General features: G+C 70.5%; 105 protein-coding genes and 1 pseudogene (1 of these 106 only partly in view). 39 read left to right on the plus strand and 67 right to left on the minus strand.

Features of this window, described 5'->3' with window-relative positions:
* Positions 1-1,709: 1,709 nt before the first annotated feature.
* On the plus strand, positions 1,710-2,504 hold the full coding sequence (locus tag JKJ07_RS44625) for a hypothetical protein (RefSeq protein WP_307834766.1): 795 nt from the start codon (positions 1,710-1,712) through the stop codon (positions 2,502-2,504).
* A 1,369-nt stretch (positions 2,505-3,873) separates the two neighbouring features.
* Here JKJ07_RS44625 and JKJ07_RS44630 read toward each other — a convergent pair.
* Positions 3,874-4,584 (minus strand): HEAT repeat domain-containing protein, encoded by a 711-nt coding sequence (locus JKJ07_RS44630; RefSeq protein ID WP_202998163.1) that lies wholly within the window; start codon positions 4,582-4,584, stop codon positions 3,874-3,876.
* A gap of 255 nt (positions 4,585-4,839) precedes the next feature.
* On the opposite strand from JKJ07_RS44630, the gene JKJ07_RS44635 reads away from it, so the two are divergent.
* Entirely contained in the window at positions 4,840-6,084 is a 1,245-nt protein-coding gene (locus tag JKJ07_RS44635) for an IS256 family transposase (protein ID WP_202998164.1), read from the plus strand.
* A gap of 361 nt (positions 6,085-6,445) precedes the next feature.
* Positions 6,446-7,291 carry an aminoglycoside phosphotransferase family protein gene (locus JKJ07_RS44640; RefSeq protein WP_202998165.1) on the plus strand — a complete coding sequence of 282 codons (846 nt, stop codon included), beginning with the start codon at positions 6,446-6,448 and terminating at the stop codon, positions 7,289-7,291.
* Here JKJ07_RS44640 and JKJ07_RS44645 read toward each other — a convergent pair.
* Together JKJ07_RS44645 and JKJ07_RS44650 are read right to left on the minus strand one after the other, a co-directional pair.
* A complete protein-coding gene (locus JKJ07_RS44645) occupies positions 7,251-8,222 on the minus strand; it encodes a D-alanine--D-alanine ligase family protein (RefSeq protein WP_438871502.1) in 972 nt (323 codons plus the stop codon). The two genes, JKJ07_RS44640 and JKJ07_RS44645, sit on opposite strands and share 41 nt — an antisense overlap.
* On the minus strand, positions 8,219-9,523 hold the full coding sequence (locus JKJ07_RS44650) for an aminotransferase-like domain-containing protein (RefSeq protein WP_202998167.1): 1,305 nt from the start codon (positions 9,521-9,523) through the stop codon (positions 8,219-8,221). The genes JKJ07_RS44645 and JKJ07_RS44650 overlap by 4 nt, the downstream gene beginning before the upstream one ends.
* A 166-nt stretch (positions 9,524-9,689) precedes the next feature.
* Here JKJ07_RS44650 and JKJ07_RS44655 point away from each other — a divergent pair, with 166 nt between their 5' ends.
* Positions 9,690-10,358, plus strand: coding sequence for a GNAT family N-acetyltransferase (locus JKJ07_RS44655; RefSeq protein ID WP_202998168.1), 669 nt, complete (start codon positions 9,690-9,692; stop codon positions 10,356-10,358).
* 12 nt (positions 10,359-10,370) lie between these two features.
* On the opposite strand, the gene JKJ07_RS44660 is transcribed toward JKJ07_RS44655, so the two are convergent.
* The 8 genes from JKJ07_RS44660 to JKJ07_RS44695 all read right to left on the minus strand — a co-directional run bounded on the left by JKJ07_RS44660 (position 10,371) and on the right by JKJ07_RS44695 (position 19,080).
* A complete protein-coding gene (locus JKJ07_RS44660) occupies positions 10,371-11,519 on the minus strand; it encodes an N-acetylmuramoyl-L-alanine amidase (RefSeq protein ID WP_202998169.1) in 1,149 nt (382 codons plus the stop codon).
* A gap of 101 nt (positions 11,520-11,620) precedes the next feature.
* Positions 11,621-11,947: a thioredoxin gene (gene trxA / locus JKJ07_RS44665; protein ID WP_202998170.1), complete on the minus strand. Its 327-nt coding sequence runs from the start codon at positions 11,945-11,947 to the stop codon at positions 11,621-11,623.
* A 25-nt stretch (positions 11,948-11,972) separates the two neighbouring features.
* A complete protein-coding gene (gene trxB, locus JKJ07_RS44670) occupies positions 11,973-12,932 on the minus strand; it encodes a thioredoxin-disulfide reductase (RefSeq protein ID WP_202998171.1) in 960 nt (319 codons plus the stop codon).
* 135 nt (positions 12,933-13,067) lie between these two features.
* Positions 13,068-13,928, minus strand: a complete 861-nt coding sequence (locus JKJ07_RS44675) for an RsmA family anti-sigma factor (RefSeq protein WP_202998172.1) — start codon at positions 13,926-13,928, stop codon at positions 13,068-13,070.
* Positions 13,925-14,614 carry an RNA polymerase sigma factor SigM gene (gene sigM, locus JKJ07_RS44680; RefSeq protein WP_307834767.1) on the minus strand — a complete coding sequence of 230 codons (690 nt, stop codon included), beginning with the start codon at positions 14,612-14,614 and terminating at the stop codon, positions 13,925-13,927. Before sigM ends, JKJ07_RS44675 begins: the two co-directional genes overlap by 4 nt.
* A 45-nt stretch (positions 14,615-14,659) precedes the next feature.
* Positions 14,660-16,186, minus strand: a complete 1,527-nt coding sequence (locus JKJ07_RS44685; RefSeq protein WP_307834768.1) for a protein kinase family protein — start codon at positions 16,184-16,186, stop codon at positions 14,660-14,662.
* A 190-nt stretch (positions 16,187-16,376) separates the two neighbouring features.
* The gene (gene murJ / locus JKJ07_RS44690) at positions 16,377-18,149 is read right to left on the minus strand and encodes a murein biosynthesis integral membrane protein MurJ (protein WP_202998173.1); all 1,773 of its coding nucleotides are present in this window, start codon (positions 18,147-18,149) and stop codon (positions 16,377-16,379) included.
* 49 nt (positions 18,150-18,198) lie between these two features.
* Positions 18,199-19,080 (minus strand): hypothetical protein, encoded by an 882-nt coding sequence (locus JKJ07_RS44695; protein ID WP_202998174.1) that lies wholly within the window; start codon positions 19,078-19,080, stop codon positions 18,199-18,201.
* 100 nt (positions 19,081-19,180) lie between these two features.
* Between JKJ07_RS44695 and JKJ07_RS44700 the strand changes: the two genes are divergently transcribed.
* Positions 19,181-20,614, plus strand: a complete 1,434-nt coding sequence (locus JKJ07_RS44700; protein ID WP_202998175.1) for a CCA tRNA nucleotidyltransferase — start codon at positions 19,181-19,183, stop codon at positions 20,612-20,614.
* Here the strand turns inward: JKJ07_RS44700 and JKJ07_RS44705 are convergent.
* Together JKJ07_RS44705 and JKJ07_RS44710 are read right to left on the minus strand one after the other, a co-directional pair.
* Positions 20,611-21,696, minus strand: a complete 1,086-nt coding sequence (locus JKJ07_RS44705; RefSeq protein WP_202998176.1) for a hypothetical protein — start codon at positions 21,694-21,696, stop codon at positions 20,611-20,613. The two genes, JKJ07_RS44700 and JKJ07_RS44705, sit on opposite strands and share 4 nt — an antisense overlap.
* A complete protein-coding gene (locus JKJ07_RS44710; protein WP_202998177.1) occupies positions 21,693-22,208 on the minus strand; it encodes a SigE family RNA polymerase sigma factor in 516 nt (171 codons plus the stop codon). Before JKJ07_RS44710 ends, JKJ07_RS44705 begins: the two co-directional genes overlap by 4 nt.
* A gap of 90 nt (positions 22,209-22,298) precedes the next feature.
* Here JKJ07_RS44710 and JKJ07_RS44715 point away from each other — a divergent pair, with 90 nt between their 5' ends.
* The gene (locus JKJ07_RS44715) at positions 22,299-22,694 is read left to right on the plus strand and encodes a hypothetical protein (RefSeq protein WP_202998178.1); all 396 of its coding nucleotides are present in this window, start codon (positions 22,299-22,301) and stop codon (positions 22,692-22,694) included.
* Positions 22,695-22,726: 32 nt separating this feature from the next.
* On the plus strand, positions 22,727-23,182 hold the full coding sequence (locus JKJ07_RS44720) for a methylated-DNA--[protein]-cysteine S-methyltransferase (RefSeq protein WP_202998179.1): 456 nt from the start codon (positions 22,727-22,729) through the stop codon (positions 23,180-23,182).
* Between the two features lie 97 nt (positions 23,183-23,279).
* Here JKJ07_RS44720 and JKJ07_RS44725 read toward each other — a convergent pair whose 3' ends face one another.
* Together JKJ07_RS44725 and JKJ07_RS44730 are read right to left on the minus strand one after the other, a co-directional pair.
* The gene (locus JKJ07_RS44725) at positions 23,280-24,359 is read right to left on the minus strand and encodes an inositol-3-phosphate synthase (RefSeq protein WP_202998278.1); all 1,080 of its coding nucleotides are present in this window, start codon (positions 24,357-24,359) and stop codon (positions 23,280-23,282) included.
* A gap of 20 nt (positions 24,360-24,379) precedes the next feature.
* Positions 24,380-25,030 (minus strand): PadR family transcriptional regulator, encoded by a 651-nt coding sequence (locus JKJ07_RS44730; RefSeq protein ID WP_202998180.1) that lies wholly within the window; start codon positions 25,028-25,030, stop codon positions 24,380-24,382.
* A 159-nt stretch (positions 25,031-25,189) separates the two neighbouring features.
* Between JKJ07_RS44730 and JKJ07_RS44735 the strand changes: the two genes are divergently transcribed.
* From JKJ07_RS44735 to JKJ07_RS44745, 3 genes are all read left to right on the plus strand, one after another.
* The gene (locus JKJ07_RS44735; protein ID WP_202998181.1) at positions 25,190-25,660 is read left to right on the plus strand and encodes a DUF5318 domain-containing protein; all 471 of its coding nucleotides are present in this window, start codon (positions 25,190-25,192) and stop codon (positions 25,658-25,660) included.
* A 427-nt stretch (positions 25,661-26,087) separates the two neighbouring features.
* On the plus strand, positions 26,088-28,640 hold the full coding sequence (locus JKJ07_RS44740) for a transglycosylase domain-containing protein (RefSeq protein WP_307834769.1): 2,553 nt from the start codon (positions 26,088-26,090) through the stop codon (positions 28,638-28,640).
* A gap of 82 nt (positions 28,641-28,722) precedes the next feature.
* Positions 28,723-30,246 carry a glycosyltransferase family 87 protein gene (locus JKJ07_RS44745; RefSeq protein ID WP_202998183.1) on the plus strand — a complete coding sequence of 508 codons (1,524 nt, stop codon included), beginning with the start codon at positions 28,723-28,725 and terminating at the stop codon, positions 30,244-30,246.
* Positions 30,247-30,258: 12 nt separating this feature from the next.
* Here JKJ07_RS44745 and JKJ07_RS44750 read toward each other — a convergent pair whose 3' ends face one another.
* From JKJ07_RS44750 to JKJ07_RS44760, 3 genes are all read right to left on the minus strand, one after another.
* Positions 30,259-30,690, minus strand: a complete 432-nt coding sequence (locus tag JKJ07_RS44750) for a hypothetical protein (protein WP_202998184.1) — start codon at positions 30,688-30,690, stop codon at positions 30,259-30,261.
* A gap of 273 nt (positions 30,691-30,963) precedes the next feature.
* Complete coding sequence (locus tag JKJ07_RS44755) at positions 30,964-33,081, minus strand: hypothetical protein (RefSeq protein WP_202998185.1); 2,118 nt, start codon at positions 33,079-33,081, stop codon at positions 30,964-30,966.
* A 22-nt stretch (positions 33,082-33,103) separates the two neighbouring features.
* Positions 33,104-33,880 (minus strand): deoxyribonuclease IV, encoded by a 777-nt coding sequence (locus JKJ07_RS44760; protein WP_202998186.1) that lies wholly within the window; start codon positions 33,878-33,880, stop codon positions 33,104-33,106.
* 129 nt (positions 33,881-34,009) lie between these two features.
* Between JKJ07_RS44760 and JKJ07_RS44765 the strand changes: the two genes are divergently transcribed.
* The 6 genes from JKJ07_RS44765 to JKJ07_RS44790 all read left to right on the plus strand — a co-directional run bounded on the left by JKJ07_RS44765 (position 34,010) and on the right by JKJ07_RS44790 (position 37,581).
* Positions 34,010-35,002 carry a hypothetical protein gene (locus JKJ07_RS44765; RefSeq protein ID WP_202998187.1) on the plus strand — a complete coding sequence of 331 codons (993 nt, stop codon included), beginning with the start codon at positions 34,010-34,012 and terminating at the stop codon, positions 35,000-35,002.
* A gap of 292 nt (positions 35,003-35,294) precedes the next feature.
* Complete coding sequence (gene rpsF, locus JKJ07_RS44770; protein ID WP_202998188.1) at positions 35,295-35,585, plus strand: 30S ribosomal protein S6; 291 nt, start codon at positions 35,295-35,297, stop codon at positions 35,583-35,585.
* A gap of 65 nt (positions 35,586-35,650) precedes the next feature.
* The gene (locus JKJ07_RS44775) at positions 35,651-36,220 is read left to right on the plus strand and encodes a single-stranded DNA-binding protein (protein ID WP_202998189.1); all 570 of its coding nucleotides are present in this window, start codon (positions 35,651-35,653) and stop codon (positions 36,218-36,220) included.
* A 53-nt stretch (positions 36,221-36,273) separates the two neighbouring features.
* Positions 36,274-36,513 (plus strand): 30S ribosomal protein S18, encoded by a 240-nt coding sequence (gene rpsR / locus JKJ07_RS44780; RefSeq protein ID WP_007073789.1) that lies wholly within the window; start codon positions 36,274-36,276, stop codon positions 36,511-36,513.
* A gap of 14 nt (positions 36,514-36,527) precedes the next feature.
* On the plus strand, positions 36,528-36,977 hold the full coding sequence (rplI, locus tag JKJ07_RS44785) for a 50S ribosomal protein L9 (protein ID WP_202998190.1): 450 nt from the start codon (positions 36,528-36,530) through the stop codon (positions 36,975-36,977).
* 160 nt (positions 36,978-37,137) lie between these two features.
* Complete coding sequence (locus JKJ07_RS44790) at positions 37,138-37,581, plus strand: hypothetical protein (protein ID WP_202998191.1); 444 nt, start codon at positions 37,138-37,140, stop codon at positions 37,579-37,581.
* Between the two features lie 15 nt (positions 37,582-37,596).
* On the opposite strand, the gene JKJ07_RS44795 is transcribed toward JKJ07_RS44790, so the two are convergent.
* Positions 37,597-41,145 carry a hypothetical protein gene (locus JKJ07_RS44795; protein ID WP_202998192.1) on the minus strand — a complete coding sequence of 1,183 codons (3,549 nt, stop codon included), beginning with the start codon at positions 41,143-41,145 and terminating at the stop codon, positions 37,597-37,599.
* A gap of 435 nt (positions 41,146-41,580) precedes the next feature.
* On the opposite strand from JKJ07_RS44795, the gene dnaB reads away from it, so the two are divergent.
* Positions 41,581-42,996, plus strand: a complete 1,416-nt coding sequence (gene dnaB / locus JKJ07_RS44800; RefSeq protein ID WP_202998193.1) for a replicative DNA helicase — start codon at positions 41,581-41,583, stop codon at positions 42,994-42,996.
* Here dnaB and JKJ07_RS44805 read toward each other — a convergent pair.
* The 4 genes from JKJ07_RS44805 to JKJ07_RS44820 are packed head-to-tail and all read right to left on the minus strand — an operon-like array spanning position 42,993 to position 47,817.
* Positions 42,993-43,313 carry a beta/alpha barrel domain-containing protein gene (locus tag JKJ07_RS44805; protein WP_202998194.1) on the minus strand — a complete coding sequence of 107 codons (321 nt, stop codon included), beginning with the start codon at positions 43,311-43,313 and terminating at the stop codon, positions 42,993-42,995. The genes dnaB and JKJ07_RS44805 overlap by 4 nt on opposite strands.
* The gene (locus tag JKJ07_RS44810) at positions 43,306-47,085 is read right to left on the minus strand and encodes a toxin glutamine deamidase domain-containing protein (RefSeq protein WP_202998195.1); all 3,780 of its coding nucleotides are present in this window, start codon (positions 47,083-47,085) and stop codon (positions 43,306-43,308) included. The genes JKJ07_RS44805 and JKJ07_RS44810 overlap by 8 nt, the downstream gene beginning before the upstream one ends.
* A complete protein-coding gene (locus tag JKJ07_RS44815; RefSeq protein WP_202998196.1) occupies positions 47,082-47,399 on the minus strand; it encodes a hypothetical protein in 318 nt (105 codons plus the stop codon). The genes JKJ07_RS44810 and JKJ07_RS44815 overlap by 4 nt, the downstream gene beginning before the upstream one ends.
* A complete protein-coding gene (locus JKJ07_RS44820; RefSeq protein ID WP_307834770.1) occupies positions 47,389-47,817 on the minus strand; it encodes a YbaB/EbfC family nucleoid-associated protein in 429 nt (142 codons plus the stop codon). Before JKJ07_RS44820 ends, JKJ07_RS44815 begins: the two co-directional genes overlap by 11 nt.
* 109 nt (positions 47,818-47,926) lie before the next feature.
* On the opposite strand from JKJ07_RS44820, the gene JKJ07_RS44825 reads away from it, so the two are divergent.
* The gene (locus tag JKJ07_RS44825; RefSeq protein ID WP_202998198.1) at positions 47,927-49,123 is read left to right on the plus strand and encodes an SUKH-3 domain-containing protein; all 1,197 of its coding nucleotides are present in this window, start codon (positions 47,927-47,929) and stop codon (positions 49,121-49,123) included.
* A 57-nt stretch (positions 49,124-49,180) separates the two neighbouring features.
* On the opposite strand, the gene JKJ07_RS44830 is transcribed toward JKJ07_RS44825, so the two are convergent.
* The 3 genes from JKJ07_RS44830 to JKJ07_RS44840 form a co-directional block, all read right to left on the minus strand.
* Positions 49,181-49,582, minus strand: coding sequence for a TFIIB-type zinc ribbon-containing protein (locus tag JKJ07_RS44830; protein ID WP_202998199.1), 402 nt, complete (start codon positions 49,580-49,582; stop codon positions 49,181-49,183).
* 1 nt (position 49,583) lies between these two features.
* Positions 49,584-50,915 carry a glycosyltransferase 87 family protein gene (locus JKJ07_RS44835; RefSeq protein WP_202998279.1) on the minus strand — a complete coding sequence of 444 codons (1,332 nt, stop codon included), beginning with the start codon at positions 50,913-50,915 and terminating at the stop codon, positions 49,584-49,586.
* 518 nt (positions 50,916-51,433) lie between these two features.
* Positions 51,434-53,881, minus strand: a complete 2,448-nt coding sequence (locus JKJ07_RS44840; protein ID WP_202998280.1) for a putative bifunctional diguanylate cyclase/phosphodiesterase — start codon at positions 53,879-53,881, stop codon at positions 51,434-51,436.
* A gap of 595 nt (positions 53,882-54,476) precedes the next feature.
* On the opposite strand from JKJ07_RS44840, the gene moaC reads away from it, so the two are divergent.
* From moaC to JKJ07_RS44860, 4 genes are read left to right on the plus strand one after another with little or no spacing between them, the layout of a single operon-like run.
* The gene (gene moaC / locus JKJ07_RS44845; protein WP_202998200.1) at positions 54,477-54,965 is read left to right on the plus strand and encodes a cyclic pyranopterin monophosphate synthase MoaC; all 489 of its coding nucleotides are present in this window, start codon (positions 54,477-54,479) and stop codon (positions 54,963-54,965) included.
* Positions 54,938-55,456, plus strand: coding sequence for a MogA/MoaB family molybdenum cofactor biosynthesis protein (locus tag JKJ07_RS44850; protein ID WP_202998201.1), 519 nt, complete (start codon positions 54,938-54,940; stop codon positions 55,454-55,456). Before moaC ends, JKJ07_RS44850 begins: the two co-directional genes overlap by 28 nt.
* A gap of 9 nt (positions 55,457-55,465) precedes the next feature.
* Positions 55,466-56,683 carry a molybdopterin molybdotransferase MoeA gene (locus tag JKJ07_RS44855; RefSeq protein ID WP_202998202.1) on the plus strand — a complete coding sequence of 406 codons (1,218 nt, stop codon included), beginning with the start codon at positions 55,466-55,468 and terminating at the stop codon, positions 56,681-56,683.
* The gene (locus tag JKJ07_RS44860; RefSeq protein ID WP_202998203.1) at positions 56,680-57,096 is read left to right on the plus strand and encodes a molybdenum cofactor biosynthesis protein MoaE; all 417 of its coding nucleotides are present in this window, start codon (positions 56,680-56,682) and stop codon (positions 57,094-57,096) included. The genes JKJ07_RS44855 and JKJ07_RS44860 overlap by 4 nt, the downstream gene beginning before the upstream one ends.
* Here JKJ07_RS44860 and JKJ07_RS44865 read toward each other — a convergent pair.
* From JKJ07_RS44865 to JKJ07_RS44880, 4 genes are all read right to left on the minus strand, one after another.
* Positions 57,083-58,375, minus strand: coding sequence for a glycosyltransferase 87 family protein (locus JKJ07_RS44865; protein WP_236031124.1), 1,293 nt, complete (start codon positions 58,373-58,375; stop codon positions 57,083-57,085). The two genes, JKJ07_RS44860 and JKJ07_RS44865, sit on opposite strands and share 14 nt — an antisense overlap.
* 88 nt (positions 58,376-58,463) lie before the next feature.
* A complete protein-coding gene (locus tag JKJ07_RS44870) occupies positions 58,464-59,030 on the minus strand; it encodes a DoxX family membrane protein (protein ID WP_202998205.1) in 567 nt (188 codons plus the stop codon).
* Between the two features lie 28 nt (positions 59,031-59,058).
* Positions 59,059-60,264 (minus strand): ATP-binding protein, encoded by a 1,206-nt coding sequence (locus JKJ07_RS44875; RefSeq protein ID WP_202998206.1) that lies wholly within the window; start codon positions 60,262-60,264, stop codon positions 59,059-59,061.
* 120 nt (positions 60,265-60,384) lie between these two features.
* Positions 60,385-61,044, minus strand: a complete 660-nt coding sequence (locus JKJ07_RS44880) for an LppU/SCO3897 family protein (RefSeq protein ID WP_202998207.1) — start codon at positions 61,042-61,044, stop codon at positions 60,385-60,387.
* Between the two features lie 134 nt (positions 61,045-61,178).
* On the opposite strand from JKJ07_RS44880, the gene JKJ07_RS44885 reads away from it, so the two are divergent.
* Positions 61,179-61,739, plus strand: a complete 561-nt coding sequence (locus tag JKJ07_RS44885) for a prepilin peptidase (RefSeq protein WP_307834772.1) — start codon at positions 61,179-61,181, stop codon at positions 61,737-61,739.
* Here JKJ07_RS44885 and JKJ07_RS44890 read toward each other — a convergent pair.
* From JKJ07_RS44890 to JKJ07_RS44910, 5 genes are all read right to left on the minus strand, one after another.
* Positions 61,726-64,857 carry a UvrD-helicase domain-containing protein gene (locus JKJ07_RS44890; protein ID WP_202998208.1) on the minus strand — a complete coding sequence of 1,044 codons (3,132 nt, stop codon included), beginning with the start codon at positions 64,855-64,857 and terminating at the stop codon, positions 61,726-61,728. The two genes, JKJ07_RS44885 and JKJ07_RS44890, sit on opposite strands and share 14 nt — an antisense overlap.
* A gap of 68 nt (positions 64,858-64,925) precedes the next feature.
* Positions 64,926-66,122 (minus strand): metallophosphoesterase, encoded by a 1,197-nt coding sequence (locus tag JKJ07_RS44895; RefSeq protein WP_202998282.1) that lies wholly within the window; start codon positions 66,120-66,122, stop codon positions 64,926-64,928.
* A gap of 345 nt (positions 66,123-66,467) precedes the next feature.
* On the minus strand, positions 66,468-66,716 hold the full coding sequence (locus JKJ07_RS44900) for a MoaD/ThiS family protein (protein WP_202998209.1): 249 nt from the start codon (positions 66,714-66,716) through the stop codon (positions 66,468-66,470).
* 941 nt (positions 66,717-67,657) lie between these two features.
* A complete protein-coding gene (gene moaA, locus JKJ07_RS44905) occupies positions 67,658-68,665 on the minus strand; it encodes a GTP 3',8-cyclase MoaA (protein WP_438871506.1) in 1,008 nt (335 codons plus the stop codon).
* Positions 68,666-68,726: 61 nt separating this feature from the next.
* Positions 68,727-69,614, minus strand: coding sequence for a fructosamine kinase family protein (locus tag JKJ07_RS44910; protein WP_202998211.1), 888 nt, complete (start codon positions 69,612-69,614; stop codon positions 68,727-68,729).
* A 56-nt stretch (positions 69,615-69,670) separates the two neighbouring features.
* Between JKJ07_RS44910 and JKJ07_RS44915 the strand changes: the two genes are divergently transcribed.
* Entirely contained in the window at positions 69,671-70,174 is a 504-nt protein-coding gene (locus JKJ07_RS44915; protein ID WP_202998212.1) for a GNAT family N-acetyltransferase, read from the plus strand.
* A 113-nt stretch (positions 70,175-70,287) separates the two neighbouring features.
* Positions 70,288-71,259 (plus strand): DUF4192 domain-containing protein, encoded by a 972-nt coding sequence (locus tag JKJ07_RS44920; RefSeq protein ID WP_202998213.1) that lies wholly within the window; start codon positions 70,288-70,290, stop codon positions 71,257-71,259.
* 5 nt (positions 71,260-71,264) lie between these two features.
* Here JKJ07_RS44920 and fdhD read toward each other — a convergent pair whose 3' ends face one another.
* Positions 71,265-72,092 (minus strand): formate dehydrogenase accessory sulfurtransferase FdhD, encoded by an 828-nt coding sequence (gene fdhD, locus JKJ07_RS44925; protein WP_202998214.1) that lies wholly within the window; start codon positions 72,090-72,092, stop codon positions 71,265-71,267.
* A 102-nt stretch (positions 72,093-72,194) separates the two neighbouring features.
* Here fdhD and mobA point away from each other — a divergent pair, with 102 nt between their 5' ends.
* From mobA to JKJ07_RS44940, 3 genes are all read left to right on the plus strand, one after another.
* Positions 72,195-72,794, plus strand: a complete 600-nt coding sequence (gene mobA / locus JKJ07_RS44930; RefSeq protein ID WP_307834773.1) for a molybdenum cofactor guanylyltransferase — start codon at positions 72,195-72,197, stop codon at positions 72,792-72,794.
* Positions 72,795-72,866: 72 nt separating this feature from the next.
* Positions 72,867-73,154, plus strand: a complete 288-nt coding sequence (locus JKJ07_RS44935; protein ID WP_438871505.1) for a DUF6457 domain-containing protein — start codon at positions 72,867-72,869, stop codon at positions 73,152-73,154.
* A 59-nt stretch (positions 73,155-73,213) separates the two neighbouring features.
* Entirely contained in the window at positions 73,214-74,302 is a 1,089-nt protein-coding gene (locus tag JKJ07_RS44940; RefSeq protein WP_202998215.1) for a T3SS (YopN, CesT) and YbjN peptide-binding chaperone 1, read from the plus strand.
* Between the two features lie 120 nt (positions 74,303-74,422).
* On the opposite strand, the gene JKJ07_RS44945 is transcribed toward JKJ07_RS44940, so the two are convergent.
* Both JKJ07_RS44945 and JKJ07_RS44950 read right to left on the minus strand, forming a co-directional pair.
* Complete coding sequence (locus JKJ07_RS44945) at positions 74,423-76,231, minus strand: beta-propeller domain-containing protein (protein WP_202998216.1); 1,809 nt, start codon at positions 76,229-76,231, stop codon at positions 74,423-74,425.
* A gap of 40 nt (positions 76,232-76,271) precedes the next feature.
* Entirely contained in the window at positions 76,272-76,730 is a 459-nt protein-coding gene (locus JKJ07_RS44950) for an Lrp/AsnC family transcriptional regulator (protein ID WP_202998217.1), read from the minus strand.
* 67 nt (positions 76,731-76,797) lie between these two features.
* On the opposite strand from JKJ07_RS44950, the gene ddaH reads away from it, so the two are divergent.
* Entirely contained in the window at positions 76,798-77,625 is an 828-nt protein-coding gene (gene ddaH, locus JKJ07_RS44955; protein WP_369077015.1) for a dimethylargininase, read from the plus strand.
* A 107-nt stretch (positions 77,626-77,732) separates the two neighbouring features.
* Positions 77,733-78,299, plus strand: coding sequence for a bacterial proteasome activator family protein (locus tag JKJ07_RS44960; RefSeq protein ID WP_202998218.1), 567 nt, complete (start codon positions 77,733-77,735; stop codon positions 78,297-78,299).
* On the opposite strand, the gene JKJ07_RS44965 is transcribed toward JKJ07_RS44960, so the two are convergent.
* The 4 genes from JKJ07_RS44965 to JKJ07_RS44980 all read right to left on the minus strand — a co-directional run bounded on the left by JKJ07_RS44965 (position 78,296) and on the right by JKJ07_RS44980 (position 82,134).
* A complete protein-coding gene (locus tag JKJ07_RS44965) occupies positions 78,296-79,096 on the minus strand; it encodes an HAD family hydrolase (protein ID WP_202998219.1) in 801 nt (266 codons plus the stop codon). The two genes, JKJ07_RS44960 and JKJ07_RS44965, sit on opposite strands and share 4 nt — an antisense overlap.
* Positions 79,096-79,908 carry an HAD family hydrolase gene (locus JKJ07_RS44970; protein ID WP_202998220.1) on the minus strand — a complete coding sequence of 271 codons (813 nt, stop codon included), beginning with the start codon at positions 79,906-79,908 and terminating at the stop codon, positions 79,096-79,098. The genes JKJ07_RS44965 and JKJ07_RS44970 overlap by 1 nt, the downstream gene beginning before the upstream one ends.
* A gap of 109 nt (positions 79,909-80,017) precedes the next feature.
* Positions 80,018-81,280 (minus strand): serine--tRNA ligase, encoded by a 1,263-nt coding sequence (serS, locus tag JKJ07_RS44975; RefSeq protein ID WP_202998221.1) that lies wholly within the window; start codon positions 81,278-81,280, stop codon positions 80,018-80,020.
* Positions 81,281-81,336: 56 nt separating this feature from the next.
* Positions 81,337-82,134 carry a hypothetical protein gene (locus JKJ07_RS44980; protein WP_202998222.1) on the minus strand — a complete coding sequence of 266 codons (798 nt, stop codon included), beginning with the start codon at positions 82,132-82,134 and terminating at the stop codon, positions 81,337-81,339.
* Positions 82,135-82,199: 65 nt separating this feature from the next.
* Between JKJ07_RS44980 and JKJ07_RS44985 the strand changes: the two genes are divergently transcribed.
* The 3 genes from JKJ07_RS44985 to JKJ07_RS44995 all read left to right on the plus strand — a co-directional run bounded on the left by JKJ07_RS44985 (position 82,200) and on the right by JKJ07_RS44995 (position 83,827).
* Positions 82,200-82,628, plus strand: a complete 429-nt coding sequence (locus tag JKJ07_RS44985; RefSeq protein WP_202998223.1) for an OsmC family protein — start codon at positions 82,200-82,202, stop codon at positions 82,626-82,628.
* Positions 82,629-82,697: 69 nt separating this feature from the next.
* Positions 82,698-83,036 carry a metallopeptidase family protein gene (locus JKJ07_RS44990; protein ID WP_184957077.1) on the plus strand — a complete coding sequence of 113 codons (339 nt, stop codon included), beginning with the start codon at positions 82,698-82,700 and terminating at the stop codon, positions 83,034-83,036.
* Positions 83,037-83,089: 53 nt separating this feature from the next.
* Positions 83,090-83,827, plus strand: a complete 738-nt coding sequence (locus JKJ07_RS44995; RefSeq protein ID WP_202998224.1) for an AIM24 family protein — start codon at positions 83,090-83,092, stop codon at positions 83,825-83,827.
* 4 nt (positions 83,828-83,831) lie between these two features.
* Here the strand turns inward: JKJ07_RS44995 and pheA are convergent, their stop codons facing one another.
* The 5 genes from pheA to JKJ07_RS45020 all read right to left on the minus strand — a co-directional run bounded on the left by pheA (position 83,832) and on the right by JKJ07_RS45020 (position 87,255).
* Positions 83,832-84,779: a prephenate dehydratase gene (pheA, locus tag JKJ07_RS45000; protein ID WP_202998225.1), complete on the minus strand. Its 948-nt coding sequence runs from the start codon at positions 84,777-84,779 to the stop codon at positions 83,832-83,834.
* 25 nt (positions 84,780-84,804) lie between these two features.
* Positions 84,805-85,407 carry a hypothetical protein gene (locus tag JKJ07_RS45005; protein WP_202998226.1) on the minus strand — a complete coding sequence of 201 codons (603 nt, stop codon included), beginning with the start codon at positions 85,405-85,407 and terminating at the stop codon, positions 84,805-84,807.
* A 40-nt stretch (positions 85,408-85,447) separates the two neighbouring features.
* Positions 85,448-85,837 carry an ACT domain-containing protein gene (locus tag JKJ07_RS45010; RefSeq protein ID WP_202998227.1) on the minus strand — a complete coding sequence of 130 codons (390 nt, stop codon included), beginning with the start codon at positions 85,835-85,837 and terminating at the stop codon, positions 85,448-85,450.
* A gap of 113 nt (positions 85,838-85,950) precedes the next feature.
* The gene (locus JKJ07_RS45015) at positions 85,951-86,412 is read right to left on the minus strand and encodes a PAS domain-containing protein (RefSeq protein WP_202998228.1); all 462 of its coding nucleotides are present in this window, start codon (positions 86,410-86,412) and stop codon (positions 85,951-85,953) included.
* Between the two features lie 105 nt (positions 86,413-86,517).
* Entirely contained in the window at positions 86,518-87,255 is a 738-nt protein-coding gene (locus tag JKJ07_RS45020) for a hypothetical protein (RefSeq protein ID WP_202998229.1), read from the minus strand.
* A gap of 311 nt (positions 87,256-87,566) precedes the next feature.
* Between JKJ07_RS45020 and JKJ07_RS45025 the strand changes: the two genes are divergently transcribed.
* Complete coding sequence (locus JKJ07_RS45025) at positions 87,567-88,775, plus strand: arginine deiminase (protein WP_202998230.1); 1,209 nt, start codon at positions 87,567-87,569, stop codon at positions 88,773-88,775.
* On the opposite strand, the gene JKJ07_RS45030 is transcribed toward JKJ07_RS45025, so the two are convergent.
* The 9 genes and pseudogenes from JKJ07_RS45030 to JKJ07_RS45070 form a co-directional block, all read right to left on the minus strand.
* On the minus strand, positions 88,755-89,489 hold the full coding sequence (locus JKJ07_RS45030) for a glycoside hydrolase family 16 protein (RefSeq protein ID WP_202998231.1): 735 nt from the start codon (positions 89,487-89,489) through the stop codon (positions 88,755-88,757). The genes JKJ07_RS45025 and JKJ07_RS45030 overlap by 21 nt on opposite strands.
* A complete protein-coding gene (locus JKJ07_RS45035; RefSeq protein WP_202998232.1) occupies positions 89,486-90,364 on the minus strand; it encodes a DUF5926 family protein in 879 nt (292 codons plus the stop codon). The genes JKJ07_RS45030 and JKJ07_RS45035 overlap by 4 nt, the downstream gene beginning before the upstream one ends.
* Before the next feature lie 50 nt (positions 90,365-90,414).
* A complete protein-coding gene (locus JKJ07_RS45040) occupies positions 90,415-91,608 on the minus strand; it encodes a sensor histidine kinase (protein WP_202998233.1) in 1,194 nt (397 codons plus the stop codon).
* A gap of 46 nt (positions 91,609-91,654) precedes the next feature.
* Positions 91,655-92,446: a glycerophosphodiester phosphodiesterase gene (locus tag JKJ07_RS45045; protein WP_202998234.1), complete on the minus strand. Its 792-nt coding sequence runs from the start codon at positions 92,444-92,446 to the stop codon at positions 91,655-91,657.
* Positions 92,443-92,778 carry a rhodanese-like domain-containing protein gene (locus JKJ07_RS45050; RefSeq protein WP_184954421.1) on the minus strand — a complete coding sequence of 112 codons (336 nt, stop codon included), beginning with the start codon at positions 92,776-92,778 and terminating at the stop codon, positions 92,443-92,445. The genes JKJ07_RS45045 and JKJ07_RS45050 overlap by 4 nt, the downstream gene beginning before the upstream one ends.
* A 19-nt stretch (positions 92,779-92,797) precedes the next feature.
* Positions 92,798-94,024, minus strand: a complete 1,227-nt coding sequence (locus JKJ07_RS45055; protein WP_202998235.1) for an LCP family protein — start codon at positions 94,022-94,024, stop codon at positions 92,798-92,800.
* Positions 94,025-94,155: 131 nt separating this feature from the next.
* The gene (locus JKJ07_RS45060; RefSeq protein WP_202998236.1) at positions 94,156-95,829 is read right to left on the minus strand and encodes a monocarboxylic acid transporter; all 1,674 of its coding nucleotides are present in this window, start codon (positions 95,827-95,829) and stop codon (positions 94,156-94,158) included.
* Complete coding sequence (locus tag JKJ07_RS45065; RefSeq protein ID WP_202998237.1) at positions 95,829-96,200, minus strand: DUF485 domain-containing protein; 372 nt, start codon at positions 96,198-96,200, stop codon at positions 95,829-95,831. The genes JKJ07_RS45060 and JKJ07_RS45065 overlap by 1 nt, the downstream gene beginning before the upstream one ends.
* Before the next feature lie 126 nt (positions 96,201-96,326).
* Positions 96,327-96,827, minus strand: a pseudogene (locus JKJ07_RS45070) (flavin reductase family protein); the annotation flags it as partial.
* A gap of 96 nt (positions 96,828-96,923) precedes the next feature.
* On the opposite strand from JKJ07_RS45070, the gene JKJ07_RS45075 reads away from it, so the two are divergent.
* Complete coding sequence (locus JKJ07_RS45075; protein WP_307834774.1) at positions 96,924-97,157, plus strand: hypothetical protein; 234 nt, start codon at positions 96,924-96,926, stop codon at positions 97,155-97,157.
* 93 nt (positions 97,158-97,250) lie between these two features.
* Entirely contained in the window at positions 97,251-97,478 is a 228-nt protein-coding gene (locus JKJ07_RS45080; protein WP_202998238.1) for a hypothetical protein, read from the plus strand.
* On the opposite strand, the gene JKJ07_RS45085 is transcribed toward JKJ07_RS45080, so the two are convergent.
* The 9 genes from JKJ07_RS45085 to JKJ07_RS45125 all read right to left on the minus strand — a co-directional run bounded on the left by JKJ07_RS45085 (position 97,465) and on the right by JKJ07_RS45125 (position 107,580).
* Positions 97,465-99,003, minus strand: a complete 1,539-nt coding sequence (locus JKJ07_RS45085) for an ABC transporter permease (protein ID WP_236031176.1) — start codon at positions 99,001-99,003, stop codon at positions 97,465-97,467. The two genes, JKJ07_RS45080 and JKJ07_RS45085, sit on opposite strands and share 14 nt — an antisense overlap.
* A gap of 35 nt (positions 99,004-99,038) precedes the next feature.
* Complete coding sequence (locus JKJ07_RS45090) at positions 99,039-99,818, minus strand: ABC transporter ATP-binding protein (RefSeq protein ID WP_202998239.1); 780 nt, start codon at positions 99,816-99,818, stop codon at positions 99,039-99,041.
* Between the two features lie 52 nt (positions 99,819-99,870).
* Positions 99,871-101,496: a sodium/solute symporter gene (locus JKJ07_RS45095; RefSeq protein ID WP_202998240.1), complete on the minus strand. Its 1,626-nt coding sequence runs from the start codon at positions 101,494-101,496 to the stop codon at positions 99,871-99,873.
* Positions 101,493-101,909, minus strand: a complete 417-nt coding sequence (locus JKJ07_RS45100) for a hypothetical protein (RefSeq protein ID WP_202998241.1) — start codon at positions 101,907-101,909, stop codon at positions 101,493-101,495. Before JKJ07_RS45100 ends, JKJ07_RS45095 begins: the two co-directional genes overlap by 4 nt.
* A gap of 30 nt (positions 101,910-101,939) precedes the next feature.
* Entirely contained in the window at positions 101,940-103,463 is a 1,524-nt protein-coding gene (locus JKJ07_RS45105; protein WP_202998242.1) for a DUF4153 domain-containing protein, read from the minus strand.
* A gap of 26 nt (positions 103,464-103,489) precedes the next feature.
* Complete coding sequence (locus JKJ07_RS45110; protein WP_202998289.1) at positions 103,490-104,524, minus strand: HAMP domain-containing sensor histidine kinase; 1,035 nt, start codon at positions 104,522-104,524, stop codon at positions 103,490-103,492.
* Positions 104,525-104,562: 38 nt separating this feature from the next.
* The gene (locus JKJ07_RS45115; RefSeq protein WP_202998243.1) at positions 104,563-105,249 is read right to left on the minus strand and encodes a response regulator transcription factor; all 687 of its coding nucleotides are present in this window, start codon (positions 105,247-105,249) and stop codon (positions 104,563-104,565) included.
* 300 nt (positions 105,250-105,549) lie between these two features.
* A complete protein-coding gene (locus tag JKJ07_RS45120) occupies positions 105,550-106,293 on the minus strand; it encodes a LytR/AlgR family response regulator transcription factor (protein WP_202998244.1) in 744 nt (247 codons plus the stop codon).
* 90 nt (positions 106,294-106,383) lie between these two features.
* Entirely contained in the window at positions 106,384-107,580 is a 1,197-nt protein-coding gene (locus tag JKJ07_RS45125) for a sensor histidine kinase (RefSeq protein WP_202998245.1), read from the minus strand.
* A 126-nt stretch (positions 107,581-107,706) separates the two neighbouring features.
* Between JKJ07_RS45125 and JKJ07_RS45130 the strand changes: the two genes are divergently transcribed.
* On the plus strand, positions 107,707-108,561 hold the full coding sequence (locus JKJ07_RS45130) for a poly(ethylene terephthalate) hydrolase family protein (protein ID WP_202998246.1): 855 nt from the start codon (positions 107,707-107,709) through the stop codon (positions 108,559-108,561).
* Position 108,562: 1 nt separating this feature from the next.
* Here the strand turns inward: JKJ07_RS45130 and JKJ07_RS45135 are convergent, their stop codons facing one another.
* Both JKJ07_RS45135 and JKJ07_RS45140 read right to left on the minus strand, forming a co-directional pair.
* Positions 108,563-110,152 (minus strand): sugar transferase, encoded by a 1,590-nt coding sequence (locus JKJ07_RS45135; RefSeq protein WP_202998247.1) that lies wholly within the window; start codon positions 110,150-110,152, stop codon positions 108,563-108,565.
* A gap of 149 nt (positions 110,153-110,301) precedes the next feature.
* Positions 110,302-111,162, minus strand: a complete 861-nt coding sequence (locus tag JKJ07_RS45140) for an Fpg/Nei family DNA glycosylase (protein ID WP_202998248.1) — start codon at positions 111,160-111,162, stop codon at positions 110,302-110,304.
* Between the two features lie 25 nt (positions 111,163-111,187).
* On the opposite strand from JKJ07_RS45140, the gene JKJ07_RS45145 reads away from it, so the two are divergent.
* The gene (locus JKJ07_RS45145) at positions 111,188-112,363 is read left to right on the plus strand and encodes a glycosyltransferase family 4 protein (protein WP_202998249.1); all 1,176 of its coding nucleotides are present in this window, start codon (positions 111,188-111,190) and stop codon (positions 112,361-112,363) included.
* A 30-nt stretch (positions 112,364-112,393) separates the two neighbouring features.
* A protein-coding gene (locus JKJ07_RS45150) for an arylsulfotransferase family protein (RefSeq protein ID WP_307834775.1) crosses the window boundary here: on the plus strand, positions 112,394-113,538 show its 5' portion. 358 nt of this gene lie beyond the right edge of the window; only the first 1,145 of its 1,503 coding nucleotides appear in the window; it begins with the start codon at positions 112,394-112,396; the stop codon falls past the right edge of the window.

Below are 113,538 nucleotides of genomic sequence, written 5' to 3' on the forward strand. Positions count from 1 at the left end.
CGCTGGGTCGCTGGGTCGCTGGGTCGCTGGGTCGCTGGGTCGCTGGGTCGCTGGGTCGCTGGGTCGCTGGGTCGCTGGGTCGCTGGGTCGCTGGGTCGCTGGGTCGCTGGGTCGCTGGGTCGCTGGGCGACATCTCATCGTGAGGTGGATGCCTTGGACTTCCAGAGCCTGCGAGGCTCCGCCCCTTCTGGCATGTGCGTCGGAGCGGTGGTGGGTCTTGAGTTGCACGACGTATCGGGTGACCTGAGCTCGAGGAGATACCACCTGGAGTTCGGCCGTTCGAGCATGCGAGCCTAGGCCGGTTCAGGATCTTGCGGCGTGGAGTTCCGGTTTAGAACGGGCTCCGCCATGCCTCGGCCAGAGACTGACTAAGCCGCAGTCGTATTGCCGCGACGCCGCGGGACGGTCCAGTGGATGCCGACCCGCCAACACCGCTGGTATTCGCGGTCGCCGGCGTTGTGGCGTCTCGGGGCGCGCGAGAGATCGAATCCAGCGGTCCATGGCGCTATTGGCTTGGTAGCGCCTGAACTCGGCATGGTGTGCTAAGCGCTGGCTTGGATCGCCGCGAAAGGCCAGCGCGGTCTCAGTCCTACGCGCAGGTCGGCATGGCCCCGGCCGTGCACAAAAACCGCGGCAGCAGTGAGCCGGCTAGTCGGTGTGCGGGTGATCGCTATGGCGAACAGCACAGGCAATGTGTCACCCATACGGGCTTTGCTTGTCCTCATTTGAATCGTCGAGTCGTGCCGGCCCGCTCGTTGCCAACAGGTTGGCGTCCGAGTCGAAGTCCGCGCCGGCCGCCATGCCGGCGACCGGCAGCGATGGCGAGCCGTGGTCCTGTCGATGCGGCCAAGGTTCGCCCGGGATTCGAGACAGCCGACCGCGAGCGCGGTTCAGCGCGGCTCAGTTTTCCGCCTAGCTGCGCGGTGGTCGTGTACGTGCTTTGAGGGTAAGAGCTGAAACGTAGAGAGTGATCAAGCCGGCCATCTAGGATGCTCGCTGGGGCCACGCCTGAGTTCCCGGAAACCATGCGCCGCGGCGTCGATAATGCGAGAAGACGAGCCGCAACTCGACCGCGAACTCCTTCGGCCTCAGCCCGCCAAGATCAACCAACAGGGGCCACCATCGTCATCGGACCCTCTGTGTCGCGGGAGAGCTTGGCAGAGGCGCCTTAGCCGGTGAACACAGAGATGACCACGCGGGGATGCAGCAGACGAGCCCGTGGTCCGATATCTGACCGACGTCGAACCGCGTAAAGATCTGTGGCCGGCGATGGATGCGGGCGACCCGCTACGTGAGATCAGCTCGCCTTACGGCGGCGCGTTCAATGTCAGCCACCATCTGCGCTCGCATGATCACGGGGTTGAGGGCGGATCACGCAGGGGGCGGCGGAGTTATCCACAGGCTGTGGGTAAAGCCTGTTGAGAAACCAGCCGGGCCCGTTTCACGTGAAACAGCGTTGATGTGGTGAACGGTGTCCACTGCGGTATCCACAGGCCGTGCAAGCCTGCGACGTCGTGTTTCACGTGAAACGGGGCAGCCTGTGGATAACTTCTGTGGATAACTTTGGCCGTGCGGTGACGCCCACAGACGGTGACGATCGTCTACGTCGTCTGGGTGAATGCATGGTTGTCGGACTTCCTGTCTGGGGCGAGTTGCGTACCGCAAAATTGACCCGGGACAGCGGCTCTGGCCTCGGCTAAGGTCACGTCGTGCCCGAGAACATCGCCCCGCTGCCGGACTTCACCCGCTGGCCCTCGTTCCCTTTCGAGGGCGACATGCGGGTCAAGCCACTCGCCGACCCGGTCGAGGTCGAACCGCCGCGCAGCGGTGAGGACGCCGCCGACTGCGTCGCCTGCAACACCCCCGACGAGTCGTACATCTGGGTGAGCGAGCGCTGGCGCGTCCGTGCGATGGACCGGCCGACGGGCCTGCCGATGGTTCTCATCCTCGAGTGCCGCTCGCACCTCGACATCGGCGACCTCCCGAACCTGCTCGCGGCCGAGCTCGGGGTCATGACCGTCCGCCTCGAGCGCGCGGTCCGCTCCCTCGACGGCGTCGCCCGGGTTCACGTGAATCGGTGGGGCGACGGTTCCGCCCACCTCCACATGTGGTTCCTCGCCCGCCCGTACGGCCGGCTTCAGCTACGCGGCACGTTCCTCACGCTCTGGGACGACATCCTCCCGGTGATCCCCGAGCAGCAGTGGCGCGAAAACCTGGCCCACGTCGCGGCATGGCTGGCCGAGTTCGGCGGGAAGGCGATCGCCGAGCCGCCGCACATCCAGTGGGAGTCCCCCTCCACGATCACCTACACCGACACCGAGCCGGCCGAGCAGCCCGCCGCTCCTCCGCCCGCCGAAGTGCCGCAGCCGAACACGCTCAACGACGTGAACCGCCAGCAGTCACCGGTCGACGGCCCGATCAGCGAGTCGATCCCCACCCAGCGCACCGCCCAAGACCCCGGCGCAACGTCCACCCCGCAGGCCCAGGCGCCGAGTCATTCTTAACCCTTTCCCGTACGCCACCAGCCCGCCCTGATCCGACGAAACCTCGCCGGTCTGGCGCGGACGCAACCGTGGACGGGTCCCGAACTCCACCAGGCCAGCCGTCTCCAACCGGTGAGCCAATCCGGTCGAACCGGGGCCGGAACGTTGGTCCCATCACCGGCCTGGACCCAAATGGCGCTTCGTCGACCGAGCCGATTCCGCCAAGCCCCCATGATCACGTGTTCCAGAAATCCTGAGAGAATGGCTCTGACAGAACCGGCAAACAGCGTGTCGAGACGGTTCTGGATCTTGCCATCGCCGGTGCCGACCCGTTCAATGCGAACTCGATCGACTCGAAGCGGGGCCGGGCCGGGTGGGCGATGACGCCGCGCCGCACCGCCGACCCCGGAGATAGAGCAGCAGTGGATCGGCGACCCTGCCCGTCATCGTCCACTGGAATGCCGATCAAACTTGACGTCCCTTCGGCCCGGCCGCATCCTCGCTGGCCCTGTTCCGCCGCCGCGGCTTCGAGTCGGAAACTTCGGGGGCTACAGCCGCGCCTCAAACCCGAGCGCAGGCGAGTTCGTCGGTCGTGTCAGTGAGGATGGATCGACAGTCGGTTCCAAGCTGCAGCCGCAGCATCGAGTTGGAGTGATGGGCGAGCAGTAGTCGTGCCGCCGACTGCCGGCGTCATGGTCGATCGCGGCTGCTGGTGGACTCGATCGTCCCGGGCGTCTCGGGCGAGGGCTTCCCGGATGCTCTGGGACGGCTCGCTACCGGACGAGTGACACCGATACTCGACGCGGCAGTCGAGAATTGGTCAGCCATCCGCCGCCTGGTGATCAGCGTCTGGACGGTGCCCGGTAGTCGTGGTGCCTGGCCAGATCGAGCGCTTCGTGGCCGTTGGAGCCCCGGCGACCGCCGACTGCCAGCTGCCGGCGTGACGGTTGAGCGGCGTGGCGGCTGAGCGGCGTGGACGGTTGAGCGGCATGACGCGGCGTGACGGCTGAGCGGCGTGGCAGCTGAGCGGCGGTTATGGGATCGAGTGCGACCGTGACGGCCGACGGCATCCGTAGGGCTGTGAGTAGAAACGGGAGCCGACCGGTAGTCGCGGGCATGATCGTGACAGCCGGGCGGTTATCCGTGGCGCCTCGTGCGGGTGTCGCGATCAAGCGGTAGGTAGTAGAGCCGAGCCGACGCAAGCGCGACAGCCGGACGTATTCGCGATGAGCGAGCGCGGGGTATCGCGCTCAAGTGGTGGTTCACGGAGCCGGCTGTGGGCGTAACGCCGAAATTCAAGAGCTGAGAAAACCCGGTGGGACCCACGTGGCAGATCGCCGCCCGCAGCGTCGTGTGGTGCTCGACGGCCTCGGCGGGGCGGCCCGGCCGGTCAGCGTTGGTGGGATTGGGCCATGTCGCGGATTTGGGGGTCTGGGTCGGTCGACAGGGCTTCCAAAGTGGCGGCCAACTGAGTCCGCGGCAGGTCGGTGAACTCCTCGACCAGGGCGTACAGGGCGTAGAACCGCGTGTCCGGATCGTCGTCGCGGCAGAGGGATTGCAACGTGTCGACGGCTTGCGGTGAGGGGCCATCCGGATCGGTCAGGGACGTCAGGGCGGCGGCCACCGAGAAGCGGACCCGCGAGTCGGGATGGGTGGCGTACGGCAAAACGTCGTCCAGGGCGTCGGTGGCCGTGTTGTAGGCCAGCGCCGAGATCAGCTGGCCGATTACCCGGGGGTCGCGTTCGGCCTTCAAGCGGGCGCGCAGCAGCGGGACCGCCGAGTCGGTAAAGGGCCGTTGGCCGGCGTCGTCCTGGGGGCCGAGTTCGCGGAGCACCCGGGCGGCCAGCTCGCGGTCGGTGGGGTTGTTGTCGTCGAGCAGGGCCGCGGCGGTGTCGAATACCTCCCGGGTGGGGCGATCGGCCAAGGCGACCAAGTAGGGGACGGGGGCCTCGGGATCGTCGGCCACAACCTCGGCTCGGGCGGCGGCAAAGAGCTCAGCCGGTGACATCCCGGTGGGGTCTGGGCGAACGGGGCGGAAATCCACCACTGCATTGTTGCTCAGACGCGCCACGGTCCGGACCTGCGGCCGTTCGAGCTTCATCGAGCCGACCCGCCCGTGGATGTCTAGCCGGGCCGGTCCCCGAGGATGGATCACTCAGGAGAGGGCGAAAAAGAGAAAGAAAGAGGGCGCGGCACAGGGCTCGCAGCAAGGAAGGCAGTGAGAGCTAAGGCGGCGAGCGTGAGGCGGGGAGGTCACGTCCACCGAAGTGGTGTATGAGCTGGGCTTTTCCAGTGGACAGAGGCGGCCATCGCAGATCCTTCGGATTGCTTGAAGATCACGAAGGAGAGACCTGCGATGGCCGCAGAACCGAGTCTGAACGTCGCGAACCTGTTGCGCGAGCATCTGGAATCGGCGAGCCCCGATCTACTACGGGCGATGGTGCAAACCTTCGCCGAGACGCTGATGTCGGCCGAGGCCGACGCGGTGTGCGGCGCTGAGTACGGCGAACGCAGCGACGAGCGGGTCAACTCACGTAACGGCTACCGGCATCGCGACTGGGACACCCGGGCCGGAACCGTTGAGCTGGCGATTCCGAAGCTGCGGCAAGGCTCTTACTTCCCGGACTGGTTGTTGCAGCACCGGCGCCGCGCCGAACAAGCCCTCGTCAGCGTGGTGGCGACCAGCTATCTGCTCGGCGTCTCGACCCGCAGGGTCGAAAAGCTGGTCGAGCAACTCGGCGTCAAGCAACTGTCCAAGAGCCAGGTCTCCGAGATGGCCCGCCATCTGGACGCCCAGGTCGAAGCCTTCCGGAACCGGCCGCTGGACGCCGGCCCGTACACGTTCGTCTGGGTCGACGCCCTGGTCATCAAGGTCCGCGAACATGGCCGCACGATCAACGTCCACGCCCTGGTCGCGGTCGGCGTGAACGCCGACGGCGGTCGCGAGGTCCTTGGCCTCGAGGTCACCTCGGACGAGGACGGGGCCGGCTGGCTGGCCTTCCTCAGATCGCTGACGGCCCGGGGCCTGTCCGGTGTCCGGCTGGTCGTCTCCGATGCCCACCGCGGCCTCGTCAATGCGATCGGGGCAGCCTTACCCGGCGCGTCCTGGCAGCGTTGCCGCACCCACTACCTGCGTAACCTCCTCGCGAAAGTGCCCAAGACCGCGCAGCCGTGGGTTGCCACCCTGGTGCGCACCGTGTTCGACCAGCCCGACACCGACGAGGTCCAAGCCCAGTTCGCCCGCGTGCTGGACACCATCGGCGACAAATTCCCCGACGCCGCCGAGCACCTCGACACCGCCCGAGGCGACCTGCTCGCCTTCACCGCGTTCCCGCGCGAGCTCTGGCGCCAGATCTGGTCGAACAACCCACAAGAACGGCTGAACAAAGAAATCCGTCGCCGCACCGACGTCGTCGGGATCTTTCCGAACCGGGCCGCGATCATCCGCCTCGTCGGCGCGGTTCTGGCCGAGCAGACCGACGAATGGGTCGAAGGACGCCGCTACATGGGCCTCGACCTACTCCGCAAAGCCCGCCTCACACCCATCACCACCGACGCTGACCAGCCAGAAACCGACCAGATCGTCGAGATCGCCGCCTAGCATCAATACACACGGATCTGCGGTGGCCAGCTCTTACACCACGTCAGCGGACGTGACCGGCGGGGAAGGCGTGAGGCAGGCAGGGCGCGAAGCCGGGACAGCGTGAGGCGGGCAGGCGCAAGGAGGCGGGCAGGGCACGTGGCGGGGAGGGCGCGTGGCGGGAAGAGCGCGAGGCCGGGGAGGCGTGAGGCGGGTAGGGCGCGAGGCAGGGAGGCAGAGGCGGGAGGCAGAGGCGGGAGGCAGGGAGGCAGAGGCGGGAGGTAGGAGGCGGAGAAGGTAGCGGCGAGGGGACGAAGGGGTAAGAGGGCGGGAGGGCGAAATCAGGTCGCCAGCGGCCCGTGAGAACGGCCACGATCGGGTGATGGACATAGAGGCCGTCATCGAGCGCTTCGACCTAGGCCGGCTGGAAGCTGACCCTCTCAAGGTGCCGGGCGGTCTCTCCAACGACCTGTGGCGAGTGCGAACCACCCAGGGTGACTTCGCTATCAAGCGAATGGTGGTCAACGCCCACCACCCGCAGTTCGTTCCCAACGTCGAAGCCGCGTTCCGAGTGGAGCAGCAAGCTTGGACCAAGGGCGTCCCCATGCCCGAGCCCGTCACGAAGAACGGCCGCGCCCTGGCCGGCGTGGGGGCCGACCTCTACCGCGTCCACCGCTGGGTCGACGGGCTGCCAGGCCAAGCGACCGTACGCGAGGCAGCCGACCTGCTGTCCACGATCCACGCCGCGGGCCGCCCCCGCTATGAGGCGACCCCCGCAACCGTCTGGGACGGCAGGCGGTGGGGTCCCAAGCTGAACAGGCTGGCCCAGCGCGTCGCCCAAGCTCCCCCACAAACCCTGGTGGTCGACAGCCACCGCGATCTCGACCGCAAGAACACGCTGCGGGACGGGGGTGGCCGACTTCTGGCCCTCGACTGGGACGCCGCCGGCCCGATCAGCGCTATCCACGAGGCGGTGGCCCTGGCCCTGGATTGGGACACGTGGCCAACCACCTGCGCCGGCCAGCCGATCCCGGCGGAGCCATGGATCTTCGGCGGTTGGGTGGCCGCACAGGGCGGCTGGCTGGATTACCAAGCCGACCACGACCAGGGCGAGGCGGCCGCCGCCAGGGCCAAACTCGAGCAGCTGGCCGACCGACTCGACGACCTGCTCAACGAAGACGACCTGCTCAGCGAGCTCGCGCGACCGCCCGCTCGACCAGCGTCTTGAGAATGTGCCCCAAATCGTCACCGGCCGCCTGCACCGCCAGCGGCAGCAGCGACGTCTCGGTCATGCCGGGCGACACGTTGATGCCCAGCACCTGCGGCGACCCGTCCTCGGCGACGATCAGGTCGACCCGGGAGAGGTCGCGCAGGCCCAGCGCCTTGTGCGCGGCCAAGGCCGTCTCGGCGACCTGCGCGGCCACCGGCGCCGACAACCGGGCCGGCGCGTGCCACGTGGTCAGGCCGGCCGTGTATCGCGCGGCATAGTCGTACACCCCGTCGCGCGGGACGATCTCGACGGCCGGCAGCGCCTGCGGGCCCGCGCCCAGGTCGACGATCGAGACGGCCACGTCCATGCCGGGCACGAACTTCTCGACCAGCGCCGTCGAGTCGTAGGCGAAACAACCGACCATGGCCGGGGGCAACGCGCTCTCCTCGCGCACGACCGCGGCGCCCAGACCCGAACCGCCCTGGGCTGGCTTGACCATCAGCGGCAGCCCGAGGCGGTCGACGATCCGGTCGAGCACCGCCACCGCCCCCAGCTCGGAGAACCGGTCGTGCGGCAGGGCCACCCAGTCGGGCGTGGGGATGCCGGCCTCGCGCAGCATCGACTTCGCGGACGGCTTGTCCCAGGCCAGGCGGGCCGCCCGAGCGTCGCAGCCGACGTAGGGCACGCCGCACAGGTCGAGGACGCCGCGCAGCGAGCCGTCCTCCCCCGTCGCGCCGTGCAGGGCGATCACCACGGCGTCGGGCGGATCCTCCTGCAGCGACGGCAGCAGCGTCACGTCGGCGTCGCGCATCTCGGCGCTCAGGCCGGCCGCCCGCAACGCGTCGAGCACCCGGCGCCCCGAGCGCAGCGAGACGTCTCGCTCGTACGAAAGGCCACCGGCCAGAACCATTACGCGCACATCGCCACCCGCAACCATGGAGAAGATCATGCCAAGTCGGGACCGGGCGCATCAGCGGCGGCCGTGCCCCGGCGCGGGGCGGACGCGAAGCCCGAACCGAAGACGGCCCGCATCGCCAGTTCCTGCTCCATCACGCCGGACAGCCGCCGGATGCCCTCGCGGATGCGTTCCGGTGCGGAGAACGAGAAGTTGAGCCGCATGTTGGACCGGCCCGTGCCGTCAGCGTAGAAACCCGTTCCCGGTACGTAAGCCACGCGCGCGGCGATGGCCCGGGGCATCATCGCCTTGGAGTCGAGACCCTCGGGCAGCGTCGCCCACACGAACAGGCCGCCGGTCGGGTGGGTCCACGACGTGCCGGGCGGCATCAGGTCACGCAGCGCGCCGAGCATGGCGTCGCGGCGCTCGCGATAGATCTCGCGATAGACCTTGATCTGCTCCTGCCACGGCATGGTCGACAAATATTGCGTCACCGCGCCCTGGGCGAACGCGCTCGGACACAGCACGTTCGCCTCGCTCATCATCACCAGCTTTTCCCGTACGGCGTGGGGGGCGAGGATCCACCCGACGCGCAGCCCGGGCGCGAACGTCTTGGAGAACGTGCTCACGTAGAACACACCCTCGCGGCGACGGGCCCGCAGCGGCCGCGGCGCCTCGGTCTCGAACGACAACATCCCGTACGGGTCGTCCTCGACCACCAGGAGGCCGGCGCGCTCGCAGATGTCGAGCACCTGTTCGCGCCGCTCCTCGGTCAGCGTGACGCCGGCCGGGTTTTGGAACGTGGGGATCGTGTAGAGGAACTTGGCCTTGCGACCGGACCGCTCGACGGCGGCGATCGCCTCCTCGAGGGCGGCCGGAATGAGCCCGTCGTCGTCCATCGGCACGTGCTTGACCTGGGCCTGGGCGGCCTGGAAGACCCCGAGGGCGCCGACGTAGCTGGGGCCCTCGGCGAGCACGACGTCGCCCGGGTCGAGGAAGAGGCGGGCGAGCAGGTCGAGCGCCTGCTGGCCGCCGACGGTCACCACCACGTCGTCGGGCGAGGCGCCGCTGATGCCGGAGAGCGCCATCACCTCGCAGATGCGCTCGCGCAGGTCGACCGTGCCCTGGCCGATGCCGTACTGCAGGCTCTGGGCGCCCTGCTCGGCGGCGAGCTGGTTGAGCATCTCGCCCACCGCGTCGAGCGGCAGGGCGGCGATGTAGGGCGAGCCGCCGGCGAGCGACACGACCTCGGGACGACTTGCCACTGCGAACAGTGCGCGAATCTCGGAGGTGGTCATGCCACGCACCCGCCGCGCGTACCGATCGGTGTAGTCGTCCTGGGTTGTGCCGGTCATCCGGGCTTCACCTCGCAAGAAAGGAAGGGACGAGCCCCGATGGTAGTCGCAAGCACCGACAGAAGCCCTCGGTTAACCGGCCACAGTGCCCGACCTGGTCCCGTTCAAGAGTATTGCGGCGTAGGATCCGACCCGGGAGCGGGCAGGGAAAGCCGAGGGGGATGCAGTGTCGCGACGCCTGGTCAGCCTCACGCTGGACACGCTCGGAGATTTGCCGAGGCCGTGCAGCCAGTGTGTGTACTGGGAGCTTGATCCGGTCGCGGCCGAACGCGCGTGCGCCTCGGGCGATCCCGGCCTGGAGAAAGAGGCCTGGGTCTCGCAGACGCTGCTCGAGTGGGGCTCCTGCGGCAAGCTGATCTACGTCGACGGCATGCCCGCGGGCTATGTGATGTATGCCCCGCCCGCGTACGTTCCCCGTTCGATGGCCTTCCCCACCTCGCCCGTGAGCGCCGACGCCGCCCTGCTGACGACCGCCCACGTGGTGGCGTCGTTCGCCGGCGGCGGGCTGGGCCGCATGCTCGTGCAGGGCGTGGCCCGCGATCTGACCAAGCGCGGGGTCAAGGCGATCGAGGCGTTCGGTGACGCGAAGTTCGGCGAGGCCGACGAGGAGAAGCAGCCGGGCTGTGTCGCGCCGGTCGACTTCTTCCTGTCCGTCGGCTTCAAGACCGTGCGGCCGCACCCGCGCTTCCCGCGCATGCGGCTGGAGCTGCGCACCGCCCTGTCGTGGAAGTCCGACGTCGAATACGCGCTGGAGAAGCTGCTCGGTTCGATGAGCCCCGAGACGCTGCTGCGACCGGTCCGCCCGGCCACAGCCACCCGCAACGTCGAGAACTGAGCCTCAGAAAGATCAGGCGCGGTTCGAGAGCGCCATCCGCAGCTGCCGCACGTCGATCGAGCCGGTGGGCACATCGGCCTCGACGGGGTAATACATGCGCTGCACGGCGGCCAGCACGGCCTCGACGATCTGCTCGCGGAACAGCGGGTTGATCAGCCGGTCACGGTCGACTGGCGACGTGAGATAACCCAGATCCACCCGTACGGCGGGCATGCGGGTCAGGCGCAGCAGCTCCCACGTCTTGGCGTGGACGCGGCAGTCGCGCAGGCCGGTGCGCACGGCGATCTCGCGCTGCACCAGGTTGGCCAGCCGCTCCCCCACGGTCGAGCTCAGGCCGCTGCCCGTGCCGTAGTGGTAGGTCGCCACACCGTCGGCGTTCTCGTTGTCGTGACCGTCGAGGTGCAGCGAGATCAGCAGGTCGGCGCCGAGACTGTTGGCCAGCGCGGCCCGGTCGGCGCCGCTCATCGACTCGGCCGGCTTGGGGCCGCGGGTCAGGTGCACGCGCATGCCGGCCGCGGCCAGGCGGCCCTCGAGCCGGTTGGCCAGGTCGTAGACCAGGTCGGCCTCGCTCCAGCGCAGCGGGCCGTCGGGCACCACGACGCCCTGGTCGTCACCGCCGCCGTGGCCGGGGTCGATCACGATGGTCTTGCCCACCAGGTTGGTGCCGGCCTGCCGGAACGCCTCGGCCTCGCGCAGCCACTGCGGGCGGCCGCCGACCACCTTGCGGCCGAGCCGGCGCAGCGCCTTCATCGTCTGGGGGCCGCACGAGCCATCCGGAGTGAGACCGACCTCACGCTGGAACTGGGCGACCGCGCGGGCCGTGCGGGGACCGTAGATCGAGTCGGCCCGGCCGGAGTCGTAGCCCATCTCGAGCATCCGCTCCTGCAGCGTGCGAACATCCTCGCCGACCAGCGCGTCGGGCACCGAGTGGAACAGCGTGCGTGCGCCGAGCCGCCAGCGGGAGGCGTCGAGCGCGCCCCACGTCTCGTCGCCGACCAGGCCGTCGATGCCCAGGCCGCGGCTCTGCTGGAAGGCCCGCACGGCGGTGTCCACGGCGTCGTCGAAGACATCTCCGGCCGCATCCAGCAGTTCCAGACCGACCAGGATCGATCGGATCTCGGCAACGGCGGGGCCGCTGTCTCCACGTCGGATGGAACGCACGCGCGACTCCCTAGAACGAAGAACGACTCCGGGCAGCGTACTCCGGGCCAACCAAAGACGCCCCGCACCCGGGAGGGCGCGGGGCGTTGTGGCCGAACGGCTCAGAGAGCCGACTCGATGAAGTTGACGAGGGCGCTCTTGGGCTTGGCGCCGGTCACCGAGTTGACCGCCTCGCCGCCCTTGAAGATGGTCAGGGTCGGCACCGACATCACCCGGTAGGCGCGCGTGGTCTCCGGGTTCTCGTCGATGTTGACCTGCACGATCTCGATCTGGTCGCCCATCTCCTTGGCGATCTCGGCGAGCAGCGGGTCGACCTTCTTGCAGGGCGCGCACCACTCGGCCCAGAAATCGACGAGCACCGGCTTGTCCGACTGCAGCACGTCGCTCACAAAAGTGGCGTCGGTGACCGCCTTACCTGCAACTCCCACTAGGACCCTCCTGGTCTGTTCTGGCTTACAGCTCGACGAATGAGGCGATGAACCGCTCGGCGTCCAGGGCCGCGGCACAACCCGTGCCGGAGGCGGTGATCGCCTGGCGGTAGGTGTGGTCGACCAGGTCGCCGGCGGCGAACACGCCGGGGATGTTGGTGCGGGTGCTCGGCGCGTCGACCTTCACGTAGCCCTCGTCGTCCAGCTCGACCTGGCCCTTGAAGAGCTCGCTGCGCGGGTCGTGCCCGATCGCCACGAACACGCCGGTCACGTCGAGGGTCTTCTCCTCGCCGGTCTGCGTGTTCTTCAGGCGTACGCCCGAGACCTTGCCGTCGTGGCCGAGGATCTCCTCGACCTTGGAGTTCCACTCGACCTTGATCTTGTCGTTGTTGAGCGCCCGCACCTGCATCACCTTGCTGGCCCGGAACGAGTCGCGCCGGTGCACGATGGTGACCGTCTCGGCGAAGCGGGTGAGGAAGGTCGCCTCCTCCATGGCGGAGTCGCCGCCGCCGACCACCACGATGTGGTGGTTGCGGAAGAAGAAGCCGTCACAGGTGGCACAGGACGAGACGCCGTGGCCGAGCAGCTCCTGCTCGCCGGGCACGCCCAGCGGCCGCCAGGCCGAGCCGGTGGAGAGGATGACCGCGCGGGCGAAATACTGCTTGTCGCCCACCCAGACGGTCTTGAGGCCCTCGGCGCCGGGCTCGGTCGGCTTGTCGCCCAGCTCGACCCGGGTCACGTCGTCGGTGATGAACTCGGCGCCGAACCGCTCGGCCTGCGCGCGCATGTTGTCCATCAGCTCGGGACCCATGATGCCCTCGCGGAACCCGGGGAAATTCTCCACCTCGGTGGTGGTCATCAGGGCGCCGCCGGACTGGACGCCCTCGATCACGAGCGGCTTCAGGTTCGCCCGGGCGGCATACAACGCCGACGTGTATCCGGACGGTCCCGAACCGATGATGATCAGATTGCGGACCTCGTCCACTGCCGACTCCTCAAGTCTGCTCTTCGCCGGGAAATCCCCACGGCGACACTGCACGCTAGAACGCCATGCCAGGCCCCCACCATTCCCGCGGGCACGTCCGTGGCGGACCTCACGCGGGATGCTTTGGGGTGTCGATCAGCGTACCGGGAGTTTCTGGATCGTGTCGGCGTCGCCCGCGGGCGTGCCGCAGTCGGACCCGGCCGCCCAGCCCCACTCGCCGTTGCCCGCGGTGAAACGGACAATCACGGCGGGAACGCCGCCGAAGCGGGCGTAGTCGACGGTCTGCACGGTGAGCGGGCCGTTCGCATTTTCCTGCTCGATCGCGGCCAGGCACTCGTCGAGGGCCTCCCGCACGGTCAGCCGGGCCAGCGCGGGCTCGGCCGACAGCGTGGTCGCCCGCTGGCTGCCCTGCCCCTGACCCTCGTTGGCGAAGGCCTCGCTCTTGGGCGCGCTCATCGGGGTGACCGGCGCCGGCCGGGCGAGCAGGACGGCTGTGTAATCCAGGCCACTGGCGGTGATGACCGTGCCGCCGGCGGAGTCGGCCAGCGACGTGGCGGTCTCGGCGGAGCCGGCGGCCGAGTCGGCCGCGGTGTTGTCGCTGTTGCGGCCGGCCAGATAGTCGGCGCCGAAGCCGACGAAGGCGATGAGACCGGCGGCGATGGTGATCGGTGTGGCCCAGCGCATGCGGCGGCGGCGCTTGTTTTCCCGTACGCCCTCGGCGGCGCCCCCGGGCACGACGGTGAGCTGCGGCACCGGGGCGAACATGCCGTCGAGCCGGGCGGCCACATCATCCGGCATCGGTTCCGGTTCGAGGCGGCCGAGCTCGGCCCGCACCAGCTCGACCCCGCCGCCGAGCTGGTCGTACGCCTCCCGCCAGGCCGGGTCCTCGGCGATCAGGGTGGCCACCGCGGACTCGTCGGGCGTGCCCTCGAGGGCGCCCCCGATGTAATCCGCCAGCAGGTCGACGTCGACCCCGCTGAAATCGGCCCCGGTCACCTCTGGTCCCTCCGATCGTGCCCGCCGGGCGGTGGCTTCACCGCTGCCGGTCCGGATGAGACGGTTTCGGACGTGCCCTGGTTCCCGGGCGGGGCGTGATCGGTGTCTCTTCCCCGCAATTCGCCCAGGGCCAGCGCCATCCGGGCCCGGCCACGGGCGCAGCGGCTCTTGATCGTGCCGACCGCGACGTCGAGGATCTCGGCGGCCTCGGCGACCGGGTAGCCCTGCACGTCGACCAGCACGATCGCGGCCCGCTGATCGGCCGGCAGGTCGGCCAGCGCCTGCCGCACCAGCAGGGCGGTCTCGTGATCGGCGACCGGGGCGGCCGGTTCCACACCGGACGGACGGTCGTCGGAGCGGCTGCCGTCGGGCAGCGGCACGGTCGGGTGGGCCTGGCGCTTGCGGATCCGGTCGAGGCAGGCGTTGACGACGATGCGGTGCAGCCACGTCGTGACGGCCGAGTCGCCGCGGAACCGGGCGGCGTTGCGGTGGGCCGAGAGCAGCGCGTCCTGCACCGCGTCGGCGGCCTCCTCGCGGTCGCCGATCGTGCGCAGCGCGACGGCCCACAGGCGGTCACGATGCCGGCGGACCAGCTCGCCGAAGGCCTCCTTGTCGCCGTCGACGTGGGCGCGCAACAGCTCGGCGTCGCTGGGTGCGACACCCTGCGCGGCGTCCCCGGAAGTCACGCCAGCAATCTAACCGGATGAGGCGAGCGGGCGTGCACCCGACGCTCAGTAGCCGGAGATCGAGATCTCCTGGACGTCGACCGAGAAGCGGCCCTCGCCGTCGGACGGCAGCTTGGTCATGAAGACCAGCACGTAACGGTAGGTCTGGTCGGGGTTGAAAACCGAGAACACCTTGCGGTTGCCGGTCGTCACCGTCTCGGAGTCGCCCAGCCGCTTGTAGGTGTCCATGATCTTTTGGTCGCCGGCCGAGGTGTCGCCCGTGTCGTCGCTGCCGGCCCGGATGTCCATGGTCACGCCGGGCTGCGACATCAGCACCTCGACCTCGGACAGCTTGCGTGCCGTGCCCAGGTCGATCAGCACGCCCATGCCCGGCTTGCGGGTGCCGAAGTTGGCCTGGTTGAAGTGCTGCAGCTCCCACGCGGTCTCGTCGTCACCGTCGACCGTGTATTTCGACTCGCCGGTGTCGTCGCGGTCGCCGTCCGGCGGGTCGACGATGCGCACCATGTCGGCCGTCAGCGGGATCTTCTTCGGCTGGGGCGCGGGGGCCTGCGTATCGGTCGTGCCGTCGGGTTCGGTGCCGGCGCCGGCCTGGTTGGTGACGGTCGGCTTCGGGTCGCCCGAGCTGTTGATCGCGTTGATGCCGAAGATCAGGCCGACGACCGCGATCACGACCAGGGCGGCGACGCCGACGATGATCTTCGACGTGCTGCGGGTGGGCTCGGTCGTCGTGCTCTGCGCGAACCGCAGGGGGCCGGCTTCCTCGTACTCCTCCTCGGCGGCGGCGTCGAGGCGGGCCAGCTCGGCGGTCAGCGAGTCGGCCTCGGGCGTGGCCACCCGGGCGTCGAGCAGATCCATCGTGAGGTCGTCGAGATAGGCCGGGACGCCGGCGCGGATCTGCCGGGGCGCGGCCGGGGCGCCGGTGCCGTCACGGTTCGCGTCGGGCAGGGCGGAGCTGCCGACCTCGTTGTGCGGCCAGTGACCGGTCAGCGCGAAGTAGAGGATGCCGCCGACCGCGCGGATGTCGGACTCGACGTTGTCGGCCGAGTCGGCCCGCGCGTCGGCCAGCACGACCCGGCCGTCGTCGGCGATCAGCGTGGTGCCGGGGTGGACGTTGCCGTGGACCATGCCGGTGGCGTGCACGGCGGCGAGGGCGTCGGCGATCGAGTGCGCGATGGCGGTGGCGCGGGCCGGGTCGAGCGGGCCGTCCGAGCTGACCATCTCGCGCAGCGACTCACCCTCGACCCACTCGCGCACGACGTACGCCCGGGCGCCCTCGTCGATCGCGTCGTAGACCCCGACGAGGTTGGGGTGGATCACGCGGCTGGCGTCGACCGCGGCCTGCAGCATCTCGGTGGCGGAGTCGCCGCCCGGATAGCGCAGCACGACGGCGACCGGCCGCCGGAGGATCACGTCGATGCCGCGCCAGACCTGCCGGCCCGCGCTGTCGTCGTTGACGTGCTCCTCGAGCTGGTAGCGCTCGGCCAGGACCTCACCGGCGGTGGGGGCACCGAACGTCATGACCGGTCCGTCCGCATCGGCCGCGGTCTCGTGGCCTTCGCCGACCTGGGTCACCAGTCCTCCTCGGTGCTCCACGCACGGGTTAGCCGTGCTCGGTGCAAATGACGATGCGCGAAGAGCACATGCCGACACCGACCATACCCGCCCGGGGCTATCCGGCGGCAGGTCGTCCCCCCGGCGCGGCAAGCTCGATCAAGCTCGGCCCCGTGCCGCAGGGGGCCCCTGTTGCGGGTGAAACTGCTGGTCAACGGCCGATTTTGCGGCGAACCATCCCGATCACCTGGCTGACCTCGCCGACCCGCAGCACCGTGGCCGCGGCCAGGTAGGCGATCAGAATTACCGCACCGCCGGCCAGCAGTTGCAGAATCGCCTCGCCGCGGCCGCTGGGCGCGCCCGCGCCGGGCAGGAAGTGCACGACCAGGAGGCCGAGCGCGGCGGCGATCGCGGCCGCGACGAGCACCTTGATCAGCGCGACGGCGACGCTGCCCAGGTTGAGCCGGCCGATCTTGCGGCGCAGCACCGCGAGCGAGATCAGGGCCGAGATCAGATAGGAGAACGCGTTGGCGGCCGTCATGCCGGCCGCGGACAGCGACGCGCCCAGCACGGCGGCGAGAAGGAAATAGCCCGCGATCCGGACGGCGACGACCGGCAGATTGATCAACGCGGCGGTCTTGTTGCCCTGCAGCGAATAAAAGGCATAGGTGCAGAGATAGCTGACCGAGAGCGGAAGCACGGCGAAGGCGGCCACCACCAGCACCGCACCGGTGTCGAGGGCGGCGTCGTGGCTGAACGCGCCACCCTCGAACAGCGTGACGGCGATCGGCTTGCCCAGCACGCCGTAGACGACGGCGATCGGGGCCAGGGCGGCCACGGTCAGCTTGATGCCTCGGCTGAGATCGGCGCTCACCTCGGCGAACCGGCCCTCGGCGGCGGCCGCGCTCATCTTCGGCAGCAGCGCGGTCATCACCGACACGCCGATGATGCCGTGCGCCATCATCGTCAGCAGGAAGACGTTGTTGAAGGCCAGCACGCTGGCGCTGTTCTTGCCGGCGACCCCGTTGAGGATGCGGACGACGGCGAAGATCGCGATCTGGTTGGCCCCGACGTAGAGCAGCATCCAGCCGGCCAGCCCGCCGATCTCGCGCAGGCCCAGCGAGCGCGGATCCCACCGCCACTTCCAGCTGAAGCCGACCTTGCGCAGGGCCGGCAGCAGACCGATCGCCTGGACCACCATGCCGAGCAGCGTGCCCAGGCCGATCAGCAGGATCCGGCCGTCCGTCATGTCCTCGGGCTGGAAGCCCTTGGTCGGGCCGAAGGTGACGATGAAGACGCCGCAGACCGCGATGACGACGATGTTGTTGAGGATCGGCGCCCACATCGGGGCCGCGAAGTGCCCGCGGACGTTGAGCACCGCGCCGATCAAGGCCGAGAGCCCGGTGAAGAAGATGATCGGCAGGATCAGGTACGCGAAGTGGGTGACCAGGTCGCGATAGGCCGGCGAGGCCTTGTCGTCCGACTGGATCGCGGTGATGACCGGGGCCGCGATCACCACGAGGACGGTGGCCAGGCCGAGCGTCACGACCGCGAACGTGAGCAGCTTGCGGGTGAACTCCAGGCCGCCGTCGGGATCGGCCTTGCGCCGGCGCACCAGCAGCGGGATCAGGACGCTGGACAGGATGCCGCCGAGCAGCAGCTCGTAGATCTGGCCGGGCAGGAACTGCGCACTGGTGTACGCGTCACCGATGCCGGCGCCCAGCGTCATGCCGATCAGCGCGTTGCGGACGAAGCCGATGATCCGGCTGACCAGGCTGCCGATCGCCATGATGGCGCTGTTGCCGGCGGTGCCTCCGTCCCCCGCGGGCGTGGGCGGCACATCTTCCGGTGGGAGTGCCTGATCCCCGGCCGCGGTCGTGTGACCGAGCTCGGAATCGACCGAGATCACCGTGACGCCGTCCTCCGGCCGCGGTGGCTGACCGTCGGGCGTGGCGTGCGCGCTGCGGTAGAGACCGCCGTTCACCGATCCTCCCGAGCCCTCTAGCGGAACACCCGACACCTTACGGTGCCCGTCACAGTCTGTGCCGCAGGAGCGTGCCCGGCTCGGCCCCGGCCAGCGTCTCGACCATCCAGCAGGCCTCGGCGGGCACCAGCGGCTCGCTGAGCGCGTCCAGCACCGTCGGATGATCGCAGCCGGCTTCGGTCAGCGCACCGAGCAACTCGGGAACGGGCCGCAGATCACCGGAGTCGAGGATGTGCCGCGCGATCGGCCGGGTCTCGGCGTACCACTGCTGGCTGGGCACCGCTCGCAGCAGGGCGGCCGCCCGGCGTACGAGATCGGCCAGGTCCTCCCGGGGAAAGCGCGAACCAGCCCGTACGTCTCGAACTGCTCTTTCCGGACGGGTGAGCTCGGCGATCGAGGCCTCGTCGAGCACCTGGGGCGAGGGAACCGGCGGGGCGGGCCACCAGTCGTCGGTGGTGAACAGCGGCAGCGGGGCCTGCTCGGGGCCGGACGGCGCGGCCGGTGGCACCTCACGGCGGAGCGACCGGTACGCCGCCTCGCGCATCGCCGCGATCTCGGGCTCGTCGTCCTCGGCGGTGGCCGGCGCGAACGGCGACAGCAGCGCCACGACCAGGCCCGGATGCGGCAGCGTGGGATCGCCCCAAGCGATCACCCGGCCGCACAGGTCGAGCTCCCACCAGCGCAGGGCGGCCGGGGCGGGCTCGCCGAGCAGCGCGTAACCGAGTTGAACAGGTTCACTCGACGCGGGGATCCGCAGGCCAAGAGTCCGCTCGCCGGTCTTGAGGTCGATGTCCAGCACCAGCGCGTAGCCGCCGGTCACCGGAAAGGTCGTCCGCAGCTCGGCCGGCTCGTCGTCGCTGGTCACGCAGCTTTCGCCGGCCCAGAAATCCGGATTCTCGGCCAGGCGGAGCAGCGTGTCGGTAACGGGCACCCGCCCATCCTGCCCGGTGCTCCTCCGGACTGCCACGCCCACGTCCGCCGCCCCACCCGCCACCCTTGACCTGACTAAAGGCCGATAGGCTAGTCATCCCATGTCTGTGTTGAATGCCGCCCAAGAGAAAGCCGTGGCCGAGCTGCTGCGCGTCTCCCCGCTCGCCGACGAGCTGGGGCGGCTTTTCGACGCCGCCGGTCACGAGCTGCACCTGGTCGGTGGCTCGGTGCGCGACGCGCTGCTGGGACGCCTCGGCGACGATCTCGACTTCTGCACCGACGCGCGTCCCGAGCAGACCCTCGCGGTCGTGCAGGGCTGGGCCGACGCGATCTGGGAGACCGGTCGCGAGTTCGGCACGATCGGCATCCAGAAGAACGGCCTGCGGATCGAGATCACCACGTTCCGCGCCGAGGCGTACGACGGGGTCACCCGCAACCCCGTGGTCGAGTACGGCGATTCCCTGCTGGAAGACCTCGAGCGCCGCGACTTCACGATCAACGCGATGGCCGTCTCGCTCCCCGGGCACACGTTCACCGACCCGTACGGGGGCCTGGATGATCTTGCGGCCCAGGTGATCCGCACGCCGGCCGCACCGTCGCAGTCGTTCGGTGATGATCCACTTCGGATGCTGCGGGCCGCGCGGTTCGCCGCCAAACTCCGGTTCACTGTGGATCAAAAGGTCATCTCGGCCATGCGGGACATGGCCGCCGATCTCGACCGCATCACCGCGGAACGGATCCGGGACGAGTTCACCAAGCTGATCTGCGGCGCCGACCCCATCGCCGGCCTGCGCCTGCTGGTCGACACCGGCCTGGCCGACCGCTTCATCCCCGAGATCAGCGGGCTCAAGCTCGAGATCGACGAGCACGCCCAGCACAAGGACGTCTACGAGCACACGCTGATCGTCGTGCAGAATGCCATGCGGCTCGAGGGCGACGAGGGCCCCGACTTCACGCTGCGCATGGCCGCGCTGATGCACGACATCGGCAAGCCGGCCACCAAGGCGGTCGGGCGCGACGGCCGGGTCAGCTTCCACCACCACGAGGTGGTCGGCGCGCGCCTGACCAAGCAGCGCATGCGGGCCATGAAATACCCGAAGGACGTCACCTCGGACGTGGTCGAGCTGGTCGGCCTGCATCTCAGGTTCTACGGGTACGGGCGGGGTGAGTGGACCGACTCGGCCGTGCGCCGCTACGTGACCGACGCCGGCCCGTTGCTCACCCGGCTGCACAAGCTGACCCGCTCCGACGTGACCACCCGCAACAAGCGCAAGGCGGCCAACCTCGCGGCCGACTACGACGCGCTCGAGGAGCGGATCGCCCGGCTGGCCGAGGAGGAGGACCTCGCCCGGGTCCGCCCCGACCTCGACGGCAACGCGATCATGGAGCTGCTCGGGGTGCCGCCCGGCCCGATCGTCGGCCAGGCCTGGCGCTTCCTTAAAGAGCTGCGCCTCGACCGCGGGCCGCTGACGCGCGACGAGGCCGAGGCGGAGCTCTACAAGTGGGCCCGCGACAACGGGCACCTTTCTTCTTAAGGCATTCCGATGCTCACCGTCCGGTTGGCGAAGGACCGCGGCAGGCTCATCTCCTCGAGCACCCGCCCCCGCACGTCATAGAGGCGGACGCGGGCGCCAGGCCGGTCGAACCCCAGCAGCCGACCGTCCGGCAGGAAGTGCGCGTCCTGCTCCCCCAGGTCGGCCAGGATCTGCTGGGTCTCGACGTCGAAGATCACCCGGTTGGCCCAGCCGCTCTCCGACGTGTGCTTCAGCACTACCCGGCGGCCGTCCGGGGACCACGCGTCCTGGTCGGCCGGCGCGCCGGGAACCGGGATCGTCTCCAGCCGCTTGCCGGTGGACGCGTCGTGGATCGCGACCTTGACGGCCATATCCAGTTTCGCCTCGCTGCGGTCCGCGGTGATATCGCGTACGGGGATCGCGACGCGCTTGCCGTCCGGCAGCCACGTGAAGCGGCACTCGTCGGGGCAGGCGTACGTCTCGTCGAACGTGGCGTGCCGGCTCACCGCGCCGGACGCGGCATCGATGATCGCGAACCCGTCACCCGACGTGGCCAGCACGCGCGTCCCGTCCGGTGACCACTGCGGGTCCGGTCCCGGGGTGACGTCCGTCCAGGTGATCTCGCCGTTCGCGGCGATGATGCCGAGGTGCCGATCGCCGCTGACCACCGCGCGGTTGACCTTCGGCGCACCCCAGACCCGGTGATAGTCGTCCGGCAGCTGAACATAGCGGCCGGTCCTGCGGTCGAGCACCACGCTGCCGTCGGCCGAAGGGACGTCGGCCAGGCGTGGGTCGATCCGGCTCACGGCGGTGACGATGACCTTGCCGGGCAGCGTCAGCGGGCTCTTCCCCCAGTCGATCGGCCTGCTCGTCGTGGCGGCCGGTTGCGGTTGTGGCTGCGGCGCGGGTTCGTCCCGGTGGAGCAGGGCGTACGGGATCGAGGCGGACGCGACGAGGGCGACCGCGGCCGCCGCCACACCGGCCTGGCGGCGCCGGCGGATGCGCCGGCCCCGCTGCCGGGCCCCGGCGGCGAGATCGTCCGGGAAACGGGCGCCGTCCGCCAGGTCGTGGACGGTGACCCGCACCTTGTCCTCCAGATTCATCGTGATCCCTCCATCGACCAGGAGTGCTCGTCGAGATCGCCGCCGACCAGCTCGCGCAGCTTGGCCAGCGCGCGGGAGGCCTGACTGGCCACGGTGCCGGGCCGGCAGCCCAGCACCTCCGCCGTCTCTTCGACCGTGCGGTCCTCCAGATAGCGCAGCACCAGCACCGCCCGCTGCCGGTCCGGCAGGGTCAGCAGGGCCTGCCGCAGCGCGAGCCGTTCGGCGATGTCGGGCTCGCGTCCCGGCCGCTCGGGCAGCTCGGCCATCGTGATCTCGCGCTGCCGGCCGGCGCGGCGCCAGCCCGAGACGCGGTCGTTATAGAGGATCCTCCGGACGTACGCCTCGGCGTCCCCGTGGATCCGCGGCCATTTCGCGTACGCCTTGGCCAGCGCGCCCTGCACCAGATCCTCCGCGGCCCGCGGGTCGCCGGTCAGGGCATGCGCGATCCGGAGCAGCACCGGCCCCCGTTCCGCGACGAACGCGGTGAACTCCGTCTCGAGCGACTGTTTCACCCGTCACCTCCGCCCGGTAAGACGCCCCGCCGCCGGAAAGGCTTGCACGGATTCGCGAAGTTGTTGCGGGCCGTAGCTAGGGTCGCCGGCGTGGCCTGGCTCGTCCTCTTCGTTCTGCCCGCCGTGATCGTCGTGACGTGGATCGGGCTGTGGTGGCGCGGCAGCCAAGGCGTGCGCCTGTGGTTTGCCGCCCTCTCGGTCGTGGGCGTGGTCCTGACCTGCGCGCTCGGCATGTACCTGCTGCGTTATGACAGCGAGCCGATGCCCTATGGGGACGGCGGGGCCTATTGGGCCCGGAGCATGTCGACCATCTCGGAGGAGACCGTGCTGGTGGGTGGGAACGCGATCCTGGGCCTGATCGTCGCCGTTCCGCTGGCCGTGATCTCGGCCATCGCGGACCTCGCGCGGTCGCGGCCGCCCTCGCCGCAACGAGAGGAAGCCGCCGACGCGCTCGAGCAGTGGGGCCGGGACAACGGCTACCTCTAGGACTTGTCATACCCCGGGAGCAGAATCGGGGCATGTTCGTCGTCGACTCGCCCATCGGTCCGCTCGGCGTCGCCGTCGAGGGCGACACCGTCGTCAGCGTGCGCTTCGCCGCCCGGCCAGGGCCGTCCGGCTCCCATCCGGCCGTGGCGCAGCTCGAGGCCTATTTCGCGGGCGAGCTCACCGACTTCTCCGTGCCGTTCGAGCTGCGCGGCGGCTCGTCGTTCGAGCGCGCGGTGTGGGGCGAGATCGCCAAGATTCCGTACGGGGAAATGGTCACCTACGGCTCGATCGCGACCGCGCTGGGTGATCCGGGGGCCGCGCGTGCCGTCGGGACGGCCTGCAACCACAACCCGATCCCCGTGATCGTGCCCTGCCATCGGGTGGTCGGGGCGGGCGGCAAGATGGTCGGCTTCGGGGGCGGGCTCGACCGCAAGCGCAAGCTGCTCGAGCTGGAGGCACGGGTCGCCCTGGCCCGGGCTTGGGGTTGACCCATGCCTATGGTCACGCATACGAACGTTCTATGACAACGCGCGCAAAGGCCGACCCGGGAAGCCCGGGCCGGCCTTTATTACGTTGTGCGGCTGGTCAGCGCTCGATGTCGCCGCGGATGAAGGCCTCGACGCTTTCCTTGGCGTCGTGGTCGTTGTACTGCACCGGCGGGCTCTTCATGAAGTATGACGAGGCCGACAGGATCGGGCCGCCGATGCCGCGGTCCTTGGCGATCTTCGCCGCGCGGACGGCGTCGATGATCACGCCGGCCGAGTTCGGGGAGTCCCACACCTCGAGCTTGAGCTCGGCCATCAGCGGGGTGTCGCCGAACGAGCGGCCCTCGAGCCGGATGTAGGCCCACTTGCGGTCGTCGAGCCACGGCACGTGGTCCGACGGGCCGATGTGCACGTCGCTCTTGATCATCTCGTGCGGGATCTGGGAGGTCACCGACTGGGTCTTCGAGATCTTCTTCGAGACCAGGCGGTTGCGCTCCAGCATGTTCATGAAGTCCATGTTGCCGCCGAAGTTGAGCTGGTACGTACGCAGCAGCTCGACCCCGCGGTCCTCGAACAGCTTGGCCAGCGCCCGGTGCACGATCGTGGCACCGACCTGGCTCTTGATGTCGTCGCCGACGATCGGCAGGCCGGCGTCGGTGAACTTCTGCGCCCACGCCGGGTCGGAGGCGATGAAGACGGGCAGCGCGTTGACGAACGCGCAACCGGCGTCGATCGCGGCCTGGGCGTAGAACTTGTCGGCCTGCTCGGAACCGACCGGCAGGTAGGAAACGACTACATCGACCTCGGCGTCGCGCAGGGCCTGCACGACATCGACGGCCTCGGCCGACGACTCCTCGATGATCTCGCGGTAGTAGGTGCCCAGACCGTCGAAGGTCGGTCCACGCTGGACCGAGACACCGGTCGGGGGCACGTCGGTCAGCTTGATCGTGTTGTTCTCGCTGGCGACGATCGCCTCCGCGAGGTCCATGCCGACCTTCTTGGCGTCCACATCGAACGCCGCGACGAACTTCACGTCGGATACGTGGTAGTCGCCGAAGGTTACGTGCATGAGACCCGGGACGCGGTCGTTGGGGTCGGCGTTCTTGTAATACTCCACGCCCTGCACGAGGGACGAGGCGCAGTTACCCACACCGACGATGGCGACGCGGACGGAGCCCATCGCGTTTGCCTCCTTGTTCATCACGGCCGGTCCTGATGCGGACGCGGGGGTTCGGGGGATGCATCCCCGGCCGTCCGCTGCGGTGGCGGCTCGGCGGAAGGGATGTCGAGTTCCCCGGCGGTTCCCGCCGGGGCTCGGCCGGAGCGCTCGTTGGTGATGAGCTCCTCCAGCCAGCGGACCTCGCGCTCGGCGGCGTCGAGTCCGTGGCGTTGCAGTTCGAGCGTGTAGGCGTCGAGCCGGCCGGCGGCGCGGGACAACACGTCGCGCAGGCCCTCCCGGCGTTCCTCGACGCGGCGGCGGCGGCCCTCCAGGATGCGCAGCCGGGTGGCGCGGTCGGTCCGGGAGAAGAACGCGAAGTGAACGCCGAAGCCGGCGTCGTCGTACGTCTCGGGGCCGGCCTGGGCCAGGAGATCGGCGAACCGCTCCTTGCCGTCGGCAGTGATCTTGTAAACAACCCGGCCCCGTTTGCTGGTCATCGGGGGGATCATCGTCGGATCCGACTCGGACTCGGTGATCCAACCGGCCGTCCGAAGCCGCTTGAGGGTCGGGTAGAGGGTGCCGTAGCTGATCGCGGCGCGGATCGTGCCCAGCTTGGTGGCGAGTTCCTTGCGGAGCTCGTACCCATGCATCGGGGTCTCCTGAAGGAGGCCGAGGATCGCCAGTTCCAGCATCGGCCGCCTCCCCTCGCCTGTCCCGATGTATCGGCCCGATACATCGCAACCGTAGATCCGTCGTCACGAGTCCGCAAGCTGTTCATGTGTGAGCTACACGCGCGCCACGCTGCGTGATGACTGTCGCTCCTCGCCGTTGGACCGCGTACGCTTTCCGCCATGCGCACGCAGCGGCAGCTTGTCGACTTCTCGCTACAGAAGCGGGCAGTGCTGCGTGACGTGCACAACGGCAAGATCGGAACGCTCGAGGTCTGCGATGCCTCGCCATACCTCAAAAGTGCTGCTCGATTCCATGGCGAGCCCACCGAGGAGCGCTGCCCGATCTGCCGGCGCGAGAACCTGACCCTCGTGCACTACATCTACGGCGACGAGCTCAAGCAGACCGCCGGGCAGGCCCGCAAGCTCGCCGAGCTGCCTGTCCTGGCGATGACGCTGCGTGAGTTCCAGGTCTTCGTCGTGGAGGTGTGCCAATCTTGCGCGTGGAATCACCTGACCCAGCAGTATCTGCTCGGCCGGGACGCGCTCACCGCCGACGAACTCGATCGGGTCGAGGCGGTTGCCGCCTCGTCCGCCGCGGGCCGCCACCGCGAAATCGGGTCATCGTCACACAGTTGGGACGGCCGCAACTGATGCGGATCGATCTCGCTACCGTTGACGTGACCCCGACCGGCTCGCGCATCCAGCGCACCAGCCGGTCATTTCCGACATCAGTCAGGGCGGCTGCCGGTATGCAGCCCGAATCGTCCGCCTGCGACGTCGCGGGGAAGGGCCTCTCCAGGGCTCTCCTCGCGTGCGTCCTCGCGACCGAGGTGTAGACCGCATGAACCCGTACGGCGAACCGCAGTCTTCGCGTGCCCGGGCCCGAGTGCCCGGGTCCGCCGGCTCAACGCCTGACGACGACCAGCCTCGTTCCTCCTATTCCGGGTCGGCGCGGCCCTCGGGCTCCGCTCGGCCCGCGCCCGACGCGTACCGCCGTGGGGCCGGCGGACGCGCCTCGGTAGGCAACGGCACCTCCGGGCGGGCATCGGTCGGCAGTGCCTCCGTGGGCAGCGCATCCGTGGGCAGTGCTTCCGGTCGCGTCGGTGGCTCGGCTCGGGTCGGTGGTTCGGCCCGCGTGGGCGCCGCCGCTCCCCCGCCGGGCCGCGCGTCGGTCGCGCGTGCCGCCGTACGGCCGGGAACTTCTGGTTTTGGTCCTGCCGACGGCCCCGATGACGAGGGCAGCTTCGGCGGTGGCCGGTCGGTCAAGGGCAAGGACAAGTCGAAGGCGGCCAAGCGCCGTCGCCGCACGAACATCCTGACCGCCGCCGCAGCCGTGATAGTCATCCTGCTCGGCGCGGGCGTCGTCGGCGGCACGTATTTCTTCGACGACGTCGACCTGCCGCCGCTGGCGACCGAGGAGCAGTCGAATGTGATCCTCGACTCCAAGGGCACCGTGCTGGCGAAGCTCGGCGATCAGAACCGCACGGTCGTGCCCGAGGCGAAGATCAACAAGGTCGTCGAGCACGCCGTGGCCGCCGCCGAGGACAAGAACTTCTACAAGCACCACGGCATCGACATGAAGGGCATCGTCCGCGCCGCGTGGAACAACTTCACCGGTGGCGCCACCCAGGGCGCGTCGACGATCACTCAGCAGTACGCCCGGCACGCGGCCGAGCTGAAGGAAATCAGCATCAACCGCAAGCTGCGCGAGGCCGTCATCGCCCGCAAGCTCGAGGGCAAGTACGACAAAGACCAAATCATGGGGATGTACCTCAACTACATCTACCTGGGCGAGGGCCGATACGGCATCGAGGCCGCGGCGCAGGGCTACTTCGGCAAGTCGGTGCTCACGCCGGCCGGGCAGAAGAACGCCGTGACGCCGTACGAGGCCGCGGTGCTGGCCTCGATCATCAAGCAGCCGGAGCCGACCGACACGCACAAGGGCTACGACCCGAACTACAACCTCACCGATGCCAAGGATCGGTGGGAGTACACGATGGCCAACATGCTGGAGATGGGCTGGATCTCGAAGGAGGTCTACGACAAGCGGGCCTACCCGAAGGTCAAGCCGATCAGCAAGAGCTCGGCCAGCAAGAGCACGGCGGGCAAGCCCGTCGGCATGGTCATGCGGCACGTCCGGGCCGAGCTGGCCGAGATGGGCATCAGCGCGACGGAGTTCGACAAGGGCGGTCTGACCGTCACCACGACGATCGACCCCGACGTGCAGAAGGCGGCCGAGGAGGCCGGGTCCCGCAAGAGCGAGGACTCGCCGATGAACGGCAAGCCGGCGACCTATCAGGCCGCGGTGATCGGCATCGACCCGAAGACCGGCCGGGTGCTCGGCTACTACGCCGGCGACGACCCCGACGGCCTGGACTACGGCGGCTATCTCTCCGGCAACGGCAAGGAGATCACCGGCGGCCAGTCCCCCGGCTCGACCTTCAAGATCTATACGTTGGCGGCCGGGCTGAGGGAGGACATCTCCTTCAAGACGACGTGGGACGGCACGAAGCTGCGGCCGAACGGCACGAAGATCAGCAACGCCGGCGCGGACCCGGGAACGGTCTGCAAGGGCAAGATCAAGTTCTGTGACCTCGAGACGGCCACGGTCAAGTCGTACAACTTCCCGTTCTACTGGATCGCCGACGGCATCGGCCGCGACAAGGTCATCACGGCCGCCCGCGACGCCGGCATCAAGCACATGTACACCGACGGCAACGACCAGTTCCCCAACGGCAAGCTGGTCGACCTGACCAAGACCGACAAGTCGACGTGGGAGCAGAAGGGCTACTTCGACAACGAGGTCGCCTTCGGTCAATACCGGGTCGTCCCGCTCGAGCACGCCGAGGGCGTCGCCACGATCGTCGGCAACGGCGTGCACCACGACGCGCACTTCATCAAGTCGGTGACCAAGCTCGACCCCGAGACCGGCAAGAAGACGGTCGTCGGCGGTGAGAAGACCGAGGGCAAGCAGGTCTTCGACCCCGACCAGATGTCGAACCTGCAGTCGGTCCTCAAGGAGATCGTCCGGGTCGACGACCGCGACCTGCGCAACGGTCAGCAGAGCATCGCCAAGTCCGGCACCTGGGAGTTCAAGGAGGGCAGCGGTGACACCTGGTTCGTCGGGGGGATGCCGCAGCTCGCCGCGACGGTCTGGGTCGGCGGGGCCAAGGGCAAGGTCGAGCTGAAGGAATCCAACGGCCGCGACATGTTCGGCGCCGGCACCCCGTCCAAGGTCTGGAAGAAGTTCCTGGACGCCGTGATCAAGGCGAAGGACCTGCAGAACGAGGACTTCCCGAAGCGCGTCGAGACCGGCAACCCGGACAGCCCGTTCGCCAACGGCCAGGAACCGCCGCCGCCCCCGCAGAACAACAACGACGGCAACAACAGCGGCGGTGACTGTGTGCTCGGCGTCATCGGGCCCGACTGCAACCAGAACAACGGCGGCGGGAACAACAACGGCGGCGGCGAGAACAACGGCGGCGACGACAACAACGGCGGGGACAACAACGGCGGTGACGACGGAGGCGGTGACGACGGAGGCGGCGACCAACCTGGTGGCGGGGCTCCCGAAAACACCCCCGAGACTCAGTTGCCGACCCTCAACCCCACACTCCAGCCGGAGAACTAGCGCCCGGATCGCCCCGTGCTTCCCGATCCGCCCGCAGGGCGTTGACGGAAGCATGGGGCGAAGTACGGCATGATGCCATGTCATGAGCACGCAACCGTCCGAGGACATCGACCGCCCTGACAAGCCGAGCGCACCGGCGACGTCGGACGGCTTCGTGCGCGGCATCTCCCAGGCGATCGGCGGGCCGCTCGGCTCGCACGCCGTCAAGCCGGACGCCCGGCGTGGACGGTTCTGGACGGCCACGCGCATCATCCTCGCGCTGACGTGCCTGACCCTCGCGTTCTCATGGGTGCAGAAGTCGCCCTGCCAGAGCGGTGACTGGCAGCAGAACACGCAGTACACGCGGTTCTGCTACACCGACGTGCTGGCGCTGTACTACGCCGAGCACCTCAACGAGGGCGCAGTTCCGTACAAGGACTGGCCCGTGGAATACCCGGTCGTGACCGGTTACTTCATGGGCGCCCTGGGGCTGCCGATCCACTCGTACGGGCAGGACCACCCCGAGATCAACCAGGGCACGTGGTTCTACAACACCAACGCGATCATCCTGTCCGCCCTGGCCGTGGCGACCGCCGCGATCATCCTGGCGCTGCGCCGACGCCGGCCCTGGGACGCGGCGATCTTCGCGGTCTCCCCGATCATCTTCTTCACCGCCACGGTCAACTGGGACTTCCTGGCCATCGGGCTGGCCGCGGTCGGGCTCTACCTGTGGGCCAAGAAGCATCCGGCCTGGGCGGGGTTGTTCCTGGGGCTCGGCGGCGCGGCCAAACTGTGGCCGCTGTTCATCCTCGGGCCGCTGCTCGTGCTGGCCCTGAGATCGAAGTCGCTGCGCTCGTGGACGGCGGCGATGGCGACCGCGGCGGCGGCGTGGGCCGTGGCGAACTTCCCGGTCTTCTACCTCTACCACGAGAGCTGGCTGAAGTTCTTCCGTCTCAACAGCGACCGGCCGATCGACTGGGGCACGCTCTGGTACATCGGGCGCTACCTCGACGGCAAATGGAACTCGGGCGCCGAGGGTGATCAAGGCCCCTTCCAATGGCTCAGCAACCACGTGCCGCAGCTCAACCTTCTCTCGTACGCCCTCTTCGGGCTCGCCTGCGTCGGCATCGGCCTGCTGGCCTGGCTGGCGCCGCGCCGGCCGCGGGTCGCCCAGCTGTCGTTCCTCGTGGTGGCCGCGTTCCTGATCACGAGCAAGGTCTGGTCGCAGCAGTACGTGCTGTGGCTGCTCCCCCTGATCGTGCTGGCCCGGCCGCGCTGGGGGGCGATCATCGCCTGGACGGTGGCCGAGTTCGGCTACTTCACCGCGTTCTACGCCGAGCTGATGGGCGCCGGGGGTAAGCCGGTCATCCCCGAGGGAACGTTCGTGCTGGCCTCGAGCCTGCGGCTGATCACGGTGGCGGTGCTGTGCGGGCTGGTTATTCGCGAGATCTGGCGGCCCGAGCTCGACCCGGTGCGCGAGTCCTACGACGACGACCCGGACGGTGGGCCGCTGAACCGGCCGGACGCCCCGTGGATCGCTGGCTTGCGGCGGCGGTTCCGGTTGGACCGCTCCCCTACGCCCACGCCCGCCGACCCACCAGCACCACCGGTCGTGGCGAAGGTCTAGGTTTTCGCGCTCTCACTGGTCTTCGCGTTCGGATTCTTCGTCGCGTTCGGGCTTCTCGACGCGTTCGGGTTCTTCGTCGCGTTCGAGTCCCACATCGCGCTTGGGTTCTTCGTTGCGCCCGGGTTCCTCATCGTGCTCGGGTTCTTCGTTGCGCTCGGGTTCTTCGTTGCGATTGGGTTCTTCGTCGCGTTCGCCGGTGATGATGTCCTCGGGTTGGAGGTCGTCGCCGCCCGAGCCCGTGACGATCACGTACGACTCGGTCAGCTCGACCACGGCGAGGTCCACGACCCGTTCCCCGCGGCCGTTCTCACTGCAGGCCCGATCGAACCGGTCCCCCGGCCTCGCCCAGTGCTGCGTGTGGAAGCCGGGCTCACCCTCCAGCCGCCAACCACCCGAAACAGCCCGAACCGAAGCGACGAAGAAGCTCAGCCGCACGACACCCATCTGCCTCTCCCCCGGCCATTTCCGCCGCCCGTGACCCGGCCCGCGCCCGTCACCCACTGCGCGCCGTTCGTCGCTTCCGACCCGCCGCCCAACTTTTCTTGATCTTGCCCGTGTACGGCCATCCCTAGCCCCCACCCGCCCTGGGGACGTTAGCGGGGCGGGGGGATCGGTGCACGGTCCCCTGTGGATAACCCGGAATTGTGGATAACGGGGCGATCTTGACGGAGGGCGGGCAGGATGGCGGGACCTCGAAAGGGCGGTGGATCTGGGATGTCAGCGCAGGTGGAAGAGGACGGCGTCGTCTATGTCTTCGCGGCGGATGTTCAGGGCGTCGACCGGGATGTCGCCGGCGCGTTCCCAGGGGGTGCCGGCCGACTGGGAGCGGAGGAGCAGGACGCGGTCGATGTTGAGGGAGCGGAGGTATTCGATGCTGGCGGCGTCGGGGAACGTTTCGACATTGCGGCGCAGCTCAGCCTGGCGGGTCGCGGCGAAACCGCCGTTGCTGCCGTTGACCATGGGCTGGAAGCGGGTGGTGGACCAGAGCATGACGGTCTGGTCGGTCAGGGCGGCCGTGGGCAGCACCAGCATCGGGCCGCTGACCGTGCGCATGGCCGTCGGCTGCGACGGGACGACCGGGTGGGCCGTTGCGTTCCAGCCCTCGACGAGCACCAGCATCAGCGGCACGAAGGTGGCCAGGCGCAGCCACGGGCCGGGCCAGGGTGGGATGCGCTGCTCGGAGAGGTGTTCGGCGCGACGGACGAACTCGGCCACGGCGCCGGCCGCGAGGATGGCCAGCAGCAGCGTAGCCCAGATCATCAGCCGGCCCGGGATGCGCAGGCCGAGCGAGGCGGGGAGGTGGCCGAAAACGGGCAGGTAGGTCCAGCGGCCCTCGTAGAAGTTGGTGCCGAGGGTCAGGACGATGGTGACGGCCAGGGCGGCGAGCAGCAGCAGCCGCTGGCGCAGCGTCCAGATCGAGAACGCCAGGCCCGCGAGCGCAAGTGCATAGAGGACGAAGCCGGGCAGCAGGCCCATCTCGGCCGGCCAGCCGAGCGACGAGCGCGGCACCTCGTGCGGGGCGCCCCAGATGCGGGATTCGGCGGGGCCGATGAGCAGGCTGCGCAGCGGGGGCGAGAAGAAGGTGATCTCGGTGGTGGCCGGGCCGGTGTCGGGGACGCGGAAATAGGGAATCGCGATCAGGCCGCTCACGGCGGCCAGGAACAGCGGGCCCAGCGTGTCGGTGAGCATGAGGCGCCAGCCGAGCACGGGCCGTTCGGCGGGGCGGCGCAGGCGGCGGATGGGCACCCCGAGGAACAGCACGATCAGGATGAGGCCGAGGACGATCAGGAACGGGCCGCCGAGCGAGAAGCCGAGGCTGACCTGCCACGTCGCGACCAGCCACCCGGCGGCGGCCCACTTGGCGCTGCGGGCCGCGGGGCGCAGGCCGCGACGCAGCGACCAGCCGTGGCCGCGGGCGAGCATGGCCAGGGCGAGGGGGATGCCGCCGGCCGAGATGATGTCGAGGTGGCCCTCCTGGGCGAGCCGCCAGGGCGCGTAAGCGATGGCCACGGCGGCCACTGCGGCTCCCGTACGGCCTGCGCCGAGCTGGCGGACCAGGGCGTAGCCGCCGATCGCGAGCAGCGCGTGGGCCAGCACGAAGAGGATGTTGTAACGCAGGATCGCGGCCAGGGGCCCGTCGCCGATCATGCCGAACGGGGCGTAGCCGAGGAGGCTGTTGCCGTACGCGAAGGTGTCGGTCAGCGGAAAGAAGGCGTTGGACTGCCAGAGACGGGCCGGGTCGGTCAGCAGGATGTGCCCGGACCAGGCGATCTGCCAGGCCTGGCGGGACGGGTCCCAGACGTCCTGCGGCAGCGTGTGCAGCGGGTAGCGCAGGGTCGGCCAGGTCAGGGCGACGGCGAGCAGGATGCCGGCGTAGGTGACCAGGGCGTACTCGTGGATCAGCGATCGGAAGAACCGGCGGGTGCCGCGGCGGAGCCGGCCGGGCGGGCGCTCCGAGGTGGTGGCGAACGCCTTCCACGGGTCGGGCGGGGTGCCGGGCGGGCGCTCGGACGGCAGCGGTTCGGCGTGCTTCTTCTTGGTCTTTTGTGGAGCCTCGTCGACCTTGGGCAGGTCGACCTTGGTCTGGGTCGCCCCGGACCCCGCAGCGGGTCCCGCCGCGGGAGTTGCAGCCGACGCAGCGGGTCCCGCCGCGGGGGGTGCAGCCGACGCAGTGGGTCCGGCTGCCGACGATGCGGCGGGCGGCGGCGGCGCTTTCTCCTGCGACGGCGGGCCGGGCTGGGCCGGGATCGCGGATGACGTGGCCACGGCGCCGGGTGGGGCGGCCGGGCGCGAAGGATCCGGGGCGGTGGGGTGTTTCGGCTGCTCGGCGGTCATGAGCCTCTCCCCGTGCGGCGCGTCAACGACCCGTACGCTCCCGCAGGAGCGCGATGTCGGCGGTCTGTCCCTCGCTGCCGCCCGGTGTCTCGACGACGGCCGGTGCGTCGGCGGCCCGGATCGCGGCCACGATGAGGTCCGGGTCGATCTTGCCATTGCCGAGGTTGTCGTGCCTGTCCTGGCCGGAGTCGAATCCGCCCTTGGAGTCGTTGGCGTGGATCAGATCGATGCGGCCCGTGATCGCCTTGACGCGGTCGACGATGCCGACCAGGTCTTCGCCGCCCGCGTAGGCGTGGCAGGTGTCGAGGCAGAAGCCGGCGCCGAACGAGCCCACCGCCTCCCACAGCCGGGCCAGATCGTCGAAGCGGCGGGCACACGCGTTGTCGCCGCCGGCTGTGTTCTCGATCAGGATCGGCAGTGGCAGCCCGCCGTCGTTCTCCGCGTATTCGAAGGCCTTGCGCCAATTCTCGAAGCCGGCCGCGAGATCCTCGCCCTTGCCGACGTGACCGCCGTGCACGATCAAGCCCTTCGCCCCCAGCTCGGCCGCGGCCTTGGCGTGCGCCACCAGCAGCTTGCGGCTGGGGATGCGAATGCGGTTGTTCGGAGAGGCGACATTGACGATGTAGGGCGCGTGAATGTAAACGTCCACCTCGGACGCGCGCAGCGCCTCGGCGTCCTCCCGCGGTTTGGGGCTTTTGTAACCCTGCGGGTCGGTCAGGAAGAACTGCACCGCCTCGGCGCCGCGGGCGGTGGCCTCCTCGAGCGGGGCGGCGGGATCGACATGGGCTCCGATGCGCATGGGACGAGACTACGACGAGCGTCCGACACTTTCCTCCGCGCGTCACCGCGCCTTGCCGGGTCTCGTTAGCTCCATTGATCACGTTTGACCGATATCGGCCAGGGGCCGGTGCGAAGTGGGAGATGGTGCATGTCGCGGCAGGTCCGACAGCGGGTGACGGCGATCGTGCTGGGCGGTCTGATCTTCGGTGCGCCGATGCTGGCGAACGGGACGGCGAGCGCCGATCCGGTGCCCGAGGGCGTTCGCCAGGTGACGTTCTCGGGCGGCGGGATGTTCGGCATCTCGTGCCACTCCCGGCCGAGCGTCGAGTCGATGACCGTGCCGGCGCAGAGCACCATCCGGGTCGTCAACCAGACCGGGTACGCCGCTGACCTGCTGCTCGGCGCCGACTCGAAGGGCACGGTGCCGGACGACAGCTCGACCGAGGTGATCTTCCGGCGGGGCACGACCTCGGTGACCCTCAAGCCCGACTGCCCGATCGGCGACGAGTCCGACCCGGTGCTGATCACCGCCTCGCCGGCCGTTTCGACGGCCACCGACCCCGAGCCGGCCCCGGATGCCTCCGCGGACGACGCGAAGCCGATGTCGCTGGCGCCGAGCGATCCCGACGACCCTTCCGGCTCCCCGTCCGGTTCCCAGGCCGCCCCGGCCGAGCGTCCGACCCGCGACCGGGCTGCAACCACCCGTCCGAGCACCCGTGAGCCATGGACTCCGCGGACCGGCGCGACGGCGCAGGTGGCCTCGTCGGCGGCCCAGGGTCTGCCCCACGGCGGTGCCGCTCACCGGCCCAAGACCAAGACCGCGGCCGGTACGCCCGGAAGCGCGGCCCCCGCCTTCGCCGGGATGCCCCCGGGCAGCGAGCCGACGCTGCTCCCGGGCGAACCGCAGGTGGATCTGGAGCCGATGACGGTCGACGCCGCCCCCGTCGTACCGGCCCCGCCGCCCGTCCCGCCCACGCAGATCGCCGCGGCGGAGCCGGTGGCCGCGCTGCAGCCCCTGCCGGAGGGCGGCAACCCGCTCGGCCTGCTCGCGCTGACCGCCGCCGTCTGTGTGGTCGGAGTAACAGTTGCCGCAATTCGGGCAATCGTGTCGCAACGTGCAAATAGGGCGGGAATCGCGTAGTCTTCTGCTCATAGGCTCCGCGGGGCGGCCGCGTCCAACCTCATCGGTGTGGTCGTTCCTCCCCAGGTCCCACCCAGCGAATGCGGATCGGGCGCCCCGCGGCTTCACCAGGAAGGACCTCGTCGTCAAGGCGGGGTCCTTCTTTTTGGTGCCGCGACCGTCGCGGGTATGCTTGCTCGGTTCGCAGTGCGGCCGCCGTGGGTCAAGCTCCCACGGCTTTCTCATGCGATCGACACAAGACCTCCTGCCACGGAGAGACCGTGGCCGTTAGCCCACAGGAGGTGAGAACGTCTTGCGTCATTACGAACTCATGGTGATCCTCGACCCTTCGCTCGAGGAGCGCACGATCGCCCCGTCGCTCGATCAGTACCTCAAGGTGATCACGAACGCGGGTGGCTCGGTGGAGAAGCTCGACGTCTGGGGCCGTCGCCGGCTCTCGTTCGAGATCAACAAGAAGGCCGAAGGCATCTACGCGGTCGTCGACCTGCAGGCGACGCCCGAGGCCGTGGCCGAGCTGGACCGTCAGCTCCGGCTCAACGAGTCCATCCTGCGTACCAAGGTCATCCGGCCCGAGACCCGCTGAGCCTCGTTTTTGTCAGGGGGTTCTGAGAGCCTCCACCGAACGAGCAAAGCGGCGAGGAGAAGATCATGGCAGGAGAAACCGTCATCACGGTCGTCGGCAACTTGACCGACGACCCCGAGCTGCGCTTCACCCCGTCGGGTGCGGCGGTCGCGAAATTCCGCATCGCTTCGACGCCGCGGACCATGGACCGTGAGTCGGGCCAGTGGAAAGACGGCGAGCCACTCTTCCTTGCGTGCAACATCTGGCGTGACGCCGCCGAGCACGTCGCCGAGTCGCTGCAACGCGGCTCCCGGGTGATCGTGCAGGGCCGGCTGCGCCAGCGGTCTTACGAGACGCGCGAGGGCGAGAAGCGCACCGTCTACGAGCTCGAGGTCGACGAGATCGGCCCGTCGCTGCGGTATGCCACGGCGAAGGTGCAGCGGATGAACCGCTCCGGCGGTGGCGGGGGCGGCGGCTTCGGCGCTTCCGGTGGTGGCGGTGGCGGCAATCGCCCGCAGCAGTCCAGCAACGGTGGCGGCGGAGGCAACAACTTCGACGACCCGTGGGCGACTGCGGCTCCGGCCTCCAACAGCGGCGGCCGCTCCGGCGGCAGCGGCGGTGGCAACTCCTCGTTCGACGACGAGCCTCCCTTCTAGCCCGTCGGGTCTCGTGCAGACCCCAGGGCTCACTGAGTTCAGGAGTAAGAGCAATGGCTAAGGCTGCGGCGCTTCGCAAGCCGAAGAAGAAGGTGAACCCGCTCGACAAGGACGGGATCACCTACATCGACTACAAGGACACCGCCCTGCTGCGGAAGTTCATCTCCGACCGGGGCAAGATCCGTGCCCGCCGGGTCACCGGGGTGACCTCCCAGCAGCAGCGGCAGATCGCCCGCGCGGTCAAGAACGCCCGCGAGATGGCGCTCCTGCCGTACACGGCGACGGCGCGCTGAGGGGGATCACCAATATGAAGATCATCCTCACGCAGGAGGTGTCGGGTCTCGGCACCCCCGGCGACATCGTCGAGGTCAAGAACGGCTACGGCCGCAACTACCTGCTGCCGCAGGGGTTCGCGATCCAGTGGACCAAGGGCGCCGAGAAGCAGGTCGCGGTCATCAAGCGGGCCCGTGACGCCCGCGAGATCCGTGACCTGGGCCAGGCCAACGAGGTCAAGGCCCAGCTGTCCGGCCTCAAGGTCACGCTGACCGCCCGCTCCGGCAACGGCGGCCGGCTGTTCGGCTCGATCACCCCGGCCGAGATCGTCGACGCGGTCAAGACCGCCGGTGGTCCCGCCCTCGACCGGCGCCGCCTCGAGCTGCCCGGCCACATCAAGACCACGGGCGCGTACAACGTCCAGGTCAAGCTGCACCCCGAGGTGACCGCGACGTTCCCGGTGAACGTCGTCGCCGCCAAGTAACAAGCGGAACGCCAGGAGGCGCGCCGGGATCGCATGATCTCGGCGCGCCTTTTGTTCATGGGTGACCGCTAGTCTGCCCCCGTGCGGATCGCGAGTCCCCAAGCCGAGCGGCGGCGAGTTCCCCGTGATGGCGTCCCGCCTCGAAACGGCCGGTTGGCGCGTGGGTGGGACCGGTGGTGACGAGCTCACGGCGGCGTACCGCGACTGGCGGCTCGTCGTGCGGCAGCCCACCGCGTCGGGCGAACCGGTCGTGGTCCGGGTGGAGCGGTCCCAGCCGAGTCTGGCTCTGCTGCTCGCCGTGCTCTTCTGGCTGGCGGGCGCGCTGCTCGGCGTCGGAATCGTGCGCCTGCTCCGGGGCGTCGGCGGCTGGGGCGTACTCGGTGTGGCGTTGTTGGCCCCGCACACCGCCCTGGTCAGCATCTATCTGGTCATGGGCATGGTGGAGACCAGGGGAACCGGCCCTTTCCCGCTGCCGTGGGCACCGATCATGGACGGCGCGGTACGCCCATTGACCGTACTGGGTGCTCTGCTCGCCTTCGGTGGACTGACCGGCTCTCTGGTGATGCGCCGTCGCACCGGCCGGCCGGAGGCCGCGGTCGGCTGACGGAGTGCGGGGCCGTCAGCTCAGGCTGTTGCCGGTGATGGCCGAGGTCAGCACGGTGGCCAGGCCCCCGCCGACCACGGCCGCGGCCAGGCCCACGCTGATCGCCTTCCACGAGTGGCTGACGAAGCGCAGGCCGATCGCCACGACGACGCTCAGCACCAGCGAGACCAGGAACTGCGGGGCCGCCTTGGCCAATGTGGACAACGCGTGGCCCTGGGCGCCGGTGCCGACGACCAGCATGTACGCGACGAACAGGACCACCGGAACGCCGTACCAGATGACGGTGTAACCGACCGCGGCGAGCGGGCCGCCGGACTCCTGTTCGCCCTCCTCATCGTCCGGATCGAGCAGATCGCTCTTCCGGACCGTCGGGTAACCGCCCGTGACCGGGCGACGCTCGTATGCCCCCGAGGGGCCGTTCCAGCTCGCACCGCCCCGCGCGGGCGCCGCCGAGACGTCCCGCGCAACCGGCGAGATCAGCGACGTCGACGTGGTGGATAAGTTTGATTGTCCCTGGACCGCGGCTGAGCCGCCGGCCCGAAAGGGCACGTAATCCGAGGTGCCGAATCGTCGGGACTCGCCCTCGGCCAGATCACTTTGATCGGCCAGATCGCGTCGCCAGTCCCCGCCGCCGCCCTCGCGATAGATGGCGCTGCCGCGGGCGCGTTCACGACGTTCCTCGAGCGCCCACGACGCCGGGTCCGGTTCCGCGCCGCCGGTCGGGGCCGGCTCACGCAGCGTCCACGGCGCGACCTCGTCGGAAGCACCCTGACGGCTCGAGCCGGGCTGCCAGACCTCGGGGCTCAACGGCTCCGCGGCGTACGCCGAAGGGTCGACCGCGTCGCGACGACGGCCGGACCGGGTGGGCTCGCCGTACGGATCGTCCTGCGGGATGCCGCTGGCCGGGGCCGACGACGAGTAACGGGGGGTCGAGCTGACCGGCACCGAGGCGGCACCCGAATAGCCGGGGCCGCTGCGGGGGGCCGTCGACGACCAGTCGTTGACCGGGCCGCCGGGCATGCCGCTGGCCGGGGCGGCGGGATACACCGTTGTGGCGTCGTCGCCGTAGCCGGGAGCGCTGCGCGGGGCGGCGGGGTAGACCGTCGTGGCGTCGTCGCCATAGCCGGGCGCGCTGCGCGGGGCACTCGGAAGCGCCGGTCGGCCCCCGTACGGCGGTGCGGACGCGCTGCCGTAGGCCGTGCCACTGCGCGGAGCGTTGCCGGGCTCGTCGCGATAGCCGCGGCCCGACGGCGGCTCCTCGTAGCCGCGACGGGGCGGCTCTTCGCCGTAGCCGCGAGCAGGCGGCTCTCCATAGCCACGACCGGTCGGCGGCTCCTGATAGTCCTGATAGCCGCGACTCGGCGGTTCCTCATAGCCGCGGCTGGGCGGCGGCTCCTGGTAAGCGCGGGCCGGAGGCTCTTGGTAAGCGCGGGCCGGGGGCTCCTGATAGCCGCGACCGGTTGGCTCGTCGTAACCACGCCCGGTCGGGGCCGCGCCGTAGCCACCGCCCTGGGGCGGGTCGTAACGATCGTCGTCGCGGCCGCGACCCGGGACGGAGCTCGCCGGGTTCACGCCGTAGCCACGCGCCGGGTCATCCGGATAGCCGCCGGGCATCGAGCTCGTCGGCGCGGCACCGTACGGGCCGTCGGAATACGGGCTCGCGCTGCGGGGCGCGGGCGCCGGGGGCAACGGCGGCGGAGGCGTGTTGCGCCAGCCGCCGGTCGTCGGCTCGGGACGGGCCTCGGGCTGCTCGGGAGCGGCCGGCGGGGCGGGCAGCGCGCGCGGACCCTGGCCCATCGCCTCCCGGCGGTCGGCCTCGCGCCGCCAGGCCAGGATGCGCGGATCGTCCTCGGAGCGGCTCCACTGGCCCGTGTCGGGATCGCGAACCCAGCTGCTGGTGTCGGGCTCGGCCTCCCACGAACCGGTCTGCTCGCGCCAGTCGCTGCTGCCGCCGCCGTATTTCGCCCGGCCCGTGGGGGAGCCGGTGGGACCGCTGCGCGGGGCGGCCGCGGGTGCGCTGCGGGGCGCGACCGGCGGAACGCTGCGCTGGGCCGACGGGGGCGCGCTGCGCGGCATCGGCGGGGCGCTGCGCTGCGCGGGCGGCGGGGCCGGCATCGGGACGGCGCTGAACGTCGCGGTCTCGTCCTGCTCGGGACGGGCCCGGCGCGGGGCACGCGGCTCGGCCACCGGTGGCGGATAGGCCGCGGCGGCACTCGTCGGGTAGGACGAGCTGGGAGCGGCGCCGGTCGGATAGCCGGGCTCGTCGTCGGCATACCGGTGGGGGCGCTGGCGGCGGCCGGTCGAGGCGGGATCGTCCTCGGGGGCGTACCGGCGCGGCGCGTCGTCGTAACCGGCCGGGAGGGCACGCGAGGAGGTGTCGTCACGGCGCGGCGGGCGCGGAGGCGGCTCGTACGGCGCGGCGGGCGGCATCTCGTAGCCGGGACTTTGCCCGTACGAGGTGGGTGGGGGTTCGCGGCGGGCCTCGTCGCGCCGGTTGACGTTGCGCGAGCCGAAACCCGTGCCCCAGTTCGTCGTGGACGAGGGCGGAGCGGGCGTGTCGCCGTACAGCTGGATGCTGCCGGTGTCGGTGTGACGCGCCCAGTTGCCGGTGTCTTCCCAGTTGTCCGCGTCGGAGCGGGCGCCTGACCACCCCGTACCGCCGGAAGGAGCGGAACCCGGCTCGGGAGCGCGACGGCGCCCCACCGAGGGTGACCCGGCGCTCGCATCGCGTCGCCAGGCGGCCCGGTCGTCCTCGCGCACCAGGTGGCGGCCGTCATCACGCTGCTCTTCGGAGCGCAGCCAGCTCGGGCCGGAATCCGCGGCGGCCGAGCGCTGGTCGGTCAGGTCGGTCCAGGTGGCCGAGCCCTCGATCGCGTCGCGCTGCCACGACGGGCGAGAGCTCCGCGACGGCTGCTGCGTGGGCTCGACCAGCTGCTGCCACGACGGGGAGCTTTCCGCGGGCGTACGCGGGGAAGGTTGTTGCCACGACGGCGTGGTCGTCTCGCCGGGGCTCGAACGCTGCCAGCTCGGAGTCGACGTGCTCGCGTCGTTGTTCGACGAGTCGGTGAACTGCTGCCAGGCCGGGCGGGAATCGTCGCGCGAGTCGTCCGACCAGGCCGTGCTCGAGAGCGCGGGCTGGGCCATCGGGGTCTCGGCGGCCGGCGGATAGGACTCGTTGCCACCCGTCTGCCAGGCCTCGGTGGTCGAACGCCAGACGTGGGTGCCCGTCGTGGAGCGCCACTCGGTGGTCTGCCGCCAGCGGGCACCGGTCGCGCGCCACTCGGCCGTCTCGGTGCGCCAGCCCACGCCGTCGGCCGGGAAGGTCGTGCGGCCCGTCTCGGCCACGTCGGACCAGCGGTTCGCCGGCTCGACGGCCTGATGCGGGTCGGGCTCCGACTGCTGCGCCCACGCGTCGGCCCGGCGCTGCCAGTCGAGAGCCTCGGCGCTGGGCTGCATGCTGCCCGTGTCTGTCAGCGCCGACCATTTCTGCTCAGGCTCGGCGAAATCGGACGAATCCGGGTTACGGGAGGAACGCGGCTCGCCCGCTCGTCGCTCACGCGACATGCGGGCACCGTAGTCCCACTCCCGTTGGTCCACCTGAAAAGCGTGCCTTCCGCGCGTCGGAACCGCAACGCCTCCGCGCGACGGCTTGCTCACGCCGGGCACCTTTTCGCACTTGTGCAGGTGTTTTTCCCCCTCCACAGGTGGGGACTGCGAAATGCCTGCTCGGCAAGGCAGAACCTTAGCCGTCCCCAGGAGTTATACACAGGCTGTGCACAGGGCTACCCACAGGATCTGGCGGGATGTCCACAGGTTGTCCCGAGGCTCGTCCACCGGTGCAGTTGGGCAGGTCGGGGGCCGGTTCGTAGAGTGGGCCAGCCGCGAGCGCGGGGCTTGATCGGGAGAAATTTGCCGATCATGGTGGTGAGTCAGCCGAAAGTGTCATACCCGGGCTGTTTGATCTGGGGTGCGCGGACGGCGAGCCAAGGGGGGTCCGGGGTGTCGATCGACGAGCAACGGCCACCGGCCAAACCGGCTGGTGGTTCTGGGGGCGGTTCCGGCGGCCCTTCTCCCAGCAGCGGCGCCTTCGACAAGTCCCCACCGCAGGATGTGGCGGCCGAGCAGGGCGTTCTCGGCGGCATGCTGCTCTCCAAGGACGCGATCGCCGACGTCGTCGAGATCCTCAAGACCAACGACTTCTACCGTCCCGTCCACGCCACGATCTTCGACGTCATTCTCGACCTGTACGGGCGGGGAGAGCCGGCCGACGCGCTGACCGTGGCCGCCGCCCTGGCCGACTCGGGTGATCTGCAACGCATCGGGGGCGTGCCCTATCTGCACACCCTGATCGAGAGCGTGCCCACCGCGGCCAACGCCGCCTATTACGCCCGCATCGTCGGCGAGCGCGCCATCCTGCGCCGCGTCGTCGAGGCCGGCACCAAGATCGTCCAGCTCGGCTACGGGGCGAACGGCAACGGCGGGCGTGACGTCGACGACATCGTCGACCTGGCCCAGCAGGCGATCTACGACGTCACCGAGAAGCGGGTCAGCGAGGACTACGCCGCCCTGGGCGACATGCTGCAGCCCACGCTCGACGAGATCGAGGCGGTGGGCGCGGCCGGCGGCGTGATGAGCGGCGTGCCGACCGGCTTCTCCGACCTCGACCGGCTGCTCAACGGCCTGCACCCCGGCCAGTTGATCATCGTGGCCGGGCGCCCCGGTCTCGGCAAGTCGACCGCCAGCATGGACTTCGCCCGCAACGCGGCCATCCGGCACAACTGCGCCAGCGCGATCTTCTCCCTGGAAATGAGCAAGATCGAGATGGTCATGCGACTGCTCTCGGCCGAGGCCCGGGTCCCGCTGCACGTGCTGCGCTCCGGCCAGCTCACCGACGACGACTGGAGCAAGCTGGCCCGCCGCATGGGCGAGATCAGCGAGGCCCCGATCTTCGTCGACGACACCCCGAACATGAACCTGATGGAGATCCGGGCCAAGGCCCGCCGGCTCAAACAGCGCAACAACCTCAAACTGCTGGTGATCGACTATCTCCAGCTGATGTCGTCACCGAAGCGCACCGAGAGCCGGCAGCAGGAGGTCTCCGAGCTGTCGCGTGGCCTCAAGCTGCTGGCCAAGGAGATCGAGTGCCCGGTGATCGGCGTTTCCCAGCTGAACCGTGGCCCCGAACAACGTACGGACAAGCGCCCCCAGCTGTCTGACCTGCGAGAATCCGGCTCGATCGAGCAGGACGCCGACGTCGTTATTCTGCTGCACCGCGACGACTATTACGACAAGGAGTCACCACGGGCGGGCGAGGCCGACTTCATCGTGGCCAAGCACCGAAACGGCCCTACCGACACCGTGACTGTGGCCGCGCAGCTGCACCTGTCCCGCTTCGTCGACATGGCCATCGTTTAGCGGGGAGGCCCATAGCTCCAGCCGTTGCGCTCACCCTCCTCGCAAAGAGCAAGGAGGGCGCCTTCGGACGGGAGATCGTGACGAAGAACCTCAGTGGCGATCCGTTCGGCCTCCGCGCGGTCGACGGCATCAGTCTGTGGGTCGTCGTCATAAAGTGCCTCCGCGGCGATCGCCGGCGCGAAGATCCATTGCTGTCGGGGAACGCTCCAGATGACGGCCCGGAATGGTGCGCCCGCCCGTTCCTGGTAGGCGATGATGCTGGTCGTCGCGCCGTCGTCGGACCGCAGTGCGTCGTAGGCGAACTCGCCGTCATTCATCGAACAGTCCCAACTCCGCAGCACCAGGGACGTCGTCGCGATCGAGATCATGACGGCGCAGGACGTCCTCGAAGGAAGTACCGCTTGAGACTAGGTGCTCGCGGTAGGCGCGAAGCAGCACACGCTTCTTCCTGAGCCAGCCGGCCAGAGTTGTGTCGACCGGGCGTGGGTCGTCCGGCATGAACCGGTCGAGTAGTTCCAAGCCCTGCGGTGGATTGGAGTAGATCCCGCTGTCTTTGTTGGTTTTGAGGATGCGGAGGAAGGCCTCCACCCGCTGCTCGGGGGAAAGACTCTCGCGACGGACATCCTCATAGTCGGCGTGGGTGTGATGCCCCACGTCCAATGACGACGGTGTGGGGAACTGAACTTCCAAGACAAATCCGTCAGTCGTGGTCAGATTGACGTTCAGTCCGTTGTGACGGCCGTGGTCCGCCCAGAAGCTCTCCATCACGATGTCGCGATAGCCAAGATCAGTCAGCTGACTCAACGTCGAAGCAACCATTTCTCCATATCGCTCCGGCGGCACCTGTATCGAGAACCGCACCCGATCTTTGATCGTTGCGAGGGCGGCTTCGGTTGTGAGGCCCTTCAGCTCGATACGAGCAAGAACCTTCCGGGCCAGTGACCCGAGTTCCTTGACTCGATGATCTTCGCCGACAAGGACAGGGCGATTGTGGCGGTCGAATTCCGGCAGACCCGCAGTCACATGGCGCAGGTCCGCGGCGACCTCGCCCGCCCTGACCTCGGCCTCCGTCACCGACCGATCCAAAATCTCGCGTTGATCAACTGTGAGCGATCGGAGGATGCGGTCGTCGTCGGCGGCGCCGGTGGGTGGGGTGGTGGACCAGTTGCCGGGGGCGTGGTTGGGGAGGGGGGTGGGGGTGGCGTTGGCGTCTACTACCAGGGCTTCCAGGGAGACCACGTTGATGGGGGTGGGGACTCCGTGGTGGCGGTACATGGGGACGTGTTCGGAGATGCGGCCGATCTGGGGGTCTACGTAGAGGACCGTGCCGTTCTGGTTCAGGGCTGCCCAGGAGTGGGAGCCGCCGCCTTCCAGGTCGGTGACTATGAACGCGAAGGCGCCGTGGCCGGTGTTCAGCAGGTGGTTGGTCAGGTTTTGTACGGCCTGGTCGATGGCGGGCTTGGCCTGGGCGGGGTCGGCGTCGGCTACGTACGGGCATAGGCCTTGGAAATCGCCGCCGGTGGCTTGGCGGATTCTGTTGATGCCGTTGGTTTCGCCGCCCAGGGGGCGGTCGGGGTTGCCGTTCGCGTAGACGTCGAAGGTTCTTGGAGCGGCTACGCGGGGGCGGCCGTGGATGTAGGTGTCGAAGAGGGACAGGACGCCGTCGACGCAGTTCAGGCCGCGGGTGGGGTCGGCTGCGGGGCCGCCGTCGTTGGCCAGGCGGAACCAGCTTCCGGAGCGGGGGTCGGGCAGGCGGGACACCCGGCCGTCGGCGTCGCGGGGGACGGCGTTCTCGAGGTCCACCTGGTGGACGGCCAGTGGGGGACGCAAACCGCCGGTGACGTTGTAGTGGCGGGTGCGGTCGATGGGTGGGCGGCCGGCGAAACCGTCCAGGGCCGAGACGTCGCCGGTGCGGACGCCGCCGGGGGCCAGGTTGCCGACGTCGCGGTTGATGCGGGCCCAGTCGGGTGGGTCGACCTCGACGCGGTCGGGGACCAGCTCGCCGGAGCGGATCCGGGTGATCTGGTCGTCCAGCTCGGCGACGATCTCGCTCAGCTCGACGGCCTGGCGGCGGTGTTCACGGGCGCGCAGCGAGACGCCGGTGCGGTCGGCCTCATCGGCGCGGCGGCCCAGGTCGAGGATTTTGGCGCGGTTGTCCTCGGCGATCGAGTCCAGGTAGTTGGCGTACTCCTCGCGGCGGTTGCGTTCGTGGGTCTGGCGGGCGTGCTCCACATAGCCGAAATAGGCCTGCTCGTCGCGGATCTCGGGTTGGGGGGTCGGGGTGGGGGCGGGCTTGGTGGGGAGGGTGCGGGGGAGGGACGCGTCGATCGGGCGGCGGGGGCTGGGGATGGTGGCGCGGGGGCCCAGGGCGTCGGCGATGCGGTCCAGGTCGGAGAGGGGGGAGCGCTGGGGAGTGGGGGAGCCGGGGGTGGTGTCCGGGCGGGGACGGGGGCGGGTCGGGGAGCCGGGGGCGCCGCTGAGATGCGGGGAGTCGGGGGCGCGGTGGGCGCCGGGCCGGCGGGCGGAGTGCGGGCCGGTGGGGGTGAAGAACGGGCCTAGGGCGGGAGTGGTGGGTGTGGAGGTGACGGCCGGGGTGGAGGGCTGCGGCGGGGGCGGCGCGGTTGTGGGGTCGGCGAAGCCCAGGGTTGCTGTGGAGGCGAGGACGTTTGAGTTGTCGGGCAGCGCCGGGGAGGGCAGCGACGGGGAGGGCAGCGACGGGGAAGGGGAGGGCAGCGACGGGGAAGGCGATGACGGGGAGGGCGGGGTGGGAGACACGGAGACGGACGTGGACGGAGTCGGTGTCGGTGTCGGTGTCGGGGCGGGGGATGACGGGGAGGTCGGCTGCGCGTCGGGGGATTGGGGCGCGGGCGTGGCGGGGGACGACGAGGACTGAGGCTGGGTGGTGGGGGACGGCGCAGTGGGGTCGGGAACCGGGGGCTGGTCGGTGGGGGCGGCGGCGAGCGGGGACGGGGAGGAGAGCGATGGGCCCTCGGTTGCGGTTGTGGGAGTGGGCCCGGAAATCGAGGTCGCGCCATCCAGGGCCACACCGCTCGTCAGCTCGGCGCCGGAACTCGTACGGGATCCGGGGTCGAAGTTTTCTCCGAGGGACGAAGGCACGTCGAGGTGACCGATATCGATCGGGGAGTGCATGCCGTGGATGGCCGAGCCGGTGGCGCCCGAAGTGGCGGATTTTGCCAATCCCGTGGCATCGGGCAGTTGCCCGAACGTGGCGGCCGCGCTGAACTCGGCCAGGACTTCGCCGCCGGCGCCGCGGGCGATGCCGCCGTGGCCGTGTGAGCCGACGTGTGCGGCGGAAGCGCCCGCCCCTCCGGCGAAACCGGCCAGCGCGGAACGTCCGAGATTGTCCAGGTCGAAGCCGTCTGAGCGGCCCGTCGACTGCTGATAGAGCTGGATGCCGCCGTTGGTGGCGAACTCCTCGCGAGCCTCGTCGAAGCCCTCGCGGACCGCGCCGTGACCGAGCTTGCGCAGGCCCTCGCGCGTGGAGAGCTGCTTGATCGCGCGGCCGGCGGTCTGCTTGAGCGCCTTCTTGCCGAGCTGCTCGACCAGCCGCTTGAAGATCTGCTGGATGGCGAGGCGGGTGGCGACGATCAGCCCGCCGGCGGCCGGTGACGCGGCGCCCAGCGTGAGCGTGACGGTGATCGCCATGCCGACGAGCTCGACGAGGAAGATGCCGATCTCGATCCAGGCCTCGAGCTTGGCCGCCTCGATGTCGGCGCCGCAGCCCTCGACGAGCCGGCCGAGCTCGCCCGAGACGCGCAGCAGATCGTGCAGCGGGGCGTTCTCGTCACCCGCGACCAGGTGCCACGCGTCCTCGAAGCCCTCGGCCGTGACGCCCGCGCCGCCGTAGCCGCCCAGGAACCGGTTGGCGGCGGCCATCGCGGCCTCGTTGGGCGCGGCCAGCGTCGAGGCCAGCGAGAACCAGCGATCGGCGACGTCCCAGGTGGCGACCTCGTTGCCGGCCGGCCAGTCGAAACCGACAACCCATTCCAGAGCCTCGTACGCCCAGGCCGGCACGTCGAACGGGCTGAACTCGAGCGGGTGGGGCACGGGGCTGGGCAGCACGCTCATGATCGGAACCGCCTCGCCGTGTCGACGTCGGCGCCGACGTTGTCGTGCACGGACTGCGCCGCGGCGTCGCCCAGCCCCGACACGTACGCCGCGAGCCGCTGCCACGCCTCGAGAACCTGCTCCTCGAACGGCCGGTAGTGCGTCTCGAACGACTGCCCGTACTGGTCGCGGCCCCACGGCGTGGCCGAGCTGGCCGCGGCGATCTCGGCCCCGGCCCGGTTGCGGCGCGCCGCGAGATCCTCGCCGGCCGCGCTCAGGGCGCGTGAACCCGCGAGAGCCTCGTCGGCGTCGAGCCGCAGCCGGTTACTTGTCATCGCGGCCGGCCAGATCCTGCACGATCTCGTCGGACCGTCCCAGCAATGAGCCGAAGTTGTTGTCGCGCAGGTAGCGAAGAGCGCCGGAATCGGCCGGGAGATAGTCGCCCATCAAAGTCTGAACGCGTTCCGCAGCCTGCTCGGCAGCACTGTGGACAGTTGCCACGATCGTCCGGGAAACGTATTCGTTGTCCATGTTCCGAGTGGCGCGGCGGATCAGCTTCAGATCGATCAACTGACCCCGCGGGCCGACCGTCACGCGGACCAGTCCGTCCGCCGAAACAACGGTGACGCGGAGCGCGTCCAGGCGCCTTTGCAGATCGTCCAGATCGGACCGCATGCGGGTATACCGCTCGTGTACCTCCGCGAGCCGATCGCGCAGTTCCCGATTCGCGTCGCGATTCGCCGTTACAGCCACCGGGCCCACACCCCTCGTCAGTACCGAGACTTTGCGTGTTCGGTTAACTTCAATCTGCGAACGTCGCGACTGACGATCGGGTTCAGTCCTCCGGAGGGAGAGCGGGCAGATGATCACGCGGGAGGAGGCCGAGGCGGTCGCCGCGCGCTGGGCGAGCAACGAGTCCGAACAGCGCGGGTACGGGTGTGAGCCGATGCTCGCCGAGTTCGACCTCGGGTACGTGATCTGGACGCGGCAGCCGTCCACCGTGCTCTCCGTGCCGGGCGACGTTGCACGTACGGTGATCGACCGCGAGACCGGAGTGCTGTCGACGTGGCCCGGCGTGCCGCCCGAGGAGATCGCCGCCATCTATCGCGAACGCCGTCCGACCCCGCCCGGGACGGTCGATCCGGCGGTCTCGCTGCTGCGGCTGACGCGGCGGCGGCCCACCCCGACGACGGTCGTGCACCTGACGGTGGGTGACCGGCTGTTCCGGGCTCAGGGCGCGAAGGGTGATCAGCACATCAACCATCACCCGCTGGTGATCGACCGGCTCGAGATGCTCGGGGCGGAGGCCCACGTGCGCGGGGTCGACCGGCACGCCGAGTTGATCGCCCTCTCCGACGCGCTGCACGACGCCTCCCGCGCCCGGGGGCGCGAGATCGCGCTCGACGAGGCGAGGGCCTGGCTGACCGGGGCGACTTTCGCTGCTTTCCTCGTACGCGATCAGGCCGACCCCGTGGCCGGCCAGGAGAGCCGCCCGTGCGAGACCTGCACCAGCGTGCTCGTGGACCTGGCTGTGCTGCCCTGGTCGGATCTGGCGTTCGCCTCCGAGTGGCGGCACGGCTCGGACCGCATCCCCGTGACCGGGCGCTTCCCGTACGAGGTGGCGCGCACGCTGGCCGGGGGCGGCTGGATCGGGCCGTCGAGCGGTGACGACGCCGTCGAACGGGCCGTCGAGGCGTCCGGCGGGCGGCTGCGGCCGTTCGAGGCGGCGCGGGCGGCGATCGCCGACTTCCCGGGAGTGCGCTGCGCGCGGCGCGGGCCGGGGCTGCGCAGGGCCATCCGGCTGCTGCGGCTCGACCCGGTGCCGGGCGCCTACTCAGCGGCCGCGCTGCTCGAGTTCGCGCAGGTCATCGGGGTGCCGCTCTTCCCGGTCGGCATCGAGGGCGGCGACGCGGTGGTGGCGCTCGACGAGCTCGGCCGGGTCTTCGTGCTCGATCAGGCGGGCGAGTGGTTTGTCGGGAGCACGCTCGACGAGGCCCTGACCGGGCTGCTCACCGGCGACGGGCCGGCGCGACGGGTGCGCGACGACGGCAGTTGGTGAGCACAACTCGCCGCCGGCTCCCGCATCGGAAGCCGGCGGGTGTCGCTGCCGCCTGACTCAGTCGAACAGGTTGTGCAGGAAGCTCTTGCGGCGGTGATAGTGGCCGTGGTGGCCATGCCGATAGTGGCCGTGATGCCCGTACGCGGCGGGGGCCGGATAGCCGTGGCTGGGCTGGCCGTAACCCGGCTGGCCGTAGCCCGGCGCGGGCGGCGGAGGCGGCGGAGCGTAGCCACCGGGCTGAGGCTGGCCGTAACCCGGCTGCGGAGCGGCGGCGGGGCGCGGCGGGGTGCCGGGAGGCGGGGCCTGGCGAGTGTTGAAGTTCGACTCGGCCTCGAACAGCTTCTCGAGCTCACCGCGATCCAGGAAGATCCCCCGGCACTCGGTGCACTGGTCGACCGTGACGCCGCTGCGCTCGTACACCCGCATCTGGCCGTGACACTTCGGACAGGTCATCTGCATCTCACAGACGGTACAAGGCTGTGTCATCGGACGGGCTACTTGTGGCTGTGTGGTTCCTGAGTGCCGGGTGCAGCGCGGCGGCCCAGACCAGGAACGCGATCGGATACAGAACGTAACCGAAGCGGGTCGTCGGCATGAGCAGAATCGCCGCCAGAAGGCCCCACCCGCAGATCGAGGCGGCGGTGCTCGCGGTTCGTGGGGGCGACCAAATAATGCGTACGGTGATGAGGGCCGCGACCGCGAGCAGCAGCCCGAGCGCGACGAACCGGCCGCCGGGCACGTTCTGGGCGATCAGGTAGCCGGGGAACGGGGACTGGGCGGGGCTGGTGACCAACCCGTGGCCCAGGGGGAAGCGGATCACGTTTTCGAGGAAGGCGTCCTGGTCGACCTGGAACGGCGGGATCAGGACCAGGATGGGCAGGCCCAGGGCGCCGGGCAGAAGCTTGCCGCCGCGGGCCATGGCCAGGGCCAGCACGGCCAGGACGGCCACGGCCGGGAGCGCGAAGAGCTTGCAGGCCGCCGCGGCGCCGACCGCCAGGCCCGCCCAGCCGTAACGGTTCGTAGCGGCGAACGTCAGGGCCAGGATGCAGAGCGCGAGCACTGGGATGTCGTCGCCGCCGGTGGCCAGGGTCAAGGCGCAGACCGGGACGATCGTTACCGCCTGTATGGCTCGGACGGTGGCGAAGGAGCGCCCGGTCGTTTCGTTCGGCTTTGTTCCGCGTGGGCGCAGGAGCAGCACCGCGGTGATCAGGACCAGGGCGGTGAACAGGGCGAACCAGATGCGGGCGTCGGTCCACCAGGCGTCGCCGGCCAGCGCGCGCGGCAGGCCGAAAACCGACATGCCCGGCTGGTAGGGGCTGTAACCCATGAGGCGCTCGTCGGCGGGCAGGGCGGCGATGGCGTCGCGGGACAGATAGGGCGTGCCGTCGTTGAGCAGGCGTTCGCCCATGCGCTCGACGACCAGCACCTCCTCCTGTGCGCGGTCGGTGCGGCCGTCGGCCCGCTGCACCGCCTGCACGACCAGCGGGAGCAGCGCCGCGCCGGCCCAGGTGAGCCAGGTCAGGGTGGCGCGGGCGCCGTTGCCGACGAGCAGCCGGACCAGGCGCCAGAGCCGGGTGGTGGCTTCGTAGCGGTCGCGGAGCAGGCGGAAACCGAGCAGCTGGAGCAGGGCCAGCAGGAAGGCGTCGGCGTAGGCCCAGGCCGCGATGGAGCCCCAGGCCCGGTGCGGGAGCAGCGTCGAGGAGAGGGCGGTGATCAGGGCGAAGATCGCCGAGACGCCGTAGAGGGCCAGGTCGGCCGCGTAGCCGCCGGCGGCCTGGTCGATGCGGGCCAGAAGGCGGCCGGCGCGGGTCTTGGGGGTGTAGTCGTTCGGCGGGGGTGGGGCTTTCTTGGCGGGGGCGGCCTCGGGCTTCGCGGCCACAACCGGGTCGGGCTCGGTCGCGGCGGGCTCCGGCTCAGCGACTGGCGCGGGCTCCGGCTTCAACTCGGCGGGCGTGGGCGGGCCGTCGTCGGCAGGCTCCGGCTCGTCTTGGCCGGCTATCGGCTCGTCCGCTTTGTCGGCGGTGGCGTCGGGCGCGGGTTTGTCAGAAGTGACGTCGGGTGCGGCGTCCTGGGCGGCGTTCTTGGGAGCGGCGTCCTCAGCGGCCGCGGCCGGCGTGCTGCTGTCCTCTGTGGTCTTCGCGTCGCTTTCCGGGGCGGCGGCGGACGATTCCGACTTATCCGTCTCGGTCGATGGGGGGCTGCCCTCCGGCGTACGGGAGGAAGGGTCTTCCGCGGCGGAGTCGGCCCGGCTGCCGGGATCGGCGATGGACCCCTCAACTGCGGTTTCGCTCGCCGTCCGGCCAGAATCTGTCACGCGGGCAAGTGTGGCAGAGCCGATCTCCCCGAACCGCCCGACCGGCGCCGCGACATGCGGACCACCGCGCCGCCGTCGTGCAAGGAGGCCGCCAGCACGCCCGGACGACCGGCCGTGCCCCGCTGCAGCGTTGCCAGCAGGCGGGCCGCCGACATCGGCCGGGCGAACAAGTGGCCCTGGCCGGCCAGGCAACCCAGGCTCCACAGCGCATGCCGCTGCGGCTCGCTCTCCACACCCTCGGCGATCACCGTCAGGTGCAGGCTGCGGGCCAGGTCGACAGTCGACCGGATCACCGCCGCGGCCTCGGAGGACGTCTGCACGGCGCCGACGAACTCGCGGTCGATCTTGAGCTGGTGGACCGGGATGTGGGACAGCACCGACAGCGGCGTCACGCCCGTGCCGAAGTCGTCGAGCGCCAGGCGTACGCCCGCCTCGCTCAGCTCGGCCAGCGCCTTGCCCACCACTTCGAGCTGGCTCAGCGTCAGGGTCTCGGCCAGCTCGAAGATCAGCCGGTCGGCGGGGACGGCGTGGCGGCTCAGGCGGCTCAGCACCGCCTCGGGGAAGCGCGGGTCGAGCAGGCTGCGGGGCGACACGTTGACCGCCACGGGCAGGTCGAAGCCGGCCTCGCGCCACAGGTCGGAGGCGTCGAGCGCCTGGTCAAGCACCGCGTCGGCGAACGCCTGGAGCCGCCCGGACCGCTCCACGGTCTGCAGGAACTCCATCGGCGTGAGGTAGCCGTGCTCGGGGTGATGCCAGCGGGCCAGGGCCTCGGCCGCGACCACCTCGCCGCTGCCGAGGTCGACGATCGGCTGGAAGTCGACCACGAACTCGTGCTCGGCGACCGCGCGGTGCAGTTCGCCGCCGAGGGCGAGCCGGCCGATGTCGGCCGTGTCCTGCGCGTGCACGTATGTCGCCGTCTGCTGCCCGGCGCGCTTGGCCTGATACATCGCGACGTCGGCCCGCCGCATCAGCTCGTTGACGCCGCCGCTGCCGGCCGCCAGCGCGATGCCGCCGGCCGCCTCGACGGTGATCTGCATGCCCTCGACCGCGATGCTCCGCTCGAGCGTGGCCAGCATCGTCTTGGCCCGGTGGGTGGCCAGGGCGGGCGTCGGCAGGTTGACCAGCAGCACCGCGAACTCGTCGCCGCCGAGCCGGGCCACCAGATCGCCGGGGGCCGCCGCGTCGGCCAGCCGCCGGGCCACCTCTTGCAGCACCGCGTCGCCGGCCGCGTGCCCGAGCGTGTCGTTGACCTCTTTGAAGTGGTTGAGGTCGATCAGGAGCAGCGCGACCACGCCGTCCTCGGTGCTGCCCCGGAAGTGCGTGCCGGCGTGCTCGTAAAGCTCGCGGCGGTTGGCCAGGCCGGTCAGCGGGTCGTGGGCGGCGTCGTACGCGTTCTGCTCGTTGAGCCGTCGCAGTTCCGCGTACGCCGTGGCGTTGCGGATCGCCGTGCACAGCGCGGCCGCGAACGTCTTCAGCTTGTAGTGCTCGAACTCGTTGAGCTTGACCCGGCCGTGGAAGCCCAGCACCAGCTCGCCGGCCTGATAGCTGCGGTCGCTGGTCTCGAGCTCGGCGGTGATCTCGACGCCGGCGAACGTGCGCGGCCCCGGCCCGTCGTAGACCACCTCGCTGCCGTGCGCCCGGACCACTCGGTCGATGCCGCTCGCGGTCAGGTCGATCTCGACGACATCGGACGAGAAGACGCGGGCGCCCCGAGTCGCCGCGATGTGCAGCACCTGGGTGAGTTCGACCGAGCTGAGCTCCTCGGTGGTGGTGGCCAGCTCACGCCAGGAGTGCCGTTCCTCTTTCGTCCGCAATTGCCGGGAATGCCACAAGTGGAGGCAGGCGATGAGCAGCGGCACGAAGCCGAGCAGGAGCGGGCTGGAGCCGGAGGCGAGCACCTCGATGAGATAGATGATCACCACGAGGCGGAACGCGTGGGCGATCAGCTTGCTGTCGAGGTCCTTGCGAGCGACCTGGGTGATCGTGGTGTGCGAGGCGACCGCGATGACCGGCATGAACACCAGGTCGTCGACAAAGGACATGGCCAGGTAGGCCAGCACGACCGGGACGACGGTGGCGCTGATCGAGTTGGGTGTGCTGTCCAGGCCGGTGACCGTCAGCACGAAGCTCGCCGTGCCCGCCGTCAGCACTTCCTTGGCCACCGAGAACACCGTGCGGTGCGGGGGGAGCCGCGTGACGATCTTGAGGATGGCGACGCCCGCCGCGGCGCACAGCACGACCCACGCGTCAGGCAGGAAGACCAGCCCCATCAGCACTGGGACCTCGCCCCAGGCCGTGCCGTTGCGGCTGGAGCGGATGCGGACATAGACCTTGACCTGGTTGGCCACCGCGGAGCCGGCCACGATCAGCGCGAGCAGGCCGATGTGCGGGATCGGCTGCGGGTGGGTCACCGCATGCCAGACGACCAGGGCCGCGACTCCCATCGCCAGAACGACGACGAGACCGATGAGCAGCAGGAGCTGCCGACCGGTCGCGTCGTCGTTGGAGCTATGGGTCTTTCGCAAAGGTGCCGTCCAGTCGCCGAGCACATCGGACACAGGGCCGAGCTCAAGCGTATGCAAGGGCGCGCTTTCGCGCACCGTCTCAGCTCCAGTCGTTCGACTTCATGGTTCTTCTCCTCGCGGTTGGGGGAATCCGGGGAAGCCCGATCCCTCGTTAGGGGTCGGAGTGCGTCGCGACGAGAAGAACCATATGCGAAGAAGGCCTCGGTTGGGGGGGATTTGTGTCGCATTGCGCAGAACACGATAACCGGAGGGGATTCGATTACGGGCTGTCTCGCCAACAAAACTCTGAGCTACTTGAATAGTCGTTTTGGCCGCAGTGTCCGCATCGCTGAACGTGCTGTTTGACTAACGCTCCGGAATGTCAATACCTATTGCTGCTCAACGGTTGTCTCAACCCCCGTATATGGTCGCTGACCTGCGTATAGATCGCCATATAGCGAGTCCGGAAAATCGTGAGTGACGAACCACTATTACGCGAACGAGTTTCCCGGTGAAGCTTCTATAAACTCCCGGTATGCCCGACGAATCCCTGACCCATGTCGACGAGACCGGCGCCGCGCGCATGGTTGACGTCACGGCCAAGACGGTGACGGCCCGGCGCGCCGAAGCCGCCGGCCGGGTGGTGACGACACCCGAAGTGATCGCCTTGTTACGCGGTGACGGGGTGCCCAAGGGTGACGCGATCGCCGTGGCCCGGCTCGCGGGCATCATGGGCGCGAAACGCACCCCCGATCTCATTCCGCTCTGTCACCCGATCGGCCTGCACGGCGTCGTCGTCGATCTCGACCTGACCGCGACCACGATCGAGATCACCGCCACCACCAAGACGGCCGACCGCACCGGCGTCGAGATGGAGGCGCTGACCGCGGTGGCCACGGCCGGCCTGACGATGATCGACATGATCAAGGCGGTCGACCCCGCCGCGAGCATCGAGTCGGTGCGGGTCCTGCGCAAAGAGGGCGGCAAGACCGGCGAGTGGGTACGACCGGAGGACCGCCCGTGAGCATCACCGCGCGCGTGATCGTGGCCAGCAACCGCGCGGCCGCCGGGGTCTACGCCGACACGAGCGGCCCGCGCCTGGTCGACGGGCTGCGCGAGCTCGGCTGCACGGTCGGCGAGCCGGTCGTCGTGCCGGACGGCGAGCCGGTGGCCGACGCCCTGCGCCGCGCGATCGCCGACGCCGTCGATGTCGTGCTGACCAGCGGCGGCACCGGCGTCACCCCGACCGACCGCACGCCCGAGGCGACCCGCGGCCTGCTCGACTTCGAGATCCCGGGCATCGCCGAGGCGATCCGGGCCTACAGCCGCGACAAGGTGCCCGCCGCCGCGCTCTCCCGCGGCCTGGCCGGGGTGGCCGGCCGCACGCTGATCGTCAACCTGCCCGGCTCGACCGGCGGGGCCAAGGACGGCCTGGCCGTGCTCGGCCCGCTGCTGCGGCACACGGTCGATCAGATCCGCGGCGGTGATCATCCCGCGAGCGCGGCGAGTGGATAGGCTCGGCGGGTGACCGTCGACTGGGAAGAAGCCCGCGAGCTGGCGTACGCGGCGGGTCGTGCGGCGGCCGGGGCAACCGAGCCGGTCGCGCTGCCCGACGCCGACGGCCGCACGCTGGCCGAGCCGCTGCGCGCGCTGACCGACCTGCCCGCGTTCCCCACCTCGAGCATCGACGGCTGGGCCGTGCGCGGTCCGAAGCCCTGGCGCCCCGTCGGGCGGGTGCTGGCCGGTCAGGTCGCGCCGCCGCTGACCGACGACGGCACCTGCTTCGAGATCGCCACCGGGGCGATGGTCCCGGCCGGCACCGAGGCGCTCGTACGCATCGAGGCGTCCACTCGCGACGGTGACGGCCGGGTCAGCGGCGAGCCCCGCACCGGCTTCGTCCCGGAGTGGCGCGCGCCCGGCGAGGAGGCGCACAAGGACGAGGTGCTGCTGCCGGCCGGCACGGCGATCGACCCGGCCGTGATCGGCGTCGCCGCCACCTGCGGATACGAGTCGCTGACGGTGTTCTCACGGCCCCGCGCCGGGCTGCTCGTCTTCGGCGACGAGCTGCTCACCGGCGGCACCCCGGGCGCCGGGCGCGTGCGGGATTCGCTCGGTCCCCAGGTGCCCGGCTGGCTGCGGCGCTGCGGTGCGACGGTCGACCCGGCCGCGGTGGCCGGCCCGGTGCAGGACACGCTCGAAGCGCACCTCACCGCCGTACGGGAAACGCTCTTGAAGTCGGATCTTGTCTGCACGACCGGGGGCACGATGCACGGCCCGGTCGACCACCTGCACCCGACGCTGGCCGAACTCGGCGCCGAATACCTCGTCAACACCGTGGCGGTCCGGCCCGGGTTTCCGATGCTGCTGGCGCGCGTGCCGGGGGCGGACGGGCGGCCGCGCTTCCTGGCCGGGCTGCCGGGCAACCCGCAGTCCGCCGTGATCGCGCTCATCACCCTGGTCGCACCGCTGCTGGCCGGTCTGCAGGGCCGTCCCGCCCCGGTGCTGCCGACGGTCGAGCTGACCGAGGCGGTGCGCGGCCGGGGTGGCGACACGCATCTCGCGCTGGCCCGGCTCGGCCCCGACGGACGGTCGGCCACCCCGGTCGGCCACGTCGGCTCGGCGATGCTGCGCGGCCTGTCCAACGCGCACGGCTTCGCCGTCGTCCGCCCGGGCACCGAGGCCGCGGCGGGCGACCTGGTGCCCTTCCTCCCACTGCCGCTCGTCATCGGGGAACGCCCATGATCGCCATCGCCGACGTGCTCGACACCCCGCTCGACCTGGCCGCGCACGAGAAGGCGGTGGCCGACGCCCGGGCCGGGGCCGTCGTCTCGTTCCAGGGCGTGGTGCGTGACCACGACCACGGCCGCGGGGTCACCCTGCTCGAATACGAGGGCCACCCCAGCGCGGCCGCCGTGCTGCGCGAGGTCGCCGCCGAGATCGCGGCCGACCCCGACGTCTACGCCGTGGCCGTCTCGCACCGCGTGGGCACGCTGGCGATCGGCGACGTCGCGCTGGTCGCCGCGGTGAGCACGGCCCATCGGGCGGCGGCCTTCGCGGCCTGTGCCCGGCTGGTCGACGAGGCCAAGGCCCGGCTGCCGATCTGGAAGCGGCAGGTGTTCACCGACGGCAGCGACGAGTGGGTCAACTGCCCCTAGGCCCCGGAATGGCGGGCACCCGGTGCGGCACGACCGGCCGCCGTACGGGTGGGGCCGCCGAGGCCACCCCGGGCCGCCAGGGCAGCGCGTTCATCAGCACGATCACGGCGAAGGCGTACGCGTTCCAGCTCATCGCCCACTGGGCCGGCACCGCGAACAGCACGTACGTCGCGAGCCCGGCCGACGCGTAGCCGGCCCCGGCGAACCGGCGGGGCCGTCCGGGTCGCCGCGCGCCGATCCGGGAGCGGGCCGCCGCGTCGACGAGGATCAGCACGGCCGGCAGCACCCACACCAGCTTGTGGCTCGGGCTGACCGGGGCGGCCGCCGCGGCGGTCAGGCCGACCAGCGTGAACGCCGCGATCTCGTCGCCGTCGGCGTGCGCCGCGCGGGCCCGGATCAGGCCCACCGCGAGCAGCAGCACGGCGAACGACAGCCACACCAGCACGGGCGTGCTCGACGAGTCGTACAGGCGGGCCAGCAGCCCGGCCAGCGACTGGTTGGCCGGATCGCCGACGGGACCCGACCGGTCGACCTGGAACAGGACGGTCGAGAACCAGGCGCCGGTGGCGCCGGGCGCGATCAGCAGGCCGCCGAGCATGAGAGTGGCCGCCGTGCCGGTCGCGGTGATCGCCGCTCGCCACTGCCGGGTCACGGCCAGATAGGCGATGAACAGGGCCGGCCCGAGGGCGAGGGCGGTCGCGATCCCGACGCCCACGCCCGCCCAGGCGCCGGTCGACCAGACCCGGCGCAGCAGGCCGAGGCGTCCGCCCGGTGGCCTCGAGGCGGGCGGGCCGGGCCACCAGGCGGCCCGGCGGCGGGCCCAGGCCGAGCGGCGCAGCGCGACCACGTCGGCGGTGATCAGGCAGAGCAGCAGCAGGTCGAGGTGGCCCAGGCCGAGCACCGCGCGTACCGGCTCGGTCAGCAGGGCGAGCGCGGCCGCCGCCAGCACGGCCGTGAACCGGGACCGGCCGTAGCGGCGGGCCACCGGGCCGGCCAGTGCCACCAGGGTCAGCACCAGGGCGGCCAGGCCGGCCAGGGCCAGCAGCCAGGCCACCACCGGCAGCGGCAGGAAGGCGGCCGGGGCCAGCAGGATCGCGGTGACGGGCGGACGGCCGGTGCCGTACCCGTACAGGTCGCCGCCGGTGAGCCAGCCCCGGACCGCCGTGTGGTCCACGGCGAGATCCGGGACCCCGTACGCCTGAAGGTAGAACCCGGCCGCCCAGAGTGCGGCCAGGCATCCGAGCCCGATCAGCACGGATCTCGTCCGCACGCGTTCCATCGCCGGCATGGCGCGACCCCCGTCGCTCTCGCGGCCGCGAAGCCGCGAGCCCCTCGCTCGCTTTAACGCGGAGATCGCGGCGAGGTTGTTAGCCGGGCAGTTTGCGCGCCGTCGCCGCGCTCATCGCGGCGATCTTGGCCTCGCGCCGGGCCGTGCGGACGGCCCGCTTGACCGAGCGCTGCGACCGCTTGATCGACCGCTCGGACCGGTCGGCCGCGTGCTTGAGGGCGAGCTGCGAGCGGTCGACGGCGTGGCCGGCCCGATAACCCAGGCCCGGGCGGCCCTCGGTGTCGACCGCGGCCAGCAGCAAGCCGCCGAGCAGGCCCAGGTTTTTGAGGAAGTGGCTCTGATCCTCGCGGGCGTGGGCGATCGTCGCCGGCACCAGGCCGGCGGCCAGCACGGCCGCCGCGGGACGGGTGAGGTGACCGGTGGCCAGCGCGAGCCCGGCGATCACGTCGCTCGCGCCCTTGATCCGCACCAGCGTGCGGGTGTCGGTCGGGATGCGCGGATCAACCTTCTCGAGGAGCGGTTTGACCCGCTCGGTGACGAGACCGGCGGCCTCCACGGAGTCGTCCGGCTTGGTGAACGAGCGCACCCCCTGGACGACGAAGATCGAGGCGAGCAGCGCGCGGGCGGCCGTGCGTACGGGCTTCATGAATCTGGTTATACCCGCCGGGCGCGGCTCACACCGGCTGCGTGCGCAGGTAACGGCCGAAATGCGGCACGGTGAAGGCGACCGTGCCCCGTTCGCCCGAATAGATCAGGCCCTTCTTGATCAGCGCGTCGCGCGCCGGGGAGAGGCTGGCCGGCTTGCGACCCAGCGCGGTGGCGATCTCGGCGGTGGGCACCGCGGCGTCCATGTCGTTGTCGGGCTCGCCGGAGAGGGCGGCCATGGCGCGCATGTATTCGCGCTCGGCCGGGGTGGCCCGCTCGAACCGGGAGCCGAAGAAGCCGACCGCCAGCTCGGCCTCGGCCTCGGGGGCGGCCACCCGCACGTCGGCGTCGGTGACGGGGGACTGCGGCGCATGATCCCAAGTGGCTTTCCCGTACGCCTGCACGAAGTACGGATATCCGCCGGACTTCTCGTAGAGCAGGTCGAGCGCCTTCGCCTCGTATTCGACCTCTTCGCGGGCGGCCGGGGCGCAGAGCGCGAAGTCGGCCGCCACCCGGTCGAGCCGGTCGATGCGCTGATAGCGGAAGAGGCGCTCGGAATACGACTTCGCGGCCGAGAGCACGGCCGGCAGGTGCGGCAGCCCGGCTCCGACGACGATCAACGGGGCGCCCAGCTGGGACAGCTCGTGGCAGGCGGCGCACAGCGCGGAGACGTCGGCCGGCCCCAGATCCTGCATCTCGTCGATGAAGAGCGCGATGCCCGTGCCCACGTCGGTGGCGAGGGTGGCGGCGTCGGTGAACAGCTCGACCAGGTCGATCTCGATGTCGCCGGAGTCGGCCCGGCCGCGGGCGGGCGGCACGTCGATGCCCGGGGCCCAGCGGTCGCGCAGCTTGGCCGAGCTGTCGTTGGCCCGCAGCGCGAACGCCTTGAGCACGGCCAGCACGTCGTCGACCCGCTCGGGGTCGCGGTGGTGCGGGGCGAGCTCGCGGATCGCCATGTGCAGCGCGGCCGAGACCGGGCGGCGCAGCGACTGGTCGGGGCGGGCCTCGATCTTGCCGGTGCCCCACAGCTGGCCGATCGCCGCCGAGCGGAGTGTGTTGAGCAGCACGGTCTTGCCGACGCCGCGCAGGCCGGTGAGCACGAGACTGCGCTCGGGGCGGCCCCGGGCGATCCGCTCGAGCACCACGTCGAACGCGTCGAGCTCGCGGTCACGACCGGCCAGCTCGGGTGGGCGCTGGCCGGCGCCGGGAGCGTACGGGTTCCTCACCGGATCCACGGATAGCACCGTATCGGGTCGTCTAGCAAAATAGCTAGAGTGCGCTAGTAAAACCTCGCGATTGCCGTCGAGGAAGGTCTACCGCTCTCTAGCCTGAGCGCTAGAAAGGGCTAGAGGGGTCTAGCTCGTCGGGTGCTCCCTGAGACAGAGCACGAAGTCGAGGTCGTCGAGCGCGCTGTCGTAGAAGAACCACTTCGTATACCCGGACACTTTGGAGCACTTGCGCTCGGCGTCCTTCTCACCCGTGGCCTTGCCGACGAAGTGCGCCAGCACCTCATAGGTGCCCGTTGTGCAGGGGGTGACGCGCATGTTGGGCTCGTCGTCGGTGCCCTCGTTGACGACGCAGTCGCCCTTCTTCACATAGAACCGTGCGTCCTCGCTGCCCTGCGGCACCGGCCCGGCCACCTGCTCGCTGGCCGACACGTCGGGCGAGGCCTGCTGCCGCTGGGTCTCGGCGCGCTTGTTGAGCAGCCACGCCGTCGTGCCGAGGCCGATCACGATAAGCACGCCCAGAGTCACGACCAGGGCGATGATCGGGGTGTTGCGCTTCGGCGGCACGGGGGTTCTGTCCCATGAGGAGCTGCCGCCGCTCACCGGGGCCATCGGCGCCGAGTGGAAGCTCACCGGCTGCTGCGGGATCGACGGCGGGTGGCCACCCCAGGAATTCTGCTCCGGAACCTGTGCCCCGGGATCACCCCACGGGTCGGAGGGCTCCGCATACGGCTCGTCGGAGCTCCCGTGCGACCACGGCGGGCCGGAATACGGGCCGTTCTGGGACATCAGAATTTCCTCCGGAAGCGGGCTACGCTGCTGCCACCGTAGCGTGCGGGGCCGACACAAACCCGGACGGAATCGCCGCCGGTGTCAACAACACGACCCGCACTTCGCCCGTCCGGCCACTACGGTCCCGATCCGTGCCCGTACCAATCGTGATCCTCGCAGCCGTTTTCGGCGGTTCCATGGCCGTCCTTCTGGCCCGCACCCCTTACGCGGTGCTCGCCGGCGCCGCGGTGTGCGCACTGCTGGCCAGGGCGCTGGGCCCGGCCCCGATGCTGCCCTTCTACCTGCTGGCCACCATCCCGGGGCTGTTGCTGGCCCTGATCGACCTGCGCTGCCTGCGCCTGCCCGACCGGCTGGTCGCGGCCTTCGCGATCGTCACCGTGCTGCCGCTGGCGATCATGCGACCCGAGCGGATCGGCCTCGCGCTCGTGGCCGGGGGAGTGGTCCTGACGACGTACCTGGGAATTGCTCTTCTGCCCGGTCGTGGCCTGGGACTCGGCGACGTGAAGCTGGCCGCCGTGATCGCCACGATGCTCGGCTTCGCCGGCTGGCCCGCGGTGCTCGTCGGCCTGGTCGTGCCGCATCTGATCAACGGCCCGATCGCGCTGGTCATGCTGCTCGCCCGCCGCGGCCGCCCGCTGCCGTTCGGGCCCGCCCTGCTGATCGGGGCCCTGATCGGGATCACAACAGCCTGAGCTGCCGATCCTTCGGGCGGGACGGCACAGTGTCACCCAGCCGCTCGAACAGGCCGGAGTCGATCACGTCGAGGAACGGGGTGGGGCTCTGCTCGCGCTCGCTGCCGTGCCGGAACCGGCGGGCCGCGTGGCTCACATACAGCCTGTCCTGGGCCCGGGTCAGGCCGACGAAGAACAGCCGGCGCTCCTCGGCGATCTCGTCCGGCTCGGGGGAGCCACCCGGCCAGCGCAGCGGCAGCAGCCCGTCCTCGCAGCCGACCAGGAAGACCACGGGGAACTCGAGACCCTTGGCGGCGTGCAGGGTGAGCAGGTTGACCGCCTCGGCCCGCGGGTCGAGCGCGTCCACCTCGGCCCCGGTCGCTATCTCCTGCAGGAAGCGGGGCATGTCGTCGCCGATCCGCTCCGCGAGCGGGCGCAGCAGGTCGGCCGCGGTCCAGATGTCCTCGGGGGCGAGCTGCTCGCCGTCCAGCGTGGGGGCGGCGAACCGCTGCGCCAGCTGCTCGGCGGTCTGCTTGACCCGAGTGACGAGCGCGCCCGCGCCGGCGTGGCGCAGCTCGCGGGCGATCAGCTGCACGCCGGGGCGGTCGCGCAGCCGGTTGTGCGAGCGCTTCTGCACCGGCACGCCGGCCCGGGAGAGCGCCTCGACGATCGCGCCGGACTGCGAATCGGTGCGGTAGAGCACGGCGATGTCCGAGAAGGACAGGTTGCCGGCCGCGATCGAGCGGGAGTCGACGCGGCCCGAGTCGAGCGACCGGTGCGACAACCCGCCGACCATGTCGTCGATCGTGCGCACCACGAAGTCGGCCTCGTCGGCGACGCTGGCCGCCGGGTAACGACCGACCAGCGGCGCCTCCGGGTCGAGCCGGGCCGGGTCGAGCCGGCGCCCGTTGACCAGCGAGGACGGGGCGATCGCCTGCACGGCCGCGGCCACGATGGGCGCGGACGAGCGGTAGTTGCGGGTCAGCCGGACGAGCCGGGCGTCGACGAAATCCTCGTTGAAGCGCAGGAAGTACTTCACGTCGGCGCCGCGGAACGAGTAGATCGCCTGGTCGGGGTCGCCGATCGCGCAGAGGTTGCCGTCCGACGGGCTGAGCAGGCGCAACAACTCGTACTGGGTCTCGTCGACGTCCTGATACTCGTCCACGAAGATCCACTGCCAGTGCTTGCGGTACTTCTCGACCAGCGCCGGGTCGTCGCGCAGCAGGGCGACCGGCAGGCTGATCAGATCGTCGAGGTCGACCAGGTCCTGCTGGCGCAGCAGCTTCGCGTACGCGTGGTCGTCGTCCCCGGCCTGCTCGCGCGCCTCGGCCCGCTCGCTCTCGTCGGCGATCCGCCAGTTCGCGCCCAGGCCCGCGGCCTTCGCGTTCTCCTTGAGGATGGCCAGCCCGACCGAGTGGAACGTGCCGACCGTGATGTCCTCGGCCACGTCGCCCAGCAGCGAGTCGAGGCGTTCGCGGAGCTCACCGGCGGCGCGGCGGGTGAACGTGATGGCCAGGCAGCGGTGCGGGAAGACACCCAGCTCGGCGCAGAGATAGGCGATTCGGTGGGTCAGCGTGCGGGTCTTGCCGGTGCCGGGGCCGGCCACGATCAGCAGCGGGCCGCCGGGGGCCGAGGCCGCCACTCGCTGCATCGCGTCGAGGCGGTCGAGCAGGCCGGTGCCGACCTCTTCCATGCCGGCCAGCATGGGCTCGAACGGCTCGTGCGGGCTGGCCGGAACCGCGATCGGCGGGGCCGGATTTTTCGTAACTTTGGGCGTTTTGGCGGGCTTCGGCTTGGCGATCGGCTCGGGCTTGCGCTGCTGCGGCACGTCGAAGAGCGTCTCGACCTGCGGCGCACTGGCCCGATTACGCAGCTCACCCGGCTCGAACAGGGTGATCACCCCGTACTCGCCGTCGTAGCCGGCGACCCGCCGCACATCCCCCCGCCGCAGCCGTTCGATGCCCTCGCGCAGCTCGTCCCCGCCGGCCTGCTTGATCGCGTCGAGCGGCACCTTGCGCAGGATGTCGAGCTCGGCCCCGAGCGTCGCCACCAGGTGGTTGAGCCGGCTCTCGACCGTCTTCGACTTCGGGCCGACGCCCTCGATCTCGCCCAGGATCTCGTGCAGCTGGATCAGGTGCTCGACGTGGCCGCCCTTGTCGAACCCGAGCGGCCGATCCGCGAGATCCTCGACCCGGCTCAGCACGCCCACGGTCAGCGGCTTGCCACACTCGGGGCAGCGGCCGCCGTGCTCGCGGGTGCGCTCGGGCGCCCAGTTCACCCCGCAGGCGCGATGCCCGTCGGCGTGATACTTGCCCTCCTCGGGGAAGAACTCGAGCGTCCCGGCCAGCCCGATCCCGTTTCTGACGGCCTCGTAATCGGGCTCGCCGGTGAACAGCGTCGCCTCCCGGGCCAGCGCGGCCGGGGAATGCGCGTCCGAGTTCGAGACCAGGCGATAACGGTCGAGGCTGGACACCCGCCAGTTCATCTCGGGGTCGGACGAGAGGCCGGTCTCGACCGCGGTGACGTGCTCGGCCAGGTCGGCATAGCAGTCGGCGATCGCGTCGAAGCCCGACTTCGAGCCCAGCGCCGAGAACCACGGGGTCCAGATGTGCGCGGGCACGAGATAGCCGCCCGCCTCCAGCGTGATCTCGAGCAGGTCGCGCGAGTCGAGGCCGAGGATGGGGCGGCCGTCGGCGGTCAGGTTGCCGATGCGGCCCAGCGCGGTGTTGAACTTCGCGGCCGCCGCGAAGCCGGGCATGTAGATCAGGTGATGCACCTTGCGCGTACGGTCGTCCCGCTTGTAGATCGTCGAGATCTCGACGCTGAGCATGAACGACGCGGCCGGCGCGGCCTGCAGCGAGCCGGGCAGCCGCTTGGTGACCTCGGGCTCGTCGGAGAAACCGAAGAGCCCGGGTCCCTTTTCCACGAGGCTCTCGCGCAGATGGTCGAACCAGGCCGGGTGCGTGAAGTCGCCGGTGCCCAGCAGGGCGATGCCTTTGCGCCGCGCCCACCAGGCCAGGTTGGGCAGCGTCAGGTCACGGCTGCAGGCACGGGAGAAGCGCGAGTGGATGTGAAGATCCGCGACGTAAGCGTCCGCGGCGACCGAGGACCCTGCGATGTCCGAGGGCACGCGCTGCATCCTGTCACGCCCCCCATCGCTCGCACGAATCGCCACGCCTTGACGAAATTACGGATCTTGATGTTCGTCTACTTCGTGCGCAGCTCGACCACGCTCACCTGAGGCGGCGCTCCCACCCGGACCGGCGGCCCCCAGAAGCCGGCGCCGTTGGTGACATAGACCGGCACCCCGTCGACCGTGCCCAGCCCGGACGTCACGGGCTGTTGCAGGCCCACCAGCAGGTTGAACGGTGCCATCTGGCCGCCGTGGGTGTGACCGGAAACCTGAAGATCGACCCCGTACGGGGCCGCGTCGTGCACGGCGACCGGCTGGTGAGCCATCAGCACCACGGGCCGCGCGGTGTCACGGTCGCCGAGCGCCTTCGCGAAATCCGGCGGGTCGCCCGCGTCGGCGCCCCCGAGGTCGTTGACGCCGGCCAGGTCGAGGCCGCCGAGCTCGAGGCGCTCGTTGCGCAGGGGCCGGATGTTCAACCGCGCGACCTCGTCGACCCACTCCTGGAAGCCCGAGTAGTACTCATGGTTGCCGGTCACGAAATACGCCCCCTGCCGCGACTGGATCTCGGCCAGCGGTGCCGCGAACCGCCCCAGCTCCGCAACGCTGCCGTCAACAAGGTCACCGACGACGCACACGATGTCCGCCTGCACCGAATTGATCACGTCGACGATCCGCCGGGCGTGATTCATGCCGGTCAGCGGGCCGAGGTGGATGTCGGACACGACCGCCAGCCGGGTGCCGTCCATGGCCCGGGGCAGCTTGGCCAGCGGCACCTGGATCCGCGCGATCTGGGGGCCGCCGAGCGCCGTCTTGACGCCGTAGCCCGTGACGCCGGCCGCCGTCAGTCCCGCGAAGATCGCCGCTCCACGGGCCAGGAGCACGCGCCGCTCGATTCCGCCGTCGCCCTCGTCGGGCTTGTCCACTGCGGTGAGCACCTGTCCGGCCTCGGCGGGGGCAGGCTCGACCGTGATCCTGCTTGCGCTTGCCTTCCCCGTACGCCTTCTGGAGCGCCACCAGAGCACCAGCGCGAGCCGGGGGATCTCGAGCACCGCCAGCGTGACCAGCAGGTAGAACATGAGCGCGATCCACAGGTAGCCCGGCCAGGCCAGCCACGGCACCGCCCCCGACCGCACCCCGATCAAGGTGGCCGGCGCCAGCACGGCCAGCGCGACCGCGATCACGGCTCCGATCCGACGAGCCCGCCCCGGCGGCAGCGGATCCTTGACGAGCCGCTTCCACAGATAGAAGTGGATCAGGCCGATGACCACCATGATCAGCCCGACGAATACCACCAAGACGTCCTCCCCAGCTTTACCTGCCGCACAGTGTCCAGGCTCTTCCTGAAAGCAGACTGACGAGCCTCCCCGCAGTGTGCGTCGTCTCAGGGCCGGTAACTCTGCAAGTACGGCATTTCGGCGATCTGCTCACCCGCCTGACGGCCACCGGCTCGTGCGGCCCGAGCTCCTGACCGCCGAGCGACATCCGGAGCCCGCAGGAGTTCAGCTAGCCGGGCGGCGCGGGCGATGCCGTCGGAATGGCCCGCTCGCGACGCCCGGGCCGCTGTGGCTTTGGTGCCGGTGGCGGCAACGGGCTGCGTTGCCTGTTCAGCCGCCCGTTCAGCCGCCCGCGAAGGGTGGCAGCACGTCGATCGTGGCGGCGGCAGGCAGCGGGGCCGCCTGGTCGTGGCAGGTCAGGCCGTCGACGAGGAAGCTGGCCGCCTTGAGCACCACGCCGAGGCGCTCGCCGTGGCGGTCGGTCAGCAGCTGCTTCAAGTCGTCAAGCGTCGCGGCTTCGACGGTCTCGCTGCGCGTTCCGCCGGCCGCGGCGCGTGCTCCGGCGAAGTAGCGGACGGTCAGCGTGGCCACGGAAGTCTCCGATCGCGAGCTTCGGGCACTCCGGCCCGGCAATTAAGAGTGATCACGACGGCCTCCGCTCGCAACCGCCGCGCCCGGAACCGATGCTGAACGACGCGGTGACCGTTTTGACCGGGCGCCGGTCCAGGCGACCGCCGTGATCAGTGGCGCTGTCGTGGTGGCCGCGGTCGGTGGCGCTGCCTTGGCGACCGTGATGAGTGGTTGCCTTCGTCCAGCGTTCGTGGCGGTCGGTGGCGCTGTTCTGGCGATCGTGTTGGTGGGTAGCGCCCGCCGAGCGGTCGTGGCGGTTGGTGGCGCTGTTCTGATGACCGTGATGGTGGGTAGTGCCCGCCGAGCGACCGCGGCGGTGGGTGGTGCCGTTGTGGCCGGTGGCGCTGTTTAGCGCTCGCTCAGCGGTCGTGGTGGTGGGTGGTGCGGTCGTGGCGATCGCGGCGGTTGGTGGCGCTGCTCTGATGACCGCGATGGTGGGTAGTGCCCATCGAGCGACCGTGGCGGTGGGTGACGGCGTCGTGGCGATCGCGGCGGTCGGTGGCGCCGTCCTGGCGATCGTGGTGATGGGTAGCGCTCGTCCAGCGGTCGTGGTGGTGGGTAGAGCTCGTCTAGCGGTCGTGGTGGTGGGTGGTGCGGTCGTGGCGCTCGCGGTGGTCGGTGGCGCTGTTCTGATGACCGCGGTGGTGAGTATTGTCCGCCGAGCGACCGTGGCGGTGGGTGGTGCCGTCGTGGTGGCCGCGACTGGTGGCGCTTTCCTGGCGATTGTGGTGGTGGGTAGCGCTCGTCCAGCGGTCGTGGCGATAGGTGGTGCTGTCGTGGTGGCTGCGGCGGTCGGTGGTGACGTCGTGGTGGCCACGGTAGGTGGCGCAGTCCTGGGGACCGCGACGATGGGTAACGCTCGCCCAATGACCTCGGCGGTCGGTGCGGAACGCACGATCACCTCAACCGCCAATGGCAGACATAGGCCGGGTGGGCTGGAGGAACGCAGGGTCGTCGATGCCGTGGCCGGCCCGTTTGCCGCTCATGGCGACCCGCCAAGCCTCGGCCACCTCGGCGTCAGGAGCACCATCACGCAGCAGTTTGCGAAGATCGCTTTCCTCGCGAGCGAACAAGCAGTCGCGCACCTGGCCGTCGGCGGTCAGGCGGGTGCGGTCGCAGTCGCCGCAGAACGGCCTGGTCACGCTGCCGATGACGCCGACCCGGGCCGGTTCGCCGGCGGCGTCGACATGGCCGGGCACGAGCCAGGTCTCCGCGGGCGCCGTTCCACGTGAAACCAAATCCGGCAGCAGCCCGTACGGGGAAAGGGACGCCAGGATCTCATCGGCCGTGACCATGGTGTGCCTGTCCCACTGGTGCTGGGCGTCGAGCGGCATCTGCTCGATGAAGCGCAGCTGATAACCATGATCGAGCGCGAACCGCAGCAGCGCGGGGGCCTCGTCATCGTTGATCCCGCGCATCAGGACCGTATTGATTTTCACGGGAGTGAGCCCGGCCGCGGCCGCGGCGGCCAGCCCGCGGAGCACGTCGTCGAGCCGGTCGCGCCGGGTCAGGGCCTGGAACCGTACGGGGTCGAGGGTGTCGAGCGAGACGTTGACCCGGTCGAGCCCGGCCTCGCGCAGGGGCCCGGCCAGCCGTTCGAGCCCGATCCCGTTAGTCGTGAGCATGAGGTCGGGCCGGGGTGACAGCGAGGCCGCGGCCCGCACGATGCCGACCAGGCCCCGCCGCAGGAGCGGTTCGCCGCCGGTGAAGCGCACGTCCCGGACGCCGAGCATCTCGACCGCGATCCGGATCAGCCGGCCCACCTCGTCGTCGGTGAGCTGCTGCTCGCGCGGCATCCACGCCAAGCCCTCTTCGGGCATGCAGTAGGTGCAGCGCAGGTTGCAGCGATCGGTCAGCGACACGCGCAGATCGGTCGCCACCCGCCCGAACCGGTCGGCGAGCGGGATCACAGTACTCACAGATCGAATCTAGCCGCTGAATCGGCCGATGACCCCTGGCGAAGAACGGGGATCACACGCCGCGCAGGGTGGACAGCGCAGCCGCATGCACGTCCGCGCGATAGCTGCCGCCGAACGCCGCCGTGTGCACGAGCAACAAATGCAGTTGGTGCAGCGGCACGCGGGCCCGCCATCCGTCGGCAAGCGGAAACACTTCCCCGTACGCGGTGAGGATCGTCGACAGGTAGGGCGCTCCGCCGAAGAGGGCCAGTTGGGCGAGGTCGGTCTCGCGGTGACCGCCCTGCGCGGCCGGGTCGACGAGCCGGGCCCGGCCGTCGGCGGCCCAGAGCACGTTCCCGGGCCAGAGGTCGCCGTGCGTGCGACTGGGTGCCTCGTCACCGCCGTACGCGGGAAGGGTGTTGATGATCTGCTCGACCAGCGTGATCTCGGTGCTGGTCAGGGCGCCGCGATCGGCCGAGGCCCGCAGATAGGGCAGCAGCCGCCGCTCGGCGAACCAGGTGCTCCACGGCCCGGTCGCCGGGGTGTTGTCGAGCGGGAGCGGGCCGATGTAACCGATCCACGGCGCCCCGAACGTGTCGGCGCCGGAGCGGTGCAGCTCGGCCAGGTCGCGCCCCAGCTGCTCCGCGGCGGCCCGGGTCGGCTCACCCGGCTCGATCCACTCGGTCGCGATCATCGTGGGCAGCGCGACGATGACCTCCGGCGCCGGGACCCCGGCGGCCCGCAGCCAGGCCAGGCCGGACGCCTCGGCCGTGAAGAAACCGGTCGGCGGTTCGCCCGAGGTCGACGGCCAAATCTTGGCGAAGATCGAGGTGCCGTCGTCGAGCGTGAGCCGGCTGGCCGAGGACACACTCCCGCCGCCCACCGGTGTTTCACGGATGCGCTGGTGGGTGAGAAATGTCGGGAGGTGCTCGGGGTGCGCGCGCAAGTACGCCTGGTCCACGGGCTTATCTTGCGCTTCGGCTTACGGATGCCCGAAATCGGAGTCAAAATGTCGGCATGAGCCCTGTCACAGTGCGTTCGTACCGTCCGAGTGACCACTCCGCGGGTCGTCGCCTGTGGGCCGAGCTGACAAATCAGCACAATCAGATGTACGGGGTGCCCGATCAGGACGGCGGCGAGGGGTTCGAGGAATACCTCACCCGGCTCGACCTGGGCGGCCTGTGGGTCGCCGACCATGCCGACGACGGGGTGATCGGCCTGGTCGGGCTCGTGATCCGCGGGCGCGGGGGCGAGGTCGAGCCGATCGTCGTGACGATCTCGCACCGGCACAAGGGCGTGGGCCGCAAGCTGCTGCGTCACGTGGCCAACGAGGCCCGCCGCCGCAGCATGACCTCCCTGACGATCTCGCCCGAGTCGCGCAACGTGGAGGCGATCCGCAGCCTGCACGCGGCGGGGTACGACGTGGTCTCGTCGATCGAGCTGACCCTCGACCTGAAGAGCTCGGAGCCGGACCGCCAGCACGACAGCCTGGAGCTGCACGAGCTTCAGTTCCGGTCGTAGGAACGCTCCGACCTGCGGGCCCGTGAATCGGGCCGGTGGACAACCCGGCGTGTCGTCCACAGGCCGGGCCGAGGCCGAGCGGCGGGGCCGCCTCGAGGGCCACTCTGCCCGGCATGAAACCCGACTGCCGGATCACCGTCCGGAACACCGCCGACCTCATCGCCATCACGCCCTATCTGCTCGGCTTCCACCCGTCCGACTGCGTCGTGGTGATCGGCACGGTCGGCTCGGCGGTGCACTTCGCCGCGCGGCATGACTTGGTGGCGCCGGACGACGTCGCCGATGCGACAGCGCCGCTGATCGCCGCTCACGAGGTGGAGGCGGTGTCGGTCCTGGGGTTCGGGCCGCCCGATCCGGTCGACCGCACGGTGCGGAGGTTCTCCGACGATCTCCGGCGCCACGGTGTCCGGGTTCTGGATCGGGTGCGCGTAACCGCCGGGCGCTGGTGGTCGTACGACTGCACCAAGCCGCACTGCTGCCCGCCCGACGGCAATCCGGTGCCCTCGCCGCATTCGCCGATCGCCGCCGCCGCCGTCTATCAGGGCCAAGTCGCGCTGCCGAATCGGAAGGACCTGGTGGCGCAGGTCGCGGGCGTCGAAGGCGAGCAGCGGGAACAGATGCGGGCGCTGACCGCGGAGATCTGTTCCCGGGGCTCCGGCCCGCCCGAGGGGATCGAGTGGACCGGCCGTCTTCTCGTTCAGCTGGCCGAGCAGCGGTACAGCTCCGGCTCGACGCTGACCCTGAAGGAAACCGCCCTGCTGGGGGTGCTGCTGGCCGACCCGGTGGTGTTCAACTTCGCCGTCGAGCGCACCCGCGAGGAGTACTGGCGGGTCGCCCTGTGGACCGAGGTGACGCGCCGGGTGGAGCCGATCTGGGTCGCCCCGGCGGCGGCCCTGCTGGCGTATTCGGCGTGGCGGGCCGAGCTCGGCCCACTGGCCCGGGTCGCGCTCGACCGGGCCCTGCTGCACAACCCGGCGCACCGCTTCTCGTGGGCGCTCGACCGTCTGATCGCCGCCGGGGTCAGCCACGAGCTGGTCGACGAGCTGTTCGAGGCCGTCCAGGCCGGGCCCGAGGATTCCCGGTGAGCAGGTCAGACGGTCACGCGTTCGGCGCCGGAGTAGACGTTCATGCTCGGGCCGCGCAGGAAGCCGACCAGCGTCATGCCGGCCTCGTCGGCGAGCTCGGCGGCCAGCGTGCTCGGCGCCGACACGGCCGCGAGCAGCGGCAGGCCGGCCATCCAGGCCTTCTGGGTGAGCTCGAAGCTGGCCCGCCCCGAGACCAGCAGCAGGTGCCCGGTCAGCGGCAGCCGGCCCTCGCGCAGCGCCCACCCGATCACCTTGTCGACCGCGTTGTGCCGGCCCACGTCCTCGCGCAGCACCAGCAGCTCGCCGCCCGCGGTGAACAGCCCGGCCGCGTGCAGCCCACCCGTACGGTCGAAGGTGCGCTGGGCCGCGCGCAGGCGGTCGGGCAGCTCGGCCAGGGTGGTGGCCGGGACGCGGAGCGGGTCGCCCGCGACGTCGAAGCGCGACCGGGTGCGGACGGCGTCGATGCTGGCCTTGCCGCACACCCCGCACGAGCTGGTCGTGTAGAAGTTGCGGCTCGGGTCGGTCACCGGCGGCGGCACGTCGGCGCCGAGCACCACGTCGACCACGTTGTACGTGTTCGGGGTGTCCGTGCCCGCGCAGAGCTGGGCGGTGACCACGTCGTCGGCGTGGCCGATCACGCCCTCGGTCAGCAGGAAGCCCATGGCCAGGTCGATGTCGTGCCCGGGGGTGCGCATGGTGACCGCGAGCGGGGCCTTGCGCACCCGGATCTCCAGCGGCTCCTCGGCGGCGAGGTCGTCGGGCCGGCGCCGCGGGTCACCGGCCGCGTCGAGGTTGATCTTTACAACTGGCCGCCGGGTCATCGTCCTCGCCATGCATCGAGAGTAGGCCCGTGGGACCGCCGGGACGGGAGTGATCCACGTCTGGTTACTGAGCGCGCGCTCACGCTCGACACGCGGTCGGGATACGGTACGTACGTGGGGGGATTTGCGGCGGTGGTGCTGGCCGGCGGAGCTGCGCGGCGAATGGGTGGCGCGGACAAGCCGACCCTGCCCGTGGCCGGTCAGTCGATGCTGACTCGCGTGCTGGCCGCGGTGCACGACGCCGACCCCCGCATCGTCGTCGGCAAGGTCCCGCCCGATCTGCCCGTGCCGGTGCATTCCACCAGGGAGGATCCGCCCGGCAGCGGCCCGGTGGCGGCCACCGCGGCGGGTCTCGCGCTGGTGCCCGACACGGTGACCTACACGGCGCTGCTCGCGGCCGACCTGCCGCTGCTCACCGGTGAGGCGATCGATGTGCTGCGGCTGACCGCCGAGTCGGTGCCGATGCAGGGCGCGGTCTATCGCGACGCCGAGGGCCGGCGGCAGATGCTCTGCGGCGTCTGGCGCACGGCGGCGCTGCGCGAGGCGGTCAATCAGCTGGCCGAGGAGCGCGGCAGCCTCGACGGCGCCTCGGTTCGTGACCTGATGAACCATTTGCGAGTGGCCGAGGTCTCGTGGCGCCGCCCGGGCCCGCCGCCGTGGTTCGACTGCGACACCGACGACGACTTGCGCACCGCCGAAGAATGGGCACGTTGATCCACTTGTAGTGGCCGGAAACACGATGATCAACTCGGTCGGCAGCAGGAAAGATGGCGGGAAATTCGCAGCATGAGCCGACGGGATATGACGACGATGAACGAGCTCGACGCCTGGCTGATCGCCGCCGCAGGGGAGGCGGGCATCGATCCCGCCGACGTCCCCGTCCAAACAGTGCTGGATCTCGCCCGCGACGTGGCCCATGGCGTGGTGCGCCCGGGGGCGCCGGTTACCGCATACCTGCTGGGCTTGGCCGCGGGCCGGGGCGCCGACCCGTCCGCGCTCGCCGACAAGCTGAGCGACCTCGCCCTCGACTGGCCCAGCGAGGCGAACGTGGGGGAGGAATCGCCCATCTCCTGAGAGAGGGGGAGAGCGGGCGGACACGGCTCGATAGGGTGGCGGGAGCGGAGGTGACGATCATGACGGCAGAGAGCGCCGAGGGCGGCGAGACCAACGAGGGTGTGCTCCTCGACGAGCCGACCACGGCCGATCTTCGGGCCAAGGTCGGCGAGGCATGGCGTGAGTTCGCGCGAGCCCTGGCAGACCTGCTGCCGACGCTCGCGCCGGGAGCCCACATCGACCTGACCCTCGATCCGACCGCCTCCGGCACCGGCATGGCCGTCTATTCGGTCAGCATCCGTGTGCTGGAGGGCGGCGTGGTCGAGGCGCTGGCGATCGGCAACGCGGGCTTGCCCGAGGGCTATCGGATGGATCGCGCCTCGATCGCCGACCTGGTCGCGCTCGGCTGGTCGCCCCCCGGGGTGCTGGCCGGCTCGGGCGACTCGTTCGGCCTCAGCTCCACTCAGGACAGCTCGAAGCGGCTCGCCACCGTGGTCGCGCGCACCATGCGCGACGTCTACGGCGCGCCGCACCCGGCGTTCCTGGTCTACCTCGTGCACGACGAGAACGACGAGCCGATCGAGGCGGCGCCGCTGGCCACCGCCCGGCACGAGCCGAGCATCGACGGCGACCTCAACCTCGACGACCTCGACGACGACGGTGCGCTGTCGGCGGCCCTGGCCGACGCGGCCGACGAGGTCGTCCCGCTCGAGGAGCGGGTCCGCACGGTGGTCGCGACCATGTCCAAGACCGCCACCGACCAGCTGCAGGTGGATGCGGACGGCGACATCGGCATTCGGGCCGGGTCGGCGATGGTCTTCGTCCGGGTGCGGGAAAATCCGCCGCTGGTCGACGTCTTCTCGCCGATCCTGACCGAGGTCGAGCCGACCGAGCAGCTCTACGTGAAGCTGTCCGAGCTGACCAACCGGATGCCGATCGGCCGGCTCTATTGCGCGCAAGACACGGTGTGGGCGTCCATCCCGGTCTTCGGGCGCAACTTCCAGGCCACCCACCTGATGCTGGCCGTGCAGGTCATGACCGGCCTGGCCGACGAGCTCGACGACCGGTTGCACGGCGAGTTCGGCGGCAAGCGGTTCTTCGGCGAGGGCGACAAGCCGTCCCCGGCCAAGGCCCCGGCCGACGAGCACCGCACGGGCATGTATCTGTAGCGCCCAAAGCCACCCGGTCCGTCGGGGCGGACGGAACCGGGCGGCTCGGCAGGGCTGTCGTGCCGGCCACGCGGGGCTGAGGCGGACCGATGCGGGCAAGCCCTGTTACGGCGTCACGGACTACCTCATATCCACCCAGGCGACGCGGTCCAGGGTGGACGCATTGGTGGCGAGCAGACCCTCGCCGGTGATCGACCAGAGCACGTCGCCGACGACCACGGCGCGGCGCACGGGCCCGGCCGAGGCGGCGGCCGGGGCGAGCCTGGTGTCGCCGCCCAGCCGGTCGCCGGTCACCCGCAGCGTGAGCGCCGCGTCGTCCACCGGCAGCACCAGCAGGTTCGTCGCCGGCCACCAGAGGATCGCGTGCGGGTCGGCCTCGGCCTCGGACTGCCCGCCCGCCACCACATGCTGGTCGAGCCGCTTGGGGGCGGCCGGGTCGGTCACGTCGAACAGCGACACCTGCAGGCCCAGGGGCCGGCCCTGGTCGTCCGCCTCCTGCCCGATGCCGATCAGCCGGTTCTCGCCGACCGGCTGCAGGTGCGACGAGAAGCCGTTGATCTTCAGCTCGCCGGTGACCCGGGGCTTCGCGGGGTCGGACAGGTCGAGGCTGTAGAGCGGGTCGGTCTGCCGGAAGGTCACCACGTAGCCGCGGGGGCCGATGAACCGTACGGAGTAGATGCGCTCGCCCTTGCCCAGGCCCTCGGCCGCGCCCACCTCGACCAGCTTGCCGTCCCGCTCGGCCAGCACCCGCACCGCCGAGGCGTCGTCCTTCCAACTGGTCGTGGCCACCCGCAGGTGCCCCTCCCAGGCGGACATCGAGTATTGATTGAGCAGATGGCCGGGGACCTTGCCCGAGGCCACGTACGCGGGCTTGCCGACCGGCGGCAGGCTGAAGCGGTAGATGTCGGTGCCGTCGGGCGGGGCGACCCGCGACGTGCCGGAGGCGGCCGTGTTGAACCGCCAGGTCTCGTTGTTCGCGACATAGAGGCTGTCGCTCGTGCCGTAGACGGCGTCCCCGTCGGCGACCATCGCGACCGGATCGCCGGCGTCGAGCTCGGCCGCGCTCAGGTCGAACGAGAGCACCCGCAGCATCGTCATGCCCGAGAACGACTCCGGCCGGCTCACCGCCGCGCAGTCGAGCTGCCCCTTGGTGGTCGTGCCGCCGGTGGTGATCTCCCAGTCGGGCAGCCAGGCGTCGACCGGGGTGGCCGCGATGGCGTTCCGGTCGTCCTGCATCACATTTTCGGGCACGGTGTCGCCGCGGAACGGGAGCCGGAACTCCGGCCCGCTGCTGAGCACGACCCGGGCCGTGCTGCCCTGCTGGCGGGCGTCGATGATGCGGCCGTCGCCCCGATAGCGGCTGATCAGGCGGGGCTGGGCGGCGGCGAGGTCGATCAGCAGCACCTCGGAGCGGCCGCTCGTCGGACGCATCATCCGCGAGTCCTCGCGCAGCATCGGGCCGCCGCCGCCGTCCGCCAGCACCAGCGCGCGGTCGCCGGCGAGAAGCAAAGTCGGTTCCCCGTACGCCTGGACGCCGAGCTCGAGCCGCCCGACCTGCGTACGGGAGGCCGTGTCGACCACGCGCAGCACGCCGCCGGAAATGGTGACGATGCGCTTGCCGTCGGTCTTGACGATGTCGGGCTCGTCGACGCCGGCCTCGTGCACGTTGGTGCCCGAATGCGCGGGACCGGCCACCGAGTCGGCGGCGCGGGCGTTGTCGGGCACCGCGAGACGGGCGCTGCCCCGCTCGGCCGTGCTGCTCAGCTCGGCGGCGGCGCGCAACTCCTTCTCGAGCTGGGCGCACGAGTCGAAGGCGACAAGTTTCAGGGGTGGGGCGGGCGCGGGCGGCGACGCGGAAGGAGCGGACGCCGTGCAGCCCGCCAGCGGCAGAACCGCGAGCGCGGACCAGAGCCAGGATCGACGCGACATGTCCGGTTGGACGCGCCGGCCCGCGGCCCGGTTCCCCTCGCTACTCCGGGGCGGGAACCGGCGTGGGGGTCTCGACCAACCGGGACAGGACGATCATGCTGCGCGTCGAGGTGACGAACGGCTCGGCCCGCAGCCGTTCCAAGGCCTGTTCGAGATGCCCGATGTCGGCCGCCCGCAGGTGCACGAGGGCGTCGGCCTGACCGGAGACCGTGTACGCCCCGACGACCTCGGGATGCCGCCGGGTGGCCACCGTGATCTGGGCCGGAGTGGTGCGCCCGGTGCAGAAGAGCTCGACGAACGCCTCGGTCGTCCACCCCACGGCGGCCGGGTCGACGACGGTCGTGAACCCCTTGATCACCCCGCGGGATCGAAGCCGGTCGACGCGGCGCTTGACAGCGGGAGCGGACAGCGAGACCTTCGCGCCGATCTCGGCGTACGAGGATCGCGCGTCGGCCATCAGCAGCGCAACGATTCGCTGGTCTACGGCGTCCAGTTGCAACGATTCGCCCCCAACGGACAAGATTTATGGCTGTTTCGTGCATCGCAGCCTACCTACGCTCTAACTCGTGAACCACACCGAGCGCCTGCCGCGAAACCGGACATATCTCATGTGTCCCCCGAAGCATTTCACGGTCGAGTACGCCATCAACCCGTGGATGGACACGACGGTGCCGGTCGACGCCGTCCTGGCGCTCAAGCAGTGGGAGATCCTCCGCGACACCCTGGGCGACCTCGGTCATCAGGTGCACGTGCTGGACGCCGTGGCCGGTCTGCCCGACATGGTCTACGCCGCCAACGGGGCGTTCTCGGTCGACGGCACGGTCTACGGCGCCCGGTTCCGCCACGCCGAGCGCAGCGCCGAGGCCGACGCGCACCGCGAGTTCTACGCGACCCAGGGCTGGAGCTTCGCCGGGCCGCAGCACATCAACGAGGGCGAGGGCGACTTCGCGTACCTTCCCGCGGCGTACGGGGGAATGGTTCTCGCCGGCTACGGCTTCCGCACCGACCCGGCCGCGCACGCCGAGGCGCAGGAGGTGCTCGGCCGCCCGGTGGTCTCGCTGCGCCTGGTCGACCCGGCCTTCTATCACCTGGACACCGCGCTGGCCGCCCTCGACGACCGCAACGTCACCTACTACCCGGGCGCGTTCTCGGCCGCCTCGCAGCGGGTGCTGGCCCAGCTCTTCCCGGACGCGGTGCACGCCGATCGCGCCGACGCCGAGGCGTTCGGGCTCAACCTGGTCAGCGACGGCCGGCACGTGATCCTCAACACCGAGGCCATGGCCATGGGCGACAAGCTGCGGGCGGCCGGCTATCTGCCCGTCCACGTCGACCTGTCCGAGCTCAAGCGCGGCGGCGGCAGCGTGAAGTGCGCGGTGGCCGAACTGCGGGGGTAAAAGACTCAAGCGGACGGCCGCGGCCCCGAACAGTCGTGACGGCAGACACGCGAACAACGGCATGGGCGCTGACGAATCATTGGTGGCCGTGCGGGAAGATGGTCCGCATGACCGACGAACAGCGCACCGCGGAGAAGCAGGAAGACGGCTCCGTCATCGTGGTCGGCCCGGACGGGCGGCCGATGGGCACGATCGACGCCGACGGGACGGTCAACCCGGAGGAGCCCGGCAACCTGATCGAACAGCCGGCCAAGGTCATGCGGATCGGCAGCATGATCAAGCAGCTGCTCGAGGAGGTCCGCGCGGCTCCGCTCGACGAGGCCAGCCGGGGCCGGCTCCGCGAGATCCACCAGCGTTCCATCACCGAGCTCGAGGACGGTCTCGCCCCCGAGCTGCGCGAGGAGCTGGAGCGGCTCTCGCTGCCCTTCGAGGGTGAGACCCCGCCCAGCGAGGCCGAGCTGCGCATCGCGCAGGCCCAGCTCGTCGGCTGGCTCGAGGGCCTCTTCCACGGCATCCAGGCCGCCCTGGTCGCCCAGCAGATGGCCGCCCGGCTCCAGCTCGAGCAGATGCGCGGCGGCAACGGCGGCCGGCCCGCCCTGCCGATGGGCGCGATCCCCGGCATGCCCACCCCGCGCGACGGCGGCGAGGGCGGCCGCACCGGTCAATATCTCTAGATGTCGTAGAGGTCCGCGAGGTAACGCGCGACCCCGTCCTCGTCGTTGGTCGGCCCGATCTCGTCGGCCACCTTCTTGAGGGCGGGGTGAGCGTTGCCCATCGCGACCGAGTGGCCCGCCCAGGCCAGCAGCGGGATGTCGTTGGGCATGTCGCCGAACGCCACCACCTCGGATTTGTCGACGCCGTAACGCTCGCAGTGCCAGGCCAGACCGGCCGCCTTGGTGACGCCGGCCGCGCTGATCTCGACCAGGGCGCTCGACGACGAGTGCGTGGTCGTGGCGATATCGCCCAGCGTGCGGCTGACCAGCTCGTAGAACTCGTCCGCCTGGTGGTTGGCCGAGCGAGCGAGCAGCTTCACAGCCGGCACCGAGGTCAGCTCCTCCGGGGTGGCCAGCACCCGTACGGCCTGGGTGTCGGACTCCCAGCGCACCGGCCAGGCCTCCTCGTACCAGAAGGAGCGGCCGTCCTCGACCTCCACGGCCAGCGCGACGTCGGGCACGGCCTCGCGCAGCCGCTTGCTGACGTCGAGCAGCAGCTCGACCGAGATCGGGTCGGCCCGCAGCACCTCGTCGCGCTCGGCGTCGTAGATCACGGCGCCGTTCGCGCAGATCGCGGGGACCGGCGCCGCCATCTGCGCGAAGAGCTGGTGCAGCCACCGCACGGGCCGGCCCGTGACGACCACGAACGGCACCGGAAGAGCGTCGAGCACCTCGATGGTGCGCTTGCTCAGCGTGCCGTCCGTACGGATCAGGGTGCCGTCGATGTCGCTGGCGACGAGCTTGTAAGGGGTGGCCATCACCTCGACAGTAGCCGGTCGAGATAGACCGCCACGCCGTCCTCGTCGTTGGTCAGCGTCACGTCGTCGGCGACCGCCCGCAGCTCGGCGTGCGCGTTGCCGACGGCCACCCGGCCCCACCCCGCCCACGCGAACATCGGCAGGTCATTGGGCATGTCACCGAAGACCAACACGTCGGCCGGGTCGACCCCGACCGCCTCGGCGACCACCGCCAGCCCGGTGCCTTTGTCCACGTTCGCCGGGCAGATCTCGACGTAGTTGAGCCCGGCCTGGGTGACGGATGCCACCTCGGGCGGGACGATCCGGCGGGCCACGGCGAGCAGGTCGTCGACGTCGTACGCGAAGGAGCGCGCGAACGCCTTGATCACGTCGGACGTGCAGCACTCGGCGCGGCTGCGGCGCTCCACGGTCACCGGGTAGCGCCAGGTGGGGTCGTAGTCGCCCCAGAGCGGCGAGTCGTCGTGCTCCAGCGCCTCGACCATCACCGACAGCTCGCCGACCTCGGCCTCGAGCTCGGTCAGCACCCGCTCGAGCGTCGCGCCGGGCAGCCGCGACTGCAGCAGATACGTCGACTCGGCCTGGTCGAGCACCCAGCCGCCCTGGGCCATGACCAGGAAGTCCGCGTCCCGGATGTCGTTGCGGGTGAGGGTGGTCAGCCGCGGGCCGCGGCCGGTGGCGCCGACGACCCGGATGCCGGCGGCCCGGACCCGGTCGAGCACCTCGTGGGTATACGCGGACACGGTGTCGTCGTTGCGCACCAGAGTGCCGTCAAGATCGGTCGCGATGAGCTTGGGGAGACCAGGCTTGACCATGGAAACCTCCGAGGGTTTTGCGAACCCCCGCGGAGGGCGGAAGGAGAACGGTACACCCGTGCGACTACCAGCGGCTATGACTTCTGGTAGCCGACGGGTGTATTGACAGTTAGCGTGCGGGCTCCAAGATGTCGCGTCCGCCAACGTACGGTTGCAGCGCTTTCGGAACCCGTACAGAACCGTCGGGCTGCTGGTGATTTTCGAGGATCGGAATCAGCCAGCGGGTGGTCGCGAGCGTGCCGTTGAGCGTGGCCGCGGTCTGCGGCTTGCCGTCGGCGTCGCGATAGCGGATGTTGAGCCGCCGCGCCTGGAACGTCGTGCAGTTCGACGTCGAGGTGACCTCGCGATAGCGGCCCTGCGACGGCACCCACGCCTCGCAGTCGTATTTGCGCGAGGCGCTGGAACCGAGGTCGCCGCCGGCCACGTCGATCACCCGATAGGGGATCTCGACCTTGGCCAGCATCTCCTCCTCCATCGCGAGCAGGCGCAGGTGCTCGGCGGCCGCGTCCTCCGGCTTGCAGAACGAGAACATCTCGACCTTGTCGAACTGGTGCACCCGCAGGATGCCGCGCACGTCCTTGCCGTACGACCCGGCCTCGCGCCGATAGCAGGACGACCAGCCGGCGAACCGCTCCGGCCCCGCGGCCAGATCGATGATCTCGTTGGAGTGGTAGGCCGCCAGCGCCACCTCCGACGTGCCGACCAGATAGAGGTCGTCCGCCTCGAGCCGGTAGACCTCGCTCGCGTGGGCGCCGAGGAAGCCGGTGCCCTCCATCGACTCCGGCTTGACCAGCGACGGCGTGATCGACGGGATGAACCCGTGCTCGACCGCCTGGGCGATCGCCATCTGCAGCAGGCCCAGCTGGAGCAGCGCGCCGACACCGGTGAGGAAGTAGAACCGCGAGCCCGAGACCTTCGCGCCGCGCTCGGTGTCGATCGCCCGCAGCGCCTCGCCGATCTCGAGGTGATCCTTCGGGTCGTCGAGCTGTGGCTTGTCGCCGACCTCGCGCAGCACGACGAAGTCGTCCTCGCCGCCGGGCGGCACGCCGTCCTGCACGACGTTCGACACCGCGAGGTGGGCCGCGCGCAGCGCCTCGTCGGCCGTCGTGGTCTCGGCCTCGGCCGCCTTGACCTCGGCCGCCAGCTCCTTGGTGCGGGCGAGCAGGGCGACCCGCTCGTCGCCGGACGCCTTGGGCACCTGCTTGCTCAGCGACCGCTGCTCGGCCCGGAGCGCCTCGAACCGCTGGGTGGCCGATCGGCGCGACTCGTCGGCGCGCAACAGGTCGTCCACCGCCTCGGTGGACTCGCCACGCAGCCGCTGGCTGGCGCGGATCCGGTCGGGGTCTTCGCGAAGCAGACGCAGGTCAATCACGAGAGTCGAGCCTACCGGCGGCCCCGTCCGGTCAGCACCCGGATATCCCCCGACGGTCAGTTCGGGCGATCCCGATCGTCCTGGAACGACGTGAACGGCTGCGACGGGGCCACGGTGAGGTCGAGCGCCTCGACGTCGGGCTGCTCGTCGCGGCCGGGAGCGGGGCGGCGCCAGGACCAGACCGCCTCGGCCGGCTCGAACTCGGTCGCGGCGGCCTCGGGCGCGTCCTCGGAGGTGGGAGCGCCGGCCAGATGCCGCCCGGCGAGGTAGAGCGCGGCCAGCGCGAACAGCACCGCGGCGAAGGCGCACCACACCCCCCGCCCGTACGAGAGGGTGGTCTCGGCGCCGTCGAAGGCGATGCGATAGATCGGGTCGATCAGGTAGCTCTCGGAGGTCAGCCGGGCCGCGATCGCGAGCAGCACCCCGAACAGGGTGCCGGCGACGCTCAGGCCGGCCAGCCGGAACGCGCGGCGCGCCGCGGGCGGGCCGAACAGGGTCAGCACCACCGCCGGCACGAGCAGGAACAGGCCGAGCACATAGCCGATGCCGAGGGTGCCGAGGTCGTCGAGGCCGCTGGGCACCGTGCGGATGCCCGACGCGTTGCCGATCGAGTCGGCGTCGACCACGGTGACCTGCCACTCGGACAGCGCCGAGACGAGCGCGGCCAGCGCGGCCAGGCCGGCGGCCAGCGGCACCGTGCGGCGGTCGGCGAGCACGTCGCGGCTCAGACCCGAGAAGTCCCAGCGCCGGCGTCGTTCCTGCGGCTCGGGGCCGAACTCGACCACGGTCTCGGGCGAGGTCACGTCGATCTCGACGGGCTGCTGAGGCGAGGCCGGCTGTTGCTGCGAGGGCATGGCCCCCATGGTGCCCTGTGCCAGGTCGAGCGGCCAGCAGTCGCCGGATGGACTAGCGTTCAGGTATGCCTATTCGTTCTGCTTCGGCCCGCTGGCAGGGGAACCTCACCGAGGGTTCCGGCACGATCAAGACCGGCAAGGGTGGCATCCAGGGGAACTACTCGTTCAAGTCTCGTTTCGAGGAGGGCGAGGGGACCAACCCGGAGGAGCTGATCGGCGCCGCGCACGCCGGCTGCTTCTCGATGGCCTTCTCGAAGGCGCTCGCCGACGCCGGCTTCACGCCGACCTCGGTCGAGACCGTCGCCAAGGTTCACATGGACAAGACCGACGCCGGATTCAGCGTCACCAAGATCGACCTCGAGACCGTCGGCGACGTGCCCGGTGTCGACGACGGCACGTTCCAGAAGATCGCCGAGGACGCCAAGGCGAACTGCCCGATCTCCCGCCTGCTCTCGCCGGGCGCCGAGATCACCCTGAGCGCCAAGCTCTCCTGATCCACCGCGTCCCACGTGCACCGGCCGCTCTCAGGTGGCCGGTGCACAATTGCTCGTGTGCCGGTCGAGATGAGTCGGGAACGCTTCGAGGACCTGGTCGGTGAGGCGCTCGACGAGGTGCCCGCCGAGCTCCTGAAGGTCATGGACAACGTGGTCATCGTCGTCGAGGACGACCCGCCGGACGGCGAGGACCTGCTCGGGCTGTACGAGGGCACGGCGCTCACCGACCGCGGCTGGGACTACGCAGGAGTGCTGCCCGATCGCATCACGATCTATCGCAACCCCACGCTGCGCGTCTGCGACACCGAGACCGACGTGATCGACGAGGTCGCCATCACGGTCGTGCACGAGATCGCCCACCACTTCGGCATCGACGACCACCGCCTGCACGAGCTGGGCTGGGGCTGATAACTACCTGAATGGGGGAGAGCGCGTTTGTGCAGCTCTCCTACCCTGACCACATGCGTAGCGAGCTTTTCTCCGCCGAGAACCTCGAGAAGGAATCGGCCCAGCCCGGACTCCGGCTCCAGAACTCCAAGCTGCTCAAGGCCGAGCTGAACGGCGACTTCATGGCGCGCGTCGGCTCGATGGTCGCCTACCAGGGTCAGGTGCAGTTCGAGGCCCTCGGCTCGGGCGGTATCGGCAAGTTCCTCAAGCAGAAGCTCACCGGCGAGGGTGTGCCGCTGATGCGCGTACGGGGGAACGGTGACGTCTTTCTCGCCGACAACGCGGCCGACATCCACCTGATCGACCTCGAGCCGGGTGATGCCCTCTCGATCAACGGCGCCAACGTGCTCGCCTTCGACTCCTCGCTCAACTACGACATCAAGATGGTGCAGGGCGCCGGCATGATGTCGAACGCCGGCCTGTTCAACTGCGTCTTCAGCGGGCACGGGCGGATCGCGGTCACCACCAAGGGCACCCCGGTCGTGCTCACGGTCGACCAGCCGACCTACGTCGACCCGCAGGCGGCGATCTGCTGGTCGGCCGGCCTGCAGACCGGCTATCACCGCGCCGAGCAGCTCGGCCTGGGCACGCTGCTGGGCCGCACCACCGGCGAGCGGTTCACGATGAGCTTCTCCGGTCAGGGCTTCGTGGTCGTCCAGCCCTCCGAGGAGCCCCCGGCCGGTCTGGCCGGCACCGGAGGCGGCGGCAACCAGCAAGAGGGCGGCATCCTGGGCAACATCTTCGGTAATTGACGGGTTAGCTGAGGTCGCCCCGGCGCAGGCGGGCGAGCCAGGCCGCGGAGTCGGCGAAGTCGGCGTTGGAGAGCCCTCGTGGGGATGCCACGGGTGCCTCGGGCGTCAGCCGGTGGCGGGGATAGCTGCCCAGGAAACGCACGTCGGCGCAGATCCGGCGCAGGCCCTGCAGTGCCTCGCCCAGGCTGGGCTCGGCCGCGTGGCCGGTGCAGTCGAGGAAGAACACGTACGTCCCCAGCTGCACGCCGGTCGGGCGGGACTCGATGCGGGACAGGTTGATGCCCCGTACGGCCAGTTCGGTGAGCACCGCGAGCAGCGCGCCCACCTGGTCGTGCCGGATCGACACGGCCAGCGACGTGACGTCGTCGCCGGTCGGGCCGCCGACCGGGCCGGGCCGGCTCAGCAGCGCGAACCGGGTCACCGCGTCGGCGTGGTCGGCGACCTTCTCGGCCAGCACGGTCAGCGCGTTGCGGGGCACCCCGATCGGCGCGCAGAGGGCCGCGTCGTGCTCGCCGGAGGCCGCGGCGATGGCCGCGGTCGCGTTGGAGAGCACATCGACGATCACCGCGTCGGGCACGTTGGCCATCAGCCAGTTGCGGCACTGGGCCGAGGCCTGCGGGTGGGCCGCGATCGACCGGATCTCGGCGAGCGGGGTCAGCGCGCGGGCGGCCAGCACGAACTCGACCGGGATGACCACCTCGCGGGTGATCACGAGCGGGCTGCCGGTGACCAGTTCGTCGAGCGTGACGGGGATGGCGCCGCCCACGGAGTTTTCCAGGGGGACGAGCGCGGCGTCGGCGTCACCCGCGCGAACGGCCTCGAGCGCCTCGGGCACGCTGCGCGCCGGAGTGCGCAAACCGTGCTCGGCGGCGGGGATGGTGCGAAGGGCGGCCTCGGTGAACGTGCCTTCCGGCCCGAGGTAGACGAAGCGCGTGGGTGGCGTTCCCGGCATAGTGGGGAGTCTAGGCCGGGCCGCCTCAGAAGCCGCAGGCCAGCACTCGAATCCCGCTAGGGGCGGTGGTCTCGACCCGGCTCACGCAGACGTCCGAGCCCGCGGCGACCAGCGTGAGCGTGGCGCCGGCGCCGGTCGCGACCACCATCAGCGGTTCGAGATCGTCGGCGTCCTCGCCGGTGACCTCGACGGTGGCGAACGACCACTGACCCGAGCAGAACGGGCCCTCGTAGATCCGCATCGGCTTGTCCGGGATGCCGGCATACCCCTTGATCAGGGCCAGGATCTGTGGGCCGGTGGGCTGCGCCGGGCATCGGGGCGCGGGTGACGGCCGGGGTGTGGGCGACACCGTCTCGGTGGGGGTGACGGGTGCTGTCGTCGGCGGGAGCGTGGTGACACCGCCGGTCGGATACGCCGGTGTCGTCGGATAAGCCGGCCCCGTCGGATAGGTGGTGGTCGGCACGGTGGGCAGGCCGAGCCCGTCCGAGGGGCCGATCGAGATCGGGCCCGCGCTGGGGGTCGCGTACGGCGGGGAGGTGGGCAGCGGCCGCGGCGGCTCGCCGCACGCGCCCAGCAGCATGGCCGCGCCCGACAGCGCGGCGAGGATCAGGGGTGTGCGGGGGGACACGCGCACATGGTAAGACCCGGAACGCCCGATGTGACCAGGGTCAGGACGCGATCCGGTGGCCGGCCGCCAGGAGCGTGTCGACCGCCTCGGTGAGCCGCACGGTCGGCACCAGCAGATAATCGGTCGAAAACGTCGAAAAGGTGACGATGTTGACGCGCGCCTGGGCCAGCGGCCCGATCAGGGACGCCAGCACTCCGGTCAGCGCGAGATCGAGCGGGCCGACCACCCGCAGGCAGCGCCAGGCGGTGTCGACCTCCGCGCCCGGGGGCACCCGGTCGGCCGGGCAGATGATCGAGAACTCGTCGGCGTCCCAGCTGAGCGAGATCACACTCTTCTCGTCCGGACCCCCGCTCAGCGAAGCAGGGATCGGCGAACCGGCCGGAAGCCGGCACACCGCGTACTCCGCGGGTAGCAGATCTAGATCGAGCATGAGGGCAGACTACGTTTCGGGATCAGGGTTGCCCAATGCCCGCGGGGTGCGTCAAACACCACAAACCCGAAACGTGCTCGTAATGCTCGGCTCTCAGCAGCGCACGTCGGCTCTCAGTAGCGCACGGCGGAGAAGAACGTCATCGAGCCGGCCACGCGCTCGTTGTCGAACAGCGGGGTGGCGATCGCGTCGACCGTCAGCGGCGTCTCGCCCGGGCCCGGCAGCACCCGCAGCAGCCCGCGCGCGAGGCGCTCGGTGCGCAGGGCCAGCAGCGGCGGGATCTTGTCGGCGTCCGAGTCCTCGAGCTCGCCGGCCGTCGCCGTGAAGTCGATCAGGTGCAGCACCGAGCCGAGCGGCTTGCCGATCACCTCGGGCGGCTTGCCCACGCCGAGCAGCTCGCCACCGGAAACCGAGACCGCGACGATCGCCGTGGACGTGTCGATGATCAGGCACGGCTCGGGAGCGACGGCCACGGTCGCCGTCCACCTCTCCAGGCTCGGGACGAACTCGGCCTCGGACGGCGTGCGCGCCTGGGGCACGAACGCTCCCGAGAGTGAGAGTTCGACGTGCGCCACCCGGTCCTCCTCGCTCTTGCCGCTCGACGGCGGCGCCGCGGCCGCGCCCGGTGACCCGAGCACCCGCCGCGGCGGCCAAGCCGTCGACTACAACCGGAAGGAACGTTACCGGCGTGCTGTCCGCTTGTCAGCGGCCGTTTGTCCGTCGGCGTGCCAGCGATAGTCGCCGGCCGGCCGATAAGGCGCGTTTGCCCACGTCGCGGGGTGGTTGGCCACGGCCGAGAGCTTGCCCGCGGTGGCCGGCGAGATGCGGGCACCACCGGCGATCAGCAGCCGATCGAGTTCCTTGTCGGTGGCGACGAGCACTTCCTTGGGCAGGCCGTGCACGCTGATTACGCCGGATCCGACGAAGGTGAGCACCGGCGTCACCGGCACACCCAGGCCGACCGCGGCGGAGAGCGCCTTGCTGGCCCGGCGGGCCTCGCGACGGGCCTCCGCGATGTATTGCGGGCGCTTTCCGTTGATCTGCACCACGTCACCCGCGATGAGCACGCGGGCGCGGCCGTGGTCGGCCACGGTCACCGCGTAGACGCCGCCGGGGCCGATCGCCAGGAATCCGGCGCGGTCGTCGGCGGGGTCGGGCTCGTAGTAGCCCAACGCGTCGGTGCGCGGCCAATCCACGATGTGCCAGTTGGGTCCGAGTCGGTCGAGACGAGTCAGCGCGCGGGCACCGGCGGCCTCGAGGCGGCGGGCTTCACGCTCGGCGCGGCGCCGGCGTGCCCAGTCGGCGGGCGACTGGCGGGCCGGGCCCTCGAGCGCCTGCGTCTCGGTCATACGGCGATCGATGACGCGCTGGCTGTTCGGTGGGACGGGAAGAGCAGGGCGTGCTGGGAAGACAGTCACTGCGACCTCCGGCAAAAGGTCCTTCGGGCTCTCTTTTCACTACCGTAAGTGCTCGACCCCATACGGAAGCAAGACGTAGGTGTGTCAAGAAAGTGGAATGAGGGGGTGAATGCGACATTCACGCATCGCGCTTTTTGCGGATGGTGCATCACGACGCCTGGTCCCCTGATCGAAAGAAGTTTCAAGACCAAGTTAGTCGGCGAGTCGCGGTCGTGCACAGATGTCTCATGATCTAGGCAGAACGTCATCGGCCGGTAGCGGGGAGTGCCGGGCGGGTGCCGAGAGATCGACGAGTGGGCTAACGTCGGCTCGTGGTGCACAACGTCGACAGTGAGGTGGGCCGGCTGCGAACGGTGCTGCTGCACCGCCCGGGGCCGGAACTGGCCAGGCTGACCCCGCGGAACAACGACAGTCTGCTCTTCGATGGTATTCCCTGGGTGAGCCGAGCCCAAGAGGAACATGACGCCTTCGCGGCCGCCCTGCGCGAGCGCGACGTCGAGGTCCTCTATCTGGGTGACCTGCTGGCCGAGACGCTGGCCGTCGAGGCCGCGCGGGCCGAGCTGACCGCGGGCGTGCTGGCCGACCGCCGCCTGGGCGACACCCTGCGCGACAGTGTGGGCCGCTACCTCGCCGATCAGGACCCGCGCCGGCTGGCCGGGGTGCTGATGGCCGGGCTGGCCCACGAGGAGCTCAAGCCGGGGCCGGGCGGCCTGGTCTACGAGATGATGGACCGCCTCGACTTCGTCATCGACCCGCTGCCCAACCTGCTGTTCACCCGCGACTCGTCGGTCTGGGTGGGCGACCAGGTGGCGGTGACCAGCCTGGCCATGCCGGCCCGCAGCCGCGAGACGACCCTGACCCGGGCCATCTATCGCTACCACCCGCGGTTCGCCGGCACCGAGCTGCTCTACGACCCCGCGCTCGAGCTGCTCGAGGGCGGGGACGTGTTGCTGCTGGCGCCCGGGGTGCTGGCGATCGGGGTCGGCGAGCGCACCACCCCGGCCGGCGCCGAGCGGCTGGCCCGCCGGGTCTTCGCGGCCGGGCTGGCCCGCACCATCCTGGCCGTGCCGATCGCCCAGGAACGCGCCACCATGCACCTCGACACCGTGTGCACGATGGTCGACGTCGACGCCGTGGTGATGTATCCCAACATCGCGGACACCCTACGGGCGTACACGGTGACCGCGGACGCCGACGGCGAGCCGCGCGCTCAGGGGCCGCGGCCCTTCCTGGAGGCGGCGGCCGAGGCGATGGGCATCGACCGGCTGCGGATCATCGACACCGGGCTCGATCCGGTCACGGCCGAGCGCGAGCAGTGGGACGACGGGAACAACACGCTGGCCATCGCGCCGCGCCTGTGCGTCGCGTACGAGCGCAACGTCGAGACCAACGCCCAGCTCGAACGGGCCGGCATCGAGGTCGTCCGGATCAGCGGCTCCGAGCTGGGCAGCGGCCGCGGCGGGCCGCGCTGCATGAGCTGCCCGATCGAACGGGTTCCGCTACGAGCCGCGGACGTGTGAGACGACCAGCTCGGGCACGGGGACGGGCCCGTCGACCAGGTGGGCCTTGTCGGGGAAGTCGAAGACGGCGATCTCGAGCTGGACGGGATAGTCGGGGGCTTGGCCGACCCGCTTGACCACCTCGCCGTCGACCGAGAACGCCAGCGAGCCGGGGCGCCAGTTCACCCCGTACGTGTGGAACTCGGACACGTCGATGGGCAGGGTGACCGCCTCCCAGTCCTCGGTCAGGCGCGGGTCGCGGAAGCGGTGCAACCCCATCCCGACCGCCTGCGGGGCCGAGCCGAAGACCTCCATGACGCAGATCTCACCGGACAGCTCGGGCGCGGTCTCGATGCCGGAGAGCCAGAAGGCGATCATCGAGCGCGGCGTGATCGTGCCCCGCATGCGGATCTCGATGTCGCCCTGAACCGGCGTGTAGCCCCAGAATTCGCCCTGCTCCTCGAGCACCCGCTGCTCGGGCAGGAAGGGCTGGCCGCCGATCGTGCTGCCGACCGGCCCGGAGTAGTTCGCGCTCTGGATGCCCGACACCCGCAGCGGCGTCTCGTGCACGCCCTCGGCCCACAACGGCTGGTCGACAGGGATGCTCAGGCGCAGCTCCCCGCCGCCCACCTCGTACGTGGCGGCGGAGGCGGCGCGAGAGCTCCAATGGGGCAAATACCACGGCACCCAGACAGACCGGTCCAACTCCTGCGAGTCGAACCGTTCGTCGATCATCGCAACGTCAGCTGGCGGCCGATCAGGCCTTGCTTGGCGCGCCGGGCGTCCGCGTCGAGCGGGCCGGTCTCGGCGAGCGTGTCGGCGTAACGCTTGGCGAAGTCGGCCAGCGGCGCCTCCCAGTCGGCGCCCTCGGGCTCGCCCGGGATGTCCCACACCGGCACCAGCAGCCCGTGCGCGCGGAACATGCCGGCGAACTTGGTCTGCTCGCCCAGCCGCAGGTCGCCCGCGGCGGACAGGCGGGCCAGCGTGTCGAGCGCGCGATCCTCGGCGTCGGGCAGCACCCAGCGCACGTGACCCTTGTCGGGGGCGACCCGGCACCAGTACGCCGCCCGCCCCGCGGACAGCCGCAGCGTGGGATAGATCGACGCGTTCGCCCGTTCGAGTGACGCCTTCACGTTCGCGTCCTCGGCCTGCTCGGCGTCCAGCCAGTACTCGAAGCTCTCGTGCATGGTGATCTCGAGCGGGCCGTCGACCAGAATGTCCTGCAGGCGGGGGCCCTCACCGGGCAGGGCCGGCACGGAGACCGTGTCGCCCGGCTTGGTCTGCAGCGCGCTCAGGATCGCCACCGCCAGGTCGCGCGAGACGTCACCCGACTGCACGTGGCGCTGCAGGCCGATGAAGACCCGCCCGTCCTGCCGGGTCATCGCCGGCCAGGCCATGGGCAGCACGGTCGACAGGGTGATCGAGCGGTCCCCGTACTCCTCGACGATCTCGGGCCGGAGGGTCAGCGGCGCCGAGGCGGCGGGCACCAGCTCGCGCAGCGCGATCCACTCCGGTTCGTCGGCCAGGCCCTCGAACGGCCGGGCCACGAAGATGTCCCGCACCTTCTCGCGCTTGGGTGCGGACTGGCGTTGGTTGCGACGCTTGCTCACGGCGAGACAGCCTAGGCGAGACGGGCCCGAAAAGGACACACCACCCCGCCTCAAGCACGCGGCAGACGGACCTCCGCCGTGGTGCCGCCGCCCTCGCGGGGACGCAGCGACACCCAGCCGTGCTGCCGTTCGACCAGCCTGCGAACGAGATAGAGCCCCAGGCCGGCGCCCGGATGATGCCGCCGGTCGCCGCCCTCGGCCTGCCAGTAGCGCTCGAAGGCCCGCTCGACGTGCTCGGGCCGGATGCCCGCGCCCCGATCGGCCAGCCGGAACCGCAGCGTCTCGGCGTCGGCCCCCGCGCACAGCTCGACGATCGACCCCGGCGGCGAGTGCTTCTCGGCATTGGTGGCCAGCTCGGTCAGGATCGTCGCGATCGAATCCCTTTCCCCGTACGCCTTGGGCAGCTCACCGGGCAGGTTGTCGAGCACGATCCGGCGGCGGAGGTCGGCCGGCAGCTCCTCGACCGCGCCCCGCAGCGCCTCGGTCAGGTCGAACGGGCCGGCCGGGGCGGCGCCGACGTCGCCGTCCTCGCTGGCCGCCGAGAGCAGCCGGTCGACCAGCCGGGCCAGCTCGCCGGCGCGGGTGTTGATGATCCGCACCGCCTCGTGCCGGCCGACGTCGCCCAGCGTGTCCCAGTGGTTCGACAGCGTGTCGGCGTACCCCTTGATCACCGTGACCGGGGTGCGCAGCTCGTGGCTGGTCACCGCCACCCAGAGATCGCGATTCTCCTGGCGGCGGACCTGCTCGCCGCTGTGCGCCGGGAGGCCGTCGCGGGCCGCGTAGAGCCGGCCGACGTAACCCGCCAGCAGCTCGAGGACGGCGTGATGCTCGGGGCCGGGCTCGTCGTCGCCCTCGCCGAAATAGACGTGCAGCGAGCCCACGATCGTGTCGCCGACCTCGCAGCGCGCGCCCAGCATGCGCTGCACGTCGCCGCCCTGCACCTGCTTGGCGAACTCGTCGTTGAGCGAGTCGAGCGGGATGAGCAGCGTGCGGCCGTCGCGCAGGCGGGTGTCGGCGCGATCGACCCGGCGGCCCAGCGCGGGCGTGCAGGCCCCGGTGGCGGCGACGATGCGGCCGTGGTCGGGCGCGTATTCCGCGAAGCCGGCGCCGCGGCCGCCCAGCGTCTCCTGAGCCAGGCGGACGATCTGCTGCAGCACGGGAAGCCCCGCCTCGCCGGCGTTGATCCGGTCGAGGACCGCGATCTGCCCACGCGTCAGCGCGGGATAGTCGGGGTGCTCCGGCATGTCTGCGAGTCTGCCTCGCTTCTCCGGCGCGGGATAGTGTCCCACGTCACAAAGCGCTCAGGGCGTCGAGCACGAAGCGGGGCCGGTCGGTGATGACCCCCTCCACCCGATGCTCGAGCACCATGTCGAGATCCGCCTGGTTGTTGACGGTCCAGACGTACGCCTGGTGGCCCGCGGCCCGGATGGCCGGGATCAGCCCCGGGCGGGACCGCACGAGCGCGGCACCCGGCCCGGCGATCCGCGCGCCGAACGGCAGGCGGCCCCGGCCGATCCCGGGCGGCAGGATCTCGATCAGATAGACCGTCGGCAGGGCCGGCGCCTGGGCCCGCACCCGGCGCAGGGCCAGCGCGGCGAACGACATCACGGTCACCTGGACGGGATCGTCCGGCTTCGGCTCGTCGAGGCCGTAACGGTGCAGCAGCTTGACCAGCCGGCGCTCGACCTCGGCTCCGTACCGTGACGGATGCTTGGTCTCGATGAGTAGCCTCACCGGTCGCCCGCTGTCACGCACCGCAGCCAGCAGCCGGTCGAGCGTCAGCAGCCGGGAGAACTCGGGCAGCGGCTCCTCGTCGACCGGATAGCCGGGATGCCAGGAGCCGAAGTCGAGCGAGTCGAGCTCGGCCAGCGTCTTGGCGCTGACCCGGCCGCGGCCGTTGCTGGTGCGGCCGAGCTTGCCGTCGTGCACGCAGACGAGGTGACCGTCGCGGGTGAGCCGGACGTCGCACTCCAGCCCGTCCACGCCCTCCTCGAGAGCGCGCATGTACGCCGCGAGCGTGTGCTCGGGCAGCGCGTCGGCGCCTCCGCGGTGGGCGAAGACGAGCGGGCGGTAGTCGCTCACAGAACTTGTGCTTGCTGCCCGTTCTCGCTGACGACCTCGCGGCCGGCGAACGCCCAGGACTGCATGCCGCCGTCCAGGTTGCGCACGTTGTCCCAGCCGTTGCCCATCAGATAGGAGACGACCTGGCCGGAGCGGCCGCCGGAACGGCAGACGACCACCACCTCCCGATCGGTCGGGACCTCGGCCATGCGGGCCGGGATCTCCATCATCGGCAGGTGGTGGGCGCCGGGAGCGTGCCCCGCCGTCCACTCGTCGGGCTCGCGCACGTCGAGCAGATAAGCGTCGTCGCCGACCTCGGCGGGGGTCACGCTGGGTACTTGGGGTCCGAACACGACCCCAAGCGTACGGGGATCAGTTGCCGCCCGCGGCGTCCGACCCCTTCTTGAGGTTCGCCGCCATCCACGTGTCCATGTCGTCGGCCGCGACCGCCTTGAACAGGGCGAGCGCCTTCTCCTTGTCCGAGACCACCACGGACTGGCCGTCGATCGTGTCGCTGCCCTTGTTGGGGCTGGTGATGAACGTCAAGTTGTTGCCGCGGACGCCGCGCATCTCGGCCGCCATGTCGGTCAGCGAGAAGTCGTTGTCGACCGTGACGGCCGCGGTGACCGCCTTGAGGAACGAGTTCAGCTTGGCCGGGTTGGTGATCGTGCCGCTGCTGGCCGCCTTGTCCATGATCGCCTTGAGGAACTCCTGCTGGTGCTGCATGCGGGCGAAGTCACCCCGGGCGAACTGCTTGCGCTGCCGCACCCAGTCGAGGGCCTGCTCGCCGTTCATGTGCATGGTGCCCTTCTTGAACACCCGGAACGGCTTGTGGATCGACGTGACGGTCTGCTCGACCTTGAGGTCAACGCCGCCGAGCGCGTCGGTGACCTCCTTGAAGCCGCCGAAGTCGATCGCCATGACGTGGTCGATCTTGACGTCGGTCAGGCACTCGACCGTGTGCACGGCGCGGGGCAGGCCGCCGAACGCGAAGGCCGCGTTGATCTTGGCCCGGCTGCCGTCGCCGCACTCGGCCTCGTTGCTCTTGGGGATGACCACCCAGAGGTCGCGCGGGATCGAGATGAGCTGCGCGGATTTGTGGTCCTCGGGGATGTGCATGAGGATCAGCGTGTCGGCGCGCCACTTGCCGGCGCCGTCGTCCTTCGAGTCGGGGTCGCGGGAGTCGCTGCCCACCAGCAGCATGTTCTGCGCGCCCTCGATGGCCTTGGCCGGCCGGTCGGCGTTGATGCCGGTGAAGGCGTCGGTGCGCTTGAGGTCCTTGTCGAGACCCGAGGCGTAGCCGTAGAGCGAGATGCCCGCGATGATCGCGATGATCAGGACGGCCAGACCGGCCAGCAGGGCGATCCGCCCCCACTTGGGCTTGGGCCGGCGGCCGCGATAAGAGGTGCCGCGGCCGGGGTCACCCGGAGGAGGGGTGCCGCCGCCTCCGCCGCCAGCGCCACGGGGCGGCCAGTTGTCGCGCTGCGGCGACGCGTTGCCACGGTATGCACCCGCAGGGCGGGCGGAGGCCCGGCCCGACGACGGGACAGAGGCTCGACCGGAACCGGAACTCCCGTAAGGGGACGTAGGCGCTGACATGAAACTAGATTACGTACCCGGCGCCCGAACGCCCTGCCATCAAACCGACACGGCACGAAGTCGGGAGAACGCTCAGCAGGAGAAATGCGGGCCCGGTGGCGGCCGGGCCCGCATGTCGAATTAATCCAGACTTAGTGCGCGCCGTGGCCCGTGAGCGACCGGACCTCGAGCTCGGCGTACTTCGCGGTGTCGTCCTCCTTCGAGAGCACCGTGCCGATCCAGCCGCACAGGAAGCCGATCGGGATCGAGATGATGCCCGGGTTGGAGAGCGGGAAGAAGTGCCAGTCGCTGTCCGGGAACATGGCGGTGGCCGAGCCGGAGACGACCGGCGAGAAGAACACCAGGACCACGGCCGCGATCAGGCCGCCGTAGATCGACCACAGCGCGCCCGAGGTGTTGAAGCGCCGCCAGAACAGGCTGTAGAGGATCGCCGGCAGGTTGGCCGAGGCCGCCACCGCGAACGCGAGCGCGACCAGGAAGGCCACGTTCAGGCTCTGCGCGAAGATCGACAGCGCGATCGCGACCGCGCCGATGACCAGGGCCGAGATGCGGGCGACCCGCACCTCGTCGCGCTCGTTGGCGTTGCCGCGCTTGATCACGCTGGCGTAGAAGTCGTGCGCGAGGCTCGACGACGAGGCCAGGGTCAGGCCGGCCACGACGGCCAGGATCGTGGCGAACGCGACCGCCGCGATGATGGCCAGCAGGACCGCGCCGCCGGTGTCGCCGCCCAGATAGTCGACGCCGAGCGCCTGGGCCAGCTGCGGCGCCGCCGTGTTGCCCGCCTTGTCCTGCGCGGTGATGTTCGCGCCGCCCACCAGGGCCGCCGCGCCGAAGCCGAGGGCCAGGGTGAACAGGTAGAACGTGCCGATGATGCCGATCGCCCAGAGCACGCTCTTGCGGGCGATCTTGCTGGTCGGCACGGTGTAGAAGCGGGTCAGGATGTGCGGCAGGCCGGCCGTGCCGAGCACCAGCGCGATGCCCAGCGAGAGCAGGTCCATCTTGCTGTAGAAGGTGGCCGACGCGCTGGCCGACTCGATGCCGTAGCGCAGGCCCGGCTCGAGGAAGGCGTCCCCCTTGCCCGACTGCGCGGCGGCGTCGCCGAGCAGCTGCGACAGGTTGAACTTGTAGTGCGCGAGCACCAGGATCGTCATCAGCAGGGCGCCGGTCATCAGCATGAACGCCTTGACGATCTGGACGTACGTGGTGCCCTTCATGCCGCCGACGATGACGTAGACGATCATCAGGGCGCCGACCAGGATGATCGTGGCGACCTTGGCAGTGTCCGCGTCCATGCCGAGGAACGTGGCTCCGGGCTTGATGCCCAGCAGCAGCGAGACGAGCGCGCCGGCGCCGACCATCTGGGCGATCAGATAGAAGATCGAGACCACGATCGTGGAGACGCTGGCCGCCGTACGGACCGGGCGCTGGCGCATCCGGAAGGCGAGCACGTCGGCCATCGTGTAGCGGCCCGAGTTGCGCAGATACTCGGCGACCAGCAGCAGCGCGACGAGCCAGGCGACGAGGAACCCGATGGAGTAGAGGAAGCCGTCATAGCCGTACAGGGCGATCAGGCCGGCGATGCCGAGGAAGGACGCCGCCGACATGTAGTCGCCGCCGATGGCCATGCCGTTCTGGAACCCGGAGAACTGGCGGCCGCCGGCGTAGAAGTCGGTGGCCGTCTTGGTCTGCCGGCTGGCCCAGATCGTGATGGCCAGCGTGATCGCCACGAAGACCAGGAACAGCGTGATCGTGAGACCGCGGGAGGTCGAGGTGGAGACCTCGGCCGCGAACAGATGCGGCTCCATCACTCACCTTCCTTCTTCACGTCGGAGGCGGTGGTGGAGGAGGAGTCGGCGGAGAGGTCGGCGTGGATCTTCTCGGCCAGCGGGTCGATCTTGCGAGCCGCGTAGCGCGAGTAGTACCAGGCGATCAGGAACGTGGACACGAACTGGAGCAGGCCGAAGACCAGCGCGACGTTGATGTTGCCGACGATCTTGGCGCCCATGAAGCCGCGGGCGTACGCGGAGAGCAGGACATAGAGGGCGTACCAGAGGAAGAACGCGACCGTCATCGGGAAGACGAAACTGCGTACGGCATGACGCAGCCGGCCGAATTCCTCGGAGTCTTGGACGGCCCGATACCTCTCGGTGGAGGACGAGGGCACTTCGGTAGTCACCGGGGTTCACCACCTTCGGGGTGAGGGCGGACTTTCCGGCAACCTATGAAGAACTCCGGGCGCCCGAGAGCGACCGGTCGGCCCTTGCGCCGAGTGGCGGTCTGACTGCGGTGAGCGGGGCGGCGGTCAACCGCCCAGCGTGCGATATCGACCGCGATAGTGGATCAGGGGATCGGCCGGCGGCCCGGCCTCGACCGTCTCGATCACCGCCTCGACCAGCAACGCCCAGCCGGCGACCCGGGAGGACTCGAGCCGGCAGCCCGCCCACGTCCGCGCGCCCGCGGGCACCGGGCCGTACGCGGTGTCGGCCCAGTCGTCGCCGGCGAACAGGCCGCCCGGCGCGGGCATCAGCCCGGCGAACCGGTCGGCCAGCTGCCGGTCGGCCGGGGTCAGGGTGACCACCGCGAACCGGCCGCTGCGCTCGGCCGCCGCCCAGAAGTCGCTCTCGTCGTCGATCAGTCCGAGCACGCGGCCGGGGTCACCGTCGGCGACCAGCGTCGACGACACGGTGAGCCCGGCCGGCCCGGCGGCGGTCCAGAGCGTGACGGGGGCGGCCAGGCGCCCGCGCAACCGCCGGACCGGGGACTTCTCCTCGTCGGGTGTGGCGAAGGGATCGGTCGAATGAATCGTCACGGACACCATTCTCACTTTGGTTACAGAAGGTGCACATAGCTATCCCTCTTGATTGATCAACAACTATCTTCTGTGCGGAGGGGGTCGTCCGTGCGTCAGCAAGTGCAGCTGGAACCCGGCGAGGTGCTGCACATCGGCGACGAGGCGAGCGTGCAGTTCGCCGGCGATCGGGCCCTGACCTTCCGGCTGATCCGGGTCGACCAGCGCAGCACGTACGACGGGTGGTTGTGGCTCGAGGGCTATGTGCTCGGGGCCGACGGCTCCGCGGTGCAGCGCCGCCGTGTTTTCGTCCGGCGGGAGGGCCTCCATCCGGCCAACGGGTGAGACGCGTTCGGGGCATGGGGGCCCGAACGATTCCTCGGTAGCGTAATCCCCTTCGTCATCGCGGACGTATGAAGCGACATGGGGGACAGGCGGATGGCCGAGCCGTTGCCGAAACCCGGCGACGTGCTCTTCGTGGGTGGCGCGGCCAGCGTGCAGTTCCAGGGCGACCGGGCGCTCACCTTCCGGGTCATCCGGGTCGACCCGCGTATCACGTACGACGGGTGGTTGTGGCTCGACGGCTATGTGCTCGGCCCGTCCGGCGACGCCCTGGAGCGCCGCGTGATCTTTGTGAAAAAGGACGGGCTGGTCAAGAAGCGGTGACGGCGGCCAGCAGCTCGGGCGACCGCCGATCGAGCCAGTCGGCGGCCACTGCCGAGCCGATCAGATAGCCCGCGCAGCCGAACGCCGCACCCGCGGGCAGTCCGATCCACAGCCACACGCCGCCCAGCGTGTACGCCAGGATCTGCAGCGGCGCGGTGGCGACCAGGGTGCCGATCATGACGGCGATCGTGAGCAGGCCCTTGGCCATCCCGCCGCCCGACGAGACGGCGAACGGGCTGGTCGACTCGGGCAGCGGATAGGCCGCGCGGACCGACATCGGCAGCACGAAGCCCAGACCCACGCCGTACGTGGCCAGCAACAGCCCGAGATCGCCGGCGATCCGCTCGGGCCGGGCCGACACCGCGCCCACCACGACGGCGACCAGCAGCAACAGCGGCAGCACGAATAACGCGTGGGCCGTGGCCCGGGAGTGGATCTCGACCCGCCCCGGCACCCCGGCGGTCAGATTGGCCGCGTACGCGCTGCCCTCGTACCCGAACTGGTTGGCCAGCGCGATCGCCGCGATCGCCCCCACGAAGACCGTCATCGGCCCGGCCGGCCCGCCGCTCACCGTGAGCGACAGCGGCAGGAAGAGCCCGGCCACGGTGAACGTGATCAGCGCGGCCCGGCGCCGGGTCTCGCGCCACCAGTACCGGCTCTCGCGGGCCACCAGCGCGCCGAACCGGGTGCGCGGCAGCCGGCGGCCCAGCAGCAGACCGGTCGGCGAGGTGATCTCCTCGTTGCTGCCCGCGCGCCGGCCGCCCTCGGTGCCGACCATCGCGCTCTCCAGCGTCGCGCCCCACCATCTGAGCAGCCCGGCGATCGTGGCGGCGACGATCAAAAGCCGCAGCGGTACGGCCCAGAGGCGGCCCTCGACCACGTCCATGCCCATCGCGTAGGGGGCGGCCAGCGGGGTCCAGCCCAGCACGTCGGCCAGCACGGCGAACGCGTTCCAGTCGGCGCGCTCGGCCCCGGCCAGCAGTGCCAGTTGCAGCGGCCCGAGCAGCGCGGCCAGCACGGCGAACAGCACCACGGCCAGGTCGCGCGACCGGCGCGAGCGCAGGGCGGTGGCGAACGCGCTGGTCACCGCGCGGCTCACGGCGACGCAGACGAGCAGGCCGCCGAGAATGCCGACCAGCTGGACCATGGCCGCGAGCGCGCCGCCCAGGTCGGCCACCGTGTTGACCATGCCGGCCGTGGCGGCCAGTGTGGACAGCGCGGGCAGGCCGGCCAGCGCGGCCGCGAACAGGCCGGTGATCAGGGTGCGGCGCCGCAGCGGGAACAGCGCGAACCGGGCCGGGTCGAGCGACTCGTCGACCCCGAAGAAGATCAGCGGGAGCAGCAGCCACCCCACGACCAGGGCCGCGCCGCCGAGCTGCAGCATCAGTCCGGCCACCCGCTCGTCGCCGGCCACCCCGGGGATGGCGAAGAGCGCATAGCCCGCGATGGCGAAGAACCCGGCCATCACCGCGCCGAGGACGAACAGCGCGACCCGGGACGGGCGGCCGCGCATGCCGTTGACCATGAGTCGCAGCTTGAGCCGGACAAACGTGCCGGCGCTCACAGCCACGCGAGCTCCGAGCCGGTGCTGACCCGGCCGCCGACGACCTGCACGAAGACCTCTTCCAGCGACCGGTCACCCCGCACCGCGTCGAGCGTGCCGTGCAGGCGCAGCACCCCGTCGGAGAGGATCGCCACGTGCGAGCAGAGCCGCTCGACGACCTCCATCACGTGACTCGAGAAGATCACCGTGCCGCCCCCGGCCACGTAGCGCTGCAGGATGTCGCGGATGCGGGCGGCCGAGACCGGGTCGACGGCCTCGAACGGCTCGTCCAGCACCAGCAGGCGCGGCGCGTGCAGCAGCGCGCAGGCGAGCCCGATCTTCTTACGCATGCCGGCCGAGTAGTCGACGACCAGCGTGCGGTTGCCGGGGCCGAGCTCGAGCACGTCGAGCAGCTCGCGGGCACGCTGGTCGACGGTCGCCGCCTCCATCCCGCGGAGCAGGCCGTGATAGGCCAGCAGCTCGGGGCCCGTGAGCCGGTCGAAGAGGCGCACGCCGTCGGGCAGCACCCCGAGCCGGGCCTTGGCCGCGGCCGGATCGGCCCACACGTCCGACCCCAGCAGCACGGCCTGACCGGCGTCGGGCCGCAGCAGGCCGACGGCCATCGACAGCGTCGTGGTTTTGCCCGCGCCGTTGGGCCCGAGCAACCCGTAGAAGGAGCCGGCGGGCACCTCGAGGCTGACCTCGGAGACCGCCAGCTTGGTGTCGAATCGCTTGACCAACCCGCGGAGCGACATCGCCGCGGCCTGGTCCCCCTCGCGTGGAGCCGGCACCGTCATGCGTGCAACCTATCGGCTGCCCGTGGGGCTTGAACAGCGCAATCAGGCGCCTTCAGGCCCGCAGCGTCTCGGGCGCGTGCAGCCGCAGCATGGTCGCGCCGACGTCGCGGGGGACCCGTTTGCTGGTCAGCAGCGAGCCGCTGATCATGACGATGAACGCCAGCGGAACGGTCCACGCGGCGGGCTGGCCCACGGCGTCGGCGAGCCAGCCGTCGAGGGGCGGGCCGAGCACGGTGATCAGGACCGCCGCCATCGAGGCGCCCCCGCCGGCCAGCACCCCGGCCACCGCGCCGACGTCGGTCAGCCGCCGCCACCAGATGCCGAGCACCAGCAGCGGGCAGAAGCTGGAGGCGGCGACCGCGAAGGCCAGGCCGACCACGCGCGAGACGTCCATGTTGGAGACGTACAGCGAGAGCAGCACCGGCACCGACGCGGCGAGCACGGTGGCCAGCCGGAAGTCGCGGATCGAGCCGCCCCGCCCGGCCCGCAGCACGTCGGTGAAGACCACCCCGGCCACGCTGGTCAACAGGCCCGACGAGGTGGAGAGGAAGGCGGCCAGGGCGCCCGCGGTGACCAGGGCGCCGAGCAGCTGGCCGAGATGACCGCCGCCGAGCGCGGCCTCGGGCAGCAGCAGCACCACGGCGTCGGTGCGACCGGTCATCAGCAGCTGCGGGGTATAGATGCGCCCGAGAACCCCGTACAGGGTGGGAAGGAGATAAAAGGTGCCGACCAGACCGAGGACCACCAACGTGGTGCGCCGGGCGGACGCGCCGTCGGGGTTGGTATAGAACCGGACGAGCACATGCGGCAGGCCCATCGTGCCCAGAAATGTGGCCAGGATCAGCGAATACGTCGCGAACAGGCTGCCGTCGCCGCCGGGACGCAGCCAGTCCGCGCCGAAGTTCGCGTCCACAGTGCTCACCTTGGGCACCGGGGCGCCGGCGTCGTAACTGAGCTGCTGGCCCTTCTCCAGGGGGACGCCGTCGACCACCGCGTCCTGCTCGAGCACGACCGTGGTGGCCACCGGGAATGTCGCTCCGGGCTGGGGCGTGACCGCCGGGCGGCCGTCGGACTGCCACTGCAGCGCCAGGAAGATCACCGGGACGGCCAGCGCGGTCAGCTTGAGCCAATACTGGAAGGCCTGCACGAAGGTGATCGCGCGCATGCCGCCCAGGGCCACGTTGGCGGTCACCACAACGCCGACGAGCAGGGCGCCCCAGGCGTACGAGCCGCCGGTGACCGTGGTGAACGTGAGCCCGGCCCCCTGCAACTGCGGCACGAGGTAGAGGCAGCCGATGAAGACCACGAACACGCTCGCCAAACGGCGCAGCAGGGGTGAACCGAGGCGTACCTCACAGAAATCGGGCAGCGTGAAGGCGCCCGACCGGCGCAGCGGCGCGGCCACGAACAGCAGCAGGGCCAGATAGCCGGCGGCGAAACCCACCGGATACCAGAGCACGTCGACGCCGTAGCGCAGGATCAGCCCGGCCACCCCGAGGAACGAGGCCGCCGAGAGATATTCGCCGCTGATCGCCGCGGCGTTCCAGGCCGGGCTGACCGAGCGCGACGCGACCAGGAAATCCGAGGTGGTGCGGGCGAACCGCAGGCCGTAGACGCCGATGCCGACCGTCACCAGCACCACGACGATCAGACCCGGGACGAGGTACGGGTTCATCACTGCTCGGGCCGGCGGATCAGCGCGACGAAATCCTGCTCGTTGCGTTCCGCCCAGCGCACGTAGGCCCAGCCGACGCCGATCAGGAACGGGAACGACAACAGGCCGAGCAGCAGCCAGGGCAGATAGATGCCGAACAGCTTGACGCCGCCCACCCCCGGGGCCACCGCGAACAGCAGCGGGAGCGCGCCCAGACCGGTCACCACCACCAGCGCGAGCCGCAACGCGAGCGCCAGTTGGGCCCGCATCAAGCCCTTGACCAGGGCCTCACCGATGGGTGTCTGCTCGGCGAGGTCGGTGCCGGCCCGGTCGGCGGGGCGTCTGCGGGCCGCCGCCTCGCCCAGCACCACCCGCGTACGGGCTGGTCTTTCTGGGTTGACGTCTGTCTTTGCTTTGACGTCGTCGTCGGCGGCCATGCCCGGAGTCTGGCCGCCGACGGCCGGATGTCAAGGGGTGCAGTCGTATGTGGGGTTGCCGTGGGTGGAGATCAGGACGCGCGCCCGGGCCAGGCCGACGCTCCAGCTGCGCCAGTCGTCGGCCATGGTCATCGGACCGGTGTTCATCCGCCCCAGCACGCAGATGAGCTGCGTGTTGGTCAGCCGGTCGCTCTCGGTCAGCGCGGGCACGGCGTCGGGCGAGAGGTCGCCGAGATAGCTCAGATCGATCGCACGGTCGCCTGACGGCCGCAGGTTGCGCTCGGCGATCATGCCGTCCGGGTTGGCCACGGCCAGGCCGAGCAGGGCGGCCACACCGGCCGCGACGGCCACCCGGGGCAGCCACGCGGCCCGGATCCGGCGGCCCGCGATCAAGACCAGGAGCAGCACGAACACGAACCACAGCTCGCAGCAGAAGACCAGCAGGCGCAGCCGGGTCAGGCCGTATTCGGCGGTGTAGAGGACGATCCGGTGGATCGCGGTGGCGGCGATCACCAGGGTCAGGGCGGTCAGCGCGCCGAGGATGACGCGGATCAGCAGACGGTCGGCCGGCGTGGCCCGCGGCGCCCACCGGGCCGCACCCGCGAGCACCACCAAGGTCAGGCCGACGACCCAGCTGAGCTGCCAGAACCCGCTGCGGGCCTCGTCGGCGTACTCCTGCACGCCGAAGTCGCCCCGGAACAGGGTGACCGCCTGCACGGCGACGAACAGGCCGAAGAGGACGGTCAGCAGGCCGAGCGGGACGGCCCATTCCCAGCGGTGCACCTTGCGGCCCTCGGTGCGGTCGAGCCGGGAGATGTCGGGCGGCGCGACCCGCAGGAACGCGGCCCCGCCGACGCCCATCGCCACGAAGCCGCCGACGAAGACCCACCGGAAGATCGTGTCGACGCCCAGGTCGGGAACGAGCCGTTCGAGCGCGTTCGCGAAGGTGCTGTCGGCCGAGATCAGCAGCCCGCCGAAAGCGAGGAGCAGGCCCACCGAGACTCCGGCGGTGGCGACGATGCGGACGCCCTTGTTCGGCCGGGACAGGCCGTGGGCGAGCCACGGCACCGCGCGGAAGGCGGCGGCCACCGGGATCGCGTACGCCACGAAGATGCTGCGCATCGAGCGGCCGCCGATCAGGGCCAGCGTCGCGGTCAGGGTCGAGACCACCACGCACAGGGCGAACAACCAACCCGCCGAGCGGAAAGTGCCCACGGCGAGCAGGGCCACGGTGGCCGCGGCCCAGCCGAACTGCTCGGCCCGCAACGCCGGGATCGGCCGGTGGACCAGCGGCTTCGGGCCCTTCGTGGGCTTCGCGACGCCGGCCACCGACACCGCGGCCACGGCGGCGATCGCGGTGATCAGCCAGCCGATGCCGGTGCTGTCGAGCGGAAGGCTGAGCGCGGCCACGACGGCGGCTCCGGCCACGGCCGCGATCGTGAGCAGCGAAGCCGGGCGGGCCGGGCCGATCCAGCTCTTCCCCCAGGCCGAGGGGGCCGGCCAGGGCCCGTGCAGCGGCGGCGGCGTCGTTTTTTGGGCAGGGGCTACCGTCATGACAACTCTCGATTCCGGTTTTGGAGTTATTTCCGGATCAGGGGAAGTTCCACATTGATCTGACAGCCGGGGTGCTCGGGGTCGACCGCGGCGATCGTGCCGTGATGCAGCTGCACCACCCAGCGGGCGATCGCCAGCCCCAGCCCGGTGCCGCCGCCGCCCGGCCGCTCGCCGCGGGTGAACCGCTCGAAGACCCGGTCGCGCTCCTCGGGCGGGATGCCCTCACCCTCGTCGGCCACCGCGATCAGCACCCGGTCGTCATGGCGCTCGGCCCGGACCTGCACAGTGCCGCCCGGTGGGCTGTGCCGGGCCGCGTTGTCGAGCAGGTTGGCGAACACCTGATGCAGCCGCTCGCGGTCACCCGTGACGACGATCTCGGCCGCGGCCACCTCGAAGCGGACGTCCCGCCCCGAACCGGCCGCGTTGACCTCGGCCTCGCGCACCACACCGTCCAGGAAGGACGGCACGTCGATCGGGTGCCGTTTGAGCGGCGCCACCCCCGCGTCGATGCGGGACAGGTCGAGCAGCTCGGTGACCAGCCGGCCGAGCCGCTCGGTCTGGGCCAGCGCGGTCTGCATCATCTCGGGTTCGGCCTTGGCCACCCCGTCGACGATGTTCTCGAGCAGACCCTGCAGCGCGGTGATCGGCGTCCGCAGCTCGTGCGAGACGTTCGCGATCAGCTCGCGCCGCTGCCGGTCGGCCGCGGCCAGGTCGGCCGCCATGTGGTTGAACGCGGCGGCCAGCTCGCCCACCTCGTCGGCCGCGGTGGCCCGCACCCGCCGGTCGTAGTCGCCCTGGGCCATCGCCCGCGCCGCCGCGGTCATCTCGCGCAGCGGCGACGTCATGCCGCGGGCCAGGAACTGCACGATCGTCACGCCGATGATGGTGGCGGTGACGCCCGTCCAGATCGGGAACCAGCCCAGCCACAGATAGAACCAGATGAGACCGCTCAGGCCGCCCGCCAGCAGCACCATGATGATCTTCATCTTGAGCGAGCGCACCGGGTCCAGCGGCCGCGGCAACCAGCCGAAGGCCCGGCTCACCCGATTACGCCAGACCATGGTCGCGGCCGGCGCATAACGGACGGCGCCGTCGTCGTTCACCGCTCCACCTCGAGGGCGTAGCCAACCCCGTGCACCGTACGGATGAGGTCCGACCCGAGCTTGCGGCGCAGCCCCTTGATGTGGCTGTCGACCGTGCGGGTGCCCGACGCGTCGGCCCAGCCCCACACGTCGGCCAGCAGGCGTTCGCGCGGCAGCACCGTACGGGGGTGGGCGGCCAGGTGCACGAGCAGGTCGAACTCGGTCGGCGTGAGATGGGCCTCGACCCCGGCCCGCAGCACCCGCCGCTCCGACTGGTTGATCTCGAGGTCGCCGAACCGCAGTATCTTTGCTTCCCGCTCGGGCTGGTGGCCCTTCTGCGCTCGCCGCAGCAGCGCGTGCACCCGGGCCGCCAGCTCCCGCATCGAGAACGGCTTGACCATGTAGTCGTCGGCGCCCACCGCGAGGCCGACGAGCAGGTCGGTCTCGTCGTCGCGGGCGGTCAGCATGAGAATCGGGACCGGGCGCTCGGCCTGCAGGCGGCGGCAGACCTCGAGACCGTCGAAGCCGGGCAGCATGACATCGAGGACGACTACGTCGGGCGGCGTCCGCCGGGCCGCGGCCACCGCACCGGGCCCGTCCCCGGCCACCTCGACCACGAAGCCCTCGGCCCGCAACCGCGCGGCCACCGCCTCCGCGATGGTCCGCTCGTCCTCGACGACCAGAACGCGCCGCTCCGTCTCCACGCCCGCACCCCTTCGACCAGGCGGCCGGTGGGCCCCCGTGACCCACCGACCGTACGGCGGTGAGCCTATTGATCACCCGTGCAGGCGGGGCGGTGAGTTTGTGAACAACCTGTGGAGGTCTGCGGCCAAGCTAAGAAACGCACCACCCAGATGCCGCCGTGCAGGGCGACCACGCGCCGGCCGATGCTTCGATCGGCCATGAAGCTCCGTGGAGGTCTGTGCATAACAGGTTCGTGCGGAGCCTGCCTGTGGATAACTCTGTGGAAAAGGGTGTGGGCCTGTGGACAACCGTGTGGATGGTTAGCGGGTCCAGTCGTGTTTTACGGCTCTGATCAGGCGGTCTTTGAGTTCTCGGGTGTGCCTGCGGCTGACCGGGAGCTCGATGCCGTCGACCGCGACCACGTAGCCGGAGCCGGTCAGGCGGAGCTCGGCGATCAGGCGGATCTGCACCAGGTAGGACCGGTGGATGCGGACGAAACCGGCGTCGGCCCAGCGTTCGGCCAGGGTGGCCAGGGAGACCCGGACGAGGTGGGAGGCGTCGGACGTGTGCAGGCGGGCGTAGTCGCCCTGGGCCTCGACCCAGCGGACCGACGAGCGGGGGAGCATGCGGGTGGTGCCGGCCAGCTCGACCGGGATCGTGGGCTCGTCGACCGGTGGGACGGGCGCGGGGGTGGGGGCGGGACGGGTGCCGGCGACCCGGCGCAGGGATTCGCCCAGGCGCTCGGCGCGTACGGGCTTGCGGACGTAGTCGGTGACGCCCAGGTCGAAGGCGTCCACGGCGCCGTCGTCGTACGCGGTGACGAAGACGATGGCCGGCGGGCGCGCGAACCGGCGCAGGATGCGGGCCAGCTCCATGCCGTCCAGGCCGGGCATGCGGATGTCGAGGAAGACCGCGTCGACCTCGGTGTCGCGCAGCACGCGCAGGGCCTCGGTGGCGTCGCCGGCCCGGTGCACGTGTGCGACCCGGCCGTCGGCGTTGAGCAGGTAGGCCAGCTCGTCGAGCGCGGGCGGCTCGTCGTCCACCGCCAGTACGACCAGACTCATGCGCGGACTCCGGGGCGTCGGCCTGCGGCGGGCAGTCGCATGCTCATGCGCGGACTCCCGGGCCTCGATCTGCGGCGGGCACTCGCATGCTCATGCGCGGACTCCCGGGTGGAACTTCGGCACTCGCATGCTCACCTTCGTGCCGGCTCCGGGCGCGGTCTCGACCACCAGGCCGAAATGGTCGCCGAAGACCGACCTCAGTCGTTCGTCCACATTTGCCAGGCCCACGTGCTGCCCGTCGTCCGTCTCGGGCATGCCGGCCGCGAACACCGCCGGGTCCATGCCGACCCCGTCGTCCTCCACCGTGATGTGGCATTCGGCGCCGGCGTCCTGGGCTTCGATGCTCACCATACCGACGCCCGGCTTGCGCGACAGGCCGTGGCGGACGGCGTTCTCGACCAGCGGCTGCAGGCAGAGGAAGGGCAGCCCGACCGGCAGCACCTCGGGCGCGATCTGCAGCCGGACCTGCAGCCGGTCGCCGAACCGGGCCCGTTCGATCGTGAGGTAGCGGTCGATCGAGCGCAGCTCCTCGGCCAGCGTCGTGAAGTCGCCGTGCGCGCGGAACGAGTAGCGGGTGAACTCGGCGAATTCGAGGATCAGCTCACGCGCCCGCTCGGGGTCCGTACGGACGAAGGAGCCGATCGCGGTGAGCGCGTTGTAGATGAAGTGCGGGCTGATCTGGGCCCGCAGCGCTCGCACCTCGGCCTTGGCCAGGCGCTCGCGCGACGAGTCGAGCTCGGCCAGCGCGAGTTGCGAGCCGGCCCAGCGGGCGGCCTCCAGGGTGGCCTGCACGAGCCCGGGCGCGGGGTGGTCGTCGGCCACCGCCACCAGCGCGGCCGCGGCCCGGCCGTCGGGGCGGCTGGCCAGCGGCGCCACCACGGCCCCGCGGACGACACAATCGACCCGGTCGCAGGGCAGGTCGGAGGCGGACAGCACGATCGAGCGTTGCGAGTCCAGGGCCCGTACGGCGGCCGCGGTGAACTGGTCGCTGTGGTGGCTGCCGCGGCCGTCGAAGGCGAGGCAGCTCTCCCCGTCGGTGATCGTCAGCCCGGTCGCGCCGACGAGCGTGCGCAGGGGGCGGGCGGCCTTGGCGGCGGTGCCGGGGCTGAGGCCGGCGCGCAGCGGGTCGGCGGCGAGGGCGGCGGTGTGCAGCACGTCGTAGGTGGCCCGCTGCATGGCGGTGGCGATGCCGCGGCGGGCGCGCAGCCGGACGACGGCCACCACCGCGGCGGCCAGGGCGGCCAGGACGGCGACGACCGCCAGCACACTGCCCACTTGTCCGGCCACGCAGCAGATAGTAGGCGGTCATACCGTATTGGCAGGGTGTCAATTGGGATTACCAGCTAGTAACAAGCTGATCAACGATGTGACATACATCGATCCCTAGCTCTACCCACACCCAGGGAGAGTTCCATGGTCAAAGCCCGTGTGGCGGCCGTTCTCGCAGCCGTCCTGTTCGCGGTCTCACCTGCCGCACCAGCTCTCGCGGCCAACCCGTACGAGCGTGGCCCCGCCCCCACGACCAGCAGCATCGAGGCCGCCCGCGGCTCCTTCGCGACCGCCACGACCACCGTCGCCCGGTCTGCGGTCAGCGGTTTCGGCGGCGGCACGATCTACTACCCGACCAGCACCGCCGAGGGCACGTTCGGGGCCGTGGCCATCTCGCCCGGCTTCACCGCCTCGCAGTCCAGCGTCTCGTGGCTCGGCCCGCGGCTCGCGTCGCAGGGCTTCGTGGTGATCACGATCGACACGCTCAGCACGCTCGACCAGCCCGCCAGCCGCGGCACCCAGCTGCTGGCCGCGCTCGACTACCTGACCCGTACGAGCAGTGTCCGTACGCGCATCGACGCCTCTCGGCTCGGTGTCATGGGCCACTCGATGGGTGGCGGGGGCAGCCTCTCGGCCTCGGTCAGCCGCCCGGCCCTGCAGGCGGCCATCCCGCTGACCCCGTGGCACGGCACCAAGAGCTGGACCAGCGACCGGGTGCCGACCCTGATCATCGGGGCCGAGAACGACACCGTGGCGCCGGTCAGCTCGCACTCCGAGCCGTTCTACACCAGCCTGCCGGCGGCCTCGGACAAGGCGTACCTGGAACTCAACAACGCCTCGCACTCGGCGCCGACCTCGACGAACGTGACGGTCGCGAAATACAGCATCTCGTGGCTCAAGCGCTTCATCGACGACGACACCCGCTACGACCAGTTCCTGTGCCCCAACCCGTCGGGTACGGCGATCCAGGAGTACCGCTCCACGTGCCCCTACAGCTGAGCTAGTAGGCGCCCTTGCGCTTGAGCACCACGAAGATCGTTCGCCAGAGGATGCCGAGGTCGTACGTCAGGGACCAGTTGTCGACGTAATACAGGTCCAGGCGTACGGCCTCGTCCCACGACAGGTCGGAACGGCCCGACACCTGCCACAGGCCGGTGATGCCCGGGCGCACCAGCAGCCGGCGCCGCACGTCGCCCAGGTAGTCACCGTCGTCGGCGGGCAGCGGGCGCGGGCCGACCAGCGACATCTCGCCCTTGAGCACATTGATCAGCTGGGGCAGCTCGTCGAGCGAGGTGGCCCGCAGCTTCGCGCCGAACGAGAAGATCCGCGGGTCGTTCTTCATCTTGAAGAGCATGCCGTCGGACTCGTTGAGCTCCTCCAGCGTGCGCTTGCGCTCCTCGGCGTCGACATACATCGTCCGGAACTTCCACACCCGGAACGTGCGGCCCTCGTGCCCGACGCGGGGCTGCCGGAAGAAGACCGGGCCGGGGTCGGAGAGCTTGATGCCGATCGCGATGGCGATCAGGATCGGGCTGATCACCAGCAGGCCGAGGCCGGCCGCGACCCGGTCGAGCAGGTTTTTCACCAGCCAGCCGGGGCCCGACAGGGTCGGCTCCTCGACGTGCAGCAGCGGCAGGCCCTCGATCGGGCGGATGTGCACCCGGGGGCCCGCGATGTCGGTCAGCTGCGGGGCGACGACCAGGTCGACGCCGGTGCCCTCGAGCTGCCAGGCCAGCCGGCGCAGCTCGCCGGGCTCGGCGCTGGCCGAACCGCAGACCGCGATCGTGTCGGCCCCGACCTCGCGCACCAGGGCGAGCACGTCGCGGGCCGCGTAGACCGGGACGGGCGTCTCGATGCCGCGGGCGGCGGCGTAGCCATCGGTTATGTGGATGGCCACCGGGATCAGGCCGGCGGCCGGGCTGCGGGTGACCGCGGTGTAGACCTCGAGCGCCTCGGGCAGGGTGCCGACCAGGATCATGCGGTGGGCGCCATGGCCGGTCTTGCGGCGGGCGAAATGCAGCACCTGGCGCGCGGCGACGCGACCGACGAGCAGGAAGGCCACCGCCATCAGCGAGACCGCGGCGACCGTGCCACGCGACAGCGGGGCCTTGGTGGCGAACGCGAGCAGCGACACGGCGGCCACGATGGTGACCGAGGTGCGCACGATCCGCTTGAACTCTTCGCTGCCCAGGCCCAGGTAGCGCCGGTCGTACGTGCCGTTGGCCCAGAGCAGGATCATCCAGCCCAGCGGAAGCACCACGTACGCGAAGAAGATGAACAGCTCTTCGTTGTGCAGGAAGAACAGGCTCTTGCCGTAGAAACCCGAGCGCGACTTCTCGATGTACGTCGCGGCCAGGTGACTGGCCAGGACGGCCGAGATGAGATCGAGGAAGACCAGGACCAGGGTGTACGGGCGGTGCCAGCGCGAGAGGCGCTTGTGCTGCCGGTTCCACGCGGATCGGGGTACGCCGTTGCTCGGTGGCGGCTGCTGCTGCCACTCGAAGCTGTCGTACGACACGGGTTTGCTCCGGCTGCTGTCGGTAACCGGGCGATGCAGGCTAGCGGTCACCTCGCCTACGTCCTCCCGCATCCGGAAAAGATTACGCACCGCGACGAGTCGGAACGGAGAACCGCGCCGCGGAAACGTGGGACCGGGCCACTATACCGATGGATCGGGCGGAAAGAAGCGGACGTTGTGCCCGGTTTACCAACCGTGTACGTAGCGTGACCGATACGCCGCTATCGGATCAACTTGGACAGCCGTCGATCGGCCAGCGGCTTGCCCCCGGTCTGGCACGTCGCGCAGTACTGCAGGCTCTTGTCGGCGAACGACACCTCGCGCACCGTGTCGCCACAGACCGGGCACGGCAACCCCGTACGGGCGTGGACGCGCAGGCCGGCCCGCTTCTCGCCCTTGAGTTCGGCCGCCTTCATGCCGACCGACCGGGCCACGGCGTCGTTCTCGACCTCGCGCATGGCCGCGTACAGGGTGTCGATCTGCTCGTCGGTCAGTTTTCCGGTGAGTGCGAACGGCGACATCTTCGCCACGTGCAGGATCTCGTCGGAGTAGGCGTTGCCGATGCCGGCCAGCACCTCCTGGTCGACCAGCACGCCTTTGACCTGCCCGTTGCGGCCCTTGATGCGCTCGGCGAACTCGTCGCGCGAGACCGCCAGCGCGTCCGGGCCGAGCCGCGAGACGCCGGGGACCTCGGCCGGATCCCGTACGAGATAAGCGGCCAGCGACTTCTGGGTGCCGGCCTCGGTCAGGTCGAACCCGGAGCCGTCGTCGAGCCGCACCCGGATCGCGATCGGCCCGCTGCCCGGCTTGAGCGGCGCGGGCGACTTGAACGCGTCGCGATAGTGCAGCCAGCCGGCCCGGGCCAGGTGGACGACCAGGTGGATCTCGTCACCCAGGCCCACGTCGAGGAACTTGCCGTGCCGACCGGCCGAGGTGATCGGCAGGCCGGCGATCGCGGTGGCCGGCGGGTCGTACGTCTTCAGCGCGCTGAACGAGGACACCTCGAAGCGCTCCACGGTGTGGCCGACCGCGCGCTCGCGCAAGTAGGCCGCGAGCGCCTCGACCTCAGGAAGTTCGGGCACGACCTCAACGGTAGCGTCTCTGGGCGTGAAGGTCGTCGTTGCGCACAACCGGTATCGGGAAGCGATGCCGTCCGGCGAGAACGTCATCGTCGACACCGAGATCACCCAGCTCCGCGAGGCCGGGATCGAGGTGCTGCCGTTCCAGCGCAGCTCCGACTCGATCGGTGACCTGCCCCTGGCCGAGAAGGCGCTGCTGCCGCTCTCCCCGATCTATGGCCGGGCCGCCCAGCGCGACCTGGCCGAGCTGCTCGAGGCCGAGCGCCCCGACGTGCTGCACCTGCACAACCCGTACCCGCTGCTCTCGCCCTGGGTCGTGCGAACGGCCCACGCGCACGGCGTGCCGGTGATCCAGACGGTGCACAACTATCGGCAGGTCTGCTCGTCGGGCCTCTATTTCCGCGACGGGCACAACTGCCAGGACTGCCGGGGCAAGCTGGTCGGCTGGCCCGCGGTCAAGCACCGTTGCTATCGCGGCTCGGCCGCCCAGAGCGCGCTGATGGCGACCACCCTGGCCGTGCACCGCCCGACGTGGCGCTCGGTCGACCGGTTCATCGCGCTGACCGACCGGATCGCGGCGCACCTGCGTGACTACGGCATCCCCGACGAGCACATCGTGGTCAAGCCGAACGCGCTGCCCGATCCCGGCGAGCCCACGGCGCTGGGCGAGGGTTTCCTGTACGGGGCCCGGCTGTCCCCCGAGAAGGGCCTCGACCTGCTGCTGGAAGCCTGGCGGCAGCACCCGGACGGCGCGCTGGGCACCCTGCGGATCGCCGGCGACGGCGAGTTGCGCCCGCTGGCCGAGCGGGCCGCCGCCGAGCGTACGGACGTGGTCTACCTCGGTATTCTCGACCGCGACGGCATGCGCCGGGCGCGCGACGAGTCGGCAGTCGTGGTCGCCGCGCCGACCTGGAACGACACCCTGCCCACGGTGATCCTGGAGGCGCTGGCGGCGGGCCGGCCGGTGCTCGGCACCGACGTCGGCGGCATCCCGTATCTGGTGGGCGACGAGGCCGGATGGGTGGTGCCGCCCCGAGCCGACGCGCTGGCCGGCGCGCTCCCGATCGCCCGCGACCAGGCACAGGCCGTGGCGCCTGCGGCCCGGGCCCGCTACCTGCGCGACTTCCACCCCGACGTGCTGACCGGCCGGCTGATCGACATCTACACCAGTCTCACAGCAAACTCTGATCACTCCCGCAGGTAGATCTTGCGGGACCCGGGAACGCTCGGAAACGTGAGCATCTCCCGGAGAAATGTCCTGCTCGGCTTGGGTGGCGCGGCGGTGACCGGGGTCGGCGGTTTCGCACTCGGCCGTCTTCCCTGGGGCGAGCCCGCTCCCGAGGAACCAGCCGCCGTCGAGGATCCGAAATTCCGGTCCCGGCCGGATCTGCGCACTCTGCCCGACGTCACGATCACGATGGCGGCCGCCGGCACCGTCGCGGGCTCGATCTTTCTGACCCCCGCCTCCGGCACCGGGTTGTGGGGGCCGCTCGTCGTCGACGAGAAGGGCTCGCCGGTCTGGTTCAAGAAGGTGCCCGACCCGGCCACCGTCGCGATCGACCTCAAGGCCCAGCAGTATCGGGGCAAGCCGGTGCTGACCTGGTGGGAGGGGACGATCGGGGGCACCGGCGGGCAGGGCGTCGGCCAGGGCGAGTTCGTGATCGCCGACCAGTCCTACCGCGAGATCACCCGGGTCCGGGCGGCCGGCACCGAGCAGGCCGACCAGCACGATCTGGTGCTCACGCCGCAGGGCACCGCGCTCTTCTGGGTCTACGACCCCATCCCGTACGACCTCAGCGCGCTCGGCGGGCCGACCGACGGCGTGCTGCACGACGGCGTGATCCAGGAGATCGACATCGCCACGGGCAAGAAGGTCTTCGAGTGGCGGTCCAGTGATCACGTGGGGCTGGACGAGTCGTACGCGCCGCGCCCGGTCGGGGAGTCGGAACATCTCCCGTACGACTATTTCCACGCGAACTCGGTCGGCCTGGCCGCGGACGGCGACATCATCATGTCGGCCCGGCACACGTGGGCCGTCTACAAGATCGATCGCCGCAGTGGCGAGGTCAAGTGGCGGATCGGCGGCAAGAAGTCGGATTTTGAGGTCGACGAGCGCACCGCGTTCTCGTGGCAGCACGACTTCCGGCAGCGCCGCGACGGCTCGTACGGGCTCTTCGACAACGGCGCCGGTGTGACCAAGGAGAAGGAGTACTCGCGTGGCGTCGTGTTCCGGGTCGACGAGGCCGCGCGGAAGACCACTTTCGTACGCGAGTTCCTGCATCCCGACCGGCTGTCGGCGCCCACGCAGGGCAGCTTCCGGGAGCTGGCCGACGGCGGCTCGTTCGTCGGGTGGGGGCAGATGCCGCACTTCACCGAGCA

This window comes from Paractinoplanes lichenicola (assembly GCF_016785085.1).
In the GTDB taxonomy this organism is placed as follows: Bacteria; Actinomycetota; Actinomycetes; order Mycobacteriales; family Micromonosporaceae; genus Actinoplanes; species Actinoplanes lichenicola.

Excerpts from the sequence above, each read along its gene's own strand:
- JKJ07_RS44630 (WP_202998163.1), bottom strand. The coding sequence starts at position 4,584 with ATGAAGCTCGAACGGCCGCAGGTCCGGACCGTGGCGCGTCTGAGCAAC.
- JKJ07_RS44635 (WP_202998164.1), top strand. The coding sequence starts at position 4,840 with ATGGCCGCAGAACCGAGTCTGAACGTCGCGAACCTGTTGCGCGAGCAT.
- JKJ07_RS44640 (WP_202998165.1), top strand. The coding sequence starts at position 6,446 with ATGGACATAGAGGCCGTCATCGAGCGCTTCGACCTAGGCCGGCTGGAA.
- JKJ07_RS44645 (WP_438871502.1), bottom strand. The coding sequence starts at position 8,222 with ATGATCTTCTCCATGGTTGCGGGTGGCGATGTGCGCGTAATGGTTCTG.
- JKJ07_RS44650 (WP_202998167.1), bottom strand. The coding sequence starts at position 9,523 with ATGACCGGCACAACCCAGGACGACTACACCGATCGGTACGCGCGGCGG.
- JKJ07_RS44700 (WP_202998175.1), top strand. The coding sequence starts at position 19,181 with ATGTCTGTGTTGAATGCCGCCCAAGAGAAAGCCGTGGCCGAGCTGCTG.
- JKJ07_RS44705 (WP_202998176.1), bottom strand. The coding sequence starts at position 21,696 with ATGAATCTGGAGGACAAGGTGCGGGTCACCGTCCACGACCTGGCGGAC.
- JKJ07_RS44720 (WP_202998179.1), top strand. The coding sequence starts at position 22,727 with ATGTTCGTCGTCGACTCGCCCATCGGTCCGCTCGGCGTCGCCGTCGAG.
- JKJ07_RS44725 (WP_202998278.1), bottom strand. The coding sequence starts at position 24,359 with ATGGGCTCCGTCCGCGTCGCCATCGTCGGTGTGGGTAACTGCGCCTCG.
- JKJ07_RS44730 (WP_202998180.1), bottom strand. The coding sequence starts at position 25,030 with ATGCTGGAACTGGCGATCCTCGGCCTCCTTCAGGAGACCCCGATGCAT.
- JKJ07_RS44735 (WP_202998181.1), top strand. The coding sequence starts at position 25,190 with ATGCGCACGCAGCGGCAGCTTGTCGACTTCTCGCTACAGAAGCGGGCA.
- JKJ07_RS44745 (WP_202998183.1), top strand. The coding sequence starts at position 28,723 with ATGAGCACGCAACCGTCCGAGGACATCGACCGCCCTGACAAGCCGAGC.
- JKJ07_RS44750 (WP_202998184.1), bottom strand. The coding sequence starts at position 30,690 with ATGGGTGTCGTGCGGCTGAGCTTCTTCGTCGCTTCGGTTCGGGCTGTT.
- JKJ07_RS44755 (WP_202998185.1), bottom strand. The coding sequence starts at position 33,081 with ATGACCGCCGAGCAGCCGAAACACCCCACCGCCCCGGATCCTTCGCGC.
- JKJ07_RS44760 (WP_202998186.1), bottom strand. The coding sequence starts at position 33,880 with ATGCGCATCGGAGCCCATGTCGATCCCGCCGCCCCGCTCGAGGAGGCC.
- JKJ07_RS44765 (WP_202998187.1), top strand. The coding sequence starts at position 34,010 with ATGTCGCGGCAGGTCCGACAGCGGGTGACGGCGATCGTGCTGGGCGGT.
- JKJ07_RS44775 (WP_202998189.1), top strand. The coding sequence starts at position 35,651 with ATGGCAGGAGAAACCGTCATCACGGTCGTCGGCAACTTGACCGACGAC.
- rpsR (WP_007073789.1), top strand. The coding sequence starts at position 36,274 with ATGGCTAAGGCTGCGGCGCTTCGCAAGCCGAAGAAGAAGGTGAACCCG.
- rplI (WP_202998190.1), top strand. The coding sequence starts at position 36,528 with ATGAAGATCATCCTCACGCAGGAGGTGTCGGGTCTCGGCACCCCCGGC.
- JKJ07_RS44795 (WP_202998192.1), bottom strand. The coding sequence starts at position 41,145 with ATGTCGCGTGAGCGACGAGCGGGCGAGCCGCGTTCCTCCCGTAACCCG.
- JKJ07_RS44805 (WP_202998194.1), bottom strand. The coding sequence starts at position 43,313 with ATGAATGACGGCGAGTTCGCCTACGACGCACTGCGGTCCGACGACGGC.
- JKJ07_RS44810 (WP_202998195.1), bottom strand. The coding sequence starts at position 47,085 with ATGAGCGTGCTGCCCAGCCCCGTGCCCCACCCGCTCGAGTTCAGCCCG.
- JKJ07_RS44815 (WP_202998196.1), bottom strand. The coding sequence starts at position 47,399 with ATGACAAGTAACCGGCTGCGGCTCGACGCCGACGAGGCTCTCGCGGGT.
- JKJ07_RS44825 (WP_202998198.1), top strand. The coding sequence starts at position 47,927 with ATGATCACGCGGGAGGAGGCCGAGGCGGTCGCCGCGCGCTGGGCGAGC.
- JKJ07_RS44830 (WP_202998199.1), bottom strand. The coding sequence starts at position 49,582 with ATGCAGATGACCTGTCCGAAGTGTCACGGCCAGATGCGGGTGTACGAG.
- JKJ07_RS44840 (WP_202998280.1), bottom strand. The coding sequence starts at position 53,881 with ATGGGAGTCGCGGCCCTGGTCGTCTGGCATGCGGTGACCCACCCGCAG.
- moaC (WP_202998200.1), top strand. The coding sequence starts at position 54,477 with ATGCCCGACGAATCCCTGACCCATGTCGACGAGACCGGCGCCGCGCGC.
- JKJ07_RS44860 (WP_202998203.1), top strand. The coding sequence starts at position 56,680 with ATGATCGCCATCGCCGACGTGCTCGACACCCCGCTCGACCTGGCCGCG.
- JKJ07_RS44865 (WP_236031124.1), bottom strand. The coding sequence starts at position 58,375 with ATGGAACGCGTGCGGACGAGATCCGTGCTGATCGGGCTCGGATGCCTG.
- JKJ07_RS44870 (WP_202998205.1), bottom strand. The coding sequence starts at position 59,030 with ATGAAGCCCGTACGCACGGCCGCCCGCGCGCTGCTCGCCTCGATCTTC.
- JKJ07_RS44880 (WP_202998207.1), bottom strand. The coding sequence starts at position 61,044 with ATGTCCCAGAACGGCCCGTATTCCGGCCCGCCGTGGTCGCACGGGAGC.
- JKJ07_RS44890 (WP_202998208.1), bottom strand. The coding sequence starts at position 64,857 with ATGCAGCGCGTGCCCTCGGACATCGCAGGGTCCTCGGTCGCCGCGGAC.
- JKJ07_RS44895 (WP_202998282.1), bottom strand. The coding sequence starts at position 66,122 with ATGGTGGTCATCGGCCTGATCCACTTCTATCTGTGGAAGCGGCTCGTC.
- JKJ07_RS44915 (WP_202998212.1), top strand. The coding sequence starts at position 69,671 with ATGAGCCCTGTCACAGTGCGTTCGTACCGTCCGAGTGACCACTCCGCG.
- JKJ07_RS44920 (WP_202998213.1), top strand. The coding sequence starts at position 70,288 with ATGAAACCCGACTGCCGGATCACCGTCCGGAACACCGCCGACCTCATC.
- fdhD (WP_202998214.1), bottom strand. The coding sequence starts at position 72,092 with ATGGCGAGGACGATGACCCGGCGGCCAGTTGTAAAGATCAACCTCGAC.
- JKJ07_RS44935 (WP_438871505.1), top strand. The coding sequence starts at position 72,867 with ATGAGCCGACGGGATATGACGACGATGAACGAGCTCGACGCCTGGCTG.
- JKJ07_RS44940 (WP_202998215.1), top strand. The coding sequence starts at position 73,214 with ATGACGGCAGAGAGCGCCGAGGGCGGCGAGACCAACGAGGGTGTGCTC.
- JKJ07_RS44945 (WP_202998216.1), bottom strand. The coding sequence starts at position 76,231 with ATGTCGCGTCGATCCTGGCTCTGGTCCGCGCTCGCGGTTCTGCCGCTG.
- JKJ07_RS44960 (WP_202998218.1), top strand. The coding sequence starts at position 77,733 with ATGACCGACGAACAGCGCACCGCGGAGAAGCAGGAAGACGGCTCCGTC.
- JKJ07_RS44965 (WP_202998219.1), bottom strand. The coding sequence starts at position 79,096 with ATGGCCACCCCTTACAAGCTCGTCGCCAGCGACATCGACGGCACCCTG.
- JKJ07_RS44970 (WP_202998220.1), bottom strand. The coding sequence starts at position 79,908 with ATGGTCAAGCCTGGTCTCCCCAAGCTCATCGCGACCGATCTTGACGGC.
- JKJ07_RS44980 (WP_202998222.1), bottom strand. The coding sequence starts at position 82,134 with ATGCCCTCGCAGCAACAGCCGGCCTCGCCTCAGCAGCCCGTCGAGATC.
- JKJ07_RS44985 (WP_202998223.1), top strand. The coding sequence starts at position 82,200 with ATGCCTATTCGTTCTGCTTCGGCCCGCTGGCAGGGGAACCTCACCGAG.
- JKJ07_RS44990 (WP_184957077.1), top strand. The coding sequence starts at position 82,698 with ATGAGTCGGGAACGCTTCGAGGACCTGGTCGGTGAGGCGCTCGACGAG.
- JKJ07_RS44995 (WP_202998224.1), top strand. The coding sequence starts at position 83,090 with ATGCGTAGCGAGCTTTTCTCCGCCGAGAACCTCGAGAAGGAATCGGCC.
- pheA (WP_202998225.1), bottom strand. The coding sequence starts at position 84,779 with ATGCCGGGAACGCCACCCACGCGCTTCGTCTACCTCGGGCCGGAAGGC.
- JKJ07_RS45010 (WP_202998227.1), bottom strand. The coding sequence starts at position 85,837 with ATGCTCGATCTAGATCTGCTACCCGCGGAGTACGCGGTGTGCCGGCTT.
- JKJ07_RS45030 (WP_202998231.1), bottom strand. The coding sequence starts at position 89,489 with ATGATCGACGAACGGTTCGACTCGCAGGAGTTGGACCGGTCTGTCTGG.
- JKJ07_RS45040 (WP_202998233.1), bottom strand. The coding sequence starts at position 91,608 with ATGCCGGAGCACCCCGACTATCCCGCGCTGACGCGTGGGCAGATCGCG.
- JKJ07_RS45055 (WP_202998235.1), bottom strand. The coding sequence starts at position 94,024 with ATGTCAGCGCCTACGTCCCCTTACGGGAGTTCCGGTTCCGGTCGAGCC.
- JKJ07_RS45060 (WP_202998236.1), bottom strand. The coding sequence starts at position 95,829 with ATGGAGCCGCATCTGTTCGCGGCCGAGGTCTCCACCTCGACCTCCCGC.
- JKJ07_RS45080 (WP_202998238.1), top strand. The coding sequence starts at position 97,251 with ATGGCCGAGCCGTTGCCGAAACCCGGCGACGTGCTCTTCGTGGGTGGC.
- JKJ07_RS45085 (WP_236031176.1), bottom strand. The coding sequence starts at position 99,003 with ATGGTCAACGGCATGCGCGGCCGCCCGTCCCGGGTCGCGCTGTTCGTC.
- JKJ07_RS45090 (WP_202998239.1), bottom strand. The coding sequence starts at position 99,818 with ATGACGGTGCCGGCTCCACGCGAGGGGGACCAGGCCGCGGCGATGTCG.
- JKJ07_RS45100 (WP_202998241.1), bottom strand. The coding sequence starts at position 101,909 with ATGGCCGCCGACGACGACGTCAAAGCAAAGACAGACGTCAACCCAGAA.
- JKJ07_RS45105 (WP_202998242.1), bottom strand. The coding sequence starts at position 103,463 with ATGACGGTAGCCCCTGCCCAAAAAACGACGCCGCCGCCGCTGCACGGG.
- JKJ07_RS45110 (WP_202998289.1), bottom strand. The coding sequence starts at position 104,524 with ATGGTCTGGCGTAATCGGGTGAGCCGGGCCTTCGGCTGGTTGCCGCGG.
- JKJ07_RS45120 (WP_202998244.1), bottom strand. The coding sequence starts at position 106,293 with ATGAGTCTGGTCGTACTGGCGGTGGACGACGAGCCGCCCGCGCTCGAC.
- JKJ07_RS45130 (WP_202998246.1), top strand. The coding sequence starts at position 107,707 with ATGGTCAAAGCCCGTGTGGCGGCCGTTCTCGCAGCCGTCCTGTTCGCG.
- JKJ07_RS45135 (WP_202998247.1), bottom strand. The coding sequence starts at position 110,152 with ATGCGGGAGGACGTAGGCGAGGTGACCGCTAGCCTGCATCGCCCGGTT.